Below are 115,343 nucleotides of genomic sequence, written 5' to 3' on the forward strand. Positions count from 1 at the left end.
TTCATCGCTATTATTAAGCACCCATTGCTGACCTTTATAAATAGCTTTCATGAAATTTACTATAGTATCTTCATTCATTTTTATATAAGATTGGGTAGCGAAAAAACCTGTATATGGTATGACACCAGCAGATTCTCCGATTGATGCAACTATGAACCCAGAATTATCAATTTCTAGCATTGTTGCTGTAGGTTCAAATAGAGCTACATAATCACCTGTACCACTCTTGAAGGCACCTGCTGTTGCAGTAAATGCTAAGTTTGTGATTAAGTCTACATCTTTATTAGGATTGATTCCGTTATTTTTAAGAACGTATTCTAATGCCATTTCAGGAACCCCACCAGGTCGTCCACCTATTATAGTCTTACCTTTTAAGTTTTCCCACTTAAAATCTTTTTCTTGGCTTCTTCCTACCAAAAATGATCCATCTCTTTGAGTGAGTTGACCAAATATAACAGGATAGTCATCTTTCTTTTGATTATATATATATATAACTTGTTCGAGACCAGCAAAACCTATGTCTACGCTGCCACTAAGCACTTGCTGCATGGTTTTGTCTGCTCCTTGTCCTGTAGTTAATTCAATTTCAATGCCTTGCTCTTTAAAAAAACCTTTATTTATTGCAACATATATAGGAGCATAAAAAGCAGAACGTACAACTTCATTTAAACGCACTTTTTCTAACTTCTGTACTTCTACTTTTTTACAAGATATTAATGAAAGAGATAGAATAATTAGTGTGAGAAGTAGGGAGAGATTTTTTAAAAACTTTTTCTTCATTTTTACCTCCATATATTATTAATCTAATGTATATTATGTTTTAAAATATATAATGTGATAATATTAGAATAAAAAGTAAATGGAGTGTTGAATTTGAAGGGGAGTTTAAAAAAAATATTCTTTATTTTAACTATAATAATTATTACTTTTATATCTGTCTCCAGTATTTACTATAAAAATAAAATAGAAGAAGAAAAAGATTATAGAGTGATTAAAGTAGGGGGAGATTTAAATTTCCCTCCTTTTGAATACATTGATGATAATGGTATTTATACTGGATTTAATGTAGATATAATTAGAGCAATAGCTCTAAGAGGTGGTTTTGAAGTTGAATTTTACCCTATGAAATGGGAAGAAGCCTGTAAAAAATTGAAAAATGGAGAAATAGATGTAATACAAGGTATGAAATATACTATGGAAAGATCAAAATACTATGACTTTTCTGAGGGATATCTTGAAAACTCCCAGTCTATTTTTGTTATGGAGAATAATTATGAAATAGACTCCTATGAAACTTTAAGAGGAAATACTGTAGCTATACAAGAAGGAGATATAGCTATTAATAATTTAAAAGGAATGGAAAATATAAATATTGTTTCTACTAAGGATCAAGAAGAGGCTTTTAAAAAATTGATTAACGGGGAGGTAGATGCTATTATTTGCAATACTTTAACAGGTGTAAATTATTTAGATAAGCTAAAAGTGAGAAATAGAATAAAACCAGTTGATATGCCACTTAACTATACCGCTTATTCTATGGTAGTCAAAAAAGGTAACAGTAAGGTTTTGGGTCTTTTGAATAAAGGGCTAAAAGAAATACAAAAGAACGGTACCTATGAAATGGTTTATAGGAAATGGTTTGGAAATACAAATGATTATCCTAAATGGTATATAAAAAATATAATTAAAGTACTTTTAATTGGTTCGACGATTTTTATTATAATAATTCTTTTATTTTATCTTTGGAACGATATGCTAAAAGATGAGGTTAAAAAACATACATATAAACTAGAAGAAGCAAATGAAAGTTTGAAAAAAAAGAACGAACATATAAAGGAAGAAAAAGATTTTAGAGAATGGATATTAAATAGTATATTTAATGGTATTATTACTATAAATGATGAAGGTAAAATAACCTTCATAAACGATATGGCTTTAAAGATTTTAAATTTAGAGCCGAAAGAAATAATGCATGAATATATTTATAATACTGTGATTAAAGAAATCTTCTCACAAGAGGGAAATATAAATGGAAGTGGATTGAAAGAATATTATATAGAAGATAAAAAAATATATATAAATTACAATATAAATATATTAAATGAGAACAATCAATATTGCAATGAAAGCATAATTAGTTTTAGAGATGTAACGGAAGAAAAGTTGATGCAAGAGACTATTAGAACTAAAGATAAAATGGAGTCTTTAGGTACTTTACTTTCAGGAATAGCTCATGAATTAAGAAATCCACTTACATCTATTAAAACATATGCAGAATTATTGCCTAGAAAATATGAAAATCCTAGATTTAGAGAAATGATATCAATAGATATACCAAAAGAAATTGAAAGGTTAAATAATTTAATTAATGATTTACTAGAGTATTCAAGACCAAGAAGACCTTTTAAAGAGCATATTAACTTATATGATGTAATAGATAATTTATTAAGATTAATAAATGATAAAATACATGAAGAAGATACAAAGATAAATTTAAATATTCATAAGGAAGCTTATGTATTTATAGATAAAAATCATTTAAAGCAAGTTTTAATTAATCTTATATTAAATGCTATAGAATGTATGGATAAAGAGGAGAAAATCATAGATATTTACTCTTACATTGTAGAAGGGGGAATAATGTTATGTATATCTGATAATGGTCCAGGAATAGATGGAAAAGACATTGGTAAGATTTATAACCCTTTTTACACTACAAAATCCTATGGAACTGGATTGGGGCTTTTTGTAAGCTATCAACTATTGAAGGAAAATGGAGTAAATATTTATATAGAAAGTAGCGAAAATGTAGGTACTACATTTAAATTATATTTTAAAAATGTGGGAGATGGTAACAATATATAAATTACTTATTGTTGATGATGAAAATTCAATATGTACATCCTTAAGTTTTGCATTAGAAGATGATTATAATATTTTCACTGCTAATGATGAAGAAGAGGCTATAGAGTTAGTAAAAAATAATGACATAAATATAGTTTTGTTAGACTTAAGGTTGGGAGAAAGTGATGGAATAAATGTACTAATAAAGCTTAAAGAAATTAGACCAGAAATGGTGATAATAATTATGACGGCTTTTGGAAGCATAGAGTCTTCTGTACAGGCCATGAAACTAGGTGCATTTTATTACATAACAAAACCTATAAATATTGAAGAATTATATTTGTTATTGGCTAAAGGTGAAGAATATATAAATCTTAATAGTAAAATTAAATATTTAAGTAATCAGATTCATGAAGACAATAAATATAATATTATAGGAAGCTCAAAGAGAATTAAAGCAGTATTGGATTTAATAGATAGAGTTAAGGATATAGATATAAATGTATTGATAACTGGAGAGAGTGGAACTGGAAAAGAGTTGGTAGCTAGGGCGATTCACTTCCAAGGGAAGCGAAAAGAAAAACCTTTCTATGTAATAAATTGTTCTGCCATTCCAAATAATTTATTAGAAAGTGAGTTGTTTGGATATAGAAAGGGAGCTTTTACAGGAGCTATGGAGGATAAAAAAGGAATTATTGAGCTTTCTCATGAAGGTACTCTTTTTTTAGATGAAATAGGGGATATGGATATTAATCTCCAAACTAAATTACTAAGAGTTATACAAGATAAAGAAATAAGACCTATAGGGTCCACGAAAAGTATAAGTGTAGATGTCAGGTTTGTTTCAGCTACTAATAAGGATTTGAAGGAAGAGATAAAAAATAATAGATTTAGGCAAGATTTATTTTATAGATTAAATGTAATAAATATAAATGTTCCACCTCTAAGAGAACATAAAGAAGATATATCAAAGTTAGTAGAGTATTTTATAAAAAGATACAGTGTAAAATTAGATAAGAATATAAAAGGAATAACCGCTGAGGCGCTAGAATGCTTAGAGAAATATAATTTTTATGGCAATGTAAGAGAATTGCAAAATATCATAGAGAGGGCTATTGTTCTTACTGAAAGTAGCTATATTAAAGAAGAAGACTTACCTGAGGAGATATTTAATAGAGAAAATATCGTAAAAGAAGAAACGGATTTGATTCCTATATTTGTTGGTGAAGATATAAAAAGTATTGAGAAAAAAGTTTTAGAATATACATTAAAGAAATTTAATGGAAATAGAAGAAAAACTGCAGAGGTATTAAAAATTGGAGAGAGAACTTTAAGATATAAGATAAAGGAGTATGAACTTTAGTGAAGTTGCTACGGGCACATTACAGAGCATTTATAACTTAATTTAGAAAGAATATTTGTAAAACATAAAAGAGCTAAGCGTGTAGTGAAATAGCGACTTTTTATTGGAGCGGCTTCACTACACGCTTAGCTCTATACTTTGGAGTTTAATTATTTTTATAAAGACTTACAATGGAAAACAATTGGGTATAATTAGTTATGCGTCGCAATTTTTATTTAGCGTCTACAAAAAGTGATGTCGAAAATTATTATATATTAATCGAAAATTTCAGAATATATAAAAAACATAGACGCTTTAAAGACGAAGTCGGTATATAATAGAGTTGTAAGGTAAACAAATATATAAGTAGATTAATAATTAATATAAATAGGGAGGAAAAGTCATGATAAAAAATTTTGATATTTCAGAAGCGATGACAATTAAACTTGATGATTATTTACCAGAAATGCCTAAGTTCGAAAAAGGCATAAGAAGAGCTCCAAATAGAGGATTCCATTTATCAAAAGATCAAACCGAAATAGCATTGAAGAATGCTTTGCGTTATATACCAGAGAAATATCATGAACAGTTAATTCCGGAGTTTCTAGAAGAATTAACAACTAAAGGAAGAATTTATGGCTATAGATTTAGACCAGAAGGAAAACTTTATGGAAGACCAATTGATGAATACAAAGGAGCCTGTGTTGAAGGTAAAGCTTTCCAAGTAATGATTGATAATAACCTAGATTTTGATGTAGCGTTATATCCATATGAACTTGTTACTTACGGGGAAACAGGAAGTGTATGTCAAAATTGGATGCAATATAGATTAATAAAAAAATACTTAGAAGTAATAACTCAGGATCAAACTTTGGTAATTGAATCAGGACATCCACTTGGACTATTCAAATCTAAACCAGATGCTCCAAGAGTAATAATTACAAATGCACTAATGATTGGTATGTTTGACAACTTAAAAGATTGGGAAATAGCTGAAGAAATGGGAGTTGCAAACTATGGTCAAATGACAGCTGGTGGATGGATGTATATAGGACCTCAGGGTATTGTACATGGAACATTCAATACTGTATTAAATGCAGGAAGATTAAAACTTGGAATTTCTAATGATGGAGATCTAAGAGGAAAGATATTTGTAACATCAGGTCTTGGTGGAATGAGTGGAGCTCAAGGTAAAGCTTGTGAGATAGCAAATGGTGTTGCTATTGTAGCTGAAGTAGATAAATCAAGAGTTGACACAAGACTTGAGCAAGGATGGATAAAGAAATGGTCAGGTAATGTAGAAGAAGTAGTTAAAATGGCTTTAGAAGCAGCGGAAAAGGAAGAAGCTACATCTATAGCTTACCATGGTAATATTGTAGATTTACTTAAATATATGGTAGATAATAATATTCATGTTGACCTTCTTTCAGACCAAACTTCTTGTCATAATGTTTATGAAGGAGGATACTGTCCGGAAGGAATTACATTCGAAGAAAGAACTAGACTTCTTGCAGAGGACCCAGAAAAATTCAGAAAATTAGTAGATGAAACTTTAAAACATCATTTTGAGTTAATTAAAGTTTTAACTGAAAGAGGAGTTTATTTCTTTGACTATGGTAACTCATTTATGAAAGCTATTTATGATGCTGGAGTGAAAGAAATCTCTAAAAATGGTGTAGATGAAAAAGATGGATTTATTTGGCCATCCTATGTTGAAGATATAATGGGACCACAGCTATTTGATTATGGATATGGACCATTTAGATGGGTATGCTTAAGTGGTAAACATGAAGACTTGGTTAAGACTGACCACGCGGCTATGGAAGTTATAGATCCAAATAGAAGATATCAAGATAGAGATAATTATAACTGGATAAGAGATGCTGAAGATAATAGATTAGTTGTAGGAACTGAAGCTAGAATTCTTTATCAAGATGCTATGGGAAGAGTAAATATTGCACTTAAGTTTAATGATATGGTTAGAAAAGGTGAGGTTGGTCCAATAATGCTTGGAAGAGACCATCATGACGTATCAGGTACAGATTCACCATTTAGAGAAACTTCAAATATTAAAGATGGAAGTAACGTAATGGCTGACATGGCTGTTCAATGCTTTGCTGGTAATGCAGCTAGAGGAATGAGCTTAATAGCTTTACACAATGGTGGTGGAGTTGGTATTGGTAAATCAATTAACGGTGGATTTGGATTAGTGCTTGATGGAAGCCATAGAGTAGACGAAATAATCAAATCCTCAATGGCTTGGGACGTTATGGGTGGTGTTGCTAGACGTTCTTGGGCAAGAAATAATAATTCAATAGAAACTGTAATCGAATATAACAATAACAATAAAGGAACAGACCACATAACAATTCCTTATTTAGCTGATGAAAAGAAGGTTAAAGATGCTGTAGAAGGAGTATTTAAAAAAATTAATAGATAGAAGAATTTAAAAGTTTTGCAGTATACAATACCTGTATACTGCAAAACTATATATAAAATAAATTACCTGCCATAATTGCTTGAAAGGTGGGACTTTTGTGGTAGATTCAGGAAAGATAATACAGTGTTTACCTAACTTTAGTGAAGGTAGAGATTTAGATAAGATTGAAAAAATAGTAAATGCCTTCAGGAGAAAAACAGGGGTAAAGCTGATAGATTATAATAATGATGTAAATCTCAACAGAACAATGGTAATATTAATGGGAGAACCACAAAGTATAAAAAATGCTATGTTAGAAGCTATGGGTATTGCTATAAAAATCATAGATATAAGAGAACACAAGGGACAGCATCCTAGAATGGGAGTAGTAGATGTAGTTCCATTTATTCCTATAAAGAACATGTCTATGCTGGAAGCGGTAAATTTATCAAAGGAGTTTGCAAAAGAAGCTGGGGAAAGATTTAATGTTCCTATATATTTATATGAAAAATCTGCTATTAAGCCTGAACGTGAAAATTTGGCTCATATAAGAAGAGGAGAATATGAAGGCTTTGGAGAAAAGATAAATAGACCAGGGTGGAAGCCTGATTTCGGATCGAGGCAATTGCATATAACAGCAGGAGTCACTGCTGTAGGTGCTAGAATGCCATACATTTCTCTAAATATAAATCTAAACACGGATAATAAGAAAGTAGCAGATAGCATAGCCAAAAGCATTAGGTTTACGAGTGGGGGATTGAGGTTTTGTAAAGCTATAGGCGTAAAGCTTTATAATAGCCAATTAGTACAGATTTGTGTAACAATGACGGATTATAATAAGATGTCTTTGTATAAAGTATTTGAAATGGTAAAAATGGAAAGTAAAAGATTTGGAGTTAGTATAATAAATAGTAAAATAATAGGAACTATTCCGATGAGTGCGTTAGTAGATAGTGCATTATACTACCTTCAAGTAGATGACTTTTCAATGGAACAAATATTAGAAAATATGTTTATGGAGTAGGTGATATTAATGAAAAAGGGAAATATGTTAATAAAGAATGCTCATGAATTGGTTACTTGTAGTGGAACTAAGGCTAAATTTGGTAAAGAAATGTCAGAGATCAATGTAATTCTAGATGGTGCAGTAGTTATTGAAGATGGAATAATTAAAGACATAGGAAAAACGGATGAAATATTAAAAAAATATGATGAATCTAATTATGAAGTTATTGATGCTAAAGGAAAATGTGTTCTACCGGGTTTTGTTGATTCCCACACTCATTTTATATTTGGTGGGTATAGAGCAGAAGAGTTTTCATGGAGATTACGTGGAGACAGCTATATGGAAATTATGAATAGAGGCGGTGGCATAGTAAGTTCTGTTAGGGATACTAGAAATGCCTCAAAAGAAGAATTAGTGGATGCAGGTAGAAAAAGATTAGATTCAATGCTTAGCTTTGGGGTAACTACTGTAGAAGGAAAAAGTGGATATGGTTTAGATTATGAAACAGAGATGAGACAATTAGAAGCTATGACAGAACTTCAAAAGGATCATCCAGTAGATATCTGCAAGACTTTTATGGGAGCTCACGCTGTTCCAAATGAATATAAAGGAAGAGCAGAGGAATATATAGATTTTATGCTAGAGAAAGTATTGCCAGAAGTAGCAAAAAATAATTTAGCAGATTTCTGTGATGTTTTCTGTGAAAAGGGAGTATTCTCCATAGAGGAGTCAAGAAAAATTCTTTTAAGAGCTAAAGAATTAGGAATGAAATTAAAAATACATGCAGATGAAATAGTTCAGCTTGGAGGAGCAGAGTTAGCAGCTGAATTAGGAACTATATCAGCGGATCACCTCCTTCATTCCTCAGATAAAGGAATAAAGGATATGGCTGAGAAAGGAGTAGTAAGCACTCTTTTACCAACTACTGCTTTCTGTTTAAAAGAGCCTTTTGCAAGAGCAAGAATAATGATAGATAGTGGTTGCGCTGTAGCCTTAGCAACAGATTTTAACCCGGGAAGTGGATTTACTAACTCAATACCATTAATGTTTGCTTTATCTACTATATATATGAATATGAGCATAGAAGAAGCAATTACTGCTATGACAATAAATGGAGCTGCTGCTATAGATAGAGCGGATTCCATTGGAAGCATTGATGTGGGTAAAAAAGGTGATATAGTAATATTAGAATACCCATCATATAAATTTTTACCATATCATACCGGAGTTAATATAGTAGAAAGAGTTGTGAAGAATGGAGTTCTAGTTCATGAAAAATAGTTAATTATTATTTTCATATACAAATTTAAATACCTTCGGTTAACACACGGATAAGTCCACTTATTTTGACATAAAGTAAGTGGATTTATTTTTCTTCTTGATAACTGATATAAGTTTTAAATATAATTAATATAGGGGGAATTAATAATGAATAATAAAATTAATGAGGGAATATTACAATCTTTTATTAATATTAGTCCGTATTTATCTAGTTTATTAGAAGAGGAGATTAGTTTTGCTCTTACGGATAAAGAAAAATTTATAGCTTTTTCTCCTAGTGAAAATATAAGGCCAGACATAAAAGTAGGAGATATAATAAAAAAAGGAAGTTCCACTTATGATGCTATAAGGACAAAAAGTATAGTGACAAAAGTTATCGAAGAAGAGGTATTTGACTTTAAGTTAAAGTCTATAGCGGTTCCAATTGAAGGTAATAATGGAGAAATTGTTGGAGTTGTTTCTATAGGAAAGAGCTTAAAGAAACAAGAGAACATGTTAAATTTATCAAAAAATTTATCGGAAGCATCAGGCCAAATCGCTGATGCGATTAATGAAGTTTCAGAGGGGGTTCAGAATACTGCATCTTTAAACGAAATTGTATTGAAAGAAGCTACGGAAGCCTTTGAAAAAACATTAAACAGTAATGAAATAATAAATTTTATTAAAGCTATAGAGAGACAAACTAACTTATTAGGATTAAATGCTTCAATAGAAGCAGCAAGAGCTGGGGAATATGGTAAAAGTTTTTCTGTGGTAGCTTCTGAAATAAGAAAGCTATCCAATTCAAGTAGTGAATCTATAACTAAAATAAATGATATAATTAATGAAATACAGACATCTGTAAAAAACATCTCGGATAGTATACAAAAAATAAATGAAACATTTCATAACCAGGCAGCAGCGCTGGAAGAAATTACAGCTTCCATACAGGATTTAAATTCTAATGCTGAAGTTTTAGAACATATTTCAGCACAATATTAAAAGTTTAAACTAATAATATTATAAATATTTACTAAGGAGAAATTAATATGAATTTAATGTCCATATTTGAGATTATTGGAACCATCGCTTTTGCATTATCTGGATGTATGGTAGGTATCAGTAAGGAAATGGATTTGTTTGGCACAATAGTATTGGCCGTTACCACTGCGGTAGGTGGAGGAGTGCTTAGAGATATTTTAATAGGAATTCATCCTCCTGCAGCTTTTGTGAACCCGTTTTTTGCTACAATTAGTATAATAACGGCAGTTATTGTGTTTATATTTTATGATAAATTAAATAAATTAAATAACATTATACAAATATCAGATGCTATAGGATTAGGAGCTTTTGCAGCTATAGGTTGCAGTGTAGCGATAAAAAATAATTTTACAAGCACTTTTATTATTGTATCCCTTGGATTGTTTACAGGAGTTGGGGGAGGGATTTTAAGAGATGTTTTTGCCCAAGAGATTCCTTTTGTATTTAAAAAAGAAATATATGCTGTAGCTTGTATTGTAGGTGGATTATCTTTTGTAGCAGTTAGAGAACATTTTGGAGATTCTGTAGCTTTATATGTATGTTTCCTTGTTACTTTTATAGTGAGAATCATATCTATGAAATGTAATTTACAACTTCCTAAAGCTAGAATTAGGATAAAACAAGAAAATTTAACAAAATAGTACTTATGTACTATAATTATTATATATTCAGCAAATAAAAAACAATAAAGAGGGGATAAAAGTGATTGTGATTTATGCAAAATTATTTGGTACTCCTGTTATTAAAATTAATGAAGAAGAAATAATTTTTCCATATAATAAGGTAAAGGCTTTATTTTATTATTTGTTAGTAAATAAAAAGGCTAGTAGAGATGAATTAGCAGGTTTATTGTGGACTGATGAAGAAGAAAATGTGGCTAAGAAAAATTTAAGAAATGCAATTTATAAAATAAAAAAGTCTTTTGATGAAGAAGTGATTATATCTCCTAAAAAATCTATAGTTATGTTAAATCCAAATATGGATATAGAATTGGATATAGATATTTTTTTAAATGATAAAGATAAATGTATTGAAGCGTACAAAGGAGAATTTTTACAAGGTTTTTTTGTTAAAAATGCAGAGGAATTTGAAGAATGGGTTATTAAGACTAGAGAAAATTTAAAGGAAAAATATATAGGAAAATTATATGATAAAATATCAGAAGATATAAAAAATTCTATTGATAATAATATAGAAAGATATGCTAAGCTTTTAATTAATGTAGATGAGTTTGATGAAAAGGCCTATAGGATACTGATGGACCATTATAAAAACACTAGAAGCTATGGAAAAGTAATAGATACTTACAATAAGCTATCGCAACTATTAGATAAGGAATTAGGTATAACTCCTGATGAACAAACTCGAGAAATATTTAATGAAGTATTGGATATCATGAATGAAGGACAAAAAGGTAAAACAATTAGTTCTACAGATTTCTTTTATGGTAGATGTAATGAATTGAGGCTACTAGAAAATAACTATAAAAACTTTACTACAGGGAATAATGGTAAGTCGGCGATTATAACAGGAGAAGCTGGCATTGGTAAGAGTAGGCTAAAAGATAAGTTTATAGAGAGTATAGATTCTGAAGAAGTATATATATTTCAAACTAGTTGCTATCAAGTAGAGAAAGAATACCTTTTAAAGCCTTGGAATGCTATTATTTCTAAAATATCAGACACTATAATGAATGATAAAATTACCATTCCAACCGTATGGGAAAATATTATCTCTAATATATTTCCAGAATTTCACAAAAAAGAAGGAAGTACAAATATAAAACTAATAGAAAATATTGAGACACTTAAATATGAAATGATAGCAGATATTATTTCCGACATATTAAAGAAAATTACAGAAAAAAAGAAAGTTATATTTATATTCGAAGATATTCAATGGATGGATAGTATGAGTTTATCTTTATTAAGCAGCGTTATGCTTCATCAACATAAAAATAATACTATATTTATTGCCACCTGTAGAAATGAATACGATAGTAATGTGGATAAATTTATAACTACTATGAATAGTTATAATAAAATATTAGCTATAGATCTGCCTAGATTTAATAGTGAAGAGGTAGAGGGATTTATCAAAAAAGCCCTTCCGGATTATCGTATTACAAGAGAAATGTTAAAGAAAATTTATGATGAAACTGAGGGAAATACTTTCTTTTTAAATGAGTATTTAAATATAATTAAGTCCAATGGAGATACGAATATTATGTCTGTTAAAATGCAAGACATATTGAAAAGTAGATTTCTATATATATCTGATGAAGGTAAAAAAATATTAAATATAGCATCTCTTTTCTTTGACGAGGTACCCTTAAATATTCTAGAAGATTTAACTGGTAAGGACCAATTAGAAATAATGGATATAATAGAAGAGTTGGAGAATAAATTTATATTAAAAGAATTAAATAGCAATGATAAAATCAGCTTTAAATTTACTCACCAAAAACTAAGGGAGTTTGTTTATATAAAGCAATCTGATGGAAGAAAAAAAATTCTTCACAATAAGATTGGCGATTTATTAGAGAAAACCTTAAGAAATAATAAAACAGATATAAACACCTATCATAAACTAATATATCATTATTCTAATAGTGACAATGCAGTAAAGTCTTTAAACTACAAAATAAAAAGTTTAAATTATTATTTAAATTTTAGTCATGAACTTTTTCCTATACTGAGCAACACTGATACAGAGGCATATAAATATGCTTATTTTAGTAAGCAACAAACTATAAAGCATTTAAAAGATATTGAAAATTTGGTGAAGGAAGCGAAAAAGAAAGAGGGAGCTACAGAGGAAGTAATCGAACTAGAGATAGCCTTTCTTCATATGAAAGGTAGGTACTTGATAAGAGAAGGAGATTATGATCAAGGCACGGGATTTATACAAGAAATGATTGAAAAGTCATTAGAAATTAGAGATAGGGATTATGCTCTCGAAGGATATAAGCAAATGATATATTTTTGCATACAGACTAATAATACTGAACTTATGATAAAATATGTTAGCTCAGCTTTAAATCTAGCAGTAGAGTGTAATTATCACAAGGAGATAGGTATATTATTGAGATTAAAAGGACTATATAATATAATGTGCGGAGAATATGAAGAAGCTGAAAAACTACTCAATGAATCGATAAATATATTTAATGTAACAAAACAAGTGGCAGATAAATATTCTTTGAATATCGCAGCAGCATATAATTATATTGGTGAAATAAGAAGATTTAATATGAAATTTGTAGAGTCCTTAAATTACTATGATAAAGCTATAGCTATATGTGAAAATAAAAATGCTTTAACTAGCCTAGCAGTATTTAATATAAATGCTGGTCAGGCCGCCTTTGATATGGGAGATTATTGTAGGGCTAAAGACTACTTTGAGAAGGCTTATGAATTATATAATCAATTTGATTCCGTATGGAGGCGTTCTATATTAGAGGCATTTATGGCACTTTTAAATGTAAAAGAAGGAAATTATAATGAGGCATTACAATATTTAAAGAATGCAGATTTACATTCCCAAAAAATTAAAAATCCTCATGAGATAGGTGTGGTATATAGAGTTAAGGCGGAGATAAGAGTAGGTATGGAGGAAAATGAAAATCTAAATAAAGTATTTAGTAAGTATTTAGATAAAGATATAAATTATTATTGTGATGAAGGTGTTAAATTTTTAAAGGAAGCAAGAGATAATTATGAAATAGAGGTTATAGATATACTTAGAAAGTCATATGAAATCTCTTAAAGTATATTGATTGCTATTTAATATATAGTAAAAAAGTGGTTTGTATATATAAACCACTTTTTTATACTATATATGAATAAATATTTGCGTAAGTTAATAAAATTATTAATAAGAAGAAGGTGGTATTGATAAAAAATAGTATTTGTGGCAGTATTAAGAACATTAATTGAGTAATTTAATGTATTATTAAACTAAAGTGATAATAATTTAAAGGTTTAGTGTGATAATTCGGAATAGTATTAAAATTGAAAGATAAAAATAAATAAAAACATAAGGCAGAAAATTCGAATAGACACAATTAAAATTTGGTGTTGAAAAAATAGACGTTTTATTGACGCTATGGCGAAAAAAATCAATATAAAGTATAAAATGTAATTAATAATCTAAAAAATAAAGTTGATTTTACATTGTATTACATTTTAAACGAGAAAACTGCTTTGCAATTTTAAATTTTTAAAAGATTCAAAATAGACTCTTATTTGACGAAATTATGATATAATTGAATTGTACAAAAGATAAATGATTCACGAAAGGAGGAGATGGAAAATTAAGCTTCATTTTGTTAAGATAAATCCAGTGGAGAATATGACAGTATTTGTTTTAGATCAAGTTCCAAGGGATGAACAAATGAATGTAGCAATAAAGTTGATGAATTATAACAGTATATATGCAGAACAGGTTGGATTTATTGAAAAAGCAAACCTTTATAAAGAAGAAAAGAATAAATATCTAAGACTCCAAATGATGGGGGGTGAATTTTGCGGTAATGCAGCAAGGTCTTTAGCAGCATTGGTGGTTTACAATGAATATCCTTATTTTACTAAAGAAATGGATAAGTATATAGTAGATTTAGAAGTATCTGGAGCTGAAGATTTGATTCGCTGTGAAGTCCGCGAAACAGAAGATAGTCATGTGTATACGTCTAATGTGTACATGCCTCTACCAAAGGAAATTAAAGAATTCTCCGTAAAGGGAAATGATATCGTTTTTTCCGGAATAAAGGTGGAGTTTTCAGGAATTACGCATTTTATAGTGAATAGAGAACAAATAAAGAATAGAGAATACTTTTTTAAACTATTAAAAAGTGAAATGGATAATAGTGATTATGATGCATTTGGAATCATGTACTATGATTATAAGGAAAATTATTTAGAACCATTAGTTTACGTAAAAGGTACTGATAGTCTAGTAGAGGAAAGAAGTTGTGCATCGGGGACATCAGCATTAGGTGCAGCGTTGGCTTACACAAGAAAATGTTCCGTAGAAGAAAAAGTTAAGCAACCCGGTGGAGAGCTGCAAGTTATAGCTGACTGGAAAGAAAATAAAGTAATCCATGTTTGTTTGGATGGTTTAGTAAAAATTGTAGCTGAAGGAAAAGTAAACGTAGACAATTTTAATGTTTAAATAAAAAAATAAAGGGGGAATAATAATGTTATTATTTAATCCGGTAGTAATTTCAGTTATAGTTATGGCAGCACTTTGTTTATTAAAATTAAATGTAATTTTAGCTATACTTGCAGCGGCATTAGTAGCGGGAGTTTCCGCAGGAATGCCTATACCAGAAACTATGAAGGTATTAATAAGCGGAATGGGAGGAAACTCTGAAACAGCCTTAAGTTATATCTTATTAGGAGCACTAGCAGTTGCTATTAACAAGACGGGATTAGCTACTATATTGGCTAAAAAAATAGCCGGTGGAGTAAAAGGAAAAGCAGTGGCATTCACATTGATAATAGCCTTTGTAGCTTGTTTTTCACAAAACCTTATACCAGTTCATATAGCCTTTATTCCAATTTTAATTCCACCACTAATTCCATTGATGAATAAAATGAAATTGGATAGAAGAGCTGTAGCTTGTGCATTGACCTTTGGACTTAAAGCACCTTATGTTACTCTATCAGCTGGATTTGGACTTATTTTCCATAATATTATTAGAGACCAGATGATTCAAAATGGTGTTCAAATAACTACATCTGAAATTGGTGGAGTTATGTGGATTGGCGGATTAAGCATGTTAATAGGATTATTAATAGCAGTATTTGTTGTTTATAGAAAGCCAAGAGAATATAGCGAAAAAATGATAGAAGATTTTGAGAATAGTGAAGATGTAAAAATGGGAACTAAACAGTATATGGGGTTATTAGGAGCAGCAGCAGCTTTTGTTGTTCAGATAACTACTAGTTCCTTACCATTAGGAGCATTAGCTGGATTACTTGTTATGATAGTTACAGGAGCTATAAAATATAAAGAAATAGACGAAATGATGGATGGCGGAATGAAAATAATGGGATTTATAGCCTTTGTAATGTTAGTAGCTGCTGGTTACGGACAAGTATTAAGAGAAACAGGAGCAGTTGAAGCCTTAGTAAATACTACAGCAGGAATGGTAGGAGGTAAACTTGGAGGAGCTTTCTTAATGTTAGCTGTTGGATTGCTGATCACCATGGGAATAGGAACATCCTTTGGAACGATTCCAATACTTGCTGCAATTTATTGTCCACTAGCTTTAAAACTTGGATTTAGCCCTGCTGCTATAGCATTGATGATAGGTATTGCAGGTGCTCTAGGAGATGCAGGTTCACCAGCTTCAGATAGTACTCTTGGACCTACATCAGGTTTAAATATAGATGGTCAGCATGATCATATTTGGGATACTTGTGTTCCGACATTTATATTCTTTAATATACCATTATTTATTGGTGGAATATTAGGAGCTTTAATGATAGGATAAAATATTTAAAATATACAAAAGATATAATATAAAATTATATAAAATACTAAAGGGGGAATAGCCGTGAAAGAAATAAAAGAAGTTATAATGACAGGAAATGACTTAACTCTAGAGGAGATAATTAATGTAGCAAGAAAGGGATGCAAAGTCTCCCTAAGTGAAGATGCTGTAAAAAGTGTAAAAGAATCAAGAAAAATAATTGATGATATTGTAGAGAATGAAAAAGTTGTTTATGGTGTAACTACTGGATTTGGTGAGTTTTGTAATGTAAGTATATCAAAAAAAGATTGTAATACATTACAAGAAAATCTTATACGCTCCCATGCTTGTGGATATGGCCCAAGTTTCTCTACAGATATTGTAAGAACAATAATGCTTACTAGAGCAAATGCATTAGCAAAAGGATATTCAGGAATAAAAATAGAAACATTGAATACTTTAGTAGAAATGTTGAATAAAGGAGTACATCCAATAATTCCTGAAAAAGGATCATTAGGAGCATCAGGAGATTTAGCACCACTTGCTCATATGGTTCTACCTATGTTAGGCCTTGGAGAAGCTGAATATAAAGGAGAAATAATGTCTGGTAAAGAAGCCATGGAAAAGGCAGGAATTCCTACCATTATATTAGATGCTAAAGAAGGTTTAGCATTAATAAATGGTACTCAAGTACTAACATCAACTGGAGCGTTAGCAACTTATGATGCTATAGAATTATTAAAAGTTAGTGATATAGCAGCTGCATTGACTATAGAGGCTTTAAGAGGAATAACAGATGCTTTTGATGAAAGAATTCATGTAATAAGAGCACATGCTGGACAGTTAGCTACTGCTAGAAATTTATTAAAATTAGTTGAAGGTAGTACTTATGTGACAAAACAAGGTGAATTAAGAGTACAGGATGCTTATTCTTTAAGATGTGTACCTCAAATTCATGGTGCTAGTAAGGACACAATCAATTATGTAAAATCAAAAGTTGAAATAGAAATAAATTCAGTAACAGATAATCCTATTATCACAAGAGAAGGAGATGTAATCTCCGGTGGTAATTTCCATGGAGAACCTATGGCATTGCCATTCGACTTCTTAGGAATTGGTGCTGCAGAAATTGCTAATGTATCAGAAAGAAGACTTGAAAGACTTATAAATCCTCAATTAAATGATTTGCCAGCTTTCCTTGCTAGACACGGTGGATTGAATTCAGGATTTATGATTACTCAATATGCAGCAGCAGCTTTAGTATCTGAAAACAAGGTACTTGCTCATCCTGCATCTGTAGACTCAATACCATCCTCAGCTAATCAAGAAGACTTAGTAAGTATGGGAACTATAGCTGCAAGAAAAGCTAGAGATATAATCCAAAATGCTACAAGAGTTGTAGCTACAGAATTGATGGCAGCTTGTCAGGCTATAGACTTTAGAGCTGATAAAAGCTTCGAATTAGGAAAGGGAACTGCAGAAGCTTATAAAGTAATAAGAGAAGCAGTGAACTTTATGGAATATGATACTGATATAGAAATGTACAAAGAATTAGATAGAGTTACAGAAGTAATTGTTAATGGAAAAATATTAGAAGAAGTTGAAAAGGTTGTAGACTTAGAACACTAATTTACAATAGTAATTATTAAAAATCCTGTAGAGCTTAATTAAGCTCTACAGGATTTTTTTTCTTTTGAATTAATTATCATATTTGGTAATTAATTCTTAAAAATGATAAATCATTACAATGATTAGTTATAATAAAATGTAGTGATCAATAACAATAAAATAGTAGAGGAAATTATCATAATTGATAATTGAGATTTTTCTGTGAAAGTTAAAACTATTGATATTCAATGGTTCATAATATATAATTAATTGGCATATATATTGCTATTAATTATATATTATATTATATAAACATAATGGGGGGGTTCTTATGAGTAAACTAAAAGATAATCTGGTTCTAAAGCTACTATTAGCAGTTATCATTGGAGCTTTGATAGGAATGATTTCTTCTCCGGGAGTAATGGGAGTTGTAGTAGCGATAAAACACATTTTAGGGCAGCTAATCTTTTATTCTATACCACTTATAATAATAGGGTTTATTGCACCTTCTATAGTAAAAATGAGGGCTAATGCAAGCAAAATGCTAGGAATAACAGTAGTGATTGCATATATATCATCCATAGGTGCAGCAGCATTTTCAGCATTAGCTGGTTATGCAATTATTCCTAAATTATCTATAGGAGGTAGTGTAGATAATTTAAGAGAATTACCAAAGCTAGTTTTTAAGCTAGATATACCACCTATAATGTCTGTTATGACTGCCTTAGTTACAGCTATTTTAATTGGTCTTGCTACAGCATGGACTAATTCTGACTTAGTAGAAAAATTATTAGATCAACTTGGTGAAATTATGCTAGCTATTGTTACTAGAGTAATCATACCGATACTACCATTTTTTATAGCGAGTACTTTTGCATCATTGGCTTATGAGGGAAGTATAACAAAACACTTACCGGTATTTTTAATAGTTATTTTATTAGTAATAGTAGGACATATTATATGGCTTACTCTCTTATATGCAATTGGTGGTGCTATTTCCAAAAAGAATCCTATGGAAGTAGTTAAACATTATGGTCCTGCATATTTAACAGCAGTTGGAACTATGTCCAGTGCGGCTACGTTACCAGTAGCACTTAGATGTGCTCGTAAATCTTCCGTATTAAGCGATGAAATAGTAGACTTTGCTATTCCTCTATGTTCTACTATACATCTTTGTGGCTCTGTTTTAACAGAGGTATTCTTTGTATTAACAGTTTCTCAAGTGGTGTATGGAACCTTACCACCTGTAGGAAGTGTGATTCAATTTATTATATTATTGGGGATATTTGCTATAGGAGCTCCAGGAGTACCTGGTGGAACTGTTATGGCGTCACTAGGATTGATTACCGGAATTTTAGGATTTACTGATGCTGCAGTAGCATTAGTATTGACAATATTTGCATTGCAGGATAGTTTTGGAACAGCTTGTAATGTAACGGGAGATGGAGCTATAGCTTTAATGCTTATGGGAATATGTAAGAAAAATAATATTAATGTAGAAAAAGAAGTTGTAGTTGAATAAAGATAATCACAAATGTGCACCCTGCAAAAAATGCCGATAGGCATTTTTGGCAGGGTGCTTTTCTGCTTTAATATTCTAAACATATTGAATATTAAAGCAGAAACTTTTGGCATGAAAAGTGCTTTATATGGGGATAAATAAAAAATAAGGGGGATTAGTATGAATATTGAAACAATCGAAGGAGTTTTAACTTTAAATGTAAACATGATCTCAACTCTTACTTTGGCAATATTGTTATTATTTTTAGGTGGTTTTCTAAGAAAAAAGATCAGTTTTTTTGAAAGATTCTGTATACCTGCACCTGTTATAGGAGGACTTTTATTTTCTGTAATAGCTTTATTTTTGAAGCAAAGTAATGTTATAACTATAAGTATGGATACTACATTTCAATCACCGTTTATGATAGTGTTTTTTACAACTGTAGGATTAGGAGGAAGTTTCGCACTTGTAAAAAAAGGTGGTAAATTACTATTAATATATTGGCTTTTATCAAGTATTTTAGCGGTAGCACAAAATCTTATCGGTGTAGGAATGGCTAAATTGGTAGGCATACATCCGATTTTAGGAGTTATGATGGGAGCAGTATCCATGGAGGGTGGACACGGTGCAGCGGCGGCATTTGGTCCCACAGCTGAATCATTAGGAGTTGCAGGAGCTACTACCGTAGCAGTAGCAGCAGCAACTTTTGGATTAATATCTGGAGGGTTGATTGGAGGACCTATTGCTAAATTTTTGATCGATAAGTATGATTTAAAACCAGCAGATGAAGAAAAAATGGAGGAAACATCTTATAGAGAGGTGGCTGGAATAACAGATAGTAAAGTTACAGCACAAGGTTTTTTACTACATTTAGGAGTTATCAGTGTATGTATGACAATAGGAGGTATAGGCTGTGATTTAATCGCTAAAACTGGAACTGTACTTCCAGGATATGTTGGAGCTATGTTTGTGGCAGTAATATTCAGAAATATAAATGATAAAATAAAGCTAATAAATTTAGATTTTTATACCATAGACTTAATAGGTGATGTGGCATTAGGTATATTCCTATCAATGGCATTGATGACTTTAAAACTATGGGAACTAACAAGCTTAGCAGGACAAATGTTTGTAGTTCTATTTGCACAGGTAGGTTTTATGATAATATTTACAACACTTGTTGTATTTAACTTACTAGGAAAGGATTTTGACGCTGCTGTTATGGCATCAGGTATGGCGGGACATGGCTTAGGAGCCACTCCTAATGCTATAGCTAATATGAGTGCTGTTACAGAAAAATATGGACCATCAACAAAAGCATTCTTAATAGTACCATTAGTGGGAGCATTTTTAATAGATTTATTTGGTATACCTAATATAGTATATTTCATGAATCTTTTTAAATAGTATAGCTTTTAATATTATAACGTCTACAAATTAAATTTAAAAATATGTTATTTTCAAAATTGTTATAAAAATTAGACGATTTGTTGATGGGGCATGTAGTATAATAAAATCAGAAAAAACAAAATATTATGTTTTTATAGTAATAAATAGATTTAAATATATTTTAGTATTAAAATTAAGGGAGGAATAAATCATGGCAAAACTAGTAGAATGTGTTCCTAATTTTAGTGAAGGAAGGAATCAGGAAGTAATTGAAAAGATAGTTGATGAAGTAAGAAAGGTAAAAGAAGTAAAACTATTGGATTACTTACCAGATGAAGACCATAATAGAACAGTTGTAACTCTTATAGGAAGTCCAGAAAAGGTTAAAGAGGCAGTTATAAACTTAGCTAAAACAGCAACAGAATTAATAGATATGACAACTCATCATGGAGGACATCCAAGAATGGGAGCTGTAGATGTTGTGCCTTTTACTCCTGTAGCGGATATTACTATGGATGAATGCGTACAGTTAGCTAAAGAAGTTGGAGAAGAAATCGGTAGCTGGGGAATTCCTGTTTATTTATATGAAGATGCTGCAAATACACCTGCAAGAAAGAACCTTGCAGATGTAAGAAAGGGACAGTATGAAGGATTCTTCCAAAAGATTGAAGAAGAACAATGGAAACCAGATTATGGCCCACAAGCTATGAATGCTAAAAGTGGTTGTACTGCAGTTGGTGCAAGAGTAGCTCTTGTAGCGTTTAATGTTAATTTAGGTACTGATAATTTAGAGATAGCTGATGCTATAGCTAAGAAGGTAAGATTTATAGGCGGTGGATTAAGATTCGCTAAAGCTATAGGGTTAAAACTCGAAGAAAGAAACATAGTTCAAGTTTCAATGAATCTAGTTAATTACGAAAAAACTGCGGTATATAGAGCTTTTGAAATGGTAAAAATGGAAGCTAGAAGATATGGTGTGCCAGTAGTAGGCAGTGAAGTTATAGGAACTGTTCCTATGAAATCCTTACTTGACGCTGCTGAATACTACTTACAAATAGAAAACTTTGATATCAATCAAATATTAGAAAAAAGATTGTTAGAGTAGTAGATGTAGTTAAATTCCCTTCATACAAACGTCTATACTCCATTAGAACTATAGACGTTTGTATAATAAATGTTTATACAATAAATAATATATAAAAGAGGTGTAGCAAAATGATTAACAAGGTACCTAGCGATATTGAAATAGCACAAAGTGCAAAGATGAAGCCAATAACAGAAATAGCTGAAAAATATGGAATTTTAGATGATGAATTAGAGATGTATGGCAAATATAAGGCCAAAATTTCACAAAAAGTATTTAAGAGATTAGAAAATGAGAAGGATGGAAAATTAGTATTAGTAACTGCAATATCCCCAACTCCAGCAGGAGAAGGTAAGTCCACTACAACAATAGGATTAGGTCAGGCTTTAAATAAAATTGGCAAGAAAGCATTTATAGCATTAAGAGAACCATCCTTAGGACCAGTTTTTGGAGTTAAAGGAGGGGCGGCAGGTGGCGGTTATGCACAGGTTGTTCCTATGGAGGATATTAATTTACATTTTACAGGAGATATGCATGCAATAACTGCAGCTAATAACCTACTTTCAGCAGCTATTGATAATCATATTAATCATGGAAATACACTAAGAATTGATTCCAGACAAATAGTTTGGAAAAGAGTACTAGATATGAATGACAGAGCATTAAGAAATGTAGTAGTAGGTCTTGGTGGAAAGGCTTGTGGATTTACTAGAGAAGATGGTTTTATGATAACAGTTGCCTCTGAAGTTATGGCAATACTTTGTTTATCAAATGACCTAATGGATTTAAAAGAAAGATTAGGAAAAATTATATTAGCATATGATTTAGATGGAAAACCAGTTACAGCAAAAGATTTAAAAGTAAATGGCGCAATGGCTATGCTTTTAAAAGAAGCTATAAAACCAAATTTAGTTCAAACTCTTGAAAATACACCAGCTCTTATACATGGTGGACCTTTCGCTAACATAGCTCATGGATGTAACTCAATAATAGCTACTAAGCTTGGATTAAAGCTAGGAGATATATTAGTTACAGAAGCTGGTTTTGGTGCTGACTTAGGAGCTGAAAAATTCTTAGACATAAAATGCAGATATGGTGGACTTAAACCAGATGCAGTTGTTGTAGTTGCTACAATAAGAGCGTTAAAAATGCATGGAGGAGTTAAAAAGACTGAATTAGGAACAGAGAACTTAGAAGCTTTAGATAAAGGTTTTGCAAACTTAGCTAAGCAAGTTGAAAACATGAGAAAATTCGGTTTACCTGTATTAGTTGGAATTAATAGATTTGTAAATGATACAGAAGCTGAAATAGAATTATTAACGAACAAGTGTAAAGCAGAAGGAATAGAAGTTTCATTAAATGAATGTTGGGCAAAAGGTGGAGACGGGGGAACAGAAATGGCTGAAAAGCTTGTTAAAATATTAGAAACAGAAGAATCACACTATAAGCCAATATACGATGTAGAAGCTTCAATACCTGAAAAACTAAATACTATCGTTAAAGAAATATATGGTGGAGATGGAGTAGTAATAGAAGGAGCTGCCATGAAGCAGATTGCTAAGCTTGAAGAATTAGGATTAGATAAACTTCCAATTTGTATGGCTAAAACTCAATTTTCATTCTCAGATGATCCAGGTTTAGTAGGTGCTCCAAAAGGATTTAAAATTACAATAAAAGATATTAGAGTTTCAGCAGGAGCAGGATTCATAGTATGCCAGACAAGTAACATAATGGTAATGCCAGGACTTCCAAAGGTTCCAGCAGCAGAAAAAATGGATATAGATGAAAATGGAGTAATTTCAGGATTATTCTAGTGATAATTTAGAGTTAATAAAGTAGAACTGTTATTAGTTAAAAGTGAAGAACTTAACTCTTCACTTTTGACTTTTAATTTTCCATTGAAAAAGGGAGGAAATTTAAATGCTTAAGAAATTGACTGTTAAAGATTTTATATATGAAACGGCATCAGATTCACCTGCACCAGGTGGTGGAAGTATCGCAGCTTTAAGTGCAGCTTCAGCGGCGGCTCTTATTGAAATGGTAGCTAATTTAACTATTGGTAAAAAAGGTTATGAAGATGTGCAAGGTGATATGGAAGAAGTAAAGAAAGTTACAGCTTCATATAAAGAAAAGTTTATCAACTATATAGATGAAGATTCAGAGTCCTTTAATAAAATAATGGCTGCATTTAAAATGCCAAAGGATACGGATGATCAAAAGGCAGAAAGAACAAAGGTAGTTCAGGCAGCTTTTAAGGGAGCAGCTACTGTTCCATTAAATGTAGCAAAGGATGCTTTTGATTTATTACCATGGGCAGAAAAAGTTGTTTTAAAAGGAAATCAAAATGCAGTTACAGATGGTGCTGTAGCCGCTATGTCAGCAAGAACAGCTGTACTTTCAGCTCTATATAACGTAAAGATAAATTTAGGATCAATAAAAGATGAAGATTTCGTGAAGGACGTTACAAAAGAAGTAGAAGAATTAGAATCTAAGGTTAATGATATAGAAAAGAGTATTTTATCAAAAGTTAATCTATAATTAACGTATATCTCCACATACTATTGACAGTTTTTTAAATTAGTTTATAATAAAGATTATTATAATTAAATAAGTATAAGCGTTGAAAAAGAGGAGTAAAGGTTAATAGTTCTAAGAGAGGAAGGTCCACCGGCTGTAAGACTTTCTGTACCAATTGCCTTGAAGGTAGCTTTTGAGCTTCTTTGCTGAAATGATAGTAGGCAAGGACGATTTTCTTAGTCGTTAAGTTTTTAAGAGCCTGTTTTTACAGGAAAAAAGGTGGTACCGCGCACTGGCGTCCTTTTATAGGACACAGTGCTTTTTTTATTTGAAAAATAATATGAGGGGAGATATATATATGAATGAAAATTTAAATATTGCAAAAACCTATGACCCAAAAGAGTTTGAAGAAAGAATCTATAAAACTTGGGAAGAAGGAAAATATTTCACGCCAGAGGTGGATAAAAATAAAAAACCTTTTACAATAGTTATGCCGCCTCCAAATATAACTGGACGATTACATTTAGGTCACGCTCTTGACAATAGCTTACAGGATTATTTAATAAGAGTTAAAAGAATGCAAGGCTATAGCGCATTATGGCTGCCAGGAGAAGACCATGCAAGTATAGCAACAGAAGTAAAGGTAGAAAATGAACTTTTAAAAGAAGGCTTAAAGAAAAAAGAAATGGGAAGAGAAGCTTTCTTAGATAAGGTTTGGGAGTGGAGCGATAAATATAGAGACACCATAAGAACTCAATTGAAAAAAATGGGGGTTTCTGCGGACTTTACAAGAGAAGCTTTTACTATGGATGAAAACTTAAATAAAGCTGTAAAAACTGTATTTGTTAAGTTACATGAGAAAGGGTTAGTTTATAGAGGTAATAGAATAGTTAACTGGTGCCCAAAATGTATGACAGCAATCTCAGATGCTGAAATCGAATATGAAGAAAGAGATGGTCATTTTTGGCATATTAATTATCCTGTTATAGGAACGAATGAAGTTTTAGAGATAGCTACTACAAGACCAGAAACTATGTTAGGAGATACAGCAGTAGCTGTTAATCCAGAAGATGAAAGATACAAACATTTAATAGGAAAAAAATTATTGCTTCCTCTAGTTAATAGAGAAATTCCAATTATTGCAGACGATTATGTTGATGTGGAATTTGGAACAGGAGCAGTTAAAATAACTCCAGCTCACGATCCTAATGATTATCAAGTTGGAAAGAGACATAACCTTCCTGAATTAATCATCATGAATGAGAATGGAACGATAAATGAACATGGCGGAAAATATGCTGGTATGGATAGATATGAAGCTAGAAAAGCTATCGTAGAAGATTTAAAGGAAGGTGGCTTCCTAGTAAAGATTAAAGATCATAACCATAATGTAGGATGTCACGATAGGTGCCAAAGCATTATTGAGCCTATGATATCAAAACAGTGGTATGTAAAAATGGAAGAGCTTGCAAAGCCAGCTATAGAAGTTGTAAGAAATAAAGAAGTTAAATTTGTTCCTGAAAGGTTTGATAAAATATACTTCAACTGGATGGAGAATATTCAGGATTGGTGTATTTCAAGACAGTTATGGTGGGGCCATAGAATACCTGTATGGTACTGCCAGGATTGTGGAGAAATGATAGTTTCCATAGAAGATGTAACTACATGTACAAAGTGTGGTAGCCATAAATTAGAGCAGGACAATGACGTATTAGATACTTGGTTTAGTTCAGCTCTATGGCCGTTCTCAACTTTGGGCTGGCCTGATAAAACTGAGGATTTAGAGTATTTCTACCCAACAGATGTTTTAGTTACAGGATACGATATAATATTCTTCTGGGTAGCAAGAATGATATTCTCAGGACTTAATAGCATGGAAGAGATTCCATTTAAAACTGTACTGATCCATGGTATAGTAAGAGATTCACAGGGCAAGAAAATGGCTAAGTCTCTTGGAAATGGAGTTGACCCACTAGACATTATCGACAAATATGGAGCAGATGCATTAAGATTTATGTTAATCACTGGTAATGCTGCGGGAAATGATATAAGATTCTACGAAGAAAAAGTTGAAGGTGCAAGAAATTTTGCTAATAAGATATGGAATGCATCAAGATTTGTAATGATGTATCTAGATAAGGAGCTTATGGAAAAATATAAGGACTGCAAAGATTATTCTATAGCTGATAAGTGGATACTATCAAGAGCGAATACTTTAGTTAAGGAAGTTACAGATAACATTGAGAAATATGAAATAGGATTAGCTTCCCAAAAGGTTTACGACTTTATGTGGAACGAATTCTGTGACTGGTATATAGAACTTGTAAAACCTGCTCTATATGGAGAGGATGAAAAGGCTAAGGGAGTAGTTTTAAATGTGTTATTTGACGTTCTTGTAACAGGATTAAAACTGCTACATCCAGTAATGCCTTATATAACTGAAGAAATATTTACTCATCTACAAGAAGAAGAAAAGACAATTACAGTATCTAAGTGGCCAGAATATAAAGAAGAATTAAGAGATGAATTAGTTGAAAAGCATATGAACTTAATAATCGAAGCTATAAAGGCTATTAGAAATGTTAGAGCAGAAATGAATGTTCCACCTTCAAGAAAAGCTAAGGTTATGATATATGCATTAGAAGGTAGAGAAGCCTTTGAAAATGGAAGAGTATATTTTGAAAAGCTAGCTTCTGCAAGTGAAGTAACATTCTTAAGTTCAAAGACTGAAGCTCCAGAAAATGCAGTAACGGCAGTAACAAAAGGTGCTGAAATGTATATACCATTACTTGACTTAATAGATGTAGAAAAAGAGTTAGAAAGATTGAGTAAAGAAAAAGAAAAGCTAGAAAAGGAAATAGAGAGAGTTGAAAAGAAACTTTCAAATGAAGGCTTTGTAAAAAAAGCACCTGAAGCTGTTATTGAGGAAGAAAGAGCTAAAGGTGAAAAGTATAAAGAAATGCTTAATGCGGTATTAGAAAGAATAAATAGTCTAAATTAAAATTTAGTATAGAGTGAATAAATAAGAGTGAAGAGTAGAGGTAAGAATTCTACAAAGCAGAATTTTCATATTATATAATATTAAATATATGATGTTAGAAATTTCAGCTTTGCTAAAATTTCATCCAATACTCTTCGTTTTTTATTTGTAATTCTTTACTTGAAGAAGAGGGGATATTATGAATTATGAACAAGCAATAGAATATATTGAAAGTACATGTAAATTTGGTAATAACTCCGGTACTAAAAGAGTTGAAAAAATACTAGAGCTATTAGGTAATCCTCATAAAGAGCTAGAATGCATACACATTGCTGGAACTAACGGAAAAGGCTCTACTACAGCCATGATATCCAAAATACTTATAGAAGCTGGATATAAGGTAGGGATGTATACTTCACCTTACTTAGAAGAATTTGAAGAAAGAATACAAATTAATGGTGAAAATATTCCTAAAGATAAATTAGCTTCGGTTATGACTAGGGTTGCTGAGGCAGTAGATAAAATTATTAAAGTTGGATATGGAAATCCAACAGAATTTGAAATTATAACTTGTGCCATGTTTTTATACTATTTTGAAGAAAAAATTGATTATGGGGTTATAGAGGTAGGTCTCGGAGGAAGGATGGATTCAACTAATGTAATTACTCCTTTAGTTTCCGTAATTACTTCCATAAGCTTTGATCACATGGGAGTATTAGGAGATACCATAGAAAAAATTGCTTATGAAAAAGCAGGTATAATCAAAGAAGGGGTACCATTGGTTTTATATCCTCAGCAAAAAGAGTCAGAAGAAGTAATAAAAAATATATGCAAAGAAAAAAACAGTCCATTAATATATGTAAGAGAGAATTCAGCAAAAAATACGGAAGAGAATTTATATAATGTAAATTATCAAAAATGCATAATTAACACTTTGAGTAAGGAATATAATATCGAACTATCTTTATTAGGAATTCATCAACTATTAAACTGTTCTGCAGTTCTAAATGTAATAGAACAGTTACAAAGCTTAGGGGTTAATATTGAAGAAGAGCATATTTTAAGAGGATTAAAAAATGTAAAATGGCCAGGTAGAATGGAAATAGTCAAAGAAAACCCTATAGTTCTTATAGATGGAGCTCATAATATTGACGGCATAGATAAACTAAGCAAAAACGTTAAAAAGTATTTTAAATACAATAAGCTTATATTAATAATAGGCATACTTTCAGATAAACAAGTAGAAGAAATGATTAAAACTATTGTACCTTTAGCACATAGAGTAATAGCTATCACTCCTCATAGCTATAGGGCAGAAAATGCAGATAAATTATCAGAAATAATAAGAAGATATAATAATAACTATGAAAAAATTGAAGACTACGGTACAGCCTATACTAAAGCATTATCTTATTGTGGAGAAGAAGATATGATTCTAATATGTGGGTCATTGTATATGATAGGAGATATGAGAAAAATTATTAGAGCAAGAAACTAAATTATCTTCGTAGAAATCCATACTTGAAAAAACAATATATGATTTTAATTTTTAAAATATTTTTGTAAAACTTAAGGGAGATGAGGTATATAGTGGTAGGAACGCCTTCTTGTGAAGTGACGTCACTATGTATCTCAGCTCCCCTTTTGGATACAGAATCTATTATCTAAAAATCTACCATTTATTGATCTATTAAATATATTTGTGAACTACAAAGGAGCTAAGTATGTATTGAAAAAGCCACTTTTTATTGGAGCGACTTCAATACTTACTTAGCTCTCTATTTTCATAACAAGTTATCTATTATTCAAAGCTTCTTCTAGTGCTCTTGATAACTGATCAGGACATGATGTTCCTCTAGGTCCACAAGTTAATCCTTTTAATTTTTTAATAGCTTCCTCTACGTCCATTCCCTCAAGCAAGGTTGATATTCCTTTAAGATTACCATTGCATCCACCTATGAATTCAACACTTACTATTTTGTTGTTTTTAATATCAAAGTTTATTTTCTTAGCACAAACTCCAGATGTTTGATAAGTATACATTTCTACTCCTCCTTAAAACTATATGAATAAAATTATATAATAATAGTTTACTATTATACAATAGTTATAATATATTTATCTCAAATATTGCACTACCTACATATTATATCTGTGAGGAGGGGAATGTAATGAGTTGTTTGTATATTTGTAACACATCATCGGATTGTATTTCTAAAGTAAATTTAGAAAATTTCAAAGAAGAAAGTAAAATAACACTTACACCAATTAATTTTGGTAAAATAGGTCCTCATGGAATATGTAAGTATAATGAAAGGTTACTTACTGCTAATAGTTATGGTAATAGCCTTTCTATATTAAATATAAAAGAAAACAGAGAAGAAAATAGCTTTTTTATAGGTGCTCATTGTAATGATATAGTAGTTTACAAGGATTACGCTTTTATAATATGTGGTGAATTAAACAATGTTATTGTATTTGATTTGATAAAAAATAAAGTAGTAGAGGAGATACCTTGTGGAAATTTACCGCACAGTATAGCCTTAAATAAGGAAAAGAAATTATTGATGATAAGCAATATGGAGAATGATTCTATAACTTTAATTGATTGTGAAAATAGAGAAAATGTAAAAAATATTAAAGTTGGCTGCTACCCTACTAAAGCTTTATTTAGCAATGATGGTCAGCATATTATAGTTTGTGAAAGTAATTTAGGATCGGATTTTAAAGGAAGCATTTCTATATTGTCATCAAAAAACTATAAATTATTATATAGAATTACCGCAGGTAACTCACCGGTAGATATGTTTTTAGAAGGAAATAATTGCTATGTATCAAATTTTGGAGATGGAACTGTTAGTATAATTGATATTTATTACTATGAAGAGATAAAAAAGATTAATTTAGGTGGAATGCCTAGAGGTATAGTAAAAGTAGAAGATTATATATATGTAGGAGATAATTACAATAACTTGCTTATTAAAACAAACATTGAAAGCGAAATAAAAAAAAGCATACCAATAGGTGGAGAGCCTACAGGTATGATATTGGTTTAATTATTTGTTAGTAAGTTTATAATTGTTTTATATAGTTCAGAAGAATTGTTTTTCCACTTATTGCAAATATCCCTTGCTTCATTGTTAGAAGGAACAGAAAGTTTTACATCTATTAAAACTGTATCATTTTCTAAAGCCTTTAAATTAACAATATATTTATCGTCATCTTCTATTGTATAGTCAGAAAGTATAGTTACTTCTTTTTTAATATTAGTGATTTCTTTATCTAAATAAGCATGAACAATATCTAATTTATTTTTAGAAATCCTATTACCAAACAGAAAAAGCACTTTTTTACCTTTTTCAGTAATTTGCAATCTCTGTTTACTTTCATTTTTTGTATAGTTTAGAAAGTTTGAAGAGATTAATTCAGATAAATACTGCTGCAAGGTAAAATAATTTATAAAGTTATTTTCTAAAACAATCTGAGTTACTTGATTATTTGTTATAGGAAGTTTTATCTTATCAAATATATACAATAGAAGAAGTTTATTCTCAGCTAACTCTAAAGTACCCTCAAACATTATTTTTCCTCCCTAATAATTTAATCATTTTAATTATAACATAAATTTATGAAAAAAAATAAAGCACTATGATAAATGCCTCTTTATTTTTAGAAATTTATTTAACTTTAGTAATATTTTACAAAGGTAAAAGCATATAAAGTTTTAGAAAAGATAAATATGGAGGTATATTTGTTGGATAGAAAAGTAATAAAAAAAATGATTATTGCTATTTGTATGCTAATGATTAGTATGGCAGTATCCGTATTTTTTAAAAGTAAAGGGGTATTTCTAAATCAGGAAAGAAAATTACCTATTTATTCGGTAGGCACAGAAGAAAAAAAAGTATCTATAACTTTTGATGTAAATTGGGGGGAAAATAATACAACTGAAATTCTGGATATATTAGATAAATACAATGTAAAAGCAACCTTTTTTTTAATAGGAAATTGGATAGACGATTTCCCAGAAGAAGTAAAAGAAATTCATAAACGTGGTCATGAAATAGGAAATCATTCTAATTCTCATCCAGACATGAGTAAAATTTCAAAAGAGAAAATAATTAATGAATTAAGTGTAACCGATACTAAAACAATTAAGACAATAGGAGAAAGTACAAAATTGTTTAGATTTCCTAGTGGAGCATACAATAATTTATCTGTTGAAACGGTAAATGCATTAGGATATCATTGCATACAATGGGATGTAGATAGTATAGACTGGAGAGCTGAAGGGGAAGAAAAAGAATATAATAGGGTTATGAAAAATATAAAACCTGGTTCAATATTATTATTTCATACTGATGGAAAATATACTCCTAAAACACTGCCTAGAATAATTGAAGATTTGAAAGCTAAAGGATATGAATTTGTGAAAGTAGGAGATCTCATATATAAGAATAACTATTATATAGATCATCAAGGAAGACAAATAAAACAATAGTTGAAGGGTATACTTATCTATACTATAATGGAAATATAAGTAAAAGCATAATTGCACAAAAGATAAGTTATAAAGGACGGTGATCTTATGTATGAAATCAACATTGAGTATAAAAAATTAACTCCTGAGTAAAATATTTATGATAGATAAATAGGAGTTGATATTATGAAGAAAGTTTTTGTTATTGACAATAACTTTGAATTTATAAACTATATAAAAAGAGAATTTAGTATTTTAAATTTAGATTTAGAGATAGATTGTAAAGAATTAAATAAAAAGGAAGCATATGATTATATAGTTATAAATAATATGAATGAATTAGATATATGTATGGACAATTGTATTGGGGATTATTATCTATTAAATATGGATATGAAATTTGATAATATTCTATTTGAAGGTAATTTAATTACTTATGGATTAGGAAATAAAAATACTATAACTATATCTAGTATTGCTGATGATAAGAGTGGCTTTGTATATTGTATTCAAAGATATATCACAGAATATGTTATACCGCAAGAAATACCAATAAATAGAAAATTCAAGGATAATTATGAATTATATGCCTTTATGATATCTATTACTATAGCTTTAATAGAAGGAATATCAGAAAATGCAATTAAAACTAATTTAGAATAGGGCAAATTTATAAATATTAAGTATATTTTGGGATTTTTTTGAATATTAATATGTTGTAAAAGTATTTAAGATACTAAGGGAAAGAGGGGTTAAAATGGAGAATGTATTACAAAATAATAAAATCTATTTAGAAGGGGTAGTGAGTTCAGGACTTGAATTTAGCCATGAAATGTATGGAGAGGGCTTTTATACTTTCTATATTGAAGTTCAAAGGTTAAGTGATGCTAAAGACGAGCTACTTGTAACAGTATCCGAAAGATTAATCGGTAATATGGATTTAAAAGTCGGAGCTGAAGTTGTAATAGAAGGACAACTTAGGTCATATAATAAGTTTGTTGAAGGGTCTAATAGATTAATATTAACAGTATTTGCAAGAAATATAGAATATTGCATTGAAAGAACGAAAAATCCAAATCAAATATTGCTTAATGGATTTATATGCAAGCCGCCGGTTTATAGGACAACTCCCTTTGGAAGGGAAATTGCGGATTTGCTTTTAGCTGTAAATAGAGCATACAATAAATCAGATTATATCCCAACCATAGCTTGGGGAAGAAATGCAAGGTTCTGTGAGGAATTAAATGTAGGAGACAATGTTAGGATATGGGGAAGATTACAAAGTAGAGAATATCAAAAGAAAATATCTGAAGATGAAGTTATAAAGAAAATAGCATATGAAGTATCTATATCTAAAATGGAGAAAATATCTGATGATAAGAAAGATTTAGTAAAAGATATTGAAGAAGTTGAAGAAGATATATGTGATATGGAAAATGTGGAAGATGCGAGAGATGTAGAAGATATAGATGATATAGATGAAATAGATGAAATAGATGAGGTAGAGTTAGCGGAAAGCTTACAAATTTAATAATTAATAATAAAAAGCTATTCTAGTAAGGAATAGCTTTTTACTTTCTTAAATCATCTAGTATTTTAGTTTTACTTTCAGTTTTCTTATCAACATGCTTTATTACTTTAGCAGGAGCACCGGCAACAACAACCCTTGGAGGCACGTCTCCAACTACTACGGATCCAGCAGCTATAACAGCACCCTCTCCGATACGAACTCCTTCTAGTATTACAGCATTTGCACCAACCATAACATTATCTTCTATGGTACATGGATCTTTGCTTGGAGGTTCTAAGACTCCCGCTACAACGGCACCAGCTCCAAGATGAACTCTTTTACCTAATTTTCCTCTAGCTCCAACCACTGCATTCATATCAACCATGGTATAGTCACCTATTTCAGCACCTATATTAATAACTGCACCCATCATAATGACCGCATGCTTCCCAATTTTAACCTTATCTCTAATTATAGCTCCTGGTTCAATTCTAGCATCTACATTAATTATATCCATTAAAGGAACAGCTGAGTTTTTTCTATCACATTCCAATCTAAAATTTTTGATATTATCTCTATATTTATCTATAAATTTTAGAATGTCTTCCTTTTGTCCAAAAAGTATAAAAAAATTATTTTCGCCGTATGCCTCGATATTATCTAGTTCTAAACCGTTCAAGTTTCCATTTATATAGGCCTTTACTGGCGTTGATTTTTTTACATCCTTTATATATTCTGCTAATTTATAAGGGTCATTAAAGTCATATTTCATAAAACCCCTCCTTTGATAATTAATTGATATAATACTTGAAATAGAGTTATAATTTTAGTATTAATCAAGTAATAATTATATTAATATAATAATACCATAATAGAGAGGTGTTTATGTATATGAATGATAATTTTATATCAGATTATATAAAAAATATAGAGATATCTGGAATTAGAAAATTTTTTAACGAAGTATCTAATTATCCAAATGCAATTTCTCTCACGCTGGGTCAACCAGACTTTTTTGTTCCACAAGCTATAAAGAAAGCTTTAATTGATGCTATTAAAGATAATAAAACGGGCTATACCTCTAACGCTGGAATAGTTGAGCTAAGAAAAGAAATAAGTAATTATTTGAAAAGATTTCATATAGACTACTTGCCAGAAGAAATATGTATAACTGCAGGGGGAAGTGAAGGATTATTTGATACTTTTATAGCCTTGTTAAATCCAGGTGAAAAGGTATTGATTCCTAAAATAGCTTATCCAGCTTATGAAAGCCTAACAAAATTAGTTGGCGGAGAGCCTATATTCTATGAATTAGATAATAATTTTAATCCAAATATTGAAGATGTTGAGAAAAAGATAATCCGGGAAGCCCCTAAAATTTTAATATTATCATTTCCATCCAATCCAACAGGGACTACACTGAGTATGAAAGATAGACAAGACCTTTATAATATAATAAAAAATAATAATATACTTGTAATAAGTGATGAAATATATAGTTCGTTATGTTTTGAAGAAGAATATTATTCTATCTGTCAATATGAAGAAATATTAGATAAGATTATATTGATAAATGGATTTTCAAAAATGTTTTCTATGACAGGGCTTAGAGTTGGATATATTTGTTGTAATGAAAAGTATATGAAACATATTATTAAAGTTCATCAATATAATACTAGTTGTGCTCCGTCTATAGTACAATGGGCCTTAGTAGAAGGACTTAAAAACTCTTTAGATGAAGTGGAATATATGAGGAATGAATTTATAAAGAGAAGGGATTATGTTTATAATAGATTGGTTCAATTAGGTTTTGAAGTAAATTTACCTAAGGGAGCGTTTTATATTTTCCCATCTATAAAAAAGTTTAATATGAGTAGTGAAGAGTTTGCCTATAGATTATTAAAAGAAGGAAATGTAGCTGTAGTTCCAGGATCAGCATTTGGGGAAGGTGGAGAAGGATATATAAGGATATCCTATGCCTATAGCATGGAAGCCTTAGAAGAGGCATTAGATAGGATTAGTAAATGGATTAAAAGCCTTAAAAGTCCAGGATTAGGTTGAGAATTGAAAATTGAGAGTAAAAGAAAGGATTCTGCAAATCAGAATCCTAAAATTTTATCCTTAACTCTCAACTTTCAATTATTATAAGTTAAGCATATCATCCATATTATATAAACCTGGAGTTTTGTCTTTCATAAACTCACAAGCTTTAAGGGCACCCGCAGCGAAGACTTCTCTTGATAGAGCAGAATGTTTAATTTCAATGTTTTCTCCAATGCCTGCAAAAATTACATCATGTTCACCGACTATAGTTCCCCCTCTTACTGCGTGAATGCCAATTTCTTTTTCTTCACGCTTGCAGTTGCCTACTCTTCCATAAGAAAATTCTCTTTCACCATCAATTGAATCTTTTATGGTGTTAGCTAATAGAAGAGCAGTACCGCTAGGAGCATCTACTTTTTGATTATGATGTTTTTCTATTATTTCAATGTCAAAGTCTTTATATAATTTATTGCTTATATTTCTTAATATGGAGTTAACTACATTTACTCCAATTGACATATTAGCAGATCTAAAAATAGGAATAGCTTTTGACTCTTCAGATATTTTACTAAGTTGGTCTTCGCTATAGCCAGTTGTACAAAGTACTAATGGAGTAGAATTTTTATTGCAATAACCTAAGAGATCATCTAGAGCTTCAGGTCTTGAAAAATCAAGAACCACATCTGCTGCTACATTCACCTCATTTATATTTGAGAATATAGGATAAAGGTTGTTGTTATTTAAACTTTTATCCACACCAGCCACGATATCTATATTAGGAAAAGAAAGAGCTGTTTGAGTAATTGCTTTTCCCATTTTTCCGTTACAGCCACATAATATAACTTTTACCATTGTAAACCTCCATCTATTTTACTAATTTATGATTTTTTAATTCGTCTTTTAATATATTTAGATTATTTTCTTCCATATTGCATAATGGAAGCCTTAAGTCTCCTACATTCATTCCCATAAGATTCATTGCTGTTTTAACTGGTATAGGATTAGTTTCTATAAATAAAGAATTAGCTAATGATAAGGTGTCTAACTGTATTTTTAATGCTTCATTAACATTGCCATCTAAATATAATTTACACATTTGGTGAACTGCTTTTGGAATTACATTAGCCAATACAGATATAACTCCAATTCCTCCTAATGAAAGTATTGGGATAATCTGATCATCATTACCGGAATATATATCTATCCTATCCTTTAAAAGAGATTTCATTTGGGCAATTTGGCTGATATCTCCACTAGCCTCTTTTATGGCAAGCACATTAGGACATTCATCGCAAATTTTTACTAATGTTTTAGGAAGTATATTCATTCCAGTTCTAGCAGGTACATTATATATAATAATAGGTGTATTTACTTTACTATCAATATATTTAAAATGCTCTACTAATCCCTTTTGGGTGGTTTTATTATAATAAGGAGTTATAACTAGTAAACCATCTACACCTATATTTTCTGCCCATTTACTAAATTCTGCAGATTTGATTGTATCATTTGATCCGGTTCCAGCTATAACAGGGATTCTTTTATTCACTTTATCCACTGTAAATTTTATAGTTTCTTTTCTTTCCGCTTCTGACATAGTAGAGGCTTCACCGGTAGTTCCACATACTATTATGGCATCAGTTTCATTTTCTATATGCCACTCTAATAATTCTGCTAGTTTGTCAAAATCCACTCCATTTTCATTAAAAGGAGTTATAATAGCTACACCTGATCCAACAAAAATACTCATAAAAAAACCTCTCTTCTTTTAAATTAATTAATTTTATATAATTTTATTCATTTATAATACATTCTGCAATTTCAATTGCATTTAATGAAGCGCTTCTTCGAATATTGTCATTTACAATCTATAAACTTCATCCATAATCAATATTAAAAGCTTACCTAATTATTTCCACATATACTTCATCATGGATTGAAATTTGTTTCGTCATAGAATAAAGTAAATTTTGCATATCCATTTTTAAAAATGAAATCTATATGAGGAATTAAGTTTCAATATATAATATGGAGATTTTAGTGGTGCATATTCTAAGTTTATACCTTACATCTATGAAAAAGTGCAGAATGCATTTTAAACTTTGTATGCTATCTTCGTTCTAATTCTTCAGTGATTATGTTTTTCCTTTAAAAGATAATCATTTTTATAGATATTTAGTAGAAGTAAACAAATATAGAGTATCTACATGAAAGCTTCCTTATTATATTATATAATCTACTTATATAAAATTATATAGCATTTATAAAAAAATAGGTAAGCAGTTCTATGTATAATAAAGAATAAATTATGTATACTTATTCAATTTAACACAATAAATATTTCGCGATTTTTAATCTATGAAATATGGCATTTAATATTCTGAATAGTTTGTCAAAGATATTGAAATTAAAGTGTGAAAATTTAGAGTCCCTGTAATTGACAAGGATAATAAACTGTGCTAATATGATAAAAACCAAATACAGATGTCCTTTATTTTAGTGAATTTATAATAAAAAATTAGCTGGAATTAAGAATATTTTTTTTATTTTGTAGTATTATTTTATTAATACATATTTATATTAGTTTATAAATATTAATAAATATTTTAATTATAGAATTTAAAGGGGGAATTCAAGTGAAAAGCAAAAAAACAATTGCTCTTTTAATGACTGCAACTATGCTTTTATCCACTGCTTTAGCTGGCTGTGGCGGCGGTGGGGACAAGAAGCCTGCTGGAGAAGCAAAAGAGCAAGCAATAACTTTAATTGTGTCTCCAAGTAAGACACTAGACTCATCAAAAGCTACAGACCAGATGTCTGGGAATGCTATTAATGCATTTACAGAAGGGCTTACTAGATACAACAATGACAAACCAGAGGCAGCTATGGCAGAAAGCTGGACAACTTCACCAGATGGATTAAAATGGACATTTAAATTAAGAGACGCTGAATGGTCTGATGGAAAAAAGGTTACTGCTAATGATTTTGAATACGCATGGAAGAGATTATTAGATCCAGCTACAAAATCACAATATGCTACATTCCTATATGTATTAAAGAATGGTAGAGCTTATTATGATGGAAAAGCTAAAGCAGAAGATATTGGGGTAAAAGCTGTGGATGAAAAGACTTTAGAAGTTGAATTAGAAAATCCAACTCCATACTTCTTAGAATTAACTGCTTTCTCATCATTATATCCATTAAGAGAGGATATAGTAAAAGCTCAGGGAGATAAATATGGTACAGATATTAGTAAAATGGTATCCAATGGACCATTTACTCTTGAAAACTTTGAAAGAGGATCTAAGATACAACTTAAGAAAAATGATAAATATTGGGATAAAGACACAGTTAAATTAGATAAGGTTACATTCCAGGTTGCTGAAGAAATGAATACAAGATACCAAATGTTTGCTAATAAACAGATAGATGGAACAGCTATCACAGGAGAACACGTTCAAAAGATGAAAGATGAAGCAGCAGCAGGAAAGTGGAAGGCTATTGAAGGAGTTGAACCATCATCATTCTATATGGCTTACAATATTGGAAACGGAGAAGTAAATAAATTATTGACAAATGCAAATATAAGATTGGCTTTATCTGTAGCTCTAGATAGAGAAGCCTTTGTAAATAACGTTTATAAGAGAGGCGTTGTTTCATATGGACTTATTCCTATTGAATTGAGATCAGGAGATAAGGAATTTAGGTCAATGGTTCCAGAACCAGTGAAAACTTTAAATAAAGATCCTAAAGAATTATTTATTCAAGGATTAAAAGAATTGAATATGGATCCAGATCCATCAAAGCACACTATAAGATATTTACCACAAGGAAGTTCTGCTTCTGATAGAGCTTTTGCTGAATTCTTCCAAGCTCAATGGAAAGAAAAAATTGGCGTTAATATAACAATTGATTCTGCAGCAGATTTTGGAGACTATGTAACAAAGAAAGAAGCAGGACAATTTGAAATAGCAATGGCTGGATGGGGTGCAGACTATAATGACCCAATGAGCTTTATAGAACTATTTGCAAGTGACAATGGAAATAACAATGGAAAGTTCAAGAACGCTGAATATGATGAAATAGTAAGAAAACTTGAAAAAGAAGGAGACCAAGCTAAGAGAACAGAATTATATAAGAGAGCAGAAGAAATAATTCTTGTAGAAGAAGCTGGTATAGCTCCACTATTCTATAAAGATAGAAGACATTTTATTCAAAACTATGTTGAAGGAATACAATATCCATCATTTGGTGGACTATATGAATTAAAATGGACTTCAGTTGAAGGCAAATAAAAATATTATTTAAAGGTAGCTACAACAGGAATTCCCTGTTGTAGCCTTTATATAATTTATGCTAAAATGTAAAAAACAGATATTTATTTTATATCTTTTTTAATTTGCGAATATTTTTAATTACGAAAATAATTATTGCTGATTATTCGGAAATTAGCAATAATTAATATATATGGTTTATTAACTCAACTTAAGGAGGGAAAAAATGTTCAAATATATATGTAAAAGAATAGGATATATGGCATTAACTTTATGGATAGTTGTTACAGCCACATTCTTTTTAATGAATTCAATGCCTGGTGACCCTGTAGCTGTTCAATATAATAAACTCCCACCAGAAATTAGACAAGTTATAAGAGAACAATATGGATTGGACAAGCCTGTATCTCAAAGGTATGTCTCTTATCTTAAAAATTTATCTCAAGGAAATATGGGGGATTCTTTTATAACTCCAGGAATTTCAGCAAATCAATACATTAAGGAAAGATTCCCTAATTCGTTAAGAATAGGTTTGCAGGCTGTATTCTGTGGGTTAACAATCGGTATTATTTTAGGAATTATAGCTGCTTTTAAAAGAAATACTTTTGTGGATTATACAGTTATCTTTATTGCCATATTAGGGGTTTCCATACCTAGCTTTGTTATGGCGGCTTTGCTTCAAAAATATATTGGCGGAAAGGGAGGACTTCCAATAGCCGGCTGGTATAGTCCAGGAGATTCATTCTTCTCTACTGTAAAATTTACTATATTGCCTACTTTAGCATTGAGTTTTTCAAGTGTAGCTACCTATGCTAGATATATGAAAACCTCTGTTTTAGATGTAATCAGTCAAGATTATATTATAACTGCCCAAGCTAAAGGTGTGTCTAAAGTTGCTATAGCTTGGAAGCATATAATTAGAAATGCCATTTTACCAATAATTACCATACTCGGACCACAGATAGCCGCTGTTATAACAGGTTCCTTCGTTATAGAAAGGATATTTGCAATACCAGGGTTAGGTAATGCTATGATAGATTTCATCGCCAATAAGGATTATAACATGATAATGGGATTGACAATTTTCTTCTCATTTTTATATATTGTAGCTTTATTAATAGTGGATATTCTATATACATTAATAGACCCAAGAATTAGATTATCAGGTTCTAAAAAATAGGAGGTATATTATGGCTGAATTAAGTAAAGAAAAGTTTCAGATAATTGGTTGTGTTGATGGAGACGCAGAAGCCATAGTTAGACCTAACTTAACATATTGGCAAGATGCATGGAGAAGATTAAAACAAAATAAAATTGCTATTTTTTCTCTAATTTTATTATCAGTGATAAGTATTATGTGTATAATTGGACCATATTTAGGTAAGTTAATAAGTGGTGTGGATTACACAATACAAAACCATGTTGCTGAAGCTATAAATGCAAAACCAGGAACTTTAAATATAAATGAAAAAGGAGAACAAATAGGAACGTATATATTTGGAACAGACCACCTAGGAAGAGATATGTTTGGTAGACTATGGAAGGGTGGAAGGGCATCTATAATTATAGGATTAGTTGGTACTTTAATTGAGGTGCTGGTAGGAGCCCTATATGGAGGTATCAGTGGATACTTTGGAGGATTAGTAGATGACATAATGATGAGAATCGTTGAAATACTAAATAGTATACCATATATGATAGTGGTAATACTTATGGCAGTTCTCTTTGAAAAACAGGGTATACTTACAATACTCTTAGCCCTTTGTATAACTGGTTGGACGGGAATGGCTCGATTGATAAGAGGACAGGTTATGCAGCTTAAGGAATCAGAGTATGTTTTAGCTGCACAAGCTCTAGGAGCAGGTTCAAAGAGAGTAATATATAAACATTTAATACCTAATACAATTGGAATAATAATAGTATATATGACCTTTGATATACCATCTTTTATATTTGCTGAAGCATTTTTAAGCTTTATAGGCTTAGGTATACAGCCACCAAAGACAAGCTGGGGAGCTATGGCTTCTTTTGGACAACAAGTTATGGACTTCTATCCACATGAATTGTTGTTCCCTGCTGTAGCAATAAGTTTAACTATGTTATCATTTAACTTGCTAGGTGATGGATTAAGAGACGCATTAGATCCAAAGCTTAGACAGTAGAAAGGAGGATACTTATTTATGGCAAAGTTACTTGAAGTTAAAGACTTAACAGTTTCATTCCACACATATGCAGGTGAAGTTCAATCAGTAAGAGGAGTATCCTTCGACCTAGAAGAAGGAGAGACTTTAGCTATTGTTGGAGAATCTGGTTGTGGAAAAACCGTAACATCAAAATCTATTATGAGATTGATAGCTACGCCTCCAGGAGAGATAAAAGAAGGTTCACAGATTCTCTTTGAGGGAAAAGATATATTAAAAATGAATGATAAGGAATTAAGAGAAATAAGGGGAGAATCCATCAGTATGATATTCCAAGACCCTATGACTTCTCTTAACCCTACAATGAAAATTGGTAATCAGATTGCGGAGAGTTTAATAATTCATAGAGGAATGAATAAAAAAGAAGCCTTAGAAGAAGCAGTTAAGATGCTTAAATTAGTTAATATACCTAACGCTGAAAAGAGAGTAAATCAATACCCACATGAATTTTCAGGTGGTATGAGACAAAGAGCCATGATTGCTATTGCCTTAGCTTGTAACCCAAAGATATTAATTGCAGACGAACCTACTACAGCACTAGATGTTACTATACAGGCTCAGATTATGGACCTCATAAGAGAACTTCAAAACAAGCTAGGAACGGCTGTAATGTTAATTACTCATGATTTAGGGGTAGTGGCTAATGTTGCTTCTAAGATCCAAGTTATGTATGCTGGCAAAGTTATTGAGAAAGGAACAACGGATGAATTGTTTTTTAATGCAAAACATCCATACACATGGGCATTGCTTAAGTCAGTTCCAAGATTAGACACTGGACATAAAGATGAGCTGTACTCAATTAAGGGAACACCTCCAGATCTTTTAAAACCACCAGTAGGATGCCCTTTTGCATCAAGATGTGATTATTGTATGCAAATTTGTAAAGAAGAAATGCCAGAACTTACAAAACTAAGTGAAACCCACAGCGTACATTGTTGGCTTCAGCATCCTTTAGCACCAAAGGTTGAAGCCCCAATCATAGGGGAGGTGCAAAAGTAGTGGAAAATAATGTTTTAGTAGAAGTAAAAAATCTTAAGAAATATTTTAAAGTAGGGAAAGATGCTACATTAAAAGCTGTAGATAATGTAAGTTTTAATATAAAAAAAGGGGAAACCTTAGGATTGGTAGGGGAGTCCGGATGTGGTAAGACAACTTGTGGAAGAACAGTATTAGGTCTTTATGGGGCTACAGATGGAGAAGTTCTTTTTGAAGGCATTGACATTCATAAATTAAAGGGTGCAAAAAAAAGAGAATTTACAAAAAATGCTCAGATCATATTTCAGGATCCATATGCTTCATTGAATCCAAGAATGACTGTTGGAGAAATTATAGCTGAAGGAATAGATATTCATGGGCTTTATACAGGTGAAAAAAGACAGGAAAGAATTTATCACCTTTTAAACTTAGTTGGACTTAATAAGGAACATGCATCAAGATTCCCACATGAGTTCTCAGGTGGTCAAAGACAAAGAATTGGTATAGCAAGAGCACTAGCTGTTGAACCTAAGTTCATAGTTTGTGATGAACCTATATCAGCTCTGGATGTTTCTATTCAAGCACAGGTTGTAAATTTACTGATAAAACTACAAAGAGAATTAGGACTAACTTATTTATTTATAGCTCATGATTTATCCATGGTAAAGCATATTTCTGATAGAGTTGGAGTTATGTACTTAGGTACAATGGTTGAATTAGCATCAAGTAAGGCATTATATGAAAAACCATTACATCCATATACACAAGCTTTATTATCAGCTATACCTATTCCAGATCCAGATGTGGAGAAGAATAGACAGAGAATAATGCTTGAAGGAGAGGTGCCAAGTCCAATAAATCCTAAACCGGGATGCAGATTTGCAGCTAGATGTAAGTATGCAAAACAAGTATGTTCTGAAGTTTCACCGGAATTAAAAGAAGTGGAAAAAGATCACTTTGTAGCTTGTCATTTATTTAATGAATAATGTATATTTTAGAGTGGGGAATATCCTCACTCTTTTTATATGATGAATAAATAATAACATTCCTGTAAAAAATACTCCTTAAGGAGGGATTTTTATGGGAAAGACACCGCTCAAAAAAGTAATTAAAGAAAAGTTGAAGGCTAATAAAGAACTGACTGAAATGGAGAAGTTAAGAGAAAAAATAAAGTATGAGATAGCAGAAGAATTGGGACTAAGGGAGAAGGTAGACGAATTGGGGTGGAGCTCCTTAACCTCTGAAGAGACAGGAAGAATTGGTGGATTGATGACAAAAAGAAAAAAACAATTGAATATACCTAAAAATGTTGACTTAATGAAGGATAATATATAATAATTAATTTGTATTATAATTTATAAAGGAGAAACATTTATGACCTGTTACAATAATTTTGCTGATATATATGATAAACTTATAAAAGAAGATGTTGATTATTTAAAATGGTCAAAAATTATTTTAAAGTATTGCAGTGAATACAAAATAGAATTGAAAGATTATTTGGATTTAGCTTGTGGTACAGGTAATATGACTGAATTAATAGGAAATCATTTTTCACATGTCTGGGGGGTGGATTTATCCCCAGACATGTTATCAGAATGCGAGATGAAATTAAGAGATAAAAACATACATGGGAATTTAATATGCCAAGATATTACTGCCCTTGATTTGCAACATAAGAAATTTGATTTAATAACCTGTTGTTTAGATTCTGTTAATTATATTTTGGAATATGACCATCTTATTAAATTTTTCGATAATGTGTATCAACATTTAAGAGAGGGTGGATTATTTATATTTGATATAAATTCATATTATAAATTGTCCAATATACTGGGAAATAACACCTATACTTATGATGAAGAGGAAATTTTCTATGTTTGGGAAAATACTTTTGAAGAGGAAATAGTGGACATGTATTTAACCTTTTTTTTAAAAAAGGGAGATATGTATGATAGATTTGATGAAATACATAGGGAGAGAGCTTATAAAAAAGAGGAGATAGAGGAAACTATAAAAAATAGTGGTTTTAAAATACTTCATGTATTAGATAATTATGAAAAGGAAACTATAAAAAATACGACAGAGAGAATTACTTATATACTAACTAAGTGATTTAATGGAGGTAGGAAAGATGAGTGACAAACTAGTAAGAGCTATTGCTAAAGATGGAGAAATAAGAATTGTAGGTGCAATAACTACTGAAATGGTAAATAAAGCGGCAAAAATACATAATTGTTCTGCTACAGGAGCAGCAGCATTAGGAAGAATGATAACTGCAGGTTCCCTTATGGGCGCCATGTTGAAATCTGAAAAAGATACTTTAACCATTCAAATGAATGGTGGAGGAGAAGCTAAGGGAATTGTTGTAACTGCTTATCCAGATTCCCATGTTAAAGGATATATGGGTAATCCACAAGTAGATTTGCCAGCAAATGAAAAGGGAAAATTAGATGTTGGTGGAGCCATAGGTAAAGATGGTACCCTTACCATAATAAAAGATATTGGATTAAAGGAGCCTTATGTAGGGCAAGTTCCAATATATTCAGGAGAAATAGGAGAGGATTTAGCCTATTATTTCAGCGTATCTGAACAAACTCCTTCAGCTGTAGGATTAGGTGTATTAGTAAATAATGATTTGACTATTAAGGCTTCTGGAGGTTTTATAATACAGATGATGCCAGGAGCAAGTGAACTAACTGCTGATTTTGTAACTTATAGACTAGAAGAAATATCTTCTATAACAGACTTTATTGCTAAAGGTATGACTATTGAAGAAATATTAGAATTTATATTTGAAGACATGGATCTTAAAATATTAGATAATACAACACCAGAGTATAGATGTGATTGCTCAAGGGAAAGAGTAGAGAAGGTGCTTTTAAGCATAGGAGAGAAAGATTTAAAAGAACTATATAATGACAAGAAAACAGAAGAACTAAAATGCCATTTTTGTAATACCGCCTATAAATTTACTCATGAAGAATTAGGTGAAATATTAAGTAGTTTAGAATCTAACAAATAAATCACTATGTAAAGATAACTTGAAATATGTAAAAAAAAGAAATATAATTTAATTAAAAGTTAATAATAAATTTTAGGTACTTGAATAGTTTAAAAGAGAAAGTGGTTAAAATCCACTGCAGCCCCCGCTACTGTGTGAGCAAACGAATCCCGTTATCCACTGGAATTATGTTCCGGGAAGGAGGGAAGAGAATGAAGCTTGAGCCAGGAGAACTGCCTAAGATTTCATGAATTTTATTCTTCGGAGGGAAGAGAAAAACATTATTGAGTATTTTAATATACCTCTACCTTTGGGTAGGGGTAATTTTTTTTGAGGAGTGTGTATTTAAATGGAATTGCTAGAAGAAACTTTAAAATCCATCCATGAGGCAGATAAAGGGGCTATAAAAAGAGCATGGGAGAGAATGGATAGTCTTACTAAACCCATAGGAAGTTTAGGAAGGTTGGAAGAAATAGCGGTTAAAATTTCCGGTATAACTGGAGAGGTAAAGAATAAAATAAACAAGAAAAATACCATAATAATGTGTGCTGATAATGGTGTCTGGGAAGAAGGGGTATCTGCATGTCCCCAAGAGTTAACAGCTACAATCACTGATAACTATACTAAAGGTGTTACTGGAATAGGTGTTTTATCTAAGAATGTAAATGCAGATATTTGTGTAGTAGACATAGGTGTGAACGCAGACTTTAATAATCCTAAAATAATTAATAAGAAAATAGCTTATGGCACAAAAAATATGGCAAAGGGACCTGCTATGAGTAGGGAAGAAGCTATAAAAGCTATAGAAGTAGGTATAGAAATTACAGATGAATTAATAAAAAAGGGGTATGATTTACTGGGTACAGGGGAAGCAGGTATGTGTAATACCGCAACAAGTGCAGCAGTAATTAGCGCTCTTGGGAAAATAGATTCTGACCTAATTGTGGGAAAGGGGTCTGGACTTACAGAGGAAGGCTTTTTAAATAAGAAGAATGTAATAAAAAAAGCCATTGAAATAAATAAACCTGATGCTAGTGATCCTATAGATGTATTATCAAAAGTAGGAGGATTTGATATTGCAGGGCTTTGTGGATGTTTTTTATCGGCGGCTAAAAATAGAGTTCCTATAGTAATAGATGGAATAATATCTTGTGCAGCAGCTCTTTGTGCTTATAGATTAAATTCAAATGTAAAGAATTATATGTTTCCTTCTCACATGTCTGCAGAAGCAGGTGCAAAGTATGTAATGGATGAAATAGGCTTAAAGCCATGTTTAGATATGGAAATGAGATTGGGAGAGGGAACAGGTTGTCCTCTACAGTTTTCAATAATAGAAGCAGCACTAGCTATTATGAACAATATGGTTACCTTAACTGAAGCAAGCATTGAAGATAGTAAATTTCTTGTAGATATTAGAGAGAAATAATTTAAGATTATATTAAGGGGAAAATGCTTAGCATTTTCCCCTTAAAAGAGATTGACAAATTGTCAATTGCCTTATATAATAATAATTGTCATTGAGATAATTATATATGACATGGCTCGATAGCTCAGTCGGTAGAGCAGAGGACTGAAAATCCTCGTGTCCCTGGTTCGATTCCTGGTCGAGCCACCAGTGTTGCGGGAGTGGCTCAGTGGTAGAGCGTCACCTTGCCAAGGTGAACGTCGCGAGTTCGAATCTCGTCTTCCGCTCCAATTTAATATGGCGCTATAGCCAAGTGGTAAGGCAGAGGTCTGCAAAACCTTTATCCCCCGGTTCAAATCCGGGTGGCGCCTCCAACTAAAAAAGCTTGTAAATATTATATTTACAAGCTTTTTTTATATTATAAACTTATTTTTAAATACAATGCTAAGATAAAGAAATTTAATTATCAACTTTTAACTACAAATAAGCTCCCCCTATCTATTAACTTTCCTTCTCTTAAATAAATTGGCTTCACATCATATTTATATAAAAAGTCTAAGATTTCTTTTCCATAGGCATAGTAATTTAAATCACCAAAAAAAGCTAATCTATCTTTATCGAGTAATCCACAGCATCCACCAATAAACCCATAATCTAGCCCTGGTAAGGATATATCTCCAGGAGGGAGAAGTAATACATCTATATTTTCATCTTTAGCGATCTTAGCAATTCCTGTATCGCTGGTGATAATTGCATTATCGTTGACTACTGCAGTGGAACATTTAGTGTAGCCTTGTTTTACATTTAATAATTTTTTATTGCCAATCATATTTAGTAACAGACTATCCGTATGATCAATATTATGTATAAAATAATTTTTTAAATTTACTGCATTTAATTTTATATTGTTTGGATATTTAGTTTCTAAACTTTTGTCAGATAAAAATACATTAAAATTTAAACTCTTAAAAAAATTTATAAAGTTATTTTCCATGTCCCTATGGAATATTACATTTTTTTTGTCTATAAAATGAATTAACATATCAGGATGACCAAATACAGAGTCGTAAAGATTAGAACTAGGGGGACATTTTATTACATCATACCCTAATTTTATTAAGTTATCTTCTTCTTCTTTATATATTCTAAAATCAACTATTGCATAATTTTTCATAAAAACCTCCATACTATGTTATGTTAATTTTAAATGAAAAAATTTTACTTGTCGATATTTATGTTATTCCATTATGAATATACCTTTTAATTACACACATACTATTGTAGAAAGGAGTGAGTGGCATGCAATATTTCAAACTTGTGTATGAAAATGATTTTGATGGATTGATAGAAGAGATTGAGGAGATGAAGGAATACTTTAGAAACAAAGAGATCAACATAGGAATATCAGAAATTATGGAAGGAAAAACTCACTTCATAAATATAGTTTTCTCTGATAATAACCTAAATGAAAAGGCATTAAATATTTTTAATCTACACATATCCAATATACTATATAAAGCCTTAATACAGGAATTTAACGAAAAATATATAACAGAATTTATAACAGAGACTTATTTTTTTCTAAGTCTAGATGAACTAAAGGAGATAAAAAATATAAGTATAAATGTTCTTAAAGATGATAATCTAGCTATAAATGATAATAGTATATTTTATATAAATAATAAAAATGAAATAATAAAAAAAATTCTTGAATGTATTGTAAATAAAGAAGAAATAAATATAGATGGATTTTTAACTTTTAGAATGAAAGTCCTCAGAGATGAATTAGAAAAGGTTATAGATAAGGTAGTAGAAGAGTATTTGATAGAAAAAGAATATAATGAATTCATAAAATTACTAAAGTATTTTGTTGAAATACAGGATAGTAGAATTGACATAATCAATATATTGATTGAAGAAGACGGAAGCTATCATGTATTGGATAAAGAAGGAAATGATACAATGGAGGATTTCGTAAAAGATTTTATGGATAACAGGATTAGCGGAAGTGTAAATATGGAAGACATTTTAATAAGCGGATTAATAACTTATTGTCCAGAACAAATAATAATACATGGTAATAAAAACTGTAAAAATAATGAAATTATTAACACCATAAAAAATGTATTTATAAATAGAGTTCACTTTTGTGATGAATGTAAAATGTGCAGTAATTTGAAAGATAAGAGTGGTGTTAAAAGATAAAGAAATGTTGACAATAAAAGCTAATAAGAATATAATAATAAAAAGAAAATAAAAGCTATGATAAGGAAGAGTAAACAGAAGAACTGTTAAAAGAGATGAAAACCCATGGGCTGAAAGGTTTTCTTATCAGAGTTTGTTGAAAACCACCTTAGAGCTGGAAGCTGAAATTAATATTAAAGTAAGCAATCCCGTAACCTGCGTTAAAGGAACTAAAGAGGATAGTTTTACTATCAATCTGGGTGGAACCGCGAATATATCGTCCCATTATTTTGGGAGGATTTTTTTATTTTTTGAAAATATTATTATAAATTTAATATAAAATCAGGAGGTAAGTCATGATTAATGTAACTTTAAAAGATGGGAAAATAATTCAAGTAGAAAAAGGATCAAAAGTTAGTGATGTTGCAATGAAAATAAGTCCAGCTCTTTACAAAAAAGCTCTAGGAGCTAAAGTAGATGGAAAAGATGCGGAACTTATGACACAAATAAATGAAGATTGTACATTAGAGATATTAACTTTTGAAGATTCAGATGGAAAATGGACATTAAGACATACGGCTTCACATATATTAGCACAAGCAGTTAAAAAATTATATCCTAATACTAAGCTAGCTATAGGACCAGCTATTGATACTGGATTTTACTATGATTTCGATACAGATGTAACATTTACACCAGAAATGTTAGAAAGCATTGAAAAGGAAATGACAAAGATAATTAAGGAAGATTTATCATTAGAAAGATTCGAGTTGCCAAGAGAAGAAGCTATAAAGCTTATGAAGGAAAAGAAAGAAGACTATAAAGTAGAGTTAATAGAAGAATTACCAGAAGATGCAGTGATTTCTTTTTACAAGCAAGGAGAATTCACTGACCTATGTGCAGGACCTCACGTACCTTCAACTGGTAAGGTTAAGGCAGTTAAACTTCTTTCAGTAGCAGGTGCATACTGGAGAGGGGACGAAAAAAATAAAATGCTTCAAAGAATTTACGGAACTGCTTTCACTAAGAAGAGTGAGTTAGATGAATATTTAAAGATGTTAGAAGAAGCTAAGAAGAGAGATCATAGAAAAATAGGTAGAGAGTTAGAGTTATTCTCCATTCTTGAAGAGGGGCCAGGATTTCCGTTCTTCCTACCAAAAGGAATGGTTGTAAGAAATCAACTAGAAAACTTTTGGAGAGAAAAACATACAGAGGCTGAATATCAAGAAATTAGAACTCCAATTATATTAAACGAAGAGTTATGGCATCGTTCAGGTCACTGGGACCACTACAAAGAAAACATGTATTTTACAAAAATAGATGAAGAAGCTTTTGCTGTAAAACCTATGAACTGCCCTGGAGCAATTTTAACATATAAAAACTCAATGCACTCATATAGAGAGTTTCCGTTAAGATTAGCAGAGTTAGGATTAGTTCATAGACATGAATTATCTGGAGCACTTCATGGAATGATGAGAGTTAGATGTTTTACACAAGATGACGCTCATATATTTATGACAAGAGAACAAATAAAAGATGAATTGTTAAAAGTAATTAAGTTAATAGATGGTATATACAAGGTATTTGGATTTGAATATCATGTAGAACTTTCAACTAGACCAGAAAATTCTATGGGTAGCGATGAAGATTGGGAAGCTGCAACAAATGGATTAAGAGAAGCGTTAGAAGAAATAGGACTTAATTATAAAGTTAACGAAGGAGATGGAGCTTTCTACGGTCCAAAAATAGATTTCCATTTAAGAGATTGCATAGGAAGAACATGGCAATGTGGAACAATACAGCTTGATTTCCAAATGCCAGAAAGATTTGATTTAAATTACGTAGGATCGGACGGAGAAAAGCACAGACCAGTAATGGTTCATAGAGTTGTATTTGGAAGTATAGAAAGATTTATAGCAATACTTATTGAAAACTATGCAGGAGCATTCCCGACTTGGTTAGCACCAATTCAAGTTAGAATTATGAATATAACAGATTCACAAAAGGATTATGCAAATAAGCTTGGAGAAATCCTAAAGAGTAAAGGCATAAGAGCAGAAATAGACACTAGAAATGAAAAAATAGGATATAAAATAAGAGAAGCTCAACTTCAAAAGATTCCTTATATGATAGTAGTTGGAGATAAAGAAATGAATGAAAATAAGGTAGCTATAAGAAGTAGAGTGAATGGAGATTTAGGGGTTATGGAAATAGAAGACTTTGTATCTCATATAACTGATGAAATAAAGAGCAAATGTTACGATAATTGTTCATTATAATATTTAAAATATATGTTGACAAAGTTTAAGTAAGATAGTAAAATATTATCTGTTAAGAAGAAACCAGCCGTTTCTCACCTTACAGCACAGCTAGTAAGGTTTAAAGTAAAAGTGCATTATTTTAATTGCACTTATGGTATTTGTATTTAGGGACGGCTATAGCCGTCCTTTTTTATATTGTTTATTTTTTTATAACACCTAGGGGGTGAATAGTATTAATAAAGATTTCTTATTAAATGAAGAAATTAGAGAAAATGAAATTAGGGTTATAACAGATGAAGGTGAACAATTAGGAATACTATCATCAGCGGAGGCCCTAAAAATTGCGGAGGAAAGAGAATTAGATTTAGTAATGATTGCTCCTTCAGCAAAGCCGCCTGTTTGTAAAATAATGAATTATAGTAAATTTGTTTATGAACAATCTAAAAAAGACAAAGAGGCAAGAAAAAAACAAAAAGTTATTAATATAAAGGAAATAAGATTAAGTGCTACTATTGAAGAGCATGATATATCAATAAAAGCTAAACATGCTAGAAAGTTTTTATTGGACGAAGACAAGGTAAAAGTTACAGTAAGATTTAGAGGTAGAGAAGCTGACTACTCCTTTAAAGGAGAAAAAATACTTCGTTTATTTCTTTCACAAGTTGAAGATGTATGTATGGTTGAAAAGCCAGCTAAACTAGAAGGAAGAAATATGACGATGGTTTTAGCGCCAAAAAAGTCATAAATATTGAGAGGAGGAACACACTATGCCTAAAATGAAAACACATAGAGGTGCAGCAAAAAGATTTAAAGCTACAGGAACTGGTAAATTAAAGAGAGCGAAAGCTTACAAAAGTCATATATTAACAAAAAAGAGTTCAAAAAGAAAAAGAGATCTTAGACAGACTGGATATGTAGCAGAATGTCAGGAAAAAGCAATGAAGAAGTTATTACCATATTTATAATTTACAGTGCGAAGAAGGAGGTTACGTTAAATGGCAAGAGTTAAAAGAGCTGTGAATGCTCGTAAAAATCATAAAAAAGTACTTAAACTTGCAAAAGGATACTACGGTGGAAAAAGCAAGTTATTCAAAACTGCTAATGAAACAGTTATAAGAGCATTAAGAAATGCATATGTTGGCAGAAAGTTAAAGAAGAGAGATTTTAGAAAGCTATGGATAGCAAGAATAAATGCGGCTACAAGAATGAATGGATTATCATATTCAAAATTCATGAATGGAATTAAGCTTGCAGGAATAGATATAAACAGAAAGATGTTATCAGAAATAGCTATTAATGATCCAAAAGCTTTTTCTGGATTAGTAGAAATAGCAAAAGAAAAATTAAACGCTTAATAGAAAGTGCAGCCTTAATTGCTGCATTTTTTATTTTTATAATTTGACAATGTAAGCTCAAGTGCTATAATAAATTACATTAGCTCTATAGATGGATTATATTGAATTTATAATAAATTATAAATTAAATTATTGTATGAGGTGCGTACAATGAAAATTAAAATTTTTAAAAAATTTAGATTAGCTCCAGTGCAAATACTAGCTTTAGGTTTTGCAGTTGTAATTTTTATTGGAGCAATTTTATTACATTTACCCATAGCAACTCAAAGTGGTGAGATAACTCCATTTATTGATTGCTTGTTTGTTTCTACATCTGCCACTTGTGTTACAGGATTAATAACTGTAGATACTGGAACTCATTGGAGTTATTTTGGTAAAACGGTAATTATGTTTTTAATCGAAATTGGTGGACTAGGATTTATGTCTTTTGCTACTTTAATTGCCTTAATATTAGGTAAGAAAATTACATTAAAAGATAGATTAGTAATGCAAGAAGCTATGAATTCCTTTTCGCTACAAGGATTGGTTAAATTAGTCAGATATGTATTATTATTTACTTTTTCAATACAACTAGGTGGAGCGTTATTATTATCGACTCAATTTATACCTGAGTTTGGATTAGCTAAAGGTATATATTATAGTATATTTCATTCTATTTCTGCATTTTGTAATGCAGGTTTTGATTTGTTCGGTAATTATCAAAGTGTTACGAAATATTATGATAATACTGTTGTAATTTTAACAATATCTAGTTTAATTATAATAGGCGGTCTGGGATTTTATGTTTGGCAAGAAATTTATAATTTTAAGACTTTAAAGAAATTATCCCTACATTCTAAAATAGTATTATCTGTTACTACATTTTTAATAGTAGCTGGAGCTATACTTATGTTTATACTTGAGTATAATAATCCAGGAACCATGAAGGATATGTCTTTTAAGGGCAAGGTTTTATCATCTATATTTGCATCTGTTAGCCCCAGAACTGCTGGATTTAACTCCATATCTACATCAGATATGACTACTGCAGGAACATTCTTAACCATAATATTAATGTTTATTGGAGGTTCATCTGGATCTACAGCAGGAGGTATTAAAGTTACTACAGCAGGATTACTTATATTGGCGGTTATGTCTATAGTTAAAGGTAGAGAAGATGTAGAAGCTTTTAAAAAGAGAATACCAAAGGATACAATATATAAGTCCTTGGCAATTACAGTTATAGGCTTAGGCCTTGTTATATTTGTTACAATGGTATTGTCAATAACTGAAGCTGGTGCATCGTTGGAATATCTTCTTTATGAAGCAACCTCTGCTTTTGCAACTGTTGGATTAACATTAGGATTGACTACTAAATTAAGTTTTGCAGGTAAAATAATTATTGCTTTTACTATGTACGCTGGAAGAATAGGACCTTTAACTTTATTTTTAGCTTTATCAAGGAAAAAGGCTTCAAGTAATATAAAGTATCCAGAGGAAAAAATATTAGTAGGATAGGGGAGATTTAAATGGAAAAAAAACAGTTTGTTGTTATAGGATTAGGTAGATTTGGAACTTCTGTAGCTAAGACTTTATATTCCCTTGGGAATGATGTATTAGCTATTGATTCAGATGAAGATATAGTTCAAAGTGTATCAGATGATGTTACTCACTCAGTACAATTAGATGCTACAGATGAGCATACTTTAAGATCCTTAGGTATAAGCAACTTTGATGTAGCTGTAGTAACTATTGGTTCAGATATACAGGCAAGCGTAATGGCTACATTAATAGTTAAAGAAATAGGTGTAAAATATATAATAGCTAAAGCTAACAGTGAACTACATGCAAAAGTACTATATAAAATAGGGGCAGATAGAGTGGTTTTACCAGAGAGAGATATGGGAGTTAGAGTTGCACATAATTTAGTTTCAGCGAATATACTTGATTATATCGAGTTATCTCCAGAATATAGCATAGCAGAAATAGTAAGCTCTACAGATTGGCATGGAAAGACTTTAAATGATTTAAGCATGAGGGCTAACTATGGAATAAATGTTGTAGCTATTAAAAGTGGTAATGATATAAATGTATCTCCTTCAGCAGATGATATAATCAATTCAGGAGATATAATTGTGGCTATTGGTGAAACAGAAAAATTAAATAAATTAGAGAATTTAATTTCTAAATAAAGGGTGAAATTATATTGGAAATGATATCTAGCAAAGATAATGCTATAATAAAAGAGATAAAAAAGCTAAAAGAAAGAAAGTATAGAAATGAAGAAAAGAAATTTTTAGTTGAAGGATTTAGATTTGTTGAAGAGGCATTAGATTCAAATTTTACCGTTTCTCATATTTTTATAAATGAGAAATCAAAGGATAAATTTTACCAATTAGCGATTAATAACAAAATAAAAGAGAATACTAAAGTATATATGCTTACGGAATCAATATTTAAAAGAGTAAGTAATACTGAAAGCCCTCAAGGGATAATAGCGTTAGTACAAAATAAAGAGATAGCTATAGAAGGCAAGAAAGGTTTTTATGTATTAGTAGATAAAGTTCAAGATCCAGGCAACTTAGGAACCATAATAAGAACCGCACATGCTGCTGGTGCCTTAGGAGTAATAACAATGGAAGGAACCGTTGATGTCTACAATGATAAGACACTAAGGTCTACCATGGGATCAGTATTTTACATTCCAATTTTAGAGAGTAAAGATTTAACTTTTATAAAAAGTCTTAAGGAAAAGGGATATAAATTTTTAGTGAGTTCTCTAGAATCAAAAAATAATATATATGATTTAAATTTGAAAAATGAGAAATTAGTAATCTGTATAGGGAATGAAGGCAAAGGAATAAGTGAAGAAGTATTGAATTTAGGAGATGAAAATTTTAAAATTCCTATGCCTGGAGGAGCAGAGTCACTTAATGCAGCAGTGGCGGCAGCAGTGATTATGTTTGAAATAGTTAGGCAAAATGTAAATTAGCATTGACAATTCAATTATAAATATGTAGAATTTTAAATTAAAGACATAAAATATAATAATTAAACGGTGAAGAAGAGAGTAAATATAAGGATTATTTCAGGGAGAAAAGGCCCTAGACTGAAAGCCTTTTTATTAGTTGTTATATTGAAGTTCCCTTCTGAGTTCTAATTGTGAATGATTGTAGTAGCAATTAGCGGTTAATAACCGATAAACTATAAAAGATGAGCATGTTATGCTAATCAGGGTGGTACCGCGGATATAAGTTCGTCCCTAGCAGGGATGGGCTTTTTTTATTTTATAAACTATTATTGAAAGGAGCATTATGCAATGAGAGAAAAATTAGAAAGTATTAAAGAAAGTGCTATAAATGAGCTAAAGACTATAGAAAATAAAAATGAGTTAGATAGCATTAGAGTTAAATACCTTGGTAAGAAAGGTGAATTAACTCAGATATTAAGGGGAATGGGTGGATTAAGTTCGGAAGAAAGACCTATAGTAGGTAAACTAGCTAACAAAGTGAGAGAAGTTATAGAAAGTTTAATAGAAGAAGCTTCAAGTGAAATGAAAAATAAAGAGAAAAATTTAAGATTAAAAAATGAAACTATAGATATATCCTTACCAGGAAAGAGAAAGGCTTTAGGTAAGAGACATCCTTTGGATTTAACTTTACAAAGTATGATCGATATATTTATATCCATGGGATTCACCATAGAAGAAGGACCAGAAGTAGAATTAGACTACTATAATTTTGAGGCATTAAACATACCTGAAAATCATCCAGCAAAAGGGGAGCAGGATACTTTTTATATAAATGACAAAATGGTTTTAAGAACTCAAACTTCTCCAATACAAATAAGAACTATGGAGAAACAAAAACCACCTATAATGATGATAGCGCCTGGAAAGGTTTACCGTTCAGATGCTGTAGATGCTACTCATTCACCTATATTTTATCAAATGGAAGGGCTAGTAGTAGACAAGGGAATAACCTTTGCAGATTTAAAAGGTACCTTAGAAATGTTTGCTAAAAAAATGTTTGGAGATAAGGTTAAGACTAAATTTAGACCTCATCATTTCCCATTTACAGAACCTTCAGCAGAAATGGATGCTACATGCTTTGTATGTAATGGAGAAGGGTGTAGGGTATGTAAAGGAAGTGGATGGATTGAATTGTTAGGTTGTGGCATGGTACATCCACAGGTTTTAAGAAATTGTGGAATAGATCCAGAAGTATATAGTGGATTTGCTTTTGGTTTTGGTGTTGATAGAATGGTTATGTTGAAGTATGGAATAGATGATATTAGATTACTTTATGAAAGTGATATGAGATTTTTAAATCAATTTTAATATTATGAATGGAGGCAAGTGAAATGAAAGTTCCAATTAAATGGTTAAAAGATTATGTAGATATAAATATTTCAGTAATAGAACTAGGGGATAGACTTACTCTTTCTGGTTCAAAAGTAGAAGAAATTGTTACTTCAGAGGATGAAATTAAAAATGTAGTTACAGGGAAAATAATGTCTATTGTACCTCATCCGGATGCAGAGAAATTAGTTGTGTGTCAAGTTAATATTGGAGAGGAAGAACTAACACAAATAGTTACTGGAGCAAAAAACATGAAAGAAGGAGATATAGTTCCAGTTGCTGTACATGGTTCAAATTTACCAGGTGGAGTAAAGATTAAGAGAGGTAAATTAAGAGGTATTGTATCTAATGGAATGATGTGTTCAGAAGATGAGTTGGGAATTGGAGGAGAAGAAGCGGCAGAAGGATTGCTAATACTACCACAGGAAACTCCAATAGGAAAAGACATAAAGGAAGTATTAGGATTAGATAATGCGGTAATTGAGTTTGAAATCACATCTAATAGACCAGATTGTTTAAGTGTAGTAGGAATGGCTAGGGAAACAGGAGCTACGCTAGGAGTTGAATATAAGCAACCAGAAACTAATTATGTGAGTAAATGTAAGGAAAACATAAATGATATTTTAAAAGTAGAAATAAGAGATGATTTATGTAGAAGATATATGTCTAGAGGAGTAAAAAATGTTAAAATAGCTCCATCACCAGCTTGGATGCAGGAAAGATTAATGGAGGCAGGAGTTAGACCTATTAATAATGTAGTAGATATAACTAATTTTGTAATGCTAGAATTAGGTCAGCCAATGCATGCTTTTGATGCTAGAGAAATCACATCTAATAGCATAATTATTGAAAGAGCTAAAGATGGAGAAAAGTTCACTACTTTAGATGAAGTAGAAAGAGATATAGATTCCAATATATTATGCATAAAAGATGGAGATAGAGCAGTGGCTCTTGCAGGTATAATGGGAGGGTTGAATTCAGAAGTAAAGGAAGATACTGCTGAAATAATTTTTGAATGTGCAAATTTTGAGGGTACTAATATTAGAGTATCTTCAAAGAAATTAGGGCTAAGAACAGAAGCTTCATCAAAATTTGAAAAAGATTTAGACCCCAATTTAGTTCAAATTGCTATAGATAGAGCTTGTAATTTAGTTAATGAATTAGGCGCTGGAGAAGTAATGGAAGGAACTATAGATGTGTATCCAAATCCATTAAAGACAAATATTATTGAAGTAGACTCTAAATGGATAAATAAATTTTTAGGAATAGAAATATCAAAAGAAAGCATGAAAGAATACTTAGATAGATTAGAATTAAAAACTGAAATAGAAGAGGAAAAATTAATTATTAAAGTACCTACTTTTAGAAGTGATATAAATATTAAAGAAGATGTAGCAGAAGAAATTGCAAGAATTTATGGATATAACAATATACCTACTACTTTACTTAAGTCTACTAGCGAAAGAGGAGGTAAAACTAAGAAGCAGCATTTACAAGATAGCATAGTTGAAGTATTGATAGGAAGCGGTTTAAATCAATCCATAAGCTATTCTTTTGTAAGTCCAAAAGTATTTGATAAAGTGTTGATTCCTAAAGAAAGTCCTCTTAGAAATGTAGTTAAAATAAGAAATCCTTTAGGGGAAGATTATAGCATAATGAGAAGCACTTCCATTCCTTCTATGATGGAAGCTTTAGCTAGAAATTATTCAAGAAGTAATGAAAGAACAAGATTATTTGAAATTGGTAAAGTGTATTTACCAAAGGAAAGTGAATATGAACTTCCAGAAGAGATAAATATAGCAACTTTAGGTATATACGGCGATGTAGATTATTTGGACTTAAAGGGTATTGTAGAAAATATAGTAGATAGTTTAGATATAAAGGATGTAAGCTATAAAAGAGAAAGTGAAAATCCTTCTTTCCATCCAGGAAAAACAGCAAAAGTATTTATTGGACAAAAATTACTTGGAACTTTAGGAGAAATTCATCCTGATATTACGGATAATTATGATATAGAAGAAAGATGTTATATAGCTGAGTTAAACTTAGATTTATTGTATCAATATGCAAATGTAAATAAAGCTTATAAACCACTTCCAAAATATCCTGCAGTAACTAGAGATATCGCATTAATAGTTGAAGATGAAGTTATGGTACAGGATATTGAAGACATTATAGCTAAACAAGGCGGAAAAATGGTAGAAAGTATTAAGTTATTTGACATATATAAGGGTAAGCAAATAGAAGAAGGAAAGAAAAGCGTTGCTTACTCCATAGTATATAGACTTGAAAATAAAACTTTGACAGATGGAGAAGTAAATAAGGTACATGATAAAATAGTAAGAACTCTGGAAAATAGGTTAGGAGCAACTCTAAGATAAATTCTATTTTAACTGGTAACAAATTGTGTTAAAATATATATAAGAATTTATCTGAGAGGGTGTTTTCATGAACATAGTAGCTGTTAGGATAAATGGAGTTGAATACAACTTAAAGGGAAATGAGAAAGAAGAATATTTACATAGGGTAGCAGCTTATGTAGATAAAAAACTTAAAAACATAACTGATAATAACAATAAACTCAGTACAGCTTCAGCTGCCATATTAACTGCCGTTAATGCTGTTGATGACATGCTTAAAAAAGAAGAGGAAAATCAACAGCTTATAAATAAGTTAAACTACGTGGAAGAACATGAAAAAAATTATGTAAGCGAAATTGAGGATTTGAAGAGCAAAGTGGCCGAGTTAGAGAAATATGTTGAGGAATTGAAAGGAAAAAGTCAGTTAAAAGAATACGAAGAAGTACTAAAAAGTAAAGAAGCAATTCTCAGCAATACAGAAAAAGAAAAAAATGAACTTAAAAATACTTGTAAAAAATACTTAGAAGAAAATAATAAGTTAAAATTAGAATGTAAAGAATATAAGTTTAAAATGCAGTCCTCAAAATACAAAATACTAGATTTGCAACATAAGCTTATTGAAACAGAGGTTAAATTGGCAAAAGAGAAGAAAATGAATAATCCAATGATAAAATAAGGTACATTAATTTGTACCTTATTTTATTTTAAATGTGATAATAACATTTATATCTGCATAATAATAATTTAAACACAGAGAAATTTAGGGGGATATATATGAGGATTCTATATTGCATAAGAAATGATTATCTGAGAAATTTTGCAGGAGATTCTATGCAAGTTTTAAAGTCAGCAGAACATTTGAGAAAAATTGGAGCCCATGTAGATATAAATAATGGTCACATAGAAGATTATTCTTCTTATGACTTAATTCACTTATTTAATTTAACGAGAACTGGGGAAACATATAAGTATTATAAGTTAGGAAAATACTATAAGAAAACCATTGTATTATCGCCAATGTACTGGGATTTAACAAAGTATTATAGCTATATTAAAGATATAGATAGTATAAAGATGTGGGAAAAATGTAGCCATTATAAGCTTGAAATATTAAAAGGTTGTAAAATAATATATCCTAATAGTAAAACAGAGGGAAACATAATTAAGGAGGAATTTGGTAAGAATATTAAATACGAGGCAATATACGATGGAGTTGAAGTGGAGGATGATCAGGTTCCACTATATAATTTTAAAGATAGATATAATTTAGATAATTATGTTCTCTGTGTTGGTAGGATATGTAAAATGAAAAATCAGTTAACTTTATCTAAGATTTGCAATGATTTAAATATACCATTAGTGCTTATAGGCACTATCGATGATAAAGATTACTTTAATGAATGTATAAAATATAAGAACACTATCTATTTAGGTTTTATGGATAGCTACAATATCTATAATGCATATAGATTTGCGAAGCTTCACATATCACCATCCTTTATGGAGATACCAGGAATTTCTTCTTTGGAAGCAGCTGCTAGTGGGTGTAATATACTAACAACTAAAGAAGGGAGTGCTTATGAATACTTTGGAGAGGGCGCTACTTACTGTGATCCTTTTCAAGAAGCATCAATAGCTGAAGGAATAATTAAAGGGATTAATAAAAAGAAAAATGATGATTTTAAAAACTATATTTTAGAAAATTATAATTGGAGTAAATGTATACAAAAATTATACGAAAGTTATTTGGCTATCCTACAGTAAAGGATAGCCTTAAATTATTGTTAGAAACTATGGGTAATATATTGTATAATAAACCTAGATTAAATTAGGAGAGATGAATATGAAAAAAGTAGAGTTATTGGCTCCAGCAGGTAGCATAGAAAGTTTGTATTCAGCAGTTAATAGTGGAGCGGATGCAGTATATTTAGGAGGAAGTAAATTCTCTGCAAGAGCGTATGCCTCTAATTTTGATGAGGATAATATGACTAATGCAGTGGATTATTGTCATATATATGGAGTAAAAGTATATGTTACGGTAAATACCTTATTGAAAGAAGAGGAACTAAAGGAAGCTTTAGAATACTCTAAATTTCTATATAAAATAGGTGTAGATGCTTTATTGATACAGGATATAGGTCTAGCTAAAGCTATAAGAAGTGAAATGCCAGACTTTGAGCTACATGCTTCAACTCAGATGACAATACATAATCTAGAGGGAGCAAAATTTCTTAAAGAAATAGGTTTTAAAAGAATAGTTTTATCTAGAGAATTATCATTAAAGGAAATTAAATATATATCAGAAAACATAGGGATAGAAACAGAGATATTTATGCATGGAGCTTTATGTATATGCTATTCTGGTCAATGTCTTATGAGTAGTATGATAGGAGGCAGAAGTGGAAATAGAGGGAGATGTGCACAACCTTGTAGATTACCTTACTCATTAATAGAAGGAGATGAAGATAGAGAAAAAAAGAGCTATCTATTAAGCCCTAAGGATATTTGCACATTGAGCGATATCAAGGATATAATTTTAAGTGGTGCTACGTCTTTGAAAATTGAAGGTAGGATGAAAAGGCCGGAGTATGTAGCAGGGGTTATAGATATTTATAGAAAGGCTATAGATAATATACAAATAGAAGAGCAAGAATTAGATAAAGAAGAAAAATTAGATTATGAGGCGGAAAATAAGAAACTTCTTCAATTATTTAATAGAGAAGGTTTTTCTAAAGCTTATTTATATGGGAATGTAGGGAAAGATATGATGGCCTATAACTTTCCTAAAAATACTGGTATATTGCTAGGAAAGATAGATAAGGAGTTAAAAATTACTCTAAAGGAAGATATATCTTTAAAAGATGGAGTGAGAAATGGAGAAAGTGGTTTTGCTATATCTAAAATAACAAAGGATAATAAAGAAGTAGAGAAAGCTTATAAGGGAGAAAAAGTTAAAATATATCCAGCAAACTATAAAGTAGGGGACACAATATTTAAAACATCTGATGTAAAATTATTAAAATACTATGAAGGATTTTACAACAATAAATATAGTAAAAAAATAAATATATCTTTAAAAGTAGATTTTAAAACAAATTCTCCTATAGTTATTTCCACGGAAATAAAGGGGAAAACTATAACAATTAGGGGAGATAAAGTTCAAGAGGCAATAAAAAAACCATTAGATAAAAATAAAATAATCGATAATTTAAGAAAAACTGGAGATACTCCATTTAATTTTGAAGAAATTACATTTGATAATTTTGAAGAAGGATTCTTGCCAGTATCTTCAATTAATGAAGTAAGAAGAACTTTGTTAGAAAAAGTACAAAACTTTATTGTTGATTCATATAAAAGAGATATAAACTTAAGTAGCACAAACTATAATATGAATTATCCTATAAAGGAACGAAAGGTTTTACCAGAGACATTAGTATATATAACCACTAAAGATCAATTAAAAGCAGTGTTAGAGTTTGATGCAAAGAATATATGTATTAATCCATTTATGAGGAATAACGAAATAGACATTAACTCTATAGATAGGGAAAAAGTAAATTTATATTTGAAAATACCTAATATTATTAAAGGAGAATTTCAAACTATAATTGAATTCGTAGAAAAAAATCTACATAAAATCAAGGGGATTATTACAGCAAATTTAGGTATTATAAATAAATTTAAAGATAAAACATGTATCATTGGAGATTACAAACTAAATGTATTTAATAGTGAAAGTTTAAATTTCTATGATAATTTTATAGATGGAAGTTGTGTAAGTGTAGAATTAAATAAAAAAGAGTTAGAGAATAGTTTTAAAGAAAATAAAAATGAGCAAATACTTGTTTATGGCAAAATTGAGCTTATGGTAAGTGAATATTGTGCTATTGGAAGTGTTTTCGGGGGGAAAGATAAGAACATCAACTGTGATACATATTGCAATAAGAAAAAATTTACGCTAGTAGATAGGATGGGAGAAAAATTCTTGCTTAGTACTGATAAATTTTGTAGAAGCTATGTGTATAACTCAGTAGCTCTAAACTTACTTCCTAATATAAAGGAATTGAATAAAATGAATTTTAAAAACTTTAGGCTAGATTTTACAGATGAAAGCTATGAAGAAGTAGTGTATATAATGAAATCTATGTTAGCTAAAACCTGGGATAGGGATTTTAAAAATTATACTAGGGGACATTATAAAAGAGGTGTAGAATAATGAATGATAGAGCATTAAGAGTGTTAGAATTTAATAAGATAAAGGAAATATTAAAAGGATTTACTCATACTCAAGCGGCTAAAGATATAGTTGATAATTTAAAACCATACAATAATTTATATGAAGTTAGGGAACATTTACAGGAAACTAAAGAAGGACTAATGTTGCTAGTAAAAAAAGGGTCACCACCCTTTGAAGGAATATATGATGTTAGAGAGGAAATAGGAAAAGGAGAAAAAGGTTTTGTTCTTCTTCCTGGACAATTGTTAAAAATTGCAAATGTTATGAGGTCATCCAGAAAATTTAAAGATTATGTTACTCATAAAGATGAAGAAGAAGCATATAAAGTCATAGAAGATATCTGTGAAAGTATATATCCCCTCAAAGCTCTAGAAGATAATATATACAATGCAATCATCGGTGAAGAAGAAATATCAGATAGGGCAAGTAGTACTCTTTATAATATAAGAAAATCCTTAAAGGATAAAAATGCTTCAATAAGAGATAAGGTTAACTCACTTATAAGGAGTTATGCTCCTTATCTTCAAGAGAGCTTATATACCATGAGAGGTGAAAGATATGTTCTTCCAGTGAAAGCTGAGAATAAAAGTTCAGTTCCTGGATTAGTACATGATCAAAGTTCATCAGGTGCAACATTATTTATTGAACCTATGAGTTTAGTAAATTTAAATAACGAAATAAAAGAGCTCATATTAAAAGAAAAGGCAGAAATAGAAAGGATATTAAAGGAGTTATCCTCAAAAGTATGTGAGAATATAGCATATGTTAAAAACAATGCAAATATAATATGGGAGTTAGACTTCATATTTGCTAAATCCAAGTTTGGTAGTAGTTTAAATGCTATTTGTCCTCATGTAAATGAAGATGGATTTGTAGACATAGTGCAAGGAAAACACCCATTAATTGATCCGAAAGTGGTTGTTCCTATTGATGTATATTTAGGAAGGGATTTTACTTCACTTGTAATAACAGGTCCTAACACTGGAGGTAAAACAGTAACTTTAAAAACTGTAGGGCTTTTACATATCATGGCTATGAGTGGGCTTATGATTCCTGCTAGGGAGAACTCAACCGTAAGCCTTTTTAAAGAGATATATGCAGATATAGGAGATGAACAAAGCATAGAGCAAAGTTTATCTACATTTTCATCCCATATGACAAATATAGTAAATATAATAGGAAGTGCAGATTCAAAGTCATTGGTACTGTTTGACGAATTAGGAGCGGGGACAGATCCAACAGAAGGGGCTGCTTTAGCTGTTTCAATATTAGAACATTTGAGAAAGAAAGATGTTAAAATAATTGCTACTACCCACTACAGTGAGCTAAAAGGATATGCCTTAAAGACTGAAGGAGTAGAAAATGCTTCAGTAGAGTTTGATGTAGAAACATTAAAGCCTACTTATAGATTACTCATTGGAATACCTGGTAAATCTAATGCTTTCGAAATTTCAAGAAGATTAGGATTGCCAGACTTTATAATTGAAGAAGCTAAAGAGAGTATAGCTAGTGAGAGTCTAAAATTTGAAGACTTAATACAAAGTCTTCAAGAAAAAAGCATCAAAGCTGCGGAAGATGCAAGGAAGTCAGAGATGTTGAAAAATGAAGCTCAGAAGTTAAAAGAAAAATATGAAGAAAAATTGTATGGCCTCAACAAAGTAAGAGAAAATGCTCTTATAGATGCCCAAAGAGAAGGAAAAAGATTGGTAAAAGAGGCAAAAGAAGAGGCAGATAATATATTGAAAAATATAAGAGAACTGGAAAGAATGGGTTATAGTTCGGATGTAAGACATAAATTAGAGGAAGAAAGAAAAAAATTAAAGGATAAATTAGAAAAAATAGAAACACAGGGTGAAAATTTAGAGAAGGAAAAGGGCGAAAAAATTAAAGAGGTCAAATTAGGAGAAGAAGTATATCTACCAAAGTTAAACCAAAATGTAATTGTTTTGACCAAACCTGATAATAGAGGAGAAGTTCAAGTTCAGGCTGGTATAATGAAAATAAATGTGAAGGTAGAAGATTTAAGGATATCACAAAGAAGCGCGAAGGATAAAAAAGTAGCAAGAAGAGAAGTGAGATTAAATCTTAAATCCGTTTCAACTTCAATTGATTTAAGAGGAATGGATTCAGAAGAGGCTATTTATGCTACTGATAAATATTTAGACGAAGCCTACATGGCAGGGTTAAGTAAAGTTACTGTCATACATGGTAAAGGTACAGGAATATTGAGAAAAGCCATAAATGACATGTTAAAAAGGCATTCTCATGTAAAGTCCTATAGACTAGGAGAATATGGAGAAGGAGGCACCGGAGTTACGGTAGTAGAGTTAAAATGATAAATGATAAAAATAAAATGATATTGGTAAGTGCTTGTCTCTGTGGAATTGACTGTAAATACAATGGTAGCAATAACATAAATGATGAAATAATGGATATGGTTAAAGAGGGAAAGGCCATCCTTGTATGTCCTGAACAATTAGGGGGGATGGAAACCCCTAGACCTCCTCATGAAATAGCAGGAGGGGATGGAATTGATGTGTTAGAAGGTAGAGCCAAAGTAGTTAGCCAGGAAAATATGGACTCAACAGAAAGATTTTTAAAGGGAGCCTATGAAACTTTAAAAATAGCTAAACTTTATAATATTAAAAAGGCTATACTTAAAGCTAAAAGTCCTTCTTGTGGTTATGGTAAAATATATAATGGCACTTTTTCACATGAATTAATAGATGGAAATGGAGTAACAGCTGAGCTTTTAAGTAAGAATGGTATAGAAGTATATACAGAAGATAACTTTAAATTGATGAGGTGAATTATAAGCCTATGTATAAAGATATTGAAAATAAAACGGAAGAAATAATAAAAACATATTATCAAAAGGGAGAGACAGCAAAAGCCATACACATACAATACAAGGGGAATACATATAAATCTGTACAATTTAGAAAAAAGGGCTTTGGGAAAAATTATTATATTTTAAAAGGTGTTTTATATCTTACAGAGAAGGATGAAATAGTAAAAGATAATAACTTACTAGAGGAAATAGAAAAATTAACTTATTATTATAAAAGTATATTTAATGTAGATAATAAAAATTCTATTGTTTCCTCCTATGAAGATGATAGTAGTATTAATAGATATGAAGATGATAGTAATAGAGCTATTAGCGCATTAGAGTTTTTAAAAGATGATGGTATGGAAGAAGCTTTAAAACTAAAAGAAGTTATTATAAAAGTAGCAGAACTAAGAAAAGAAAAGAATAATAAAATAAAAGAGTTATTGATATTAGAAGAAAAAATAAAGGATAATGATTATGTGTTCACTGATACTTTATTTATTAAAGCACACAGCATTTTTGAAGAAATTCTAAGAATTAATTTTCAAAGTGTAAAGCTAATAAACTTATGGAAAATTCACTATGAAGATTTAATAAAGGCAGTTAGAAAGAAAAAAAGAAGCTTTCATGTTAAATTACATAGAGAAATGTATGTGGCTTTTATTAAACTTGAGTATATACTTTCGTATTTTAAGAGAATATTGAATACCTATGATTCAATATTAGATCTAGATGAAAATACTTATATGAGATATATAAGAAATAAACATAAGGAAATAATAAAAGAGAATTTGAAATGGATAAGAAACCTTTAGTTAGTTGAAAATTGAGAGTTATGGATAAAATTTTCTGTAGAAAAATTTTCGAAATTTAAAAAAGAGGCTTTTGAGTTAGCTCAAAAGCCTCTTTTTATTAGGATTTTGCATTGAAAAATCTATTCCTTTACTATCCATTATTAATTTTCAATTAAAAGATACAGAGTGTTTTTACTTAACAACTTTTATAAAATTAACTTCAGGATCTTCTGTTCCTTGAACATATAAGCCTGTAATTTTTAATCTTTCAACATAGTCAATTATTTCTTGAGTAATTATTTCACCGGGACATAATATTGGAATTCCTGGAGGATAAGCCATTAAGAATTCTCCGCTTATCTTTCCTACGCTCTCCTTTATAGGAATACATATCTTTTCACTATTGAAAGCTTCTCTAGGAATTTGACGCTGTTCTGGTATTGATGGAATATCTATAAAATTAGATTTCTTATTTCCTTTTCCATAAAAATCTTTACTAATTTCTTTTAGTGCAGATAGTAATTTATCTATACTTTCCATAGTATCTCCAAAGGAACCTACAGCTAAAACATTGTATAGATCAGAAAGTTCCATCTGTATGTGATACTTATTTGATAAAATCATATCTAAATCGTAGCCAGTTATGCCTAAATCTCTACAAGTTACAGTTAGTTTTGTTGGATCAAGGGCATAGGCTCCTGGATTATTTAATATCTCTTCCCCAAAACAATAGAATCCTGGTATCTTATTAATTTCCTCACGAGCATAGTTTAAAAGTTCTATAGTTTTATCAATTAACTCTCCACCATGCAATGCTATTTGCTTCCTTGCACAATCTAATGAAGCCATCAAAATATAAGAAGGTGATGTTGTTTGCAAGAGGTTTAATACTTGCTGAACTCTGTGTACATCAACTCTTTTAGAGCGAACGTGAAGCAATGAGCATTGAGTTAGAGCACCTATCATTTTATGAGTACTTTGAGCACAAATATCTGCACCAGCTTCTATTGCAGATATAGGTAATTTATCATTAAAACCAAGGTGTGGCCCATGGGCCTCATCTACTATTAATGGAATGTCATATTTATGAACTATCTCTGCTATTTTTTTAATATCTGTTGCAACACCATAATAAGTTGGATTTATTATTAAAACAGCCTTAGCATCAGGATTTTTGCGTAAAGTCTTTTCTACGGTTTCTGGAGTAACACCATGGGCAATTCCAACTTTTTTATCCAATTCTGGTTGCATGTATACAGGAACTGCACCGCTTAATATTATTCCAGCAGTTATAGATTTATGAACATTTCTTGGAATAATTATTTTGTCTCCAGATTTAACTACGGACATTATCATTGCTTGAATAGCGCCTGATGTACCATGAATTGAAAAGAATGCCGCATCAGAACCATACGCATCAGCAGCAAGTTGCTGAGCTTTCTTTATTGCGCCTGTAGGGTGATGTAAGCTGTCCACTAATTTAAAAACAGTAACATCAATTTTAAAGGGATTCTCCCCTATAAAATTCTTGAATTCCTCATCCATTCCAACACCCTTTTTATGACCAGGTACATGGAATGGTATTGTTTCTCTGTCTACATATTCTTTTAAGACATCGAATAATGGAGTTTCGTTTTGATCTAATTTATACACCTTGATAAACACCTTCTTTCAATAAATACACCCGTGAAACTTTGAGGAATCAATGGTTTCCGTGGATTTACTTAAAACAATATAATTATAAGGTAAATAATATTTAAATGCAATATAATATGCGGAAATATTTAATGTTACATTTGTATTGTATGCAAAACCTTAATCTTTATAGATTAATTTTATACAATAATATTAATTACACATTAGTATATACAAATATTACAGTAAGTATATACTAATGTTATAATGTTTGGAGAATAATTAATATGAGGACATTTAAAATATTTGTTATAGAAAAATTTGTAAAAACATAAAAGATCCTAGACTTAGGCAAATCTAATGATATAAAATTAAAGTATACTTATTTTTAATAGAAGGCATGTGGAAGAATTGAATAATAAAATGTATAATTTTAAATAAGCTGTGATGGAATTAAATAAATATAGAAGGGATGATTTCATATTGGAGATTAAATCTAGATTTTCAGATAAACTCTCTAAAATATTGTTTTTAGAAGTGGATAAAAATAAATTAGGTAAAATATTTAAAAAAAATATTGAAGAAGAAATTTATATGCCAATAAAATCAGAAGATATAATAAATAAAGTTAAGTCCGGTGAAGATATGGACAACATTTCAGTAATTTATTTTGTAGAAGCAATGTTTTTTGTTTTAGGGGCAGATGAGCATTTTAAATACAATAAATATTATTTAGATTTTATTAAAAGCACCCCAGAAAGTATAAAGTTTATTAAAGGCAAAATTTTTAAAGCTATAGATGAAAAATTGTATGAAGATGCTTATATAATGCTAAAAGGTCTTATTAATGTAGAAGAAAGTAAAGAAAATTACGAGAAACTACTTATGCTCTGTGACAAATTAAGAACTTTGGATTCTATATATAAAAGTGAAGAAATATCTGTTATAAACAAAATAAAAAATGTATATTCAGATTACTCTTTGCCTTATTTGTATGAATCTTTAATTAAAAGAGAAGAAAATAATTTTGAAGCTGCTTTATTTTCAATTAATAACTATATAGCTTTAGGCGGAGAAGAAACATTGGAAATAACCGACTTAAAGATATCATTAAAGAGTATTAGTGACTATGAAAAAGGGAAAGAATTAATTTATGATGATCCTAAAACGGCGTTATCATATTTACTACCTTTAATAGATATTATTAAAGAAGATGGAGTTTTATATTATTATATTGCTATAGCATATAGGATTTTAGAAAATTATGAGAAGGCTATATATTACTTAAATGAAGCCTTAAACATAGAAAGTAATATGCCACAGGTAATAAATGAATTAGCAATTAATTATGCCTCACTGGGGAATTATGAAAAAGCTATAGAGTTATTAAGAAAGGCTTTTGAAGCTACAAAATCAATAGAGATATGTACGAACATTATAATGTGTTATTTAAACTGTGGAAATATTGAAGGGGCAAAACAGCATTTTAAAATTGCTCAAAAAATGGACCCTAAAGATGAAGTGGTTTTGGAGCTTGAAGAAATACTGAAAAAAGTATAATTTATATTAAATTAGCCAATTATATATTAGTGAGTGTACTTTTGTATTGACTTTTAGAAAGGAGAAGCTTTAATGAGGGTTAAAAAAGCAATAATACCTGCAGCAGGGCTTGGAACAAGGTTTTTACCAGCCACTAAAGCTCAACCTAAAGAGATGCTACCTATAGTAGATAAACCGACAATTCAATATATTATAGAAGAAGCGGTTTATTCAGGTATTGAAGAGATATTGATCATAACAGGCAGAAATAAAAGAGCTATAGAAGATCATTTTGACAAATCTATAGAGTTAGAGCAGCAGTTGCAAAGCAAGGGAAATGAAGAGATGCTTAATTTGGTAGAAGAAATATCTAATATGGCGGATATATATTACATAAGACAAAAAGAGCCAAAAGGCCTAGGTCATGCCATAAGCTGTGCTAAAACCTTTGTTGGAAATGAACCTTTTGCAGTAATGCTAGGAGATGACGTTGTAGATAGTAAAGTTCCTTGCTTGAAACAATTAATTGATTGTTTCAATGAGTACAAAACTACTATATTAGGGGTACAAGAAGTGGCTAAAGAAGATGTATATAAATATGGTATAGTAAAAGGAATGCAAATAGAAGGCAGAATTCACAAGGTTAAGGACTTAGTAGAAAAACCCAAAGTAGAAGAGGCACCATCTAATATAGCTATATTGGGAAGGTATATTATAACTCCAAGTATTTTTGAAATTTTGGAAAACACAACCCCAGGTAAAGGTGGGGAAATACAATTGACGGATGCATTGAAAACCTTGGCTTCTAGGGAAGCTATATATGCTTATAATTTCGATGGAAGAAGATATGATGTTGGAGATAAGTTAGGATTTTTAGAGGCAACAGTGGAATTTGCTTTAAAAAGAGAAGAGTTAAAGGATGAGTTTATGAAATATTTGTTAACTATTACGGATGATAGAGCAAAACTTAATTCAGATGAGCTTTTAACTCTAGCAGAAGTTTAGCTTATGAATTCAGGAGTGTTAGTGGGATTATCTATGGATAAATAAATATAAAAAAATACAAAAAAGGCCTGTAGATGACTTTTACAGGCCTTTTTTTCGTAAATATAATTAGGTATTGTGTATTACAAAAACATATATATTGTGGTATATTTAAATGGTGGATATTATGATGGGTATATTGAAAAATTTATTATAGGGTGTAAGATTATAAGAGCAGTAAAAAACTAATTTATTTAAGGTGTGATATATATGAAAAAGGACAAAAAGTTAATTATTCTTGATATTGTATTATTGGTATTTTCACTATATTTCGCGTTGTTACTGAGACTGGATTTTAAAATTCCTACTGCATATATGGAGTTTTTTAAACTTACAGTTATACCAGTAATTATAATCACTTTATTTTTTAATAAGATATTTAATTTATATAATAGTATTTGGAAGTATGCATCTATAGAAGAATTGATGTCTATAATTTATTCTATTTCCTTGTCAAATGTGGTTATTTTAATATATAGCTACTTTATAAATTATAAATTATTAGAAACAAAATATATTAGATTTCCCTATGGAGTGCATATAATTTTTTGGATTTTATCTGTAGTTCTTTTAGGAGGCACTAGGTTTATTGCTAGAATAGTTCAAGAAGGCAATTTTGATAAACATAGTGATAAGAAGAAGAAGAGATTATTGATTATCGGTGCTGGTGACGCAGCTGCTTTATTAATAAAAGAAATTAAAAGAAATATCAATTTAAATTATGAAATAGTTGGATTGATAGATGATGATAAAAGTAAGGTAGGAAAACTCATTAGTGGTGCAAAGGTAGTAGGAACTAGGGAAGATATCGCTCATATATGTGATGAATTAAGAGTTGAAGAAATAATACTTGCTATCCCATCAGCAGATGTAGATATTAAAAGAAAAATTATTAATATATGTAAGAATACAAATGCTAAATTAAAAACTATGCCAGGTATATATGAAATTATTGATAGTGAATTTAGCATAAACAATATAAGAGATGTAAATATTGAAGACTTACTGGGAAGAGAAGAAGTTAGATTAAATAATGAAAATATAAATAAATATATCAAAGATAAGGTAATATTAGTAACAGGTGGAGGGGGATCTATAGGATCTGAATTATGCAGACAAATTGCTAAATTTAACCCCAAGGAGTTGTTGATACTAGATATTTATGAAAACAATGCTTATGATCTTCAAATGGAACTGAACTATAATTATCCTAATTTAAATAAAAAAGTAATAATTGCTTCAATAAGAGATGATAAGAGATTAAAAGATATATTTGATATGTATAGACCAGAAGTAGTTTTTCATGCAGCAGCACATAAACATGTTCCGTTGATGGAAAATAACCCAAGTGAAGCTATAAAAAACAATATTATTGGAACATATAATGTAGTTAAATGTAGTCATTTATATGGAGTTAAGAAATTTGTTCAAATAAGCACTGATAAGGCTGTAAATCCAACTAATATAATGGGAGCTACAAAGAGATTTTGTGAAATAATGATACAGGCCTTTGACAGCATAAGTAGTACGGAGTATGTAGCAGTTAGATTTGGAAATGTATTAGGAAGTAATGGATCAGTAATTCCATTATTTAAGAAGCAAATTGCCCATGGAGGACCAGTAACTGTAACTCATCCAGAAATAAACAGATATTTTATGACAATACCAGAAGCAGCACAGTTAGTAATACAAGCAGGAGCCATGGCTCATGGAGGAGAAATATTTGTTCTTGATATGGGAGAACCAGTAAAAATAGTAGATTTAGCTAAAGACTTAATCAGACTTTCAGGATATCAACTGGATGTAGACATAAAAATTGAGTACACTGGGTTAAGGCCAGGAGAAAAGTTATATGAAGAATTGTTAATGGATGAAGTTGCATTAACTTCTACTGAACATGATAAAATATATGTAGAAAAACCAGCAGATAATAGTATAGATTTTGTAGAAAAATCAATATTAGAGTTTAAAGAAGTATTAGGTAAAGATAAAGAAGATATGTTTAAATTAGTAGAAAAAAAGGTGCCAACTTACCACAGAAAGGATTGATTGGTATGAAAGTGTTAGTGATTTCCCATATGTACCCTTCAACCTTTAACAAAATGGCAGGTATTTTTGTACATCAACAGGTTAAGGCCCTTGTTGAACAGGGATGTGAAGTAAGAGTTATAAGTCCAGTTCCTTGGGCTCCTTTTCCTATAAACAAAGTAAGTAGTAAATGGAAGAGATACTCACAAATACCTACTAAGGCTATTATGGATAATATAGAGGTTTTTTATCCTAGATATATTGAGTTTCCCAAAGGATTTCTTTTTCATAAATCAGGGAAGTTTATGGCTAAAGGAATAGATAGAATAGTCAACAACATTTACAAAGATTTTAAGTTCGATATAATTCATTCCCATGTTGCACTGCCTGATGGTTATGCAAGTATGGTGATTAATGAGAAATATAATGTTCCTCATATAGTAACTATTCATGGTCAGGATTTTCAAAACACAATTAATAGAAATTTAGAATGTAAAAAGGCTTTATTTGAAGTACTAAATAAAGTAGATAAAATAATAACTGTCAGCAGTAAATTAAAAAACATAGTAAAAGATGAAGCGTTTTTTCACAAGATTGAAGTGATAAATAATGGAATAGATAAGAAATATATAGCTGAAAAGGTTGAAGAGCTTAAAGGCGATGAAATAAATTTATTAAGTGCTTCGAATCTTAAAGAAGCAAAAGGAATTCAATTTAATATAAAGGCTATTTCTAATTTAATAAATAAATACCCTAATATACAGTATAGTATTATAGGTGATGGAGAATATAAAAACAAATTACTAGAATTAGTGGAAGAACTAGGTCTGAAAAATAATGTTGGTTTCTTGGGTAAGCTTGATTATGATAAGGTTATTGAAAATATGAGAAGTTGCCATATTTTTTCCTTGCCAAGTTATAAAGAAGGTTTTGGAATGGTCTATATTGAGGCCATGGCACAAGGTAAACCAGTTATAGGGATAAAAGGTGAAGGTATAACAGATGTAATAGACAATGGAGTAAATGGATTTTTAGTAGAAAGAGAAAATGTTCAGGAGTTAGAGAGTGTTCTAGAGCTTTTGATTAAGGATGATTTAAAAAGAAGCAACATAGGAGAAAATGCAAAAGAAACTGTTTTAAAGAACTACACTTGGGATGAGGTTGCAAAAAGAACTATAAAAGTATATAAATCTTTAATAAAATGAAAACAATGTAAAAAAATTTAAATTTAATACAAAAAAATTTGACCACAACTATTAATAAAGTGTATAATTTTAATGGTTGTAAATCTTAAAACCTAGGAGGTTATTAACAATGTCACAGATAAGAGACGAATTAATAAAAAAGTTAGAAGATAAGACAGCAAAATTAGGGGTAGTGGGATTAGGATATGTAGGATTACCACTAGCCGTAGAAAAAGCAAAAGCAGGCTATGAAGTAATAGGTTTTGACGTTCAAGATAGCAAGGTACAAATGGTTAATGAAGGTCATAACTATATAGGTGACGTAGTTGACGCAGATTTAAAGGAAATAGTGGAAAATGGAAAACTAAGAGCAACTACAGACTTTAGTTTTGTAAAAGATGTAGATGCAGTATGTATTGCAGTACCAACACCACTTGATATATATAAGCAGCCAGATTTATCCTACGTGATAAAATCAACAAGAGACGTGGCAAAATATTTAAAAAGAGGTATGTTAGTAGTACTCGAAAGCACAACATATCCAGGTACAACAGAAGAAGTATTAAAACCAATACTTGAAGAAACAGGACTTAAGTGTGGAGAAGACTTTTTCTTAGCATTCTCACCAGAAAGAGTTGACCCAGGTAATAAGGACTTCAATACAAAAAATACTCCAAAAGTAGTTGGAGGATGTACAGAAGAATGTACAGAAGTAGCAGCAGCTCTTTATAGAAGCGTACTAGAAGGGGAAATACACTCAGTATCTTCACCAGCAGTAGCTGAAATGGAAAAAATACTTGAAAATACATTTAGAAATATAAACATAGCATTAGCAAATGAAATAGCAGTGCTTTGTAACAAGATGAATATAGATGTTTGGGAAGTAATAGATGCAGCAAAAACTAAGCCATACGGATTTATGGCATTTTATCCAGGTCCAGGACTAGGAGGACACTGCATACCACTAGACCCATTCTATTTAGAGTGGAAAGCAAAAGAATATGATTTCCACACAAGCTTAATTCAGACATCAGGAAGAATCAATGATAGAATGCCTGAATACGTAGTAGAAAATATAATGAAATTATTAAACAAAGAAAAGAAAGCCATGAATGGAGCAAAGGTACTTTTAATGGGAGTGTCTTATAAGAATGATATAGATGACTTAAGAGAATCCCCGGCATTAAAAGTTATCGATGAATTAAACAGACATGGTGCAGATATAATCTACTGTGATCCATTCATTCCAGAGTTTGAACACAAGGGAAGAAAGTACTATTCAGTTGACTGGAGAGAAGCAGCAGGGAATGCGGATGTGGTAGTTATTACAACTAATCATAGCAATATAGATTATGAAGGCTTAGTAGAAAAGGCCAAGTTAGTTTATGATACAAGAAACGCTACAAAAGAAGTTAAGAACAACAGAGAAAAAATATATAAACTTTAGTTTAGAAAGGATAAGTCAGTTTGACTTATCCTATAATATAATTATGAGGTGATTTTGTTGAAAAAATTAAGGTTCGCTATAATAGGATGCGGAAGAATTTCATATAAACACGTGGAAGCACTAGTAAACAATAAAGAAGAAGGACTGTTAGTTGCAGTTTGTGATGTTATAGAAGAGAAAGCAGAAAAAGAAAAAAATGAATATGTATCAAAGATGGGTGCTCCGCTTACAGTAGGAGTATACACAGACTATAAAAAAATGTTAGATAATGAAGAAATAGATGCAGTTGTAATATCAACAGAAAGTGGATACCATCCAGAGATAGGTATTTATTGCATGAATAAAGGTAAGCATGCTATAGTAGAAAAACCTATAGCTCTATCAATAAAAGATGCTGATGAAATGATTAAGGTTGCAAGAGAAAACAATGTAAAATTATGTGTAAGCCACCAAAATAGATTTAATGCTCCAATACAAAAATTAAGAAATGCTGTAGAAGAAGATAGATTTGGAAGACTAGTAAATGGAACAGCAAGAATTCTTTGGAATAGAAATATGGGATACTATGAACAAGCACCGTGGAGAGGAACTTGGGAACTTGATGGTGGAACATTGATGAATCAATGTATCCATAATATAGACTTATTACAATGGATGCTTGGAGGGGAAATAGATACAGTTTATGCCCAATGCGATACTTTCTTAAGAGACATAGAAGGGGAAGACTTTGGAGCCATAATTATAAGATTTAAAAATGGTGCCATAGGAATAATAGAAGGAAGTGCTTGTGTATATCCAAAAAATTTAGAAGAAACGCTAAGCATATTTGGAGAAAAAGGAACAGCTTGCATAGGTGGTCTTGCTGTTAACAAAATTGAAACTTGGAGATTTGCCGATGGTAAGGATAATGAAGAAGAAATACTAAAACAACAAGGTGAAGATCCAGACAGTGTATATGGTTTTGGACACACATACTTATATAAAGACTTTATTGATGCGTTACATGAAGATAGAGAGCCATTAATAAATGGTGAAGAAGGTAAAAAAGGCATGACAATAATACTTGCAGCTTACAAATCAAGACTTACAGGACTTCCAGTTAAATTTCCATTAGAAGACTTTTCTACAATGGAAATGGTTGGAGTAGATAAAATCAACAAATAATTAGTTAAAGGAGAATAATCTATGAATTATATATCTTCTAAAGCTATAATTGGAAATAATGTTCAAATCGGAAGATTTGCTATAATAGAAGATGATGTAGTAATCGGTGATAACTGCATCATCGCTAACAATGTGGTGATAAAATCAGGAACTAAAATTGCCTCTAACGTTAGAATAGATGATAATACTGTAATAGGAAAAGAGCCTATGAGATCAGTAAATAGTATTTTTAAAGATGAGAAAAAACTTCCTCCTGCAATAATTAAAGACGAGTGTTTAATTGGAGCAGGAGTAATAATTTATGCTGGCTGTCAAATAGAAAATAAAACTTTAATTGCAGATTTAGCTGTGGTTAGGGAAGATGTTACAATAGGAGAAAAGACTATAATAGGCAAAGGTGCTACTATAGAAAACTTCTGTAAGGTGGGTTCTAATTGTAAAATTCAAACTAATGTATACTTAACTGCCTATTCAGAAGTAGAGGATTATGTATTTATAGGACCTTGCACCGTTACTTCAAATGACAATTTTGCAGCTAGATCCAAAGAAAGATTTGGGAAATTTAAAGGTGTAACTATAAAAAAGGGTGGAAGAATTGGAGCAGGAGCAACTATATTGCCAGGTAAAATAATTGAAGAAGATGGATTTGTAGCAGCAGGAAGTGTAGTGACTAAAGATGTAGAAAAAGAAACAATTGTTGCAGGAAACCCAGCTAAAGCTTTAAGAAAAGTTCCTGAGAACCAACTATTGAAAAATCAGTAGTTAGAATAAGAACCTATGAGGTGTATTAGATGAAAATATGTATGCTAACATCTGGGCATGATGTTTATGACAATAGAATATATTACAAGGAAATACTTTCATTAAAAAAACAATATGATGATATATATATTGTGGCTCCAGGTGATAAAGATTTTGTTACCGAGGATGGAGTCATAATAAAATGCTTTCCAAAGAGGAAAAATTGGAGAGATAGGTTTAGACCTATGAAAGATATGTACAATATAGCCAAAACAATAGGAGCAGATGTTTACCATGCCCATGAACCGGATTCTTTTCAGGTAGCGGTTAAATTAAAAAAGAATTTTGGAAGCAAAATAATATATGATTCTCATGAATATTATCCAGAAGCTTTTTCAGAACATTTTCCTGCCATTAAGGGAATTATGGAAAAAGTTATATATAATTATGAGAAAGTATTAGCTAAAAAGGCTGATTGTATAATAACTGTAAATGATATACTAGTAAATAAATTCAAGAAATATCATTCTAATGTAATTCTACTGCCCAATTACCCAGTGTTAAAAGATGAAGAAATGATAAAAGAATATAATCCAATTCCTACTTTTATCTATGTAGGAGGGTTAAGAGAAGATAGAGGTATTTATAAGATTTTAGAAGCAGCAAAGTTAATTAACGTAAATTGTAAATACATATTTGTAGGTCCTTTTGAAAGTGAAAGTTTTAAATCTAAGTGTGATGAGTATATAAAAAATAACTTACAAGATAAGGATATTATATTTACTGGAAAAATACCTCACACTAAAGTTTTTGATTATTTAAAAACTGCCCATGCCGGGTTTGTTTTGTTGCAACCTCATAATTGGAGATATGTAAATGCAGAGCCTATTAAATTATTTGAATACATGATAACAAGGACTGCTGTAATAGGAAGTGATTTTCCTATGGTGAAAGCTATAGTCGATCCTTCTGGAAGTGGGATGGTTGTTAAGCCTGATTCCCCAGAGAGCATAGCTAAAGCTATTAACAATCTAGCAAATGATATAGAAAAAACTAAAACTATGGGTGAAAATGGATTTAATAAAGTTAAGAAAGATTATAATTGGTCCTTGTGTGAAAGTAGATTATTAGAAGCCTATAGTTTATTAAGATAATTTATTTGGAGGGATTATGACTGAATTAAAGAAAGATGTAAAAAATGTGGCGAAGTATGGTATGATTATTACTATTCTTTTGGTTTTAAGTAAGTTTACTGGTTTTGCAAGAGAATTTATTATAGCAATACAATTGGGAACAACTAGAGAAGCAGACATATTTAAAACAGCAAGTGCCATGCCACAAGTTTTTTTTAGTGCCGTAGCAGCAGCTTTAGTTACAACTTTTATACCCATCTTTTCAAATATTAAAAATGATAAGGAAAAAGCAAATAAGTTTTTTAATAATGTATTAAACATTGTAACAATAGTATGTTTTATATTATCGATAATAGCCATAATAGTTTCACCACAATTAGTATCTCTATTCGCAGGAGGATTTGAGGGCAATGATTTTAATGTTACTGTCCAGTTAACTCAGATGTTAATGCCTTCAATAATCTTCTTAGGTATGAGTGGACTATACACTGGCTATCTACAGTCCTATGGGAAATTTGTTCAGCCTGCTTTAACTGGAATTATAGCGAATATAGTTATAATCATTGGCTTGATAATATTTTATAAAAAGTATGGCTTAATGGCAGCTATAATGTCCGTATTTGTTGGAGGAATAGCCCAAGCTTTTACTCAAAGACCTTTTATGGGAAATGATTATAAATATAAGTTTATAATAGATTTAAAAGATGATAATGTGCAAAAAATGTTAAAATTATCCATTCCAATTCTAATAAGTAGCGCTGTATCACAGATAAATTTAATGGTAGGTAGAAATTTTGCATCACATTTAGTGGCCGGAAGCATATCTGTAATAGATTATGCAAGTAAATTTAGCACCATTATAAATCAAGTGTTTATAGTATCTATAACTACGGTATTATATCCAAAGTTAACAGAGAGATATTCCCAAAATGATTTAGAGGGCTTTAAAGAGTTATTTGTAAAATCAGTTAACTTAGTAATTATGGTGGCTATACCATTAATATTTGGACTTGCAGTTTTAAGCAAACCTGTTATTCAACTGGTATTAGAACGAGGGCAATTCGATAAAACTTCAACAGAGTTGACTTCTATGTGTTTAAAATATTTAGCTTTTTCAGCATTAGGATATTCCTTAATGGACATATTGGGTAAGGTATTTTTCGCCATGAAGAATACATTAACTCCAATGATTAATGGTTTTATTCTTGTTGTGGTTAATATAATATTTATTTTAGCTTTAGGTCCTAGAATGGGTGTAAATGGAATTGCTCTAGCAACAACCCTATCTGTAACTATTTTAGCTTTAATTCTTTTTATTGAAATAAAGGTTAGAATTAAAGGAGTTAATTATAGAAAAATATTTATAAGTTTTTTAAAGATGCTATCTTCTGGAATAGTTATGGCATTAGTTGTAGGGGGATTGTTTAGGCTAATTGATGGGTTTATACCTAAAGGTGACTTGTTTTTAGGCATAAATATTATAATATGTACGTTGGTCGGTGCATGTGTATATATTATTATGTTAATAATACTTAGAGTAGATGAGTTAAAGGAACTAATAAACTTGAAAAGAAAAAAATAAGAAGTATTTAGGAGAGGAACGGTAGATGAAAAATAAAAAGTTTCTTTTTTATACTGGATTGGTAATTATATTGTTAGTGTTTTCAACAATTTACAGGGTGAAGTTTTATAAAAGTTACTCTGATGATAAAGCTCAATTACCACCAGAATTAAAAGATAAAACTATAATCAGACTATGGATGAAGAAAAGCATTATATCTCCTACTAGATCCTATCAAATAGAAAAATTTAATAATGAAAATAAGGATAACATACATATTATCTTTAGCGAATACAAAGAAGATTATTATAACGCTTTAAGAACTACATTAGCCTCTGGATATGGTCCAGACATATTTGAATACGGCTATACAACATTAATAAAAAATAATCAAATAGCAGATTTAAATTCCCTTGGGTTAGATTTAAAAGATGTAGATAAGACTAGTGTAATAAGTTATAAAGATATGCCAATAGGGGTAAAACTCATGGAGAATAACGCTAAATTAATATGGAATAAAGACTTATTAAAAAAAGCGGGACTTGATCCTAACAAAGGGCCTACTACTTGGGAAGAGTTAATAGATTACTCAATGAAAATTAAAAAGGCTTTTCCAGAGGTAACACCTTTTGCTTTTTCTATTAAAGAATATGAAGATATGAAAACAGTAATAGGACAGCCAAGCATAAGTAAGGGAAGCATATATAGTACTTTTTGGGACTATAAAAAGGGTGAATATAATTTTAATTATGCAAAAGATATATTAAATATATATAATAAGCTATACTCATCCTCTTTGATTGACGAAGATTTTGATAAAAAAAGTAAAAATCAATTAAGATCTGAGTTTTATAGAGGAGAAATAGCCATGATGATAAGCACTTTTGAGGACAAAGGATACTTCTCTAATATTCTTCCATTAAGCTTTGAAACGGGAATAAAAGACATTATTCAGGTAGATGGAGAAAACAAAAATAAATATTACTATACTCAAAATCTTAATTTTTTAGTTGTAAATAGTGAATCTATTAAGGACGAAAAGAAAAAAGAAGGGATTAAAAAAGTATATGAGTTCTTACTAAGTGAGGAAGTCAATAGAGAGATTTTAGAAACTAGAAATGCATTACCCGTTAATTTGAAGAACAAATCTGTTAAAAATGATATTTATAAGGAATATAATGAAACAGCTAACTATCATAATGAAACCTATGACCCAACATTATTTTTGAGTAGGAATTCAAGACAAGAAATTAATGTAGTATTAGAGGCTATAAAAGGATCAAGAAGCGTAGATAGTGCCATTGAAGAATTGAATAAGGAATATAAAAATTACTATAATTTTGCAATAGAAAAAGAAGATTTTGATTTTAAATATTATATAGAAAAATAAGCTTTGTGCTATTTTATGATTGGAGAAGTGACACAGATGTATGAATTTATAAATAAACATTTAAAAGAATATTACAAGTTATTGTCTGTATCATTCTTGCTATCCGCAATAATCTCAATCCTTTTCTTAAAAAGGATTGGTATTAAAAACTCTGCTATGCTTTTTGTGGCTTTGTTTTTTTTAATAATAGATATATATCTAATCTTCAAAGATAAGAGAAAGTCTATTTTATTATTTATATTATTATTGCCTATTTTTACTACAGTAAGAAGGATATGTTATTATGACTTCTTCTTTATGAAGATTACATTTGAAACTATATACATAACTTTATTATTTATATTTAGTTTTAAAGATATAGTTTATGTTTTTACAACTTGCTATAACTGGAAAGATAAATTTACGTTTAAATTTATTTTCCTTATTACTGCTTTTTTAATATTCTGCATTAATAGTAGCTTCTTTTCTTCAGATATAATGAGAAGTATAAGAGAAGTATATATAGGTGTATTAACTCCTATAATGCTTATGCTAACTTTAATTGCTTACTTTAATAAAGAAGATAAATATAAAATATATTATGCAGCCATTGCAGCTCTAAATTTTAGTTGCCTCTATGGATATGTGCAATTGTTAGCGAAAGGTGCAAGTCTAGGAGCTATTAAAGCCAATAGAATATACCTAACCTTTGGATTTCACAATGTAAATATATTTGCAGGTATATTAATTACGGTTTCACCTCTGCTTTTAGAGATGATACTTCATAAAAAAAATACTAAAAATGAAAAGATATTTCTCTATTTATCATTTATTAATTACAGTTTAGCAACATTATTGACCTTTACAAGGGGGGCGTGGCTTACTTATTTTGTTGTTATATTCTTAGCTTTACTCAATAAAAAGTATAGAAAGATTATATATATAGCTGCCGTACCTTCTTTGTTTGTAGCAAAGCCAGTACTATCTTATATTTTGCATAGAGGAACTTCTACATCATTTTTAAATAATTCATCCGCAGTAGCTAGATTACAATCTATATTTACAGATATAATAATGATGAAAAATTATCCTTTTGGTATTGGGGGAGGAAGCTTTCCAGAGGCATATAAAAAGTTTGCCTTTCAAGGGTATTTGTCTATGCCAGAAAGCATAAGATTTAACTCCACTGCTGCTCCCTATCCATTAGATCATGCTCATAATTTACTTCTTCAAATTGGAGTGGAGTTTGGATTAGTAGCTGCCTTTATATTCATATTTATTATTATAAATAGGTTAAAAGCCAGCTTTAAAGATATAGATTATAATAGAGGAGCGATTAATGCAATAATTGTATATTGTATATTTTCTCTTATAACAGGAAATGAATTTAATCATAAAGGTGTTATAACTGGTACATTGATTATATTTATTATATTTGGAATAGTACAATTAACCTTTAAGAACAATTGTGATAAAACAATTAGGAGAGTTAAAAATGAAGGATAAGGAAAATTTAACGGTATCTGTTGTTATTCCTTGTAGGAATGAAAAAAATTATATAAAAAAGTGTATAGATTCTTTTATAGAGCAAACATATCCTTCTGAGTTGTTTGAGGTTCTTATTTGCGATGGTATGTCCGACGATGGAACAAGAGATATAGTAATGGAGTATCAAAGCAAATATAGCAATATAAAGCTTATAGACAATGAAGGTCTTTCAGCGCCTAAAGGAATGAATAAAGGTATAAAATATAGTAAAAAAGATGTAATTATAATATTTGGAGCTCATGCATATGCAAAAGAGGACTTCATAGAAGAAAACATAAAAGCATTGATTAATAATGACGTAGGATGCGTTGGTGGACCTATAGAAACAATAAATGAGGATGATAAAGGAAGGGCTATATCTTTAGCCATGAGTTCGCCCTTCGGTGTGGGTAATGCTCTTTTTAGATATGCTAAGGAAGAAACCTATGTGGATACAGTGGCCTTTGGATGTTATAGAAGAAGCATATTAGATAAAATAGGATATTTCGATGAAGAATTAGTTAGAAATCAAGATGATGAACTAAACTTTAGGGTTATAAAAAATGGATATAAGATACTTTTATCACCTAAAATAAGATCTTATTACTACAGCCGTTCTTCATTAAAAAAACTTTGGAAACAATATTATCAATATGGATTCTGGAAAGTAAGAGTTATGCAAAAGCATGGTAGAACTGCTTCCATAAGACATCTTGTTCCTGCAGCCTTTGTTATTACTAATATTTTGGGATTATTTCTAGGCTTAGTATATAAGTGGATATTATATCTATGGTTTGTAGAAATAGGGTTATATATAATTGGAGATATGATATCTTCTTTAAAATTGATTAGTAAGGATAAGAGTATATGGAAATATATATTTTTCATATTTCCAATACTTCATTTTAGCTACGGTTTAGGATTTTTAAACGGATTGTTAAATTTTTATGTTTTTAAATCTCAAAAGTCTCTTGAGAAGAATACAAAAATGTCTAGATAGAATATATAAAAAAATAGCACATGATTATTGCAAAAAAATCAATACTCTTGTGCTATTTTTGTGTATAATTAATATTTAGGTGGATTAAATAAAAGAAAGAAGGGTGCATTTATGGAAATACCAAATAAAATACTTAGTCTTTTATTATATTCCTATGTATTATTGTTACCTATATTACCTAGTAAATTTAAAATAGGAAAGATTCCTTTTAATGGGGATGTAATATTAGCTTTATTGATTTTGTTTTATTTATTAATGATTATGTTCTTAAAAGATCATAGAAGAAAATTTATTAAAGGAATTAAAGATTTTTTTACAAATTACTTAGATATATTCATATTTGTATTGATAGCAATTATGTTTATTTCTATAAGTTACTCCGTTGATAAAAAAATAGCTTTAGGAGAAACCCTTAGGTTTTCTACTTATATTGCTTTGTATTTTATTATCAAGTATGAGTTAAATGAAAAGAAAATACTAGATAATATTCTAAAATTATATATTATAGCTGGAACTATAATTAGTACAATTGGAATCTTTGAATATTCTAGAGGAATAGGATATGTGCAACAAAGTGAACATGGTGTTATGGTTAGGATATTCTCAACTTTGGAAAATTCAAATAATCTGGGTGTTTTTATGGTTATATTTATTTTCCCAGTGATAATGCTTGCATTAAATGAAAGCAATAGAAGAAAAAAAATAATGTATATTGTAATATCTTTACTAGCTTTAGCTAATATAATATTGAGTTTTTCAAGAAATGCTTGGGTTGGATTAGTTATAGGATGTATTATTTTAGCTATAACTTATAATTGGAAGATAATAATTGGATTATTCGGTTTAGGAGGATTGTCCTTATTTATACCTGCGGTATGGAATAGGGTAGTGGAAATTACTGATATAAGCCAAAACTTGTCAAGAATAAAACTTTGGGATATAGCTCTAATGATGATTAAAGATCATCCTATTAGAGGGGTTGGTAATGGCAATTATAGAGCATTATATGAAGAATATAGATTGCTATATAAAAATAAAATAGAATATTATCCAGGACAAAATTTTCATCCTCACAATATTATATTAAAGATTCAAACAGAGCTTGGAATTTTTGGTACTATATCATTTATAGCTATGATTTTATCTATAGCTACAAAATTAATAAAATTTATAAACAGTTGTAAAGACAGCTTTTATAAAGCTTTTTACAAGGGGTTTCTAGCTTCATTCATAGCTTTTATCTGTATGAATTTTATAGACAATTTTTTCTCAGCTCCAAAAGTAATAGCTTTCTTTTGGATACTAATAGCAGTTTTTCGAGCTATTAGCTATAGTGATAATAGGGTAGGTGATTTTTATTAAGATATTGCAAATTATATCGGGAAATGACAATGGTGGAGGAGCCAACCACGTAATAAATATTTGTAAAAATAATATAGATGACATGAAATGTGAAATAGCATGTATAGGACAAGGACCTTTATATGATAAAGCAATAAATTTAAATATTCCCGTAGTGGCTTTTTCTTTAAAAGAGATGTTAAATGGTACCCTTACTAAATTTATAGAGAAAAACCAAATTGATATAGTTAATTTTCATGGAGCTAAATCAAATTTTATTTATTTAATAACAAAAAATAGTATAAAAATACCTGCGGTGGTCACAATACACAGCGACTATAGATATGATTTTTTAAATGATAAAATAAAGAAAGTTCTATACACACCTCTATCTGAAATGGGATTAAAAAGATTTAATAATTATATATGTGTGTCTAATTATTTAAAAGATTTATTGAATGAAAAAAAATTTGAAGGAAAAAAATATGTAATACCTAATGGTATAGATATAGAGGATTATAATCCCAATATTTCCTCGGAAAAAATAAGAAAGAAATATAAAATATTAAAGGATGAGTTTGTTTATATTATGGCGGCTAGAATGCATCCTATAAAAAATCATAATAACTTAATTAATGCTTTTAGTAGACTTAATAAAGAATATAAGGATACTAAACTTTTCTTACTTGGAGAAGGTGAGCTTATAGAGGAGTTAATAAATAGGGTTCAAAAGCTAAATATTGAGGATAAAGTTATCTTTGCAGGTTTTGTAAATCCTACATTAGATTATTTCAATGCATCAGACATTAGTATATTAACCTCATTTAACGAAGGAGGGGCCCCACCACTAGTTATACTGGAAAGTGCTATAACAAAGAAAACAGTTATAAGTTCAAATGTAGGAGACATGTCTTCTATAATAAGTAAAGATAATGGTTTTCTAATAGATCCTTATTCAGAAGATGATATTTATGATAAAATGAAAAAGGCATATTTAATGAAAGATAAGTTGGATATAATGGGAAACAGCCTTTATAATCATATTATAGATAAGTATTCTATAGAAAAGTTTTGGGATAATTACTATAATACATATAAACATATATTGACCGGAGTGAATTAGATGAGTAAGGATAAGTTTATTAAAAACTCAGCAATTGTTATGTTACTTATAATCTTAGGAAAGTTCCTTGCAATTGTGAGAGATGCCTTGGTAGCTGCTAAGTTTGGGGCAACCTATACAGCAGATATATATAATTTTTCTATAGGAATAGTATATTTGCTTACTACTATTAGCTATGGGTTAACTACTACTTTTATACCATTGAATACAGATCACATTAAGAATAATACCAAAGAAAAAAGAAATAGATTTGTTAATAATGTGATAAATTCCTATAGTATTTTTACTATTTTAGTGACAGTTATTATATTTTTCTTGTCAAAATATATAGTTTTGATTTTTGGCAGTGGCTTTAGTAAAGATCCAGTAGTATTTAATACTTCAGTAAATGTGATTAGATTGATGGTTCTATCATTAATTTTCGTAAGTCTACAAAGTGTAATTACTGGAGTATTACAGTCACACAATGAATTCTATGAGCCAGCGGCAATGTCCATAGTATCTAATGTGGTTTTTATTGTATATTTATTTTTCTTTACTGAAAAGTATGGGATATATGGTTTTGCATTAGCAACTGTTATTGGATTTTTGGCGCAATTACTGATAAACATACCTAAATATAAAAAATTAGGATATAGATATGAATCTTATATAGATTTAAAGGATGAAGAGCTAAAGAAGATGGTAAGCTTAATGCTACCAGTAATAATTAGTACTTCTTTAATACAACTGAATAACTTTATAAACAGAGCTTTTGCAGTTAATATATTTGAAGGCGCAGTAACAGCCTTAGATCTGTCTAATAAGTTAAATACTTTAGCATATGAGGTTTTTGCAATTGGGATTGCAATGGTTATTTATCCAACATTGTCTCAATATGCATCAGGAGAAAATTTAAAAGAATATAAAAAAGCTTTATTAAAAGGTATAAACGTAATTTTTATAATAATGGTTCCAGCAGCTGTAGCTATTGCTATATTGAGAATTCCTTTAATTACGTTATTGTTTAAAAGAGGTGCTTTTGATGATAGAGCAGTTACTTTAACAGCTAATGCACTACTTTTTTACTCACCAGCAATGATAGCCTATGGACTAAGAGATGTTTTGAATAAAGCTTTCTATTCGGTAAAAGATACTAATACACCTATGATTAATAGTTTTATTGGTATAATAATAAACATAGGGATAAATATTGTTTTAGTAAAATATATGGGAGTATCTGGGTTGACTTTAGCTACATCAATATCTTCAGCTATAATTACCATAGTCATGCTTATAAAATTAGATAAAAAATTAAATGGCATAAATCTAAGATATATTTTTACTAGTTTACTTAAAATAATGTTTGCTTCTTTAATTATGGGTGTTGTGATATTCATTATTAATAATAAAGTTAATGTATTATTTGGAATGAATATGAAAGGAAGCTTAATATCTTTAATATGCAGCTTAATATTAGGAAGTTTGGTATACTTTAGTATAATATACTTATTAAGAATTGAAGAGTTCTTATATCTAGTTAATTTAGTTAAGGATAAAATCCATAGGAGTTAAAGGGAGGATATCATGCAAAATAAGGTTATTGAAATAGATATGGAAAAACATATAAATAATAAAAAGTTTCAATTTTTTATGAAAAGGCTAATGGATTTAATTTTATCTACCATAGGGATAATTATACTTTCTCCAGTTTATATAATTATAGCGTTGCTTATAAAGTTAGATTCCAAGGGACCAACTATATTTAAGCAAGTGAGAGTTGGAAAGAATGGAGAAGATTTTGTGATTTATAAGTTCAGAACTATGGTTATGGATGCCGAAAAGAAAAGGAGCTTAGAAATTAATCCAAAGGATATAAGTAATTTTGTATTTCAAAGTAAAGAAGATAACAGAATAACTAAAATAGGATCATTTTTAAGGAAGACTAGTTTAGATGAAATACCTCAATTATTCAATGTATTTATGGGTAATATGAGTCTTGTAGGACCAAGACCTGAAATTCCAGATGTGGTTAAATATTATCCACCAGAATATAAACAAAGATTATTAGTACCTCCAGGAATAACCGGTCTTGCTCAGGTTAGTGGTAGAGGAGAAATAGAATTAGGTAAGACTATAAATTATGATTTAACCTATATACAAAACTTTTCAATACTATTTGATATAAAGATACTATTTAAAACTGTTTTTTCAGTATTTAAAAGAGAAGGGGCATTTTAAGTGAAGGATTTAATTTTTACTAATATATTAGGATATAAGATATTTAGTGGAAATAGGAAGGAATTTTTAGATCATATAAAAAAACTTAATAAGGCACATATAATATCTGGTAATCCTGAAGTATTAAGCAATGGATTAAACAATGAATTGCTATTTAATAATTTTATGGAGGAAACCTCCATAATAATTCCAGATGGAATAGGTACTGTTATAGCTTCTAAAATGGTTAAAGATCCAGTAAAAGAGAAAATAGCAGGAATTGAGGTAATGGATGATATAATCAAATATTCATGGGAGCAAGGAAAAGGGATATATTTATTAGGAACCAAAGATGAGATTTTACAAAAGTGTATCAATAATTTAAAAAATAAATACCCTAATCTAAATATATTGGGGTGGCACAATGGTTTTTTTGATATAGATAGTTGTGAAGAGATTATTGAAGAGATAAATTCTCTTGAACCGTATGCTATATTTGTTGCCATGGGCTCTCCAAGGCAGGAAGTGTTTATTAGTAAATATATGAAGAATCTAAAATGCAATATTTTTATGGGTGTGGGGGGAAGCATCGATGTATTTGCTGGAGAAGTAAAAAGAGCTCCAAAGTGGATGATATCTATTGGAATGGAATGGCTATATAGAGTGGCTAAGGAGCCATGGAGAATAGGTAGATTATCCTCTATACCTAAGTTTTTAATAAAAGTTTCTAAGAATAAGTAATTGAATAAATTGATATATATTGCCATAAAAAATGAAATAAAGCATTAAATTATAGAGGCTATACTCAAGGAGTATAGCCTCTATAATTTTAAATCTAAGGTAGTTCATTTAAAGATGCGAATCTATATCCTTTAGACTTAGCATCCTTAATAAACCAATCTAAAATTTCAGTATTAGTTTTTGATACTGCATGTAATAAATATATGCCGCCACTATGTGCTCTATCTAACAATACTTTTTTTGCAGTTTCATGACTTGGTTGCTTCTTAATATCCCAATCATTATATGCAAAACTCCAAAATATAGTTTTATATCCTAAGTCTTTTGTATACTTTAGAGATAGCTCACTATATTTTCCCATAGGAGGTCTAAAGAATTTAGGCATTTTTTGTCCTGTAACTTCTTCAAAAGCTTTTTCTGTATCTGTAAATTCTTTTTCAAAGGCATCTTTACCTTTAAGAGCTGCTGAAGCCATGGAAGGATGAGTATTAGAGTGATTACAAACTAAGTGGCCCTCATCTACCATACGTTTAATTAATTCCTTATTACTATTGATATATGGTTTTACTACAAAGAAAGCAGCTTTTACATCATTTTCTTTTAAAATATCAAGTATCTTAGAAGTATAACCATTTTCATATCCTTCATCAAAGGTTAAATAAATAACTTTTTCAGAAGTATTACCTAAATAATAAGCTGAATGCTCATTAATTATTTTAGCCACATCATCAGGTATACCTGATGGAGTACCATCCTTTTTAGGTACAAAAAACCAATCTCTTTCTTTTGTATTTAAATTGCTACTAACAACATTAGAATTGGTTTGTTTTGAAGCATCAGTATCTTTTTTTGTTTCTGTAGTATTATCCTTTTTTTCTACATCATTTTTAGGTTCTTCTTTTTTAGGCTCTTCTTTCTTAGCTTCCTCTTTTTTAATCTCTTGTTCTTTTATTTTTTCACGCTCTTCTTCAGCTTTATCTTTCTTATCTTCTAAATTGTCCTCTTTTTTGTCATCGGTAACTACAGAAATATTATCAGTGTTATTAGTGTTATTAGTTTTATTTATAAATATTCCTAAGGCTGAAGATGCTACAAACAAGAATAGTAACAAACCTAGTAAAGACTTTTTTCTTTTAGATTTTCTTTTCAACTTTAAATCACCTGCCATTAATGATATACTTTATTTACTTTATCCCATTAGCTAAACATTAATGCTAAGTATAAATGTTAGTTCATGGGCTATTTCAACTAAAGTTTATATGGAATTAAAACTCCATCTGAACTAAGCTTCACTTTATATACGATGGAGAGATGTAAAATGTATAATTTATTTACAGAAAAAATTGAAGAACTATACAATATTATTTTACAACCTATGGATCATATATACAAGGAAATAGCTGTAATAAAATACAAGAACACTTTAAATATTACTGATACGGGAACATTTGGTGAAAAATACTTTAATATATTAAATGATAATAAAAGTACTGGGGTAGTTTATACTCCAATTGAGATTGCAAACTATATTATAAAAAATACTGTAACTGAAGAAGAAGTAATTAATAATCCTTTTATAAAAATAATAGATCCTTCTTGTGGATGTGGTAATATTATAATTCCCTTATACAAATATTTATATGACATATATCGAAATAATTTAGAGGAAATAAACAGAAAAAATGACATATATTTAAGTGAACTTAATATAAAAGAACATATTATAAAAAATAATATATATGGAATTGATATTGATAAAATAGCTTTAAAGATACTTTTAATAGATATTTACATAGAAAGTGGAGTTGTTTATACTAATAATTTAAAAAATGATGATTTTTTAAAATTAGAAAGCAATGAAAAGTTTGATATTATAATAGGAAATCCACCTTACATTGGTCATAAACAGATAGATAAAAAATATTCCAAGAAAATTAAGGAAATATATGGTGAAGTATATAGGGATAAAGGAGATATATGTTATGCTTTTTTTAAAGCTGCATTAATGAACTCCTTTGTAAGTGGTAAAGTAAGTTTTATAGTGTCAAGATATTTTATTGAAGCACAACATGGTAAAGGTTTGAGAAAATATATATTAGATAATTATAAAATAGAAAAAATAGTAGATTTTTATGGATTGAGACCTTTTAAGAATATAGGAATAGATCCAGCTATACTATTTTTAAAAATCAAAAATAATAATGACATAAGAGATTATAAAATAAATATAATCAAACCTAATCATAGAAAAGATAAAGAGGAATTTATTAAATACTTATGTAAAAGTGAAGAAAAAGATTCTAATAGCTTTTATTTAAATTATAAGTTATTAGATGAAGAAAGATGGATTTTAAGAGAAGAAAAAGAGTTAGATATAATCAAAAAAATAGAGAGTAGATGTTTTGATAAATTAAAAAATATATGTGAAAGTAATCAAGGCATAATAACAGGATGCGACAAAGCCTTCATAGTAAATATGGATTATATAAAGGAGAAAGAATTAGAAAGGGATATAATAAAACCTTGGATAAAAAGCAGTAATATAGATAAATTTAATGTAAGTATCAATGATAAATATATAATATATTTAAATGATGATGATATAGAGAAATATCCCAATATAATGAAACATTTAAATCCTTTTAAAGAAAGGTTGTCTAAAAGAAGGGAATGTCAGAAAGGTATTAGAAATTGGTATGATCTTCAATGGGGAAGGAAAAAATCTATTTTTGAAGGAGAAAAAATAATATTTCCATATAAAAGTAGCAATAATAGATTTGCCCTAGATATAGGTAGTTATTATAGTGCTGATATATATTCAATTAAGATAAAAGAAAATGTTGATTATGATTATAAGTTCTTATTATTTATACTAAATAGTAAAACCTATGAGTTTTATTTCCAATCTTTTGGCAAAAAACTTGGGGAGAATTTATATGAATATTACCCAAATACTATTATGGAATTATGTATTCCAAAAAGATTTCAAGTTAAAGATTTTAAAGAAGAAGAAATATACAACTACTTTGATTTTTGCAAGGAAGAAATTGATATTATAAGTAAGGGATTTTAGCGCAGCTAAGATCCCTTAAACATTTTCCGGCCTTATTTAAATAAACTAAAACATATGCAATAATCAATTAATATCTAAAATTAATGATTTTATGTATAAAAAAACTATTATTGGAAAGAATAAATAATGCAATTTAAGAAAAAAGAAGGAAAAATATGTAATATGTAGAATACATAAATTATTATATAATTAAAAAATGGACAAATAATAAACTGGGGGGAAAGATATGTACTTAAAATTCGAAAATAAAGAGGATAAGCTTTTAGTTTACATGATGGGAGAATTGGATCATCATAGTGCAGAAGAAGTAAGAAGCAAAATAGATGATAGGTTAAGCAGAGAAGACATAAAAAAGCTTATAATGGATTTCTCAGGTGTTTCTTTTATGGATAGCTCTGGAATTGGAGTAGTTATTGGAAGATATAAAAAATTATCTCATAACAAAGGCAAAGTATGTATTACCAATGTAACTGACTCAGTAAAAAGAGTGTTCGAGCTATCTGGAATGTTTAAAATAATAAAGGTATATAACAGTAATAAAGAAGCATTAGAAAATATTTAATGGGGGGAAAAAACAATGTATGAAAACATGATGAAAATAGAATTTCTTAGCAAATCTGAAAATGAAAGCTTTGCTAGAGTTGCGGTAGCAGCTTTTGCATCGCAATTAGATCCAACCATAGATGAAATAACAGACGTGAAGACAGCTGTATCTGAAGCAGTTACAAACTCTATAATCCATGGGTATGATAATAAAGAAGATATAATAAAAGTTGAAGCTTACATAAAGGATAAAGAATTAACCGTAATAGTATATGACAATGGTGTAGGGATTGATAATATTGATTTAGCTATGCAACCTCTATATACTTCTAGACCAGACTTAGAAAGATCCGGTATGGGCTTTACTGTAATGGAATCTTTTATGGATAGTTTAACCGTAGAATCTTCAGATGGAAAAGGCACTAAAATAATAATGAAAAAAGTTTTTAAATCGTTAAGTTAGGTGAAAAGTATGAGTGAAGAAAGGGTAAAAAATGTAACTTATGACTACGATGACAATATACAACTGATAAAAAAAGCTAGAGATGGCGATAAAGAGGCACTTAATAATGTAGTAGAAATAAACTTACCTTTAGTTTCTGCTATTAGTAAAAAATTTCTAAACAGGGGATATGAATACGAAGATATTTATCAAATTGGTTGCATGGGATTAATTAAAGCTATAAACAATTTTGACTCAAACTATGGTGTGAAATTTTCTACATATGCTGTTCCTATGATAATGGGAGAAATAAAAAGGTTTATAAGGGACGATGGTATCATTAAAGTAAGTAGAAGTATAAAAAATACTGCTAGAAAGCTACACTATGATAAAGAGGCTTTAGCAAAAGAGCTAAATAGAGAGCCTACTATTGAAGAGTTATCTGAGTATTCAGGTATAGATAAAGAAGAAATAGTATTTGCATCTGAATCTATAAATAATATGCAATATTTATATGATACTATTCATCAAGATGATGGTTCACCAATAATGTTGATAGATAAAATTAGTCAAGATTATGAAGAAGATAGTGAAATAGTAAATAGAATTGCACTTAAAGAAGCTATAAGTAAATTAGATGTGAAGTCTCGTCAAATTATAATGTTGAGGTATTTTAAAGATAAAACTCAAGTAGAGGTTGCTAAAATGTTGGGCATAAGTCAAGTACAAGTATCTAGAATTGAAAAAAGAGTATTAAAAATGATGAAAGATAAGTTAAAAATAGGATAAATTATATATCCTATTTTTTTTTTAGACTAAAATCTATATTTATGTGCAAAATATTATTAGCATCTTTATAAGGAGTGAAAAACATGAAATCAAACGAAAAACAGATAAAAGAAAAATTTCAGACGTTATCAACTCAAACAGAGCCTACGAATAATACTTTGAAAAATTGTTTTTATGCATTTATAGTTGGAGGACTTATATGTGATATAGGGCAGTTTGTTAATAATTATTTTCTAAGTAAAGGCGTTCCCAAAGATGAAGTAGGTACTTATGTCTCCATAGTAATGGTATTTATAGGAGCTTTTCTAACAGGAATTGGTGTTTATGATAAGATAGCTAAATTTGGTGGCGCAGGAACAGTAGTACCTATAACTGGATTTTCAAATTCAATAGTATCTCCAGCTATGGAATTTAAAAAAGAAGGCTATGTATTTGGAGTAGGAGCGAAGATGTTTACTATAGCAGGTCCAGTGTTAGTTTATGGAATTAGTACTTCTGTTATAGTAGGGCTGGTGTATTATTTTTTAAAAATCTTATAATAAATTTATGGAATTTTAAGAGGTGATAATGTGATAAAAAAAATGGGTAAGCAAACTATAAGAATAGATAGTAAACCTAGAATCATATCTGCTTTTAGTATAGTTGGTCCTAAAGAAGGAGAAGGTCCATTAAAAGATTATTTCGATGTGGTAGTAAATGATGACCTTATTGGTGAGGATAGTTTTGAGAAAGCAGAGAGTACCTTATTGTATAAAGCTGTAACAGAAAGTATAAAGAAGGCTAATTTAAAAGAAGAAAATATAGATTTTTTGTTTGCAGGGGACTTATTGAACCAACTAGCCTCCTCTAGTTTTGCTGCAAGAGATATGAATATACCATTCTTTGGCTTGTATGGAGCTTGTTCCACAATGACTGAATCTCTATCATTGGCTTCAATGGCTATGGACGGTGGGTTTGCTAATCATGTTGTGGCCGCTACATCTTCTCACTTTTCATCTGCAGAAAGACAATTTAGATTTCCACTAGAGTTTGGAAGCCAGAGACCACCATCTGCACAATGGACTGTTACTGGATCGGGTTCTATGGTACTAGGGAAAGAAGGAAATTATCCTTATGTAACCTATGTAACAGTAGGAAAGGTAAAAGACTATGGAATAACTGATGCAAATAATATGGGTGCGGCTATGGCGCCAGCAGCTGTATCTACACTATATAATCACTTTAAAGATACAGGAAGAAATCCAAAAGATTATGATGTAATAGCTACTGGAGATTTAGGAAAGATAGGCAAAAAAATAACTATAGAATTATTAAAAGATTATGGATATGACATTAGCAGTAATTACATAGATTGTGGTGAAGAGATATTTGATAATGAAAATCAAGGAACGGATTCGGGTGGAAGCGGATGCGGATGTTCTGCTGTAGTATATTGTGGGTACTTATATAATAATATGTTAAGCGGTAAATTTAAAAGAGTGCTAGTGGTATCTACAGGAGCATTAATGAGTCCTACATCTTCCTTGCAGGGAGAGACCATACCTGGAATAGCTCATGCAGTAGCGATAGAATATGGTACTGGAGGGGTATAAGATATGTTAGGAGATTATGTTAGTTCATTTATTGTTGGTGGAATTATTTGTGTAATAGCTCAAATATTAATAGATAAGACTAAATTTACTCCAGCAAGAATATTAGTAACATTTGTTACTGCAGGCGTTATATTAGGAGCGTTAAATATTTATGATTATGTAGTGGACATAGGAAATGCAGGAGCAACAGTACCATTACCGGGTTTTGGATACTCTTTGGCTAAAGCTACTATAAAAGAAGTCAATGAAAAAGGCTTAATAGGAGCTTTTACCGGAGGAATAAAAGGTACAGCAGGAGGGATTACTGCTGCAATAATATTTGGATATATAATGGCATTGCTGTTTAATCCAAAGACAAAAAAATAATATACCCTAATTAGGGTATATTATTTTTTAATGTAAAATATTATCTAAAATGTTATCTATTTCTTCATCACCAGAATTATTTTCTTCTGGGTTTTCAGAAGAATTATCTTCATTCTTGTCTTCATCCTTGTCTTTATCCTTATCTTTATCTTTGTTTTTATTCTTATCCTTGTCCTTATCTTTGTCTTTATCTTTATCTTTGTCCTTATTTGGGTCTTCTTTATGGAAATCACATAATTGTGTTGGAACAGTACCTTCAATAAAGAGTTCATTTCTAATTGTATCTTTTGGACAAAGATTAGTTGGTATTTTTCCTGATACACTACATATTGAGGCATCAACTACGCCAGAAGGTCTAGGAACTTCTTTGTAAGGCAAGTTCTTGTGAGCTTCTTTCATTATAGTTCCCCAAAGTCTTGCAGCGTCATTACTTCCTATATATCTACCAAATTCTCCGTAAGCATTAAAATCAGAGTTGTCATCTTTTCCTATCCATACTGCACCAGAATAATATGGGGTTAATCCAGTAAACCATAGGTCTTTAGAGGAACTTGCAGTTCCAGTTTTTCCTCTGGCCATTGGGCTAAAGTTAGCAGCTGTACCAGTGGATCCAGGTAGATAGCTTACAGGACCTTTTAATAAGTCATACATTATATAAGCAGCTTGTGGTGATAGAACCTTTGAGGCGGAATACTTTCCTTCTAGTATGACCTTGCCATTTCTATCTACTACTTTTCTATATAGTAATGGCTCAACCCTCATACCATTGTTACCAAAAACTCCAAAGGCAGCTGACATATCCAATGTATTACTACCACTTACTCCAGCTTTACCGGAAAGCTGACCTAAAGAAAGAGCAGAAATACTAGTTTCATCAGTACTTTTATCAATTTTTAATCCGAATTTTCGTCCATAATCAGCGGCATTTTTTAATCCAACCTCATGCTCTATTCGTACAGAAATTACGTTTTTAGATTTTTGTAAGGATTCCCTTAAAGTCATATTTCCTTCATATACATTAGGGCTGTTTACTGGACTATAAGGTTGCCCATTTGTAGGATATAATTTACCTATCTCATATGGAACAGGTGCATCTTCATAAATTGAGGCCGCCGTAGCAATCTTCATGTCAATTGCAGGACCATGCACTGTTAATGGTTTTATACTTGAACCAACAGGTCTATAGAAATCTGTAGCTCTGTTAAAGGATAAAGGAGGCTGAGGACCTCTTCCTCCAATTAAAGCTTTTACCTCACCTGAGTGGTAATCCATTATAGTTGCTGATGCTTGAGGCTGCAATATTTTATTATTATCATTTTTAGATTTAATTCCTAAAACACTGTCTAAATTATCAAAGGTATTTTGAGTAGAATCTTGCAGACTTCTATCCATAGTTGAGTATATTTCTAATCCACCATACATTAACATTTTATCTGCTTCTTCTTTACTTATCTTGTATTCAGCCATAAGATCATTGGTAACCTTTTTTATAACCTGTCTAGAAAACCATTCATACTTAATCTTAGTGCCTACAGCAGTATTAATATTGAAAACTAATTTATTATTGTTCAAATCATCTAAGGCTTGTTTATATTCAGTTTCATTTATATGTCCAAGTTCCTTCATTTTCATCAATACAGACTTTGTCCTATTCATATAGGAAGATGTATTTTCACCTGATACAACAGCAAAATAAAAAGTGGATGGACTTTGAGTTAGTCCTGCTATAAATGCAGATTCAATCAAGTTAAGGTCTTTAACATCTTTATTAAAGTATTGTCTTGCACCGGCCCCTACTCCATGAGCAGGTCCTCCTAAAGGTATAGTATTCATATAAGCTTCTATAATTTGCTCTTTAGATAATTCTTTTTCAAGTTGTAAAGCTAAATATATTTCTTGAACTTTTCTTTTAATTTTAACTTCATTGGATAGCATAGTATTTCTAACAAGCTGCTGAGTAATTGTAGATGCTCCTTGAAGTTTAGAACTACCGCTTAATTTATTTAGTACATTTTTGATGGTAACCCCAACTAGTCTTTTAAAGTCTACGCCTTTGTGGCTAATGAACCTCTCATCTTCAATGCTGATAAATGCATCAACTAAGTCTTTAGGAACATCTTTATAAGGTACTATAGTTCTAGTAGTATCCGATATAACTGTGTCCATTAACTTTCCTTTATCATCATATATAACAGATAATTCATTTAAGCTTTGTATTTTGTTTATATCTAAAGGTGGGGCTGTTTTTATCATCGCTAAACCTATACCTAAGGCAGCAACGGATGAAAACAAAAATATCAAAAACATGGTTAAAACAGTAATCTTTAAGACTTTTTTAGGACGATTACTTTTCTTCTTTTTACCCGCCTTTGTTTTATTATTTTTCATACTTTTCCTCCTGAATTGAAAAATTAAAGAATAGATTTATTTTATCATTATATCATAAAATGCGATTTTATTAAAATAATTATAATATTCCATAGTATATATTGTATGTTATGGAATATTTTTACTGTGACATAAATATATGTTATTAAATAAGTTTGAAGAGGAGTGAATAACATAAAAAGAGACAGATATAAATATATAATTTTCTTTATATTATCCTTTACAGTTATATTATTCACAATTTTTATATATGTATTTGATAGCATAGTTACTCCAATTGTACTTAATGTGGCTGATAGAGAAATGAAAGCTAAGGTAGTGGATACAATAAATAGAACTATAATAGACGTATGTATGGATGATTTTAAATATGAAGATATAATTAATATTGAAAAAGATAATGATGGGAATATTTCTGTAATTAAAGCTAATACTTTAAAGATGAACAAGATAGCCTGTGATGTTGCTATAGAATCACAAAATAAATTAAAGGAAATGAGTATGATAGGAGTTAAAATACCTTCAGGGTTTGTATTTAAGAATAATTTATTATCATATTTTGGACCTAACTTCACTATAAAGATGAAGCCAATAGGATACATTGAAACAAAATATAGTTCTGATTTTGAAAGTGCAGGGATAAATCAAACTAGGCATAAGATATATATACAAGTAAAGAGCAAGTTAAGGATAATAATGCCAATGCAGAGTAGAGATATAGAAGTAAATAGTGAAATAGCTATAGCGGAAACGATTATCGTTGGTAAGGTTCCACAGACAGCAATTGATTTTGGTTTAAATGATGCAGGGTTTAGGTTAAAAACAACAGAAGGCAATTAACTTTTAATAGTTAATTGCCTTTATCAAGGTTAGTTTTCTTCCCAATTAAAAATATATGGAATATTTCTATAATGATCTCCATAATTTAAACCGTAGCCAACTACAAAAACATCAGGTATTTGAAAACAACAATAATCTGGGGAAAGATTTACCTTTCTTCTTTCTGGTTTGTCTAAAAGAACACAACATTTTACAGAAGAAACACCTAGCTTTTTAACATGATTAAAAACAAAATCCATAGTAATACCAGTATCAACAATGTCATCTACTATTAATACATCTAATCCTTCTACATTGTCAGGGATATCATTTACTATTTTAACTTGACCAGAGGACTCTTCAGAATGACCATAGCTAGAAGTCGTCATAAAGCCAATTTGTGTGGGAACAGTAATATGTCTTACTAAATCTGCCGTAAAGATAAAGCTTCCTCTTAAAAGGGAAAGAACATATAGTTTTTTACCTTTATAGTCTTTTGATAATTTTTCACCTAGTTCTTTGATTTTTTCATTAATTTCATCGGTAGAAATTAATATATTTTCTTTTTTTTCCTGCATGGTAAACCTCCATCTATGAATGCTTATATGTATTTACAATGTTGTAAATATAGTATAAAATTATATGAAAGTTGTCAAGGAGTATATATTTTCTAGTTAAAATAGGAGATGATAGTTATGATAAAAGGTAATATAGAAGGTGTAAAGGACTCAATATTAGAGAAATTGGAAAGACTGTATGACTTAAAAATATCAAGAGATGAAGTTTTTAGTTATGAGCTAATGACTGAAATTGCACAAATAACTTGTGAACTGAAAAGAGAAGTAAGTGTGGCTATTGATAGAAAGGGAAATGTCACTAGCATAGCTTTAGGTGATAGTACCTCAGTAGAAATGCCTGTTATAGATATAAAAGAGAAAAGACTATCCGGTATTAGAATAATCCATACTCATCCGAATGGTAACTCTAGACTATCAGCATTAGATACCTCAGCTCTAGTTAAGTTAAAATTAGATTGTATTGCAGCTATAGGTGTAGATGAATCAGGGACTACAGATATAACTTTTGGATTCTGTGATGTAGAAAATAATATTTTAGTATATGAAATGTCAAATAAACTCTCAGTGGAAGAAGCTATAGAGTATGATTTGTTAGATAAGATAAAATATATTGAAGAAATTTTAGAAATAAATGATATAGAAGAGGATAATAGCGAGAGAGCTATTTTAGTTGGAGTAGAAAGTGAAGAGAGTTTAGAGGAACTTGAAGAATTAGCTAAAGCATGCAATGTAAGTGTAGTAGATAGAGTCTTACAAAAAAGAAATAAATTAGATTCTGCTTTTTATGTTGGAAAGGGAAAAGTAGAAGAAATTGCTATGCTGCGCCAAGGAAGAGGAGCAAATGTAGTAATATTTGATGATGAATTAAGTTCTTCTCAAGTTAGAAACTTAGAGGATTTTATTGGAGTAAAGGTTATAGATAGAACTACATTAATATTAGAGATATTCGCCAAAAGGGCGAAAAGTAGAGACGGAAAAATACAAGTTGAATTAGCTCAGTTAAAATACAGACTTTCAAGGCTTATGGGATTAGGTACTGTTTTATCAAGAATGGGTGGAGGAATAGGAACAAAAGGACCTGGAGAAAAGAAACTAGAAACAGATAGAAGACACATTAAAGAGAGAATATATGATTTAACTAAGGAACTAGAAAAAATAAAAAAGATTAGAGAAACTCAAAGGGATAGTAGAAATGAAATACCTAAAGTGTCTCTTGTTGGTTATACCAATGCCGGTAAGTCAACGTTGAGAAATATTATATATAATACGTTCCCAGTAAAAGAGGGTGTGCAAAAAGAAAATGTGTTTGAAGCGGATATGCTTTTTGCTACTTTAGATACTACCACTAGAGCTATTCTTTTAACAGATAATAGAGTAGTTACTCTTACAGATACTGTTGGATTTATTAGAAAATTACCTCATGATTTAGTAGAAGCTTTTAAGTCTACATTAGAAGAGGTTATTTATTCTCAGTTGCTTTTACATGTTATTGATATTTCTTCTGAGAATTATGAAGAGCAAATTGAAGCTGTTAATAAGGTTTTAATGGAGCTTGAATCACTAGATAAACCTACAATACTAGTATTAAATAAGGTAGATAAAATCTCTGAAGAAGAATTAATGGAAATAAGAGAAAATTTTAAGGGGAAAGAATATATAGAAGTTTCAGCTAAAGAACGTACAAATATAAAAGAGTTAATTAATATGATAGAGGAAAAGCTTCCTAATAAACTTATTAAAGTAGAGTATTTAATACCTTATACTGATGGAGCCACTGTATCATATTTGCATAGTAACTCTATTGTTAACTATGAAGAATACAGGGAAGATGGTACCTATATTAATGCTGAAGTAAATGAAAAAATTTATAATAAATGTAAAGATTATATTATATAACTATAAAATTTAAATATAATCCTTTAAAATATGAATTTTTAAAATCTATAAGGAAAAAATAGATTATAGAATGTAATATATTAAATTAATATTAAACTGTTTTAAAGTATTTGGAAAATTTATAAAATATGATAAAATTACACTAAGGAGGTAGATATTATGGATAAATATATTTGTAATGTATGTGGTTATGTATATGACCCAGCTGTAGGTGATCCTGATAATGGAGTAGCAGCGGGCACAGCTTTTGAAGCTATACCAGAAGATTGGGTATGTCCTCTATGTGGAGTTGGTAAAGAGGACTTTGAAAAAGTAAAATAGTCAATTATTAAAATAGTGGATAGTAATACTATCCACTATTTATTTATATTGATGCAAATGAATTTTGCAAGTTTTATACATAAATTATTTCAGCATTTTATTTTTAAAAGACTTAATTATACTTTAAAATCATCAAAAAGCTTAGTTTTCAGAATGATAAATATAAAATATAAAATTATTTAATGAAAAAATGAAATTGAAAAAAAAATTACTTTCATATATAATGCTTATATAGTAATTACATTTATAGATGCAGAAATAAAGATTAAAGGGGCTGAAATCATGGTAAAAAAATTTAAAAGAGTTCTTGTAGCTAATAGAGGAGAAATAGCTATAAGAGTTTTCAGGGCTTGTCAAGAATTAGGTATAAGAACTGTAGCTATCTATTCTAACGAGGATAAGTGCAGTCTTTTTAGAACAAAAGCAGATGAGTCTTATGAAATAGGTAAAAACAAAGGGCCAGTTGAGGCATATTTAAGTATAGATGAAATTATAGATTTAGCTGTAAAAAAGGGTGTAGATGCTATACATCCAGGGTATGGCTTTTTATCAGAAAATCCAGAGTTTGCAAGAAAATGCATGGAAGCTGGTATTGAATTTATAGGTCCAACTTCAGAAATGATGGAATATTTAGGGGACAAAATAAACTCAAAGATTATAGCTAAAAAAGTAGGGGTTCCCACAATACCTGGAGTTGAAAAAGCTATAAATACAGAGGGTGAAGCTATAGATATAGCAAATATTTGTGGCTATCCAGTTATGATAAAAGCTTCTGCTGGTGGCGGCGGAAGAGGTATGAGAATTGTTAGAGATGAGAAAGAACTATTAAATGCCTTTAGAAATGCAAAAGAAGAAGCAAAGAAGGCTTTTGGAATAGATAGTTTATTTATAGAAAAGTATTTAGAAGGACCTAAGCATATAGAGGTTCAAGTTTTAGGAGATAAACATGGTAATATAGTACATTTACATGAAAGAGATTGCTCAATTCAAAGAAGACATCAAAAGGTTATAGAATATGCACCAGCCTTTTCTATATCTGAAGAAAAAAGAAGAGCAATTTGTGAAGATGCATTGAAAATAGCAAAATCTGTAGGATATGTAAATGCAGGAACGGTAGAATTTTTAGTTGATAAATACGGCAATCACTATTTTATAGAAATGAATCCAAGAGTACAAGTTGAGCATACAATAACAGAAATGATAACAGGAATTGATATTGTACAGACTCAAATACTGATTGCTCAAGGGTACGCTTTAGATTCTGATGCCATAGGAATTAAAGCTCAGGAATATATTCAAACTAGAGGATATGCTATACAATGTAGAATAACTACTGAAGATCCAATGAATAATTTTGCTCCTGACACTGGAAGAATAGATGTTTATAGATCAGGGTCAGGATTTGGTATAAGATTAGACGGAGGAAGTGGATTTACAGGTGCTATTATAAGTCCTTATTATGACAGTCTTTTAGTTAAAACAACAGCTTGGTCAAGAAGTTTTAAGGATGCAGGAAGAAAAGCTATTCGTTCTATTAAAGAATTGACTGTATCAGGCGTAAAAACCAATGTGGACTTTATAATCAATGTATTGAATCATCCCACATTTTTAAATGGTGAATGTACTACAACTTTTATAAATGATAATCCAGAGTTATTTGATATATCACCTAAAGCAGATAAAGAGCTTAGATTACTTAAATTTATAGGAGAAAAAGTTGTTAATGAAACTCATGGTATTAAACCAAGCTTTGATGTGCCTGTAGTGCCAAAAATATCTATGGATTCAGATCTAAGAGGTACTAAGCAGATACTAGAGGAAGAAGGAGCAGAGGGATTAGTTAAGTGGATAAAGGATCAAAAGAAGTTACTTGTAACGGATACTACTATGAGAGATGCTCATCAATCCCTTATGGCCACAAGATTAAGAACTAAAGATATGGTTAAGATATCTAAGGCACAATCTATATTAGCTAAGGATCTATTTTCTATGGAAATGTGGGGAGGAGCTACATTTGACGTAGCATATAGATTTTTAAAAGAGGATCCTTGGGAAAGATTAGAGAAAATTAGAGAAAAGGTTCCTAATATACTTCTTCAAATGCTAATAAGAGGATCAAACGGAGTTGGTTATAAAAATTATCCTGACAATGTTATAAAAAGTTTTATAAAAGAATCTGCTAATAACGGTATAGATGTATTTAGAGTATTTGACTCATTAAACTGGATAAAAGGAATGGAAGTTCCAATAGAAGAAATATTAAAGGCTGGTAAGGTAGTAGAAGCTTGTGTTTGTTACACTGGTGATATTTTAGATTCTACTAGAGATAAATATTCTCTTCAATATTATGTAAACAAAGCTAAAGAAATAGAAAAAAGCGGGGCTCATATATTAGCGATTAAAGATATGTCAGCTTTATTAAAACCTTATGCTGCATCAAAGTTAATTAAAGCTTTAAAAGAGGAAATATCAATACCAATACACCTACACACTCATGATACTACAGGAAATGGGGTAGCTACTATATTGATGGCAGCAGATGCTGGAGTGGATATTGTTGACACAGCATTTAGTAGTATGTCAGGTTTAACTAGTCAGCCTGCATTAAACTCAATAGCAGCAGCTCTAGAAAACACAGAAAGAGATACAGGATTGCAATTAGAAGAATTACAAAGAATATCCGATTACTGGTCAGCTGTAAGGCCTGTTTATGCTCAGTTTGAATCAGGGTTAAAATCTGGATCTGCTGAGATTTACAAATATGAAATACCTGGAGGACAGTATTCAAATTTAAAACCTCAAATAGAGAGCTTTGGATTAGGACATAGATTTAATGAAGTGAAAGAAATGTATAGAAAAGTAAACCAAATGTTAGGGGACATCGTAAAAGTTACTCCTTCATCTAAAATGGTTGGCGACTTGGCAATATTTATGGTTAAAAACGATTTGACTCCTGAAAATATCTATAAAAAAGGAGAGGGAATGGCTTTTCCTGATTCAGTTGTAGCATATTTTAAAGGTATGATGGGTCAACCTGAGGGTGGATTCCCTAAAGAACTACAAAGATTAGTTTTAAAAGGAGAAAAATCTATAAATGTGCGCCCAGGAGAGCTATTGCCAGATGAAGATTTTGATGGAATAAGAAATTATATCAAAGAAAAGTATAATAAAGATATTAATGACAAAGAGATATTAAGCTATGCCCTTTACCCAGAAGTATATGAAGAATATATAAAATATATAGAGAGATACGGAAATTTAAGTCATATGGGAAGTGATGTGTTTTTCCACGGTCTTAGTGAAGGGGAAACTAGTGAAATAGAAATAGGGGAAGGTAAGAAACTAATTGTAAAACTATTACAAATTGGTAAGCTAAATAATAATGGTAAAAGAACTTTAGTATTTGAGGTTAATGGAAATAGAAGAGAAATAGAAGTAGAAGAAAAGTCTAATAAAATGTCAAATTTTAATAAAAAAGAGGATGTTAAGTTTGCTGATAAAAACGATAACCTTCAAATTGGATCTAGCATACCAGGAACTATTGTAAAAATATTAGTAAAAGATGGAGATATAATAAATGAAGGAGATAGCATAGCTATTGTAGAAGCAATGAAAATGGAAACTAATATAGTAGCTACAACAAAAGGTATGGTAGAAAAAATTTATGTAAAGGAAGGAGAAATTGTGAAAGCTTCACAGCTTATAACAAAATTATCATCTGAATATTAAAATTCATATATTGTGTAAGTTTCAGTTTATAAATAGACATGTAATCAATAATAGATTACATGTCTATTTAGTTTTTTGAATATTAATTTTTAAATAGTATAAATTAATAATAATCACTTGATAAAGAGAAGGAGTAGATTATTATGAAAGTATGTCCACTTTGTAATAAACTTGATAGTATAGATTATTATTGCATTATATGCCATGGTGTAATGGTAGATAAGGGAAGAGTGGAAGAATATATAGATCCCTATGGACCTCAACTACCTATAATGGATAATGAGGATGGTTGCCTACATTTATATGAATGCTCTATTTGTAATAAACTAGAGAGGAAAAGGATAGATAAGGTAAATATGTAGTGTAATATTGCATTAAATGAAGGAAAACATTCATTTTTCACAAAAACTCTATTGTATATACTATCGATAATATTATATAATAGAATTTAATTTAGGTTGGTAAAAATTTTATAAGGGGGAAAGGCTAATGGAAAAGACCATAATACAATATCAGAAGGCTTTCAATGGTCTTGTAGATAAGTTAAAGGCTAATAATTCAGTTCTTGCTGTGATGGTTTTCGGTTCAGTTGTTACCGGTGATTTGTGGGATAAGTCAGATATAGATCTTTTTGTAATTGTAAATGAAAAAGTATCTAACATAAAAAACATATATACAGAAGAAAAAGGGGTTCCTGTACATATAAAGTTGATGAGCAAATCTAAATTCAGTCAAATGTATGATGAAGACTTAAAAGGGGGCTATATGCATAGAATATTTGCTTCATCGAGGCTTGTATTTTCAAAGGACTCTGAAATAACTTACACTTATGATAATGGTAGATATTATCCTGACCTAGATAGAGAGAGATGGAATATGGTTTATCTAGGGAATTTATTAAAGAGCATTGGTGTGTGTAAAAAATATCTTTGCAATAATGGTATATATACAGCTTATTCATCTTCAATAAAAACTGCTGAAGAGTATGCAAAATTATATGTAAATTCAGTAGGATACATGATAAGCAAAGACGCTATGATCATGGCTGTTAATTTAAATGATAAATTTAAAGAAAAAGTAGATAAGTTATTTTTTGATAAAGAAGAAGTAAAAAATGCAATAGAAGACTTGATAAAATACGTTGAAGAAAATATAGATTTAAACTTAAAAAACTTAGCTTCTATACTATTAGAGTATATGAGAGAAAAAGATGCACTTTTAAGTGGAGAGGATATAAAAAAGTCTGTATTATTTAATAACTTTGATATACACATAGAAGAGATATTAGAAAAATTATGTGAAAAAGATATATTAAAAAAGGATACAAGGGATTATAAAACCTCAGATGGAAAAGTTTTATTTAAAGAAAATGTTTATTTTGCATAATTACCAAGAGCTGCTTTTAAAAGTGGCTCTTTTGTTTTGTTTAGAAATATATACGAATATTATATAAGTGTGCTTTATCATAATTCGGTATAATTAAGTACAATATAAAAATATTTTTTAAAATTATTCGTAAAAACCCTTTTATTAAGATTTGTTTTATATTATAATAATGTTGAAAATACATTTTATTAATAATTTAAAATATATAAAAAACTGTAGGAGTGATTTTGAGTGAATAATAAAATTAGAACTCTCTTTGTTGAAAAAAAAGAAGGCTTTGCTTTAGAAGGGGAACATTTGCTACAGGATTTAAGAAATAACTTAAATATAAAAGGAATAAGCAATATTAGAGTAATAAATCGTTATGATATTAGTGGTGTTAATGATGAAGAATATGAAGTAGGGAAAAAATTAGTTTTTTCAGAGAGAAATGTAGATAATATTTATGATGAGAAATTTCCCTTTAAGGAAGAAGATAGAGTATTTTCTGTAAGATATCTTCCAGGACAATTTGATCAAAGGGCGGACTCTGCTCTTCAGTGCATGCAGCTTTTAATTGGGAAAGAAATTCAGATTTTAAGTTCAAAGGTTATAGTATTAAGTGGAGATATAAGTGAGGAAGAATTTATAAAAATCAAGAATTACTATATAAATTCAGTTGATTCAGGGGAGATTTCATTAAAAAAGCCAGAGGAATTGACTTTATGGACTGAACCTGCAAAAGATATTAAAATTTTAGATGGATTTATACATATAAAAGAAGAGGAATTATCATGTCTATTAGAGGCAGAAGGATTTGCTATGAGTATAGAGGATTTAAAATTTGTCCAAAGCTATTTTAGGGACGAAGAAAAAAGAAATCCTACTATTACTGAAATGAAAGTTATAGATACTTATTGGTCAGATCATTGCCGTCATACTACCTTTCAGACAATTTTCAATGATATTACCATAAAAGATGGACATTATTCTAGTGCAATAAAAGAAACATATGAAGAATATTTACAATGTAGAAAAGATGTTTACCAAGATAATTATAAACCTATGTGTTTAATGGATTTAGCCACCATAGGAATGAAGGAATTAAGAAAAACAGGAATGTTAGAAGATTTAGATGTATCAGATGAAATAAATGCTTGCAGCATTAATATAAAAGTAGATGTAGATGGTACTTACGAAGATTGGTTATTGATGTTTAAAAATGAAACTCATAATCATCCAACAGAAATAGAACCTTTTGGAGGAGCAGCTACTTGTGTTGGAGGAGCTATTAGAGACCCACTCTCTGGAAGAGCTTATGTTTATCAAGCTATGAGAGTTACTGGTAGTGGAGATCCTAGAACTAAAGTGGAAAACACAATAGAAGGAAAGCTTTCTCAAAGAAAAATTACTATAGGAGCTGCCAATGGTTATTCCTCTTATGGAAATCAAATAGGGTTACCAGCAGGTCAAGTGACAGAAATATATGATGAAGGATATATAGCAAAGAGAATGGAAATAGGAGCGGTAATTGCTGCTGCACCAAAAGAAAATGTAGTTAGAAAGAAACCGGTAAAAGGGGACTTGATAATTTTATTAGGAGGTAGAACTGGACGAGATGGCTGTGGAGGAGCTACAGGTTCTTCTAAAGAACATACAGAAGAGTCCATAAAGAATTGTAGTTCTGAAGTTCAAAAAGGTAATGCTCCAATGGAAAGAAAAATTCAAAGATTATTTAGAAATCCAGAGGTTAGTAGAATTATAAAAAAATGCAATGACTTCGGAGCAGGTGGGGTTTCTGTAGCAATTGGGGAGCTTTGTGAAGGATTAAATATAAACCTTGATTTAGTACCTAAAAAATATCATGGTCTTGATGGTACAGAATTAGCTATTTCAGAATCCCAAGAAAGAATGGCAGTAGTTGTAGCAAAAGAAAATGTAGAAAAGTTTCTAATATATTCTAAAGAAGAAAATTTAGAAGCTACTGTAGTAGCAGAAGTTACTGATGACAATAGACTAAAAATGAGCTGGCGTGGGAAATGTATAGTTGATTTAAGCAGAAAATTTATAGATACAAATGGAGTAACAGGAGTTATTGACGTAGAAGTTAATTCTCCAAATAGGGAGGAAAACTTCTTTACAAAGATTAAAAAAGATAGAATAAGTGGAGATATTAAAAAAGATTGGATAAATCTTTTAAGTGATTTAAATATTTGTAGCCAAAGAGGTTTAGTGGAACGTTTTGACTCTACCATTGGAGGGGGAACAGTGTTAATGCCTTTTGGTGGGAAATATCAAAGAACACCAGCGGAAGGTATGGTAGCAAAAATACCACTATTAGAAGGGAAGACTAATACTGGATCCATAATGACTTTCGGTTTTAACCCAAGACTTTCAAAGTGGAGCCCATTCCATGGAGCTACTTACGCTGTAATTGAATCCTTAACTAAAATAGTGTGCTGTGGAGGAAATTATAAGTCTACAAGGTTAACTTTCCAAGAGTATTTTGAAAAATTAAATGTGGATGCTGAAAAGTGGGGCAAGCCTTTTACAGCATTATTAGGAGCGCTAAAAGTTCAAAGGGAATTTAAAATAGCTGCCATAGGTGGTAAAGACAGTATGTCTGGAACATTTAAAGATTTAGACGTTCCTCCTACATTAGTATCCTTTGGAGTAAGTACTTTGGATATAAAAAATGCTATATCTCCAGAGTTTAAAGAAACAGGAAGTGTAATAGTTCTCTTACCACATATAAGAAAAGAGCATGATATGCCTGATTTTAAAGGATTAAAGAAAAATTATTCTAAGGTTACCCAATTAATAGATAGGGGTCTTGTGCTATCTGCATCAAGCGTGAAGTATGGAGGATTGGCAGAAGCATTAAGTAAAATGGCTTTTGGAAATGAAATAGGTTTCAATTTCATCACTAAAATCAAGGGAGAGGAATTGTTTGAACCTCAATATGGATCTATAGTATTAGAATTAAGGGATTTAGAAAATATAGATGAATTGTTTGAAGATGTAGAATTTAAAATATTAGGAAAAACCATAGATGAATTTAAAATTAAACTAATGGAAGAGGAAATTGATTTAAAGGAAGTATTAAAAGCATATGAAGAACCACTTGAAGATATATTCCCTACAAAAGGAAAGGAATATAAGAACTCTATAGAAGAAAAACTTTATAATAAAGGTTCAAAAATTTCACCTATGATTAAAGTCCCAAAACCAAGAGTCTTTATTCCAGTATTCCCGGGCACAAATTGTGAATATGATTCATCCAGAGCCTTCAAAAAAGCTGGTGCAGAAGTTTCTACTTTTGTATTTAGAAATGCAAGCTCGATGGATGTTGAAGAATCCATAAAAGAAATGGTAAAAAATATTCAAAAGTCAAATATTATTATGCTTCCAGGGGGATTCAGTGCTGGAGATGAGCCAGATGGTTCAGGAAAGTTTATAGCTACGGTATTTAGAAATCCAAGAATTAAGGAAAGTGTATTGGAATTATTAAAAAATAGAGATGGATTAATGCTAGGAATATGCAACGGCTTCCAAGCTTTAATAAAATTAGGATTAGTACCTTATGGAGAAATTGTAGATATAGAAGAGAACTCGCCAACCCTTACTTACAATGGTATTGGAAGGCACGTATCTCAAATGGTGACCACTAAGGTTGTTTCTAATCTTTCACCATGGCTTTCTAAGGTGAAAGTTGGAGATATGCATACTATTCCAGTATCCCATGGGGAGGGCAGATTTGTAGCTAATATGGATGTGGCAAAAGAACTTTTAGAAAAGGGACAGATAGCAACACAATATGTAGATTTTCAAGGAAATCCTACTTATGATATAAGATTTAACCCAAATGGATCTTTATATGCGGTTGAAGGATTGACTAGCCCAGATGGAAGAATTCTTGGAAAGATGGGGCACTCCGAAAGAAAGGGAGAACATGTTGGTAAAAATATATTAGGAGAAAAGGATCAGCTTATTTTTGAAGCTGGAGTAGAATATTTTAAATAGGAGGAAAAGTCATGAAGGTTGGGATTATTTTTGGAAGTAAATCAGATATTAATAAAATGAAGGGAGCGGCAGATGCTCTAAAAGAATTTGATGTTCAGTACAAAGCTTATATTTTATCCGCTCATAGAGTTCCGGAAAAGTTAAGCGAAACTATTGTAGAAATGGAGAAAGAAGGGGTAGAGGTAATTATAGCTGGAGCAGGACTGGCTGCTCATCTACCAGGGGTTATTGCTTCACAGACTATTTTGCCTGTTATAGGGGTTCCAATAAAGGCAGCGCTAGATGGAATGGATTCTCTTTTATCCATTGTTCAAATGCCTAAATCCATACCAGTGGCTACGGTAGCCATAGATAATAGCTATAATGCTGGCATGTTAGCAGTTGAAATTTTATCAATTAAATATAGCGATTTAAAAGAAAAGTTAAAAACTTATAGAAAAAATATGAAGAAAAAATTTATAGAAGAAAATTGTGAAGGTATTGAACTATAGAAGAAAAAATAAAAAGGTATTGAATTGTAAAAAATTTAAAATGAGAGAGGAAAGATGATATGTTCCTTGAAGATGATAAATTTAAAGATGAATGTGGAGTTTTTGGAATATACTCAAAGGATAATTTAGATGTGGCAACCATTACTTATTATGGTCTTTATGCTCTTCAACATAGGGGACAGGAAAGCGGTGGCATAGCAGTTTCCAATATGAAAGATATTAAGATGGAAAAAGGAATGGGATTGGTTAGTGAAATGTTCGATGAAAATAAGTTGAAAAAATTAAAGGGGAATATTGCTATTGGACATGTTAGATATTCTACTACAGGTTCAAGTAACATTAACAATGCTCAACCTTTGTTAAGTGAATTCAAATTAGGATCTCTTGCCATAGCTCACAATGGAAATTTAGTAAATTCCGATGTGATTAGAGATTTATTAGAGGATGCAGGATGTGTTTTCCAAACTGCTATAGATTCAGAAGTTGTAATTAATTTAATAGCAAGAGCATATAAAAAAGGAATTGAAAAAGCATTGTTAGAGGCAGTTCAAGCAGTAAAAGGCTCTTATGCCATGGTAATTTTAACAGAGAATAAATTAATAGGAGTAAGGGATCCTTATGGAATTCGCCCACTGTGTATAGGAAAAATTGGGGACAGTTATATTTTATCCTCTGAAAGTTGTGCATTAGATTCTGTTGGAGGAGAATTTATAAGGGATGTGGAGCCAGGAGAAATGGTAGTAATTGATGATGGTGGATTAAAATCAATTAAATACCAAGAAAAAACCAATTGTAAAACCTGTGCTTTTGAATATATATACTTTGCAAGACCGGATAGTAATATAGATGGTATCGATGTTTATCAATCAAGAATTAATGCAGGACATGAACTATATAAAGAATATCCAGTGGAAGCGGACATTGTTATAGGAGTACCGGATTCTGGTTTGGTGGCTGCTATGGGATTTTCAAAAGCTTCAGGAATACCTTATGGTATGGGATTTATAAAAAATAGGTATGTGGGAAGAACTTTCATAGCTCCATCTCAGGAGATGAGAGAGAAGGCCGTTTTTGTAAAATTAAATGCTTTAAAAGTGAATATTCAAGGAAAGAGAGTAGTTTTAGTAGATGATTCCATAGTTAGAGGTACTACTAGTAGAAAGTTAATTGAACTACTGAAAAAAGCAGGTGCTAAGGAAGTGCATTTTAGGGTTGCTGCACCGGTGGTGGAATATCCTTGTTATTTTGGGATAGACACACCATATAGAGATGGACTTATAGGAGCGCAAATGAGTGTAGAACAAATAAAAGATGAGCTTGGATGCGACTCATTAGGATATTTAAGTATTGAAGGACTATTAAATGCCCTAGGAAAAGATAAGGGGTTCTGTCTTGGATGTTTTGATGGCATATATCCAGTATCGGCACCTTTAGAAGTATCAAAAGAGCGCCTTGAAGGAAGGTAGGTAATTAATTATGAATAGTATGTATAGCCAAAGTGGAGTAAATATTGAAGAGGGGTATAAATCCGTATCCTTATATAAAAAACATACGGAGAGGACTCTAATACCAGGAGTATTAAATGGACTTGGTAGCTTTGCTGCCATGTTTGAATTAAATAAATTTAAAAAATACAATAATCCAGTATTAGTATCTGGTACCGATGGAGTAGGTACAAAATTAGATATAGTTTTTAGACTACAAAAATACGATACAATTGGAATTGATGCAGTGGCAATGTGTGTCAATGATATATTGTGCCATGGTGCTGAGCCAATATTCTTTTTAGACTATTTAGCCTGTGGTAAATTAAAGGCTGAGGTGGCAGCGGATTTTGTAAAAGGTGTAACGGATGGATGTTTTCAGGCTGGTTGTGCTTTAGTAGGAGGAGAAACCGCTGAAATGCCAGGGTTTTATAGAAATGGAGAATATGATATTGCAGGCTTTGCGGTAGGTGTAGTGGAAAAAGAAGATATAATAGACGGAAGCAGTATTAAGGAGGGGGATGTACTTATAGGAATAGAATCCTCGGGAGTACATTCCAATGGATTTTCTCTAGTGCGCAAGCTAATTCCGGATTTAACTATTGATTTTAACGGTAGAAGTATAGGAGAAGTATTATTAACACCTACTAAGATTTATGTTAAACCTATAATAAAATTAATTAATAGTTTTAAAATAAAGGGTATGGCACATATTACTGGAGGAGGATTTTATGAAAATATTCCTAGAATGTTTAAAGAAAATTTAACAGCAGTAATTCGCAAAGAAAATTTAGTTATCCACCCAATTTTTAAATACATTCAATCTCTAGGGGTTTCAGAGGGAGAAATGTTTAACACATTTAATATGGGGATAGGCTTTGTGTTATGTGTGGAAAAAGAGAGTGTTAGTGATATAATAAATTTCTTAAACAATGAGGGGTTAA

93 protein-coding genes, 3 tRNA genes, 1 riboswitch and 4 other annotated features (2 of these 101 only partly in view) are annotated in these 115,343 nt (G+C 30.4%); of the genes, 85 read left to right on the plus strand and 11 right to left on the minus strand.

Annotated elements, in window-relative coordinates; all coding sequences use genetic code 11:
• Positions 1-780 carry the 5' portion of an ABC transporter substrate-binding protein gene (locus KQI86_RS13980; protein ID WP_216439974.1) on the minus strand. 234 nt of this gene lie to the left of the window's left edge, so 780 of the gene's 1,014 nt are visible here — the first part of the coding sequence; it begins with the start codon at positions 778-780; its stop codon lies beyond the left edge, outside the window.
• 93 nt (positions 781-873) lie between these two features.
• On the opposite strand from KQI86_RS13980, the gene KQI86_RS13985 reads away from it, so the two are divergent.
• From KQI86_RS13985 to KQI86_RS14070, 18 genes are all read left to right on the plus strand, one after another.
• Positions 874-2,865: a transporter substrate-binding domain-containing protein gene (locus KQI86_RS13985; protein ID WP_216439975.1), complete on the plus strand. Its 1,992-nt coding sequence runs from the start codon at positions 874-876 to the stop codon at positions 2,863-2,865.
• Entirely contained in the window at positions 2,840-4,207 is a 1,368-nt protein-coding gene (locus KQI86_RS13990; RefSeq protein WP_246582814.1) for a sigma-54-dependent transcriptional regulator, read from the plus strand. Before KQI86_RS13985 ends, KQI86_RS13990 begins: the two co-directional genes overlap by 26 nt.
• 382 nt (positions 4,208-4,589) lie before the next feature.
• Positions 4,590-6,626, plus strand: a complete 2,037-nt coding sequence (locus KQI86_RS13995) for a urocanate hydratase (RefSeq protein WP_216439976.1) — start codon at positions 4,590-4,592, stop codon at positions 6,624-6,626.
• A 97-nt stretch (positions 6,627-6,723) separates the two neighbouring features.
• Complete coding sequence (gene ftcD / locus KQI86_RS14000) at positions 6,724-7,629, plus strand: glutamate formimidoyltransferase (RefSeq protein WP_216439977.1); 906 nt, start codon at positions 6,724-6,726, stop codon at positions 7,627-7,629.
• 9 nt (positions 7,630-7,638) lie between these two features.
• The gene (hutI, locus tag KQI86_RS14005; RefSeq protein ID WP_216439978.1) at positions 7,639-8,892 is read left to right on the plus strand and encodes an imidazolonepropionase; all 1,254 of its coding nucleotides are present in this window, start codon (positions 7,639-7,641) and stop codon (positions 8,890-8,892) included.
• 147 nt (positions 8,893-9,039) lie between these two features.
• Entirely contained in the window at positions 9,040-9,873 is an 834-nt protein-coding gene (locus tag KQI86_RS14010; protein WP_216439979.1) for a methyl-accepting chemotaxis protein, read from the plus strand.
• Positions 9,874-9,920: 47 nt separating this feature from the next.
• Positions 9,921-10,553: a trimeric intracellular cation channel family protein gene (locus KQI86_RS14015; RefSeq protein ID WP_216439980.1), complete on the plus strand. Its 633-nt coding sequence runs from the start codon at positions 9,921-9,923 to the stop codon at positions 10,551-10,553.
• A gap of 61 nt (positions 10,554-10,614) precedes the next feature.
• A complete protein-coding gene (locus KQI86_RS14020) occupies positions 10,615-13,680 on the plus strand; it encodes an ATP-binding protein (RefSeq protein WP_216439981.1) in 3,066 nt (1,021 codons plus the stop codon).
• Positions 13,681-14,199: 519 nt separating this feature from the next.
• Complete coding sequence (locus KQI86_RS14025) at positions 14,200-15,084, plus strand: histidine racemase CntK family protein (RefSeq protein WP_246582816.1); 885 nt, start codon at positions 14,200-14,202, stop codon at positions 15,082-15,084.
• 25 nt (positions 15,085-15,109) lie between these two features.
• Positions 15,110-16,411, plus strand: a complete 1,302-nt coding sequence (locus tag KQI86_RS14030) for a Na+/H+ antiporter family protein (RefSeq protein ID WP_216439982.1) — start codon at positions 15,110-15,112, stop codon at positions 16,409-16,411.
• A 72-nt stretch (positions 16,412-16,483) separates the two neighbouring features.
• Complete coding sequence (hutH, locus tag KQI86_RS14035) at positions 16,484-18,019, plus strand: histidine ammonia-lyase (protein ID WP_343216182.1); 1,536 nt, start codon at positions 16,484-16,486, stop codon at positions 18,017-18,019.
• Positions 18,020-18,329: 310 nt separating this feature from the next.
• The gene (locus KQI86_RS14040) at positions 18,330-19,520 is read left to right on the plus strand and encodes a dicarboxylate/amino acid:cation symporter (RefSeq protein WP_216439984.1); all 1,191 of its coding nucleotides are present in this window, start codon (positions 18,330-18,332) and stop codon (positions 19,518-19,520) included.
• A 159-nt stretch (positions 19,521-19,679) separates the two neighbouring features.
• A complete protein-coding gene (gene gltS, locus KQI86_RS14045; RefSeq protein ID WP_216439985.1) occupies positions 19,680-20,906 on the plus strand; it encodes a sodium/glutamate symporter in 1,227 nt (408 codons plus the stop codon).
• A 193-nt stretch (positions 20,907-21,099) separates the two neighbouring features.
• Positions 21,100-21,993 (plus strand): glutamate formimidoyltransferase, encoded by an 894-nt coding sequence (ftcD, locus tag KQI86_RS14050; protein ID WP_216439986.1) that lies wholly within the window; start codon positions 21,100-21,102, stop codon positions 21,991-21,993.
• A gap of 110 nt (positions 21,994-22,103) precedes the next feature.
• Positions 22,104-23,786 carry a formate--tetrahydrofolate ligase gene (locus KQI86_RS14055; protein ID WP_216439987.1) on the plus strand — a complete coding sequence of 561 codons (1,683 nt, stop codon included), beginning with the start codon at positions 22,104-22,106 and terminating at the stop codon, positions 23,784-23,786.
• Between the two features lie 106 nt (positions 23,787-23,892).
• Complete coding sequence (locus KQI86_RS14060; protein WP_216439988.1) at positions 23,893-24,510, plus strand: cyclodeaminase/cyclohydrolase family protein; 618 nt, start codon at positions 23,893-23,895, stop codon at positions 24,508-24,510.
• A gap of 73 nt (positions 24,511-24,583) precedes the next feature.
• Positions 24,584-24,795: a binding site (T-box leader), on the plus strand.
• A gap of 52 nt (positions 24,796-24,847) precedes the next feature.
• Entirely contained in the window at positions 24,848-27,490 is a 2,643-nt protein-coding gene (locus KQI86_RS14065; RefSeq protein ID WP_216439989.1) for a valine--tRNA ligase, read from the plus strand.
• 178 nt (positions 27,491-27,668) lie between these two features.
• On the plus strand, positions 27,669-28,967 hold the full coding sequence (locus tag KQI86_RS14070) for a bifunctional folylpolyglutamate synthase/dihydrofolate synthase (protein ID WP_216439990.1): 1,299 nt from the start codon (positions 27,669-27,671) through the stop codon (positions 28,965-28,967).
• A 296-nt stretch (positions 28,968-29,263) separates the two neighbouring features.
• Here the strand turns inward: KQI86_RS14070 and KQI86_RS14075 are convergent, their stop codons facing one another.
• Positions 29,264-29,512, minus strand: coding sequence for a TIGR03905 family TSCPD domain-containing protein (locus tag KQI86_RS14075; protein ID WP_216439991.1), 249 nt, complete (start codon positions 29,510-29,512; stop codon positions 29,264-29,266).
• 128 nt (positions 29,513-29,640) lie between these two features.
• Here KQI86_RS14075 and KQI86_RS14080 point away from each other — a divergent pair, with 128 nt between their 5' ends.
• Positions 29,641-30,525 carry a YncE family protein gene (locus KQI86_RS14080; RefSeq protein ID WP_216439992.1) on the plus strand — a complete coding sequence of 295 codons (885 nt, stop codon included), beginning with the start codon at positions 29,641-29,643 and terminating at the stop codon, positions 30,523-30,525.
• Here KQI86_RS14080 and KQI86_RS14085 read toward each other — a convergent pair.
• Complete coding sequence (locus tag KQI86_RS14085) at positions 30,522-31,049, minus strand: DUF4364 family protein (protein WP_216439993.1); 528 nt, start codon at positions 31,047-31,049, stop codon at positions 30,522-30,524. The two genes, KQI86_RS14080 and KQI86_RS14085, sit on opposite strands and share 4 nt — an antisense overlap.
• 174 nt (positions 31,050-31,223) lie before the next feature.
• Between KQI86_RS14085 and pdaB the strand changes: the two genes are divergently transcribed.
• The 3 genes from pdaB to KQI86_RS14100 all read left to right on the plus strand — a co-directional run bounded on the left by pdaB (position 31,224) and on the right by KQI86_RS14100 (position 33,480).
• A complete protein-coding gene (gene pdaB / locus KQI86_RS14090; RefSeq protein WP_425514380.1) occupies positions 31,224-31,970 on the plus strand; it encodes a polysaccharide deacetylase family sporulation protein PdaB in 747 nt (248 codons plus the stop codon).
• A gap of 165 nt (positions 31,971-32,135) precedes the next feature.
• Positions 32,136-32,612: a hypothetical protein gene (locus KQI86_RS14095; protein ID WP_216439995.1), complete on the plus strand. Its 477-nt coding sequence runs from the start codon at positions 32,136-32,138 to the stop codon at positions 32,610-32,612.
• A 94-nt stretch (positions 32,613-32,706) separates the two neighbouring features.
• Positions 32,707-33,480 (plus strand): single-stranded DNA-binding protein, encoded by a 774-nt coding sequence (locus tag KQI86_RS14100; protein WP_216439996.1) that lies wholly within the window; start codon positions 32,707-32,709, stop codon positions 33,478-33,480.
• Positions 33,481-33,520: 40 nt separating this feature from the next.
• On the opposite strand, the gene dapD is transcribed toward KQI86_RS14100, so the two are convergent.
• Positions 33,521-34,231: a 2,3,4,5-tetrahydropyridine-2,6-dicarboxylate N-acetyltransferase gene (dapD, locus tag KQI86_RS14105; protein ID WP_216439997.1), complete on the minus strand. Its 711-nt coding sequence runs from the start codon at positions 34,229-34,231 to the stop codon at positions 33,521-33,523.
• 119 nt (positions 34,232-34,350) lie between these two features.
• Between dapD and KQI86_RS14110 the strand changes: the two genes are divergently transcribed.
• On the plus strand, positions 34,351-35,520 hold the full coding sequence (locus tag KQI86_RS14110; protein WP_216439998.1) for a pyridoxal phosphate-dependent aminotransferase: 1,170 nt from the start codon (positions 34,351-34,353) through the stop codon (positions 35,518-35,520).
• 81 nt (positions 35,521-35,601) lie between these two features.
• Here KQI86_RS14110 and dapB read toward each other — a convergent pair whose 3' ends face one another.
• Together dapB and dapA are read right to left on the minus strand one after the other, a co-directional pair.
• Positions 35,602-36,354, minus strand: coding sequence for a 4-hydroxy-tetrahydrodipicolinate reductase (gene dapB / locus KQI86_RS14115; RefSeq protein WP_216439999.1), 753 nt, complete (start codon positions 36,352-36,354; stop codon positions 35,602-35,604).
• A 13-nt stretch (positions 36,355-36,367) separates the two neighbouring features.
• Positions 36,368-37,252, minus strand: coding sequence for a 4-hydroxy-tetrahydrodipicolinate synthase (gene dapA, locus KQI86_RS14120; RefSeq protein ID WP_216440000.1), 885 nt, complete (start codon positions 37,250-37,252; stop codon positions 36,368-36,370).
• Positions 37,253-38,138: 886 nt separating this feature from the next.
• On the opposite strand from dapA, the gene KQI86_RS14125 reads away from it, so the two are divergent.
• From KQI86_RS14125 to KQI86_RS14180, 12 genes are all read left to right on the plus strand, one after another.
• Entirely contained in the window at positions 38,139-39,797 is a 1,659-nt protein-coding gene (locus KQI86_RS14125) for a peptide ABC transporter substrate-binding protein (RefSeq protein ID WP_343216174.1), read from the plus strand.
• Positions 39,798-40,002: 205 nt separating this feature from the next.
• Positions 40,003-40,956 carry an ABC transporter permease gene (locus KQI86_RS14130; RefSeq protein WP_216440001.1) on the plus strand — a complete coding sequence of 318 codons (954 nt, stop codon included), beginning with the start codon at positions 40,003-40,005 and terminating at the stop codon, positions 40,954-40,956.
• Between the two features lie 10 nt (positions 40,957-40,966).
• Entirely contained in the window at positions 40,967-41,938 is a 972-nt protein-coding gene (locus tag KQI86_RS14135) for an ABC transporter permease (RefSeq protein WP_216440002.1), read from the plus strand.
• A gap of 18 nt (positions 41,939-41,956) precedes the next feature.
• Positions 41,957-42,976: an ABC transporter ATP-binding protein gene (locus KQI86_RS14140; protein ID WP_216440003.1), complete on the plus strand. Its 1,020-nt coding sequence runs from the start codon at positions 41,957-41,959 to the stop codon at positions 42,974-42,976.
• Positions 42,976-43,938, plus strand: coding sequence for an ABC transporter ATP-binding protein (locus KQI86_RS14145; protein ID WP_216440004.1), 963 nt, complete (start codon positions 42,976-42,978; stop codon positions 43,936-43,938). Before KQI86_RS14140 ends, KQI86_RS14145 begins: the two co-directional genes overlap by 1 nt.
• Positions 43,939-44,032: 94 nt before the next feature.
• Positions 44,033-44,287 (plus strand): alpha/beta-type small acid-soluble spore protein, encoded by a 255-nt coding sequence (locus tag KQI86_RS14150; protein WP_216440005.1) that lies wholly within the window; start codon positions 44,033-44,035, stop codon positions 44,285-44,287.
• Positions 44,288-44,326: 39 nt separating this feature from the next.
• Positions 44,327-45,067, plus strand: coding sequence for a class I SAM-dependent DNA methyltransferase (locus tag KQI86_RS14155; protein WP_216440006.1), 741 nt, complete (start codon positions 44,327-44,329; stop codon positions 45,065-45,067).
• A gap of 19 nt (positions 45,068-45,086) precedes the next feature.
• Positions 45,087-45,977 carry an Hsp33 family molecular chaperone HslO gene (hslO, locus tag KQI86_RS14160; RefSeq protein WP_216440007.1) on the plus strand — a complete coding sequence of 297 codons (891 nt, stop codon included), beginning with the start codon at positions 45,087-45,089 and terminating at the stop codon, positions 45,975-45,977.
• Between the two features lie 57 nt (positions 45,978-46,034).
• Positions 46,035-46,211: riboswitch (cobalamin riboswitch) on the plus strand.
• 94 nt (positions 46,212-46,305) lie between these two features.
• Entirely contained in the window at positions 46,306-47,382 is a 1,077-nt protein-coding gene (cobT, locus tag KQI86_RS14165) for a nicotinate-nucleotide--dimethylbenzimidazole phosphoribosyltransferase (protein WP_216440008.1), read from the plus strand.
• A gap of 113 nt (positions 47,383-47,495) precedes the next feature.
• Positions 47,496-47,571 (plus strand) — tRNA-Phe (locus KQI86_RS14170).
• 5 nt (positions 47,572-47,576) lie between these two features.
• A tRNA-Gly gene (locus tag KQI86_RS14175) sits at positions 47,577-47,651 on the plus strand.
• 9 nt (positions 47,652-47,660) lie between these two features.
• Positions 47,661-47,735, plus strand: a tRNA-Cys gene (locus tag KQI86_RS14180).
• Positions 47,736-47,827: 92 nt separating this feature from the next.
• On the opposite strand, the gene KQI86_RS14185 is transcribed toward KQI86_RS14180, so the two are convergent.
• A complete protein-coding gene (locus KQI86_RS14185) occupies positions 47,828-48,535 on the minus strand; it encodes a DUF6873 family GME fold protein (protein ID WP_246582817.1) in 708 nt (235 codons plus the stop codon).
• Between the two features lie 125 nt (positions 48,536-48,660).
• Between KQI86_RS14185 and ytxC the strand changes: the two genes are divergently transcribed.
• From ytxC to KQI86_RS14265, 16 genes are all read left to right on the plus strand, one after another.
• Positions 48,661-49,566: a putative sporulation protein YtxC gene (gene ytxC / locus KQI86_RS14190; protein ID WP_216440010.1), complete on the plus strand. Its 906-nt coding sequence runs from the start codon at positions 48,661-48,663 to the stop codon at positions 49,564-49,566.
• 48 nt (positions 49,567-49,614) lie between these two features.
• Positions 49,615-49,833: a binding site (T-box leader), on the plus strand.
• A 68-nt stretch (positions 49,834-49,901) separates the two neighbouring features.
• Entirely contained in the window at positions 49,902-51,824 is a 1,923-nt protein-coding gene (gene thrS, locus KQI86_RS14195; RefSeq protein WP_216440011.1) for a threonine--tRNA ligase, read from the plus strand.
• A gap of 48 nt (positions 51,825-51,872) precedes the next feature.
• Positions 51,873-52,008: a sequence feature (ribosomal protein L20 leader region), on the plus strand.
• Between the two features lie 21 nt (positions 52,009-52,029).
• Positions 52,030-52,551 (plus strand): translation initiation factor IF-3, encoded by a 522-nt coding sequence (infC, locus tag KQI86_RS14200; RefSeq protein WP_216440012.1) that lies wholly within the window; start codon positions 52,030-52,032, stop codon positions 52,549-52,551.
• Positions 52,552-52,573: 22 nt separating this feature from the next.
• Positions 52,574-52,771 (plus strand): 50S ribosomal protein L35, encoded by a 198-nt coding sequence (gene rpmI, locus KQI86_RS14205; protein ID WP_216440013.1) that lies wholly within the window; start codon positions 52,574-52,576, stop codon positions 52,769-52,771.
• Positions 52,772-52,801: 30 nt separating this feature from the next.
• Entirely contained in the window at positions 52,802-53,161 is a 360-nt protein-coding gene (rplT, locus tag KQI86_RS14210) for a 50S ribosomal protein L20 (RefSeq protein ID WP_216440014.1), read from the plus strand.
• A 150-nt stretch (positions 53,162-53,311) separates the two neighbouring features.
• Positions 53,312-54,658, plus strand: a complete 1,347-nt coding sequence (locus tag KQI86_RS14215; RefSeq protein ID WP_216440015.1) for a TrkH family potassium uptake protein — start codon at positions 53,312-53,314, stop codon at positions 54,656-54,658.
• An 11-nt stretch (positions 54,659-54,669) separates the two neighbouring features.
• Positions 54,670-55,332 carry a potassium channel family protein gene (locus KQI86_RS14220; protein ID WP_216440016.1) on the plus strand — a complete coding sequence of 221 codons (663 nt, stop codon included), beginning with the start codon at positions 54,670-54,672 and terminating at the stop codon, positions 55,330-55,332.
• A 14-nt stretch (positions 55,333-55,346) separates the two neighbouring features.
• On the plus strand, positions 55,347-56,132 hold the full coding sequence (locus KQI86_RS14225) for a TrmH family RNA methyltransferase (protein WP_216440017.1): 786 nt from the start codon (positions 55,347-55,349) through the stop codon (positions 56,130-56,132).
• A gap of 57 nt (positions 56,133-56,189) precedes the next feature.
• Positions 56,190-56,407: a binding site (T-box leader), on the plus strand.
• 52 nt (positions 56,408-56,459) lie between these two features.
• On the plus strand, positions 56,460-57,479 hold the full coding sequence (gene pheS / locus KQI86_RS14230) for a phenylalanine--tRNA ligase subunit alpha (protein WP_216440018.1): 1,020 nt from the start codon (positions 56,460-56,462) through the stop codon (positions 57,477-57,479).
• 23 nt (positions 57,480-57,502) lie between these two features.
• Positions 57,503-59,881 (plus strand): phenylalanine--tRNA ligase subunit beta, encoded by a 2,379-nt coding sequence (gene pheT / locus KQI86_RS14235; RefSeq protein WP_216440019.1) that lies wholly within the window; start codon positions 57,503-57,505, stop codon positions 59,879-59,881.
• Between the two features lie 67 nt (positions 59,882-59,948).
• Positions 59,949-60,536 carry a cell division protein ZapA gene (locus KQI86_RS14240; RefSeq protein WP_216440020.1) on the plus strand — a complete coding sequence of 196 codons (588 nt, stop codon included), beginning with the start codon at positions 59,949-59,951 and terminating at the stop codon, positions 60,534-60,536.
• Positions 60,537-60,634: 98 nt separating this feature from the next.
• Positions 60,635-61,624 (plus strand): glycosyltransferase, encoded by a 990-nt coding sequence (locus KQI86_RS14245; RefSeq protein ID WP_216440021.1) that lies wholly within the window; start codon positions 60,635-60,637, stop codon positions 61,622-61,624.
• A gap of 79 nt (positions 61,625-61,703) precedes the next feature.
• Entirely contained in the window at positions 61,704-64,076 is a 2,373-nt protein-coding gene (locus KQI86_RS14250; RefSeq protein WP_216440022.1) for a U32 family peptidase, read from the plus strand.
• Positions 64,076-66,433, plus strand: a complete 2,358-nt coding sequence (locus tag KQI86_RS14255) for an endonuclease MutS2 (protein ID WP_216440023.1) — start codon at positions 64,076-64,078, stop codon at positions 66,431-66,433. The genes KQI86_RS14250 and KQI86_RS14255 overlap by 1 nt, the downstream gene beginning before the upstream one ends.
• A gap of 17 nt (positions 66,434-66,450) precedes the next feature.
• Complete coding sequence (locus KQI86_RS14260) at positions 66,451-66,906, plus strand: 2-thiouracil desulfurase family protein (protein ID WP_216440245.1); 456 nt, start codon at positions 66,451-66,453, stop codon at positions 66,904-66,906.
• Between the two features lie 11 nt (positions 66,907-66,917).
• A complete protein-coding gene (locus tag KQI86_RS14265) occupies positions 66,918-67,745 on the plus strand; it encodes a hypothetical protein (RefSeq protein WP_216440024.1) in 828 nt (275 codons plus the stop codon).
• A 171-nt stretch (positions 67,746-67,916) separates the two neighbouring features.
• On the opposite strand, the gene KQI86_RS14270 is transcribed toward KQI86_RS14265, so the two are convergent.
• Entirely contained in the window at positions 67,917-69,377 is a 1,461-nt protein-coding gene (locus KQI86_RS14270) for an aminotransferase class I/II-fold pyridoxal phosphate-dependent enzyme (RefSeq protein ID WP_216440025.1), read from the minus strand.
• 465 nt (positions 69,378-69,842) lie between these two features.
• Here KQI86_RS14270 and KQI86_RS14275 point away from each other — a divergent pair, with 465 nt between their 5' ends.
• The 17 genes from KQI86_RS14275 (at position 69,843) to KQI86_RS14355 (ending at position 90,500) form a co-directional block, all read left to right on the plus strand.
• Positions 69,843-70,919, plus strand: a complete 1,077-nt coding sequence (locus KQI86_RS14275; RefSeq protein ID WP_216440026.1) for a tetratricopeptide repeat protein — start codon at positions 69,843-69,845, stop codon at positions 70,917-70,919.
• A gap of 72 nt (positions 70,920-70,991) precedes the next feature.
• Positions 70,992-71,903: a UTP--glucose-1-phosphate uridylyltransferase GalU gene (gene galU, locus KQI86_RS14280; RefSeq protein ID WP_216440027.1), complete on the plus strand. Its 912-nt coding sequence runs from the start codon at positions 70,992-70,994 to the stop codon at positions 71,901-71,903.
• 249 nt (positions 71,904-72,152) lie between these two features.
• Positions 72,153-73,991 (plus strand): polysaccharide biosynthesis protein, encoded by a 1,839-nt coding sequence (locus tag KQI86_RS14285; RefSeq protein WP_216440028.1) that lies wholly within the window; start codon positions 72,153-72,155, stop codon positions 73,989-73,991.
• 5 nt (positions 73,992-73,996) lie between these two features.
• Positions 73,997-75,175, plus strand: a complete 1,179-nt coding sequence (locus tag KQI86_RS14290) for a glycosyltransferase (protein ID WP_216440029.1) — start codon at positions 73,997-73,999, stop codon at positions 75,173-75,175.
• Between the two features lie 109 nt (positions 75,176-75,284).
• Entirely contained in the window at positions 75,285-76,601 is a 1,317-nt protein-coding gene (locus KQI86_RS14295) for a nucleotide sugar dehydrogenase (RefSeq protein WP_216440030.1), read from the plus strand.
• 57 nt (positions 76,602-76,658) lie between these two features.
• The gene (locus KQI86_RS14300) at positions 76,659-77,765 is read left to right on the plus strand and encodes a Gfo/Idh/MocA family protein (protein WP_216440031.1); all 1,107 of its coding nucleotides are present in this window, start codon (positions 76,659-76,661) and stop codon (positions 77,763-77,765) included.
• Between the two features lie 21 nt (positions 77,766-77,786).
• Positions 77,787-78,527 (plus strand): acyltransferase, encoded by a 741-nt coding sequence (locus KQI86_RS14305; protein WP_216440032.1) that lies wholly within the window; start codon positions 77,787-77,789, stop codon positions 78,525-78,527.
• Between the two features lie 29 nt (positions 78,528-78,556).
• A complete protein-coding gene (locus KQI86_RS14310; RefSeq protein ID WP_216440033.1) occupies positions 78,557-79,660 on the plus strand; it encodes a glycosyltransferase family 4 protein in 1,104 nt (367 codons plus the stop codon).
• Positions 79,661-79,676: 16 nt separating this feature from the next.
• A complete protein-coding gene (murJ, locus tag KQI86_RS14315; protein ID WP_216440034.1) occupies positions 79,677-81,221 on the plus strand; it encodes a murein biosynthesis integral membrane protein MurJ in 1,545 nt (514 codons plus the stop codon).
• 25 nt (positions 81,222-81,246) lie between these two features.
• Complete coding sequence (locus KQI86_RS14320; protein ID WP_216440035.1) at positions 81,247-82,590, plus strand: ABC transporter substrate-binding protein; 1,344 nt, start codon at positions 81,247-81,249, stop codon at positions 82,588-82,590.
• A 15-nt stretch (positions 82,591-82,605) separates the two neighbouring features.
• Entirely contained in the window at positions 82,606-84,075 is a 1,470-nt protein-coding gene (locus KQI86_RS14325; RefSeq protein WP_246582818.1) for an O-antigen ligase family protein, read from the plus strand.
• Positions 84,065-85,096, plus strand: coding sequence for a glycosyltransferase family 2 protein (locus KQI86_RS14330; RefSeq protein WP_216440036.1), 1,032 nt, complete (start codon positions 84,065-84,067; stop codon positions 85,094-85,096). The genes KQI86_RS14325 and KQI86_RS14330 overlap by 11 nt, the downstream gene beginning before the upstream one ends.
• 111 nt (positions 85,097-85,207) lie before the next feature.
• A complete protein-coding gene (locus KQI86_RS14335; protein WP_216440037.1) occupies positions 85,208-86,458 on the plus strand; it encodes an O-antigen ligase family protein in 1,251 nt (416 codons plus the stop codon).
• Positions 86,459-86,462: 4 nt separating this feature from the next.
• The gene (locus tag KQI86_RS14340) at positions 86,463-87,560 is read left to right on the plus strand and encodes a glycosyltransferase family 4 protein (RefSeq protein WP_246582819.1); all 1,098 of its coding nucleotides are present in this window, start codon (positions 86,463-86,465) and stop codon (positions 87,558-87,560) included.
• Positions 87,561-89,114 (plus strand): murein biosynthesis integral membrane protein MurJ, encoded by a 1,554-nt coding sequence (gene murJ / locus KQI86_RS14345; protein WP_216440039.1) that lies wholly within the window; start codon positions 87,561-87,563, stop codon positions 89,112-89,114. It begins immediately after the preceding gene.
• Between the two features lie 12 nt (positions 89,115-89,126).
• Positions 89,127-89,780: an exopolysaccharide biosynthesis polyprenyl glycosylphosphotransferase gene (locus tag KQI86_RS14350; protein ID WP_216440040.1), complete on the plus strand. Its 654-nt coding sequence runs from the start codon at positions 89,127-89,129 to the stop codon at positions 89,778-89,780.
• A 12-nt stretch (positions 89,781-89,792) separates the two neighbouring features.
• Positions 89,793-90,500, plus strand: a complete 708-nt coding sequence (locus KQI86_RS14355) for a WecB/TagA/CpsF family glycosyltransferase (RefSeq protein ID WP_216440247.1) — start codon at positions 89,793-89,795, stop codon at positions 90,498-90,500.
• Between the two features lie 94 nt (positions 90,501-90,594).
• Here the strand turns inward: KQI86_RS14355 and pdaA are convergent, their stop codons facing one another.
• Entirely contained in the window at positions 90,595-91,668 is a 1,074-nt protein-coding gene (gene pdaA / locus KQI86_RS14360) for a delta-lactam-biosynthetic de-N-acetylase (protein ID WP_216440041.1), read from the minus strand.
• A gap of 150 nt (positions 91,669-91,818) precedes the next feature.
• Here pdaA and KQI86_RS14365 point away from each other — a divergent pair, with 150 nt between their 5' ends.
• From KQI86_RS14365 to spoVAE, 7 genes are all read left to right on the plus strand, one after another.
• Complete coding sequence (locus tag KQI86_RS14365) at positions 91,819-93,573, plus strand: Eco57I restriction-modification methylase domain-containing protein (RefSeq protein WP_216440042.1); 1,755 nt, start codon at positions 91,819-91,821, stop codon at positions 93,571-93,573.
• Positions 93,574-93,799: 226 nt separating this feature from the next.
• Positions 93,800-94,135 carry an anti-sigma F factor antagonist gene (gene spoIIAA, locus KQI86_RS14370; protein ID WP_216440043.1) on the plus strand — a complete coding sequence of 112 codons (336 nt, stop codon included), beginning with the start codon at positions 93,800-93,802 and terminating at the stop codon, positions 94,133-94,135.
• A gap of 15 nt (positions 94,136-94,150) precedes the next feature.
• The gene (gene spoIIAB, locus KQI86_RS14375; RefSeq protein WP_216440044.1) at positions 94,151-94,579 is read left to right on the plus strand and encodes an anti-sigma F factor; all 429 of its coding nucleotides are present in this window, start codon (positions 94,151-94,153) and stop codon (positions 94,577-94,579) included.
• A gap of 9 nt (positions 94,580-94,588) precedes the next feature.
• Positions 94,589-95,347 carry an RNA polymerase sporulation sigma factor SigF gene (gene sigF / locus KQI86_RS14380; RefSeq protein ID WP_216440045.1) on the plus strand — a complete coding sequence of 253 codons (759 nt, stop codon included), beginning with the start codon at positions 94,589-94,591 and terminating at the stop codon, positions 95,345-95,347.
• A gap of 83 nt (positions 95,348-95,430) precedes the next feature.
• Positions 95,431-95,886 (plus strand): stage V sporulation protein AC, encoded by a 456-nt coding sequence (spoVAC, locus tag KQI86_RS14385; protein ID WP_216440046.1) that lies wholly within the window; start codon positions 95,431-95,433, stop codon positions 95,884-95,886.
• 30 nt (positions 95,887-95,916) lie between these two features.
• Positions 95,917-96,939 carry a stage V sporulation protein AD gene (gene spoVAD, locus KQI86_RS14390; RefSeq protein ID WP_216440047.1) on the plus strand — a complete coding sequence of 341 codons (1,023 nt, stop codon included), beginning with the start codon at positions 95,917-95,919 and terminating at the stop codon, positions 96,937-96,939.
• Positions 96,940-96,942: 3 nt separating this feature from the next.
• A complete protein-coding gene (spoVAE, locus tag KQI86_RS14395; protein ID WP_216440048.1) occupies positions 96,943-97,305 on the plus strand; it encodes a stage V sporulation protein AE in 363 nt (120 codons plus the stop codon).
• A 27-nt stretch (positions 97,306-97,332) separates the two neighbouring features.
• Here the strand turns inward: spoVAE and KQI86_RS14400 are convergent, their stop codons facing one another.
• Positions 97,333-99,693 (minus strand): transglycosylase domain-containing protein, encoded by a 2,361-nt coding sequence (locus KQI86_RS14400; protein WP_216440049.1) that lies wholly within the window; start codon positions 99,691-99,693, stop codon positions 97,333-97,335.
• A 165-nt stretch (positions 99,694-99,858) separates the two neighbouring features.
• Between KQI86_RS14400 and yunB the strand changes: the two genes are divergently transcribed.
• The gene (yunB, locus tag KQI86_RS14405) at positions 99,859-100,533 is read left to right on the plus strand and encodes a sporulation protein YunB (RefSeq protein ID WP_343216175.1); all 675 of its coding nucleotides are present in this window, start codon (positions 99,859-99,861) and stop codon (positions 100,531-100,533) included.
• 29 nt (positions 100,534-100,562) lie between these two features.
• On the opposite strand, the gene hpt is transcribed toward yunB, so the two are convergent.
• Positions 100,563-101,090: a hypoxanthine phosphoribosyltransferase gene (gene hpt / locus KQI86_RS14410; RefSeq protein WP_216440050.1), complete on the minus strand. Its 528-nt coding sequence runs from the start codon at positions 101,088-101,090 to the stop codon at positions 100,563-100,565.
• 117 nt (positions 101,091-101,207) lie between these two features.
• Between hpt and hflX the strand changes: the two genes are divergently transcribed.
• The 9 genes from hflX to purM form a co-directional block, all read left to right on the plus strand.
• Positions 101,208-102,986, plus strand: a complete 1,779-nt coding sequence (gene hflX / locus KQI86_RS14415) for a GTPase HflX (protein WP_216440051.1) — start codon at positions 101,208-101,210, stop codon at positions 102,984-102,986.
• A gap of 159 nt (positions 102,987-103,145) precedes the next feature.
• Positions 103,146-103,307 (plus strand): rubredoxin, encoded by a 162-nt coding sequence (gene rd / locus KQI86_RS14420; protein WP_216440052.1) that lies wholly within the window; start codon positions 103,146-103,148, stop codon positions 103,305-103,307.
• A gap of 282 nt (positions 103,308-103,589) precedes the next feature.
• The gene (locus tag KQI86_RS14425) at positions 103,590-107,036 is read left to right on the plus strand and encodes a pyruvate carboxylase (protein WP_216440053.1); all 3,447 of its coding nucleotides are present in this window, start codon (positions 103,590-103,592) and stop codon (positions 107,034-107,036) included.
• Positions 107,037-107,179: 143 nt separating this feature from the next.
• On the plus strand, positions 107,180-107,398 hold the full coding sequence (locus tag KQI86_RS14430) for a hypothetical protein (RefSeq protein WP_216440054.1): 219 nt from the start codon (positions 107,180-107,182) through the stop codon (positions 107,396-107,398).
• 127 nt (positions 107,399-107,525) lie between these two features.
• Positions 107,526-108,422 carry a nucleotidyltransferase domain-containing protein gene (locus KQI86_RS14435; RefSeq protein ID WP_216440055.1) on the plus strand — a complete coding sequence of 299 codons (897 nt, stop codon included), beginning with the start codon at positions 107,526-107,528 and terminating at the stop codon, positions 108,420-108,422.
• A gap of 231 nt (positions 108,423-108,653) precedes the next feature.
• Complete coding sequence (locus KQI86_RS14440) at positions 108,654-112,424, plus strand: phosphoribosylformylglycinamidine synthase (RefSeq protein ID WP_216440056.1); 3,771 nt, start codon at positions 108,654-108,656, stop codon at positions 112,422-112,424.
• Between the two features lie 11 nt (positions 112,425-112,435).
• The gene (gene purE / locus KQI86_RS14445; protein ID WP_216440057.1) at positions 112,436-112,915 is read left to right on the plus strand and encodes a 5-(carboxyamino)imidazole ribonucleotide mutase; all 480 of its coding nucleotides are present in this window, start codon (positions 112,436-112,438) and stop codon (positions 112,913-112,915) included.
• Between the two features lie 59 nt (positions 112,916-112,974).
• Positions 112,975-114,381 carry an amidophosphoribosyltransferase gene (gene purF / locus KQI86_RS14450; protein WP_216440058.1) on the plus strand — a complete coding sequence of 469 codons (1,407 nt, stop codon included), beginning with the start codon at positions 112,975-112,977 and terminating at the stop codon, positions 114,379-114,381.
• Positions 114,382-114,400: 19 nt separating this feature from the next.
• Positions 114,401-115,343, plus strand: partial view of a phosphoribosylformylglycinamidine cyclo-ligase gene (gene purM, locus KQI86_RS14455; protein ID WP_216440249.1) — the 5' portion only. It continues 56 nt past the right edge of the window; the window shows 943 of its 999 coding nt (coding positions 1-943); its start codon is at positions 114,401-114,403; the stop codon falls past the right edge of the window.

Origin of the sequence: Clostridium mobile (genome assembly GCF_018918285.1) — a bacterium.
GTDB classification, from domain to species: domain Bacteria; phylum Bacillota; class Clostridia; order Clostridiales; family Clostridiaceae; genus Clostridium_AW; species Clostridium_AW mobile.

Coding starts and splice junctions, on each gene's coding strand:
- KQI86_RS14095 (WP_216439995.1), top strand. CDS start 32,136: ATGAAGAAAGTTTTTGTTATTGACAATAACTTTGAATTTATAAACTAT.
- KQI86_RS14030 (WP_216439982.1), top strand. CDS start 15,110: ATGTTATTATTTAATCCGGTAGTAATTTCAGTTATAGTTATGGCAGCA.
- pheS (WP_216440018.1), top strand. CDS start 56,460: ATGAGAGAAAAATTAGAAAGTATTAAAGAAAGTGCTATAAATGAGCTA.
- KQI86_RS13990 (WP_246582814.1), top strand. CDS start 2,840: ATGTGGGAGATGGTAACAATATATAAATTACTTATTGTTGATGATGAA.
- murJ (WP_216440039.1), top strand. CDS start 87,561: ATGAGTAAGGATAAGTTTATTAAAAACTCAGCAATTGTTATGTTACTT.
- KQI86_RS14085 (WP_216439993.1), bottom strand. CDS start 31,049: ATGTTTGAGGGTACTTTAGAGTTAGCTGAGAATAAACTTCTTCTATTG.
- KQI86_RS14140 (WP_216440003.1), top strand. CDS start 41,957: ATGGCAAAGTTACTTGAAGTTAAAGACTTAACAGTTTCATTCCACACA.
- KQI86_RS14055 (WP_216439987.1), top strand. CDS start 22,104: ATGATTAACAAGGTACCTAGCGATATTGAAATAGCACAAAGTGCAAAG.
- dapD (WP_216439997.1), bottom strand. CDS start 34,231: ATGAAATATGACTTTAATGACCCTTATAAATTAGCAGAATATATAAAG.
- KQI86_RS14075 (WP_216439991.1), bottom strand. CDS start 29,512: ATGTATACTTATCAAACATCTGGAGTTTGTGCTAAGAAAATAAACTTT.
- hslO (WP_216440007.1), top strand. CDS start 45,087: ATGAGTGACAAACTAGTAAGAGCTATTGCTAAAGATGGAGAAATAAGA.
- KQI86_RS14015 (WP_216439980.1), top strand. CDS start 9,921: ATGAATTTAATGTCCATATTTGAGATTATTGGAACCATCGCTTTTGCA.
- spoVAE (WP_216440048.1), top strand. CDS start 96,943: ATGTTAGGAGATTATGTTAGTTCATTTATTGTTGGTGGAATTATTTGT.
- rd (WP_216440052.1), top strand. CDS start 103,146: ATGGATAAATATATTTGTAATGTATGTGGTTATGTATATGACCCAGCT.
- KQI86_RS14305 (WP_216440032.1), top strand. CDS start 77,787: ATGAATTATATATCTTCTAAAGCTATAATTGGAAATAATGTTCAAATC.
- cobT (WP_216440008.1), top strand. CDS start 46,306: ATGGAATTGCTAGAAGAAACTTTAAAATCCATCCATGAGGCAGATAAA.
- KQI86_RS14400 (WP_216440049.1), bottom strand. CDS start 99,693: ATGAAAAATAATAAAACAAAGGCGGGTAAAAAGAAGAAAAGTAATCGT.
- KQI86_RS14155 (WP_216440006.1), top strand. CDS start 44,327: ATGACCTGTTACAATAATTTTGCTGATATATATGATAAACTTATAAAA.
- KQI86_RS14100 (WP_216439996.1), top strand. CDS start 32,707: ATGGAGAATGTATTACAAAATAATAAAATCTATTTAGAAGGGGTAGTG.
- murJ (WP_216440034.1), top strand. CDS start 79,677: ATGACTGAATTAAAGAAAGATGTAAAAAATGTGGCGAAGTATGGTATG.
- KQI86_RS14130 (WP_216440001.1), top strand. CDS start 40,003: ATGTTCAAATATATATGTAAAAGAATAGGATATATGGCATTAACTTTA.
- ftcD (WP_216439986.1), top strand. CDS start 21,100: ATGGCAAAACTAGTAGAATGTGTTCCTAATTTTAGTGAAGGAAGGAAT.
- purE (WP_216440057.1), top strand. CDS start 112,436: ATGAAGGTTGGGATTATTTTTGGAAGTAAATCAGATATTAATAAAATG.
- KQI86_RS14065 (WP_216439989.1), top strand. CDS start 24,848: ATGAATGAAAATTTAAATATTGCAAAAACCTATGACCCAAAAGAGTTT.
- KQI86_RS14290 (WP_216440029.1), top strand. CDS start 73,997: ATGAAAGTGTTAGTGATTTCCCATATGTACCCTTCAACCTTTAACAAA.
- KQI86_RS14220 (WP_216440016.1), top strand. CDS start 54,670: ATGGAAAAAAAACAGTTTGTTGTTATAGGATTAGGTAGATTTGGAACT.
- KQI86_RS14010 (WP_216439979.1), top strand. CDS start 9,040: ATGAATAATAAAATTAATGAGGGAATATTACAATCTTTTATTAATATT.
- purF (WP_216440058.1), top strand. CDS start 112,975: ATGTTCCTTGAAGATGATAAATTTAAAGATGAATGTGGAGTTTTTGGA.
- KQI86_RS14325 (WP_246582818.1), top strand. CDS start 82,606: ATGATTGGAGAAGTGACACAGATGTATGAATTTATAAATAAACATTTA.
- KQI86_RS14285 (WP_216440028.1), top strand. CDS start 72,153: ATGAAAAAGGACAAAAAGTTAATTATTCTTGATATTGTATTATTGGTA.
- KQI86_RS14425 (WP_216440053.1), top strand. CDS start 103,590: ATGGTAAAAAAATTTAAAAGAGTTCTTGTAGCTAATAGAGGAGAAATA.
- rplT (WP_216440014.1), top strand. CDS start 52,802: ATGGCAAGAGTTAAAAGAGCTGTGAATGCTCGTAAAAATCATAAAAAA.
- KQI86_RS14350 (WP_216440040.1), top strand. CDS start 89,127: ATGCAAAATAAGGTTATTGAAATAGATATGGAAAAACATATAAATAAT.
- KQI86_RS14110 (WP_216439998.1), top strand. CDS start 34,351: ATGAATGATAATTTTATATCAGATTATATAAAAAATATAGAGATATCT.
- KQI86_RS14255 (WP_216440023.1), top strand. CDS start 64,076: ATGAATGATAGAGCATTAAGAGTGTTAGAATTTAATAAGATAAAGGAA.
- KQI86_RS14320 (WP_216440035.1), top strand. CDS start 81,247: ATGAAAAATAAAAAGTTTCTTTTTTATACTGGATTGGTAATTATATTG.
- KQI86_RS14330 (WP_216440036.1), top strand. CDS start 84,065: ATGAAGGATAAGGAAAATTTAACGGTATCTGTTGTTATTCCTTGTAGG.
- KQI86_RS14250 (WP_216440022.1), top strand. CDS start 61,704: ATGAAAAAAGTAGAGTTATTGGCTCCAGCAGGTAGCATAGAAAGTTTG.
- spoVAC (WP_216440046.1), top strand. CDS start 95,431: ATGAAATCAAACGAAAAACAGATAAAAGAAAAATTTCAGACGTTATCA.
- pdaA (WP_216440041.1), bottom strand. CDS start 91,668: ATGGCAGGTGATTTAAAGTTGAAAAGAAAATCTAAAAGAAAAAAGTCT.
- KQI86_RS14040 (WP_216439984.1), top strand. CDS start 18,330: ATGAGTAAACTAAAAGATAATCTGGTTCTAAAGCTACTATTAGCAGTT.
- hpt (WP_216440050.1), bottom strand. CDS start 101,090: ATGCAGGAAAAAAAAGAAAATATATTAATTTCTACCGATGAAATTAAT.
- KQI86_RS14260 (WP_216440245.1), top strand. CDS start 66,451: ATGATATTGGTAAGTGCTTGTCTCTGTGGAATTGACTGTAAATACAAT.
- spoIIAA (WP_216440043.1), top strand. CDS start 93,800: ATGTACTTAAAATTCGAAAATAAAGAGGATAAGCTTTTAGTTTACATG.
- galU (WP_216440027.1), top strand. CDS start 70,992: ATGAGGGTTAAAAAAGCAATAATACCTGCAGCAGGGCTTGGAACAAGG.
- KQI86_RS14025 (WP_246582816.1), top strand. CDS start 14,200: ATGATTCACGAAAGGAGGAGATGGAAAATTAAGCTTCATTTTGTTAAG.
- KQI86_RS14240 (WP_216440020.1), top strand. CDS start 59,949: ATGAACATAGTAGCTGTTAGGATAAATGGAGTTGAATACAACTTAAAG.
- rpmI (WP_216440013.1), top strand. CDS start 52,574: ATGCCTAAAATGAAAACACATAGAGGTGCAGCAAAAAGATTTAAAGCT.
- dapB (WP_216439999.1), bottom strand. CDS start 36,354: ATGGTAAAAGTTATATTATGTGGCTGTAACGGAAAAATGGGAAAAGCA.
- ytxC (WP_216440010.1), top strand. CDS start 48,661: ATGCAATATTTCAAACTTGTGTATGAAAATGATTTTGATGGATTGATA.
- KQI86_RS14080 (WP_216439992.1), top strand. CDS start 29,641: ATGAGTTGTTTGTATATTTGTAACACATCATCGGATTGTATTTCTAAA.
- KQI86_RS14265 (WP_216440024.1), top strand. CDS start 66,918: ATGTATAAAGATATTGAAAATAAAACGGAAGAAATAATAAAAACATAT.
- KQI86_RS14365 (WP_216440042.1), top strand. CDS start 91,819: ATGTATAATTTATTTACAGAAAAAATTGAAGAACTATACAATATTATT.
- thrS (WP_216440011.1), top strand. CDS start 49,902: ATGATTAATGTAACTTTAAAAGATGGGAAAATAATTCAAGTAGAAAAA.
- spoIIAB (WP_216440044.1), top strand. CDS start 94,151: ATGTATGAAAACATGATGAAAATAGAATTTCTTAGCAAATCTGAAAAT.
- KQI86_RS14435 (WP_216440055.1), top strand. CDS start 107,526: ATGGAAAAGACCATAATACAATATCAGAAGGCTTTCAATGGTCTTGTA.
- pheT (WP_216440019.1), top strand. CDS start 57,503: ATGAAAGTTCCAATTAAATGGTTAAAAGATTATGTAGATATAAATATT.
- KQI86_RS13995 (WP_216439976.1), top strand. CDS start 4,590: ATGATAAAAAATTTTGATATTTCAGAAGCGATGACAATTAAACTTGAT.
- KQI86_RS14295 (WP_216440030.1), top strand. CDS start 75,285: ATGTCACAGATAAGAGACGAATTAATAAAAAAGTTAGAAGATAAGACA.
- KQI86_RS14245 (WP_216440021.1), top strand. CDS start 60,635: ATGAGGATTCTATATTGCATAAGAAATGATTATCTGAGAAATTTTGCA.
- hutI (WP_216439978.1), top strand. CDS start 7,639: ATGAAAAAGGGAAATATGTTAATAAAGAATGCTCATGAATTGGTTACT.
- KQI86_RS14335 (WP_216440037.1), top strand. CDS start 85,208: ATGGAAATACCAAATAAAATACTTAGTCTTTTATTATATTCCTATGTA.
- KQI86_RS14185 (WP_246582817.1), bottom strand. CDS start 48,535: ATGAAAAATTATGCAATAGTTGATTTTAGAATATATAAAGAAGAAGAA.
- gltS (WP_216439985.1), top strand. CDS start 19,680: ATGAATATTGAAACAATCGAAGGAGTTTTAACTTTAAATGTAAACATG.
- KQI86_RS14310 (WP_216440033.1), top strand. CDS start 78,557: ATGAAAATATGTATGCTAACATCTGGGCATGATGTTTATGACAATAGA.
- KQI86_RS14215 (WP_216440015.1), top strand. CDS start 53,312: ATGAAAATTAAAATTTTTAAAAAATTTAGATTAGCTCCAGTGCAAATA.
- sigF (WP_216440045.1), top strand. CDS start 94,589: ATGAGTGAAGAAAGGGTAAAAAATGTAACTTATGACTACGATGACAAT.
- hflX (WP_216440051.1), top strand. CDS start 101,208: ATGATAAAAGGTAATATAGAAGGTGTAAAGGACTCAATATTAGAGAAA.
- dapA (WP_216440000.1), bottom strand. CDS start 37,252: ATGAGTATTTTTGTTGGATCAGGTGTAGCTATTATAACTCCTTTTAAT.
- KQI86_RS14070 (WP_216439990.1), top strand. CDS start 27,669: ATGAATTATGAACAAGCAATAGAATATATTGAAAGTACATGTAAATTT.
- KQI86_RS14150 (WP_216440005.1), top strand. CDS start 44,033: ATGGGAAAGACACCGCTCAAAAAAGTAATTAAAGAAAAGTTGAAGGCT.
- KQI86_RS14060 (WP_216439988.1), top strand. CDS start 23,893: ATGCTTAAGAAATTGACTGTTAAAGATTTTATATATGAAACGGCATCA.
- KQI86_RS14135 (WP_216440002.1), top strand. CDS start 40,967: ATGGCTGAATTAAGTAAAGAAAAGTTTCAGATAATTGGTTGTGTTGAT.
- KQI86_RS14430 (WP_216440054.1), top strand. CDS start 107,180: ATGAAAGTATGTCCACTTTGTAATAAACTTGATAGTATAGATTATTAT.